Here is a 112,427-nt window from a genome sequence, read left to right as displayed (position 1 = left end):
GCCTGCGTGGTCCCGGCGAGGATGCCCTGGTCGGTGTTCGGCGTGCGGACGACGCCGTCGGTGAGGGTCACGACGTTCGAGGTGGGGCCCTCGAGTGCGTAGCCGTCGCTGCTGACGAAGAGCACGTCATCGGCCCCGCGGCGGACCGCCTCGCGCTGCGCGGCGCGGTTGATCGCGTACGACAGCGTCTTCGCGCCGGCGAGCAGCCAGGGCGACGTCTCGGCGACGTCGTGGCGGTACCCGCGATCGAGGGTGACCACCCGGATGCCGAGGCGGGCCCGCGAGAAGTCCTCGCCCAGATCCACGAACAGCCAGCCGCTCGGGACGCCCGAGCCCTCGATCCCGCGGCTGTAGATGAGCTTGGCGTAGAGCTCCGCATCCCGGTCGCCGTTGCGGGTCAGGTAGTCGGCGACGCCTGCGCGAACGGCTTCCCGCCAGACGTCGAGCGCCGGAGCCGGGAGGTCGAGCAGCGCGGCGGAGTGCGCCAGTCGCGCGAGGTGCGGTTCGAGCGCCTGCGGGTGGCCGTCGATGACGGCGATCGTCTCGAAGACGCCGTCGCCGCGGGTGACGGACAGATCGGTGACGCGCACCTGCGGCGCGTCGAAGTCGGACACCACGAACCCGGGGTCGCCGGCCTCCGGAGTCCCGGTCGGCGTGGTGATGGTCAGCAGTGTCGCGCGCGTCATGCCCCCATTCTGCCCCGCGCCTCTCCGTCCGTCCCTCCCGCGCCTCCGCCCACCGTCGAGTCCGCGAACTTTGCACACCGCCGAGGCGTGTCACGTGCAAAGTTTGCGGACTCGACGGTGGGGGGTCAGTGGGTTTCGTGGATGCGGAAGGCGTCGTCGTGGGCGAGGGGGAGGTCGGACACGGCGACGTTCGAGACGGATGCGCCGGGCGGCCCGGTGCGCAGCCAGTCGAGCATCCCGTCGACCTGCTCCGGCGTGCCCTCGATCTCGGCCTCGACCGTTCCGTCGAGGCGGTTGCGCGCCCATCCGGTCACGCCGAGGCGCTGCGCGGCCTCCCGCGCACTCCAGCGGAACCCGACGCCCTGTACGCCCCCGGACACGATCGCTCTCTTGCGGATCACAGCCCCATTCTGCCCCTGCTTCAATGGAAGGATGAGCGCACCCGCCGTCCCGGCCGCCGAACGCATCCCCGACCTCCGGTCCGACCTGATCCGCGCCGGCCTCACGGTCGACGCGCTGACCGATCTCTGGGGCGAGGAGGCGGCGGATGCCCTGCACCGCGGGCAGCGCGTCCCGGCGGAGCGGGCGCTGCGACGCCGCGGTCCGTCGGCGCTGGCAACGCTCGCCCGGCTGTTCGTGCTCGGCCGACCGGTCCCGCGCGACGAGGTCGCCGCAGCCCTCCCCGAGCTCGGGGTCGACGGTGCCCTCGCGCTCGAACTCGTCACGGTCGACGGCGACACGGTCGCGTCGGCGGTCGACCTCCGGCCCTACGGCTTCGTGGATGCGGCGGGCCCGGCCGAGTGGTGGATCGTCTCCGACCTCGGCGAGCTCGCCCTCGGCCACGCGTTGCCCGAGGACCATGTACTCGGCGTCGGCGGCGCATCCCTCACCCTCAGCGGGCTGATGCTGCAGACCCCCGTCGACAGCGCGCTCGACCTCGGGACGGGATGCGGCATCCAGGCGATGCACGCCGCACGCCACGCCCGCCGGGTCGTCGCGACCGACATCTCGCCGCGCGCCCTCCGCCTGGCGGCCCTGAACCTCGCGCTCAACGAGATCGACGGCGTCGAGCTGCGGCTCGGGAGCATGTTCGAGCCGGTCGCCGGCGAGCGTTTCGACCACATCGTGTCCAATCCGCCGTTCGTCATCACGCCGCGGGTGGAGGGTGTCCCCGCGTACGAGTACCGCGACGGCGGCATGGTCGGCGACGGCCTGGTGGCCTCCTTCGTGAGCGGATGCGGCGAGCACCTCCAGCCCGGCGGGGTCGCGCAGCTGCTCGGCAACTGGGAGTATCGCGGCCCCGGCGACGGTCTCCAGCGTGTGCGCGACTGGGTGGATGCGTCCCCCGTCCCGCTCGACGCCTGGGTCATCGAGCGTGACGTCGAGGACGCGGTGCGTTACTCGGAGACGTGGATTCGCGACGGCGGCACCCGCCCGGGCACTCCGGAGTTCGAGCGGCTGCTCGGCGCGTGGCTCGACGACTTCGAGGCCCGCGAGGTGCGCTCGGTCGGGTTCGGGTACCTGCTGCTCCGTCGGTCGGCGGGCGTGCCGACGCTGCGCCGGTTCGAGAGGCTGCACGGTTCGCTCGGCGCCAACGAGGCAGGGCTCGGCGTGCACCTGGGCGAGGCGCTGGCAGCGCATGATCTGCAGGCCGCACTGACGGACGACGAGCTCGGCCGATTGCGGCCGGTGGTCGCCGGCGACGTGACGGAGGAGCGGCACCTGTGGCCGGGCGCCGACGCGCCGACGGCGATCCTGCTCCGGCAGGGTGGAGGGTTCGGGCGGACGGTGTCGGCCGACACCGGACTCGCGGCGCTGGTCGGCGCGTGCGACGGCGAGCTGTCCGTCGCGGCGATCGCTGCGGCGCTGGCGCAGCTGCTGGAGGTCGATGACGACGCGCTGCTCGCTGACCTCCTGCCCGCCGTGCGGGGCATGCTCGTCGACGGCTTCCTGCGCGCGTGACGCGCTGGCGCCTCCCCGGGGCGGCATCCCGGGGTCGCAACACGCCGTTATGGGGCGCGCATAACGGCGAGTTGCGCCCCAGGGAGCGTCAGCCGCGTTCGACCGGCACCAGCGTGACGTCGGCGATCCGCCCGTCCGCGACGTCCAGCGTCAGGTAGGTGCAGACCGGCTGCCGTCGCCGATCCGTCGGCGAGCCGGGGTTGAGGAGGCGGAGCCCGCGTGGCGACACCGTGTCCCACGGGATGTGCGAGTGCCCGAACACCAACACGTCCGCATCGGGGTGGTCGCGTTCCGCCCGCATTTCGCGGCCGGTCGCCGGGCCGGTCTCGTGCACGACCGCGAACCGCAGCCCGCCCAGCTCCACGTGCGCGACCTCCGGCAGTCGGCGCCGCAGCTCGGGTCCGTCGTTGTTGCCCCAGACGCCGACGAGCCGCCGTGCGTGCTGCTCCAGCAGGTCGAGCGTCGCCGCATCCACCCAGTCCCCGGCATGGATGACGACATCGGCCGCATCCACCGCCGCCAGCACCTGAGCGGGCAGGGCGCGAGCGCGTTTCGGGACGTGCGTGTCGGAGATCAAGAGCAGCTTCACGATGGCACACAGTACGCAAACCGCCGGGACGGGGCTAGTTTCGCGCTATGGATCCGCGCAACACGGAACGGCTGCGGCGGGCCGCTCACCCCGGGACCAGGGTCACCTTCCCGTCCCCCGTGTCATCGAAGGTTGCAGCGGTTGCCACCCCCAGTGCCACCGCGGCGACGATTGACAGGCTGAGCAGGGCGATCGCGGTGGTGAGCATCGCCACCGAGCGCGGCCGCTGGCGGGCCAATCGCACCACGGCCCACACCAGGAGGACGACTGCGGCGACGAGAGCGGGCCACACGATCGGGGCCAGAAGACCCACCACTACAGAAGCGATCAGCAGCCGCCGGTCGGTCACGAGAGAGTGGGTTCGGGTGACAGTGGGTGTGGTCATGACTAGATGTTCTTCAGGCTCGCGCTGGTGAGCCTTGTGCCCTTGTAGACAAGCTGCTGCTGCTTGTTGGCGGTGAAGAAGGATCCCTTGAAGGCAAGCGACATGGTGTACTTGACCGTGCATGCGCCCTGACCGCCGGAGACGTAGTTGCTTTGGCTGGTCCCGATGTTCCAGACTCCGGCCGCCCCGGTGAACCAGCCCGTGCACTCCAGGTTCCGGGTGACGTTGGTCGACGTCGCCTCGAAGACATAGCGCATGGTGAACGTGCCAGTCGTGATCCCGAACAGGCTCGCGTTCACCGGGTAGGTTGCCGTATACCGAGGCGCGGCCGCGGACGTCAGGATGTGGAGCCCGCGGGCGGAATTGCGTGCCAGCGCCGGCTGTGCAGAGGTTCCGGTTCCCGAGGTCAGCGTCGGCGCACCGGCGTCGAATACCATCACAGACAGCGGATTCTCCTCGATCGCGTCCGCGACCCCCTCCTGCTCGGCTGGCGGCAGGTCATCGAACCGCTCGGTCAGCGCAGCATCGGTCTTGGCGTCGACTTTCAGGGTGTCGACAAACTCCTCGAACACCGCCTCAGCCGAGTCGGGTGCCTCCTCCGCATGAGCCGCGGTGATTCCGGTCCCCAGGATCAGGCCCAGCGCAACGCCGCTTGCCGTCGCCATCTTCGTCAGTCGGTTCATCTGAATCTGCAATTTCCGTTCGTCTGTGAACGCGCGATCCTCGTGTCCCTCACCCGACGTTCGGAAGGGCGGTGCGGTTCGCGACCGTACAGGGAGTGACCCCGTTACCCAGGAAGACGACGCATCGCTCGGATCGTGACGCCACGTGCGCCGAGGGGAGGGTGATGACGCCCGGAGGCCGCGTGAGGCCGCACCAGGACACGGAGGCGCGAAACCTCACGATGGCACACAGTACGCAAACCGCCGGGACGGGACTAGTTTCGCGCTATGGATCTACGCAACCTCGGAAACAGCGGAACGATCGTGTCGGAGTTCGCCCTCGGCACGATGACCTTCGGAGCGGAGGCGGACGAGCAGACCTCGCACGCCATCCTGGAGCGCTACCTCGACGCGGGCGGCAACTTCATCGACACGGCGGACGTGTACACGACAGGCGCCTCGGAGTCGATCATCGGCCGGTGGCTGGCCCGCAACCCGGGTCGCCGCGACGGGGTGGTGATCGCGACGAAGGGCCGGTTCCCGATGGGCGGCGGCCCCAACGACCTCGGCCTCTCGCGCACCCACCTCCGCACCGCGCTCGACGCCTCCCTGCGGCGGCTCGGCGTCGACCACATCGACCTGTACCAGATGCACGCGTGGGATGCGCTGACGCCGATCGAGGAGACCCTGCGGTTCCTCGACGACGCCGTCACCGCGGGCAAGATCTCGTACTACGGCTTCTCGAACTACCTCGGCTGGCAGCTGACGAAGGCGGCGCAGGTCGCCCGTGCGAACGGGTGGGCCGCGCCGGTCACCCTGCAGCCGCAGTACAGCCTGATCGTGCGGGGCATCGAGCACGAGGTGGTGCCGGCTGCTCTGGATGCGAACATCGGCCTCCTGCCGTGGTCGCCGCTCGCGGGCGGCTGGCTGAGCGGCAAGTACCGTCGTGACGAGCCGCCGACGGGCGCGACGCGCCTCGGCGAGAACCCGACCCGCGGCATGGAGGCGTGGGAGGCCCGCAACGCCGACCCGCGGACGTGGGAGATCATCGACGCGGTGGATGCGGTCGCGAGCGAGACCGGAGCATCCGCCTCGCAGGTGTCGCTGGCCTGGCTGAGCGATCGCCCGGCGGTCACATCCGTCATCCTCGGCGCCCGGACGGTCGAGCAGCTGGAGGACAACCTCGGCGCGGCCGACCTGAAGCTGACCGACGAGCAGCGGGCACGCCTCGACGAGGCGAGCACGCCGCGCACCGACATCTACCCGTACGGCGAGCAGGCGATCCAGCAGCGTCACCGGAAGCGCGAGGGCGGCCGCTGACCCGGGCCGGGGGTCCCGCCGGCCCTAGCGGCGGAGGCCGTCGAGCTCCAGGAGGAGGTCGTGGGCGGCGGCGCTGACCGCCGCCTGCGGCGCACGCAGACCGACCACGACATCCGCGGTGCCGCCGCCGGCCGCCGCCATGCGCAGCACCGCCATCCGCAGTTCGACCGTCCCGCCCGGGATGCGGTGGCCGCTGAGCGAGATCACGGTGGAGGCGAACGTGAGCGATGTCCACTCGTCGGCGGCGGCCGTGGTGTCGTCGGCGATGCCGGCGAGCCATGCCGCCAAGTCTCTCGCCTCGTCGTCGGTCAGGCAGGCGTCGGTCAGCGTCCAGCGCCGGGCGCCGTCCTCCACGACCGCGTCGACGACCACGCGGTCGCTCGCCGAGTCGTAGGCGGCCGGCCGCAGCTCGACGCTGCGGTCGCCGCCCTCGTCCTGCAGTCTCACGATGCGCTCGGCACCACCGTCAGCACGCGCTCGATGTACTCGAAGAACGCGTTCATGAAGCCGCGGAGGAACTCCTCCGTCCCTGGATCGGTGACGGTGCCGTCCTCCTCGATGAGGCCGGGGCGCATCCAGATGTAGGCCTCCGGTGCGTTCATCTGCGGCGCCTGGAGGAAGCTGAGGACGCTGCGCAGCTGCTGCTGCGCGACGGCCGTCCCGATCTGCCCGGGCGACGCCCCGATGACGGCGGTCGCCTTGCGCGCGATGACGTTCTCGCCGTAGGGGCGGCTGGCCCAGTCGATCGCGTTCTTCAGCGCGCCCGGGATGGACCTGTTGTACTCCGGCGTGATGAAGAGGAGCGCATCCTGCTCGGCGATGAGCGCCTTGAACTCGCGGGCGACCGGCGGGAAGTCGCCGTCGAAGTCGCGGTTGTAGAGGGGCAGCTCGCCGATGGGGATCTCGGTGAACACGAGGTCGGACGGAGCCAGCCGGAGCAGGGCGCGGGAGAGCGTGCGGTTGACGGAGCTCGTGGACAGGCTGCCTACGAAGTAGCCGACTTTGTACGGAGGTTGGAGTTCGTTGATCGTCGCCATGTCCGCCATGCTGCTCCCCGCGGTCGGCGGAGTGAAGCCCCCTTATGCGTCGGTCTCGTGCCGCCGGGGTGAGGAATAGGGCATCTTCCCGATGTCTGCGGGGGGCCTTAGCGAGAAGTCTGAGACTCACGAAGAAGAGGGGATCGGATCATGATGATCGAGGAGTTCGTGGACTTCCGGGTACGGGCCGGCGAGACGGCGCGCGAGGAGCGGCAGCGCGAGCAGGCGCGCCGCGCCGACGAGCGGGGCCGGTGGCTGCGGTCGGAGCGCCGGGGGCGCACGAGTGCGCGGTCGGCGGCCGTCGGCGCGGCTGCGGTCGTGCCGGTGCCGGCGCCCGCGGCGGAGGGCCTGAGCGAGGAGCGCAGGGAGCTGGCCGACGTCGCCCGCTGAGGGCGGCGCCGGGCGGCTGTCTGCCGTCCGCAGACCCACGTTCGCGGTGGCCACGGATGTCGGTGGTCGGTGGCACGATGATGTCATGCGAGCACCGGCGTCGAGCCCCACATTGATCGGACGGGAGTCCGATCTGGTGGCGCTGCGCGACGCGCTCCGCGACGCTCAGGAGGGGGAGCCGCAGGCCGTCGTGATCGGCGGCGAGGCGGGCATCGGCAAGACCCGGCTGCTGGAGGAGTTCCTGTCGGCCCAGGAGTCGACGGCCACCGTGCTGCTCGGCCGTTGCGTCGATCTGGGCGACGACGCCGCGCCATACGCGCCATTCGCCGCCGTGCTGCGCCGCCTCATCCAGACGGTCGGGCTCGAGCGTGTGCTCGATGCGACGGGCTCAGGGGCTGGGGTGCTGTCGGCTCTGCTGCCCGAACTCGCCGACGAGTCGGCGGTGCCTCCGCGCACCGGCGCCGAGCGGCTCTACGAGCTCGTGACGGTGTTGCTGGAGAAGATCTCCGGCGATCGGCCCGTCATCCTGGCGATCGAAGACGTGCAGTGGGCCGACCGCTCGACGCTCGAGCTGCTCCGGTTCATCGTGCGGATGGCCGAGGGAGGGCGCCTCCTGGTCGTCCTCACCTACCGCAGCGACGAGGTGCCGCGCGGCCACGTCCTGCGGTCATGGCTGCCGGAGCTGGAGCGCACCCGGCGCGTGACGCGCTGGGAGCTCTCCCGCCTGGGCCCGGAGCAGGTCGCCGAGCTGGTGGCGGAGCTTCTCGGGCGCATGCCCGACGATCCCTCCCTCGCCCGGGTCACCGAGCTGAGCGAGGGCGTGCCGTTCTTCGTCGAGGAGCTGGTGTGCATCGACGGCCTGCAGTCCGGCGACGACCTCCCCGAGACCCTCCGCGAGCTGGTGCTCGCCCGGTTCGAGAGGCTGAGCGACCCGGCGCAGCGCCTGCTGCGCGTGCTGGCGGCGGGCGGTGTCTGCGTCACGCACGAACTGCTCGCGGCCGTCTTCGAGGGCACACCCGACGAGCTGGATGCGGGAGCCCGCGAGGCCGTGGTTGCCAATCTGCTCTCCGCCGACTCCACCGAGTACGCGTTCCGTCACGCGCTGGTCCGCGAGGCCATCCACGCCGACCTCCTGCCGGGGGAGCGCACGCGCTTCCACGCCCGGTACGCCGAGGCGCTCGAGCAGAGTCCGCAGCGGTCGGCGGTGCAGCTCTCGTCGCACTGGCTCGCGGCGCACGATGTGCGGCGCGCCTTCCTCGCCTCCCTGGAGGCGATGGAGGAGGCCAAGCGCTCCTACGCGTACGCCACCGCCGCGGCCATGGGCGACCGTGTGCTCGAGCTCTGGGATCGCATCCCGGACGCCGAGACCCTGAGTGGGCGCGACCGCGCGTCGGTGATCGCCCGCACGGCATCGGCCCTCCGCAACGCCGGCAACAACGAGCGGGCGCTCGCGCTGGTGGAGTCCGCGTTGGCCGAAGCCGACGACCTGGCGCCGTCCCGCCGGGCACGGCTGCTGCGCGACAAGGGCCAGTACCTTGCGAACCTCAACCGCCCGGGCAGCGCGGAGCTCCTGGAGGAGGCGCTCGCCCTCGTGCCGCCGGAGGCGGTCTCGCCGGGCGACCCCCTGCGGCCGCATCTGCTGACGGAGCTCGCGGCGCAGCGGATGCTCGCCGGGCTCTTCGACATCGCGATCGAGACGGCACGTGCCGCGATCGCGGAGGCCGAGGCGGCGGCCCCCTCGATGCGTTCCGTCGCCCACAACATCCTCGCGGCGTCGCTCGTCGAGTGCGGTCGCATCGACGAGGGGTTCGCCGAGTTCGAGATCGCCGGACGCCTCGCGGTCGGTGACGCGGGGGCCACGCTGCGCTATGCCGTCAACGCGTCGGACGCCCTGAACTCGGTCGGCCAGTACGCCGAGGCGGTCCGGTTGGCGGAGTCCGGGGTCGCGCAGGCGCGCGAGCGCGGGGTCGAGCGCACCTCCGGAGTCTGGCTCGCGGCCAACACGGCCGAGCCGCTGATCGCGCTCGGACAGTACGAGCGGGCGGAGGAGATGCTGCGCATCGCCCTCGGGTTCGACGACCGCACGGGCGTGACCGCCCAGCTGCAGCGAGCGCGTCTCTGGGTGTGGCACGGCGAGCCGCAGCGGGCGGAGGCGCTGCTCCGACGGTTGCGGACACCCCTCCGCGCACTCGCCGAGCTGGAGCAGCAGACCCGGCTGTCGCTGGCGCGCGTGTCCGCCGAGGTGGCGATCGCGCTCGGCGACTACGACCGCGCGTGGGCCGAGACGCGGGGGATCGGGTCACTGCCGTTCCGCTCGCTCCCGGGGTACGACCTGCCGGTGCTGGCGTCCGCATCGCGGGCGCTCGCCGAGCTCGCGGTCCGGGGCGACGGCATCCCTGGCTCGACTGCCGGTGCGGCCGGCGACGACGACGGTGCGCTGGATGTCCTGGCAGAGGCCGCGCGCCTGGAGGCCACCCTCGACCGCCTGCGTTCCTGGCCGACGGCGACGGCGTGGGCACCGCTGGTCGAGGCCGAACTCGCGACCGCGCGGGCCGCGGTCTCGGACACCGCGGACCGCGCCGGGCGGTACGCCGACGCCCTCGCCGCCTGGGAACGCGCGATCGTCGCCGCGGAAGACGCGGTGGCGCCCGCTCACCTGCGGCCGTACGCTCTACTGCGCGGCGCACGGGTCGCCCTCGCCGCCGGGGAGCGTTCGCGGGCCGACGCGCTCGTCGCCGAGGGTCGTCAGGCGGCAGCCGGTCACGGCATCCCGCTGCTCGTCCACGTCGCCGACGCTCTCGCCGAGCACCCCGTCGGTCGCCCCGCCGCCGTCGCGACCGCGCACGGCCAGCCGCTGACCGAGCGTGAGGAACAGGTACTCGCCCTCATCGAGCAGGGCCTCAGCAACAAACAGATCGGCGAACGCCTCTACATCAGCGCCAAGACCGCGAGCGTGCACGTGTCGAGCATCCTGCGCAAGACCGGAGCGTCCAGCCGCACCGAGGCCGTCTATCTGGCCTCGAAGCCGTTGCCCTGAGCGGGTGCGCCGACCGATCAGCTCTCGACGGCGACCGCGCACCGGATGCACAGCTCGGCGGTCGGACGCGCCCGCAGGCGGTCCACGCCGATCGGCTGCCCGCAGCGTGCGCACACGCCGTAGGTGCCCATCCGCAGCCGCTCCAGCGCCGCATCCACCGCGACGATGTCGTGTGCGGCATCCGACCGCAACGCCTGCAACCGGCTCCACTCCGACGACAGCGTCGGGCCCTCCGGATCGTGCTCGTCGTCGGCGGTCGACTCCGACCGCGACGCGAGCAGCACACCCAGCGACTCCGCCATGCGCTGCGACTCGGCGAGGTCGCCGCGCCGCCGCTCGCGCAGCAGTGCGCCCAGCTCGTTCCGCTCCTCGGCGGTGAGGACGTCCTCGTCCGACACCAGCCGCAATTCGGCGGTCACCGGCTCGTCGGCCCGTGCCCGCTCATCCATCTGCGCATCCTGCACCAGCGCACCCCTTCCGATCCCCCGATCGTGCTTCTGACCGAGTCAGGGTACGCCTGCTCGATCGATTCCGCCTCCGCGACGCGCGTAGGCTCAGCGGGTGCCCTCCTTCCGCGTGATCGTCGCCGTCGGCCGTCTTCGCCCGGGAGTGGACCCGCGCTCCGTGGAACCGGCCGCCGCAGACGCCGCCCGCGAGCTCGCCGTCGTCGAGGCGTCGAGCGTGGATGTCGTGGCCGGCGAGGCGCGCATCACCGTCCGGTTCACCGAGGACTCCCCGCAGTCCGCCCTCCGGGTCGCCGAGCACACCGTCGCCGGCCTCCGCTCGGTCGCGGAGACCGGTCCGTGGCGGCTCACCGAACGCGTCGGAGGCCGCTGGTTCCGTCGGGCCTGAGCCTGACCGCCGGTGCGCCGGTCAGGCTGCGGCCGGCAGTGACTCCTCGATCAGCCCGAGGATGGCCGGGTCGTCCGGCTCGGTCTGCGGGCGGAAGCGGTGCACGGCGCCGTCGGGAGTGATCACGAACTTCTCGAAGTTCCACTTCACCCGCCCGGCCTTGCCCTCCGCATCGGGCGACTTGGTGAGCTCCTGGTACAGCGGGTGGGCGTTGCGCCCGTTCAGCCGCACCTTCTCCATCATCGGGAACGTGACGCCCCAGGTGGTGGAGCAGTACTCCTTGATGGCGTCGGTGGAGCTCAGCTCCTGGAGGAACTGATTGCTGGGGAACCCGACGACGGTGAACCCGCGGTCGCCGTAGGTCTCCTGCAGCTTCTCGAGCTTCTCGTACTGCGGAGCGAGCCCGCAGCGAGAGGCGACGTTGACGACGAGGACGACTTTCCCGGCGAATGCCGCGAGGGAGGTCTGCTCGCCGTCGATGGTGTGGAAGGGGATGTCCATCACGGTCATGATCGCAGCGTATGGCCCGTGCCTTCGAACCTGCTCTGAGTCTGCGATTCGGCGCGCCGCATCCAGCGCCACCGCATCCTCAGCACTCGATGACGTTGACCGCCAGGCCGCCCTCGCTGGTCTCCTTGTACTTGGTCGACATGTCGAGACCGGTCTGCCGCATGGTCTCGATCACGGTGTCGAGCGACACGAGGTGCGAGCCGTCGCCGTGCAGGGCGAGGCGGGCGGCCGACACGGCCGTCGAGGAGGCGATCGCATTGCGCTCGATGCACGGGATCTGGACGAGGCCGCCGACCGGGTCGCACGTGAGGCCGAGGTGGTGCTCCATCGCGATCTCGGCGGCGTTCTCCACCTGGCGCGGGGTTCCGCCGAGCACCGCGCAGAGGGCCCCGGCCGCCATGGCGCACGCCGATCCGACTTCCGCCTGGCAGCCTCCCTCGGCTCCCGAGATGGAGGCGTTGGCCTTGAACAGCGAGCCGATCGCCGTCGCGGTGAGCAGGTACTGCCGGATGCCCTCGGCGGAGGCGCCGGGCACGAACCGCAGGTAGTAGTGGGCGACGGCCGGGACGATGCCGGCCGCGCCGTTCGTCGGCGCGGTGACCACCCGGCCGCCCGACGCGTTCTCCTCGTTGACCGCGAGCGCGAACGCGTGCAGCCACTCGAGAGCGGTGGCGCGGCCCGGGTCGTCCTGGACGGACTCCAGGTGCTGGCGCATCTTCGCGGCGCGGCGCCAGACGCCCAGGCCGCCGGGCAGCGTCCCGTCGCCGGAGAGTCCGCGGGCGACGCACTCGGCCATGGCCTCCCAGATGAGGTCGAGGCGTTCGCGCGTGGCGTCCTCCCCGTGCAGTGCGACCTCGTTGCGGCGGGCGACCTCGCAGATCGGGATCGACTCCCGGTCGCAGATCGCGATCAGCTCCTCGGCGGTGTCGTAGGGGAGCGGATGCGCCTTGCGTGCCGCGAGATCGGCCTCCTCGCCGTCGCGGCGGATGAATCCGCCGCCGATGGAGTAGTAGGTCTCCTCCAGCAGGGGGAGCGGCGACCGCTCTCCGTTCTCGTCGCGGCCCCAGGCGCGGAGCGTCAGAGCGTTGGGGTGGCCGGGAAGGCGCGTACGCGGTTCGAAGGCGATGTCGTCCTTCGACAGCGGGATGCTGCGGCGGCCGGCGAGCTGGAGCGTCGCGCCGGGCGTGAGATCCGCCCAGGCGCCGCGGACGTCTTCCGGGCGGCAGGTCTCGGGCTGCAGCCCGCGGAGTCCGGCGATGACCGCGTCCGGTGTCCCGTGGCCGATGCCGGTGGAGCCGAGCGAGCCGTACAGGGCGCAGGTGACCTGGTCGACGCGGTCGAGCATCCCTGCATCGTCGAGCCGGGAGGCGAACGCGGCGGCCGCTCGGAGGGGTCCGACGGTGTGCGAACTCGACGGGCCGATGCCGATCGAGAACAGGTCGAAGGCCGAGACGTACGCTGTCACTTCTCCAGTCTATGTCGCCCTACGCGTCACTTTCCGGCGTCCCCGCGCGCATCCGCGCACGATCCGTGCGCGAGCCGGGGCGACCGCGCGCCGTGGTCGATCGCGCCGCGGCTCACGATTTGCCCCAAATCGCGGTTTTCGGGCGGCGTTAACCGAGATTTGGCGCAAATCGCGGTTTTCGAGCGGTCAGAAGCGAGATTTGGCGCAAATCGTGGCTGACGGGAGGCCAGAACGGCCAGGGCGGCGGGGGCGCGGAAGCGGCCGCCGCATCCCTCCGCAGGATGCGACGGCCGCCGTTCACGGGACCGGCTGGGCGATCAGGCCTTCCGCATGTAGGCGCGGACCGTCAGCGGGGCGAACACCGCGACGATCACGGCGGCGCCCGCGAGGGCGATCCAGCCGTCGGCGCCGAAGGTGCCGCTGTTGGCGAGGTCGCGGACCGCGGTGACCAGGTGCGACACCGGGTTGATGTTCACGAACCACTCCAGCCACGCCGGCAGGGTGCTCGGCGACACGAAGGCGTTCGAGAAGAACGTCAGCGGGAACAGGATGAGGAAGGAGATGCCCTGCACCGATCCCGCCGTCCGGGCGATCACGCCGAAGAAGGCGAAGATCCAGCTGATCGCCCAGGCGCAGACGACCACGAGCAGTCCGCCGAGCGCGGCGAAGCCGAAGCCGGCGCCGGGCCGGTAGCCCATGGCGAATCCGACGAGGAAGGTGATCGTCGTCGCGATCGCATAGCGCAGGGTGTCGGCGAGCAGCGCGCCGGAGAGCGGCGCGATCCGGGCGATCGGCAGCGACTTGACGCGGTCGAACACGCCCTTGTCCATGTCCTCGCGCAGCTGGACGCCGGTCACGACGGAAGCCGTGATGACGGTCTGGACGAGGATGCCGGGGATCAGCTGAGGGAGGTACGCATCCACGCTGCCGGCGATGGCGCCGCCGAACAGCCACGCGAACATGACGGTGAAGATGACCGGCTGCAGCGTCACGTCGAACAGCTGCTCCGGCGTGCGCCGCACCTTCAGCAGGCCGCGGCGAGCCATCGTCAGCGTGTGCGCGAGAGTCTGGCGGACGCTGACGTGGTTCTTGAGGTTCCGCTCGGACGGCGGGGTGATCGTGGTGATGGCGGTCATGCGTGCACCTCTTCTTCTTCGGACTCCTCGTCCGTCTTCTCGTCGGCGTTCTCATCGGTGACGCCGTGACCGGTGAGGGTGAGGAACACCTCGTCGAGCGTGGGCTTCTGCACGGACATCTCCTGCAGGTGGATGCCAGCCTCGCGGAAGGTAACGAAGAGGTCGGTGACGGCGTCCGCGTCTCTCATGGGCGCGGTGATGCGCGAGCCTTCGGGCGAGACGACCGCGTCCACACCGAGCACCGTCTGGATGGCGCGGCGCGCGTCCTCGATGTCGGCCGGGTCGGCCAGGCGCAGCTGCAGCGAGGACTCGCCGACCGACGCCTTGAGCTCGTCGGCGGTGCCCTCGGCGACGACGCGCCCGCGGTCGATGACCGCGATCCGGTCCGCCAGCTGGTCCGCCTCGTCGAGGTACTGCGTGGTGAGCAGCACCGTCGACCCGGTGGAGACCAGGCGCCGGATGGTGTCCCACATCTGCGCCCGGGTCCGGGGGTCGAGGCCGGTGGTGGGCTCGTCGAGGAAGATCAGCGGCGGCTGGGCGATCAGGCTGGCGGCGAGGTCGAGCCTTCGGCGCATGCCGCCGGAGAACTTCTTCAGCGGGCGCTTGGCGGCGTCCGTCAGCCCGAACTCCTCGAGCAGCTCCGCGGTCTTGGCCCGGGCCTCTCGGCCGGACAGTCCGAGGAGGCGGGAGAAGATCATCAGGTTCTCGTTGGCCGACAGGGTCTCGTCGACCGAGGCGAACTGCGCGGTGACGCCGATCAGCTGGCGGACGACCTGCTGCTCCTTGCGGATGTCGTGGCCGAAGATGAAGGCCTCGCCGGCATCCGGCTTCAGCAGGGTGGCGAGCATGGAGATGGTGGTGGTCTTGCCGGCCCCGTTCGGGCCGAGGACGCCGTAGACGGCGCCGGCGCGAACGGTGAGGTCGACGCCGTCGACCGCGCGGTTGTCGCCGAAGACCTTGACGAGCCCGTGGGCCTCGACGGCCCACTCGGAGCTTCGAGTCATGGTGTTCCTTTCCTGGTTGGAATGGTGATGCTCCGATAGTGCGCGGGCGCGCTTACATCGCCCTCACGTGCCGCTTACAGCGCGGGCGAGGGGATGTAAGAGCGCGTGAGCGCGTGTCAGGATGCGGTGCGCGCGGGGCTGAGGTCAGGCCGCATGGCGTGCGGACGCGAGGAGTCCCTGACTGTCGATGCCCGCCAGAGCGAGGGCGCGCGGCACGGTGCCGAGCTCGAGGCTGAAGAGGGCGGCGAGCAGGTCGAGCTCGCCCGACCGCTGCCGTCGGTTGGCGGCGGCGACCCGGTGGGCGCGGACGAGTGCCTCTCGGGCGGAGGCGCCCCAGCGGGGGCGGACGACGCGCGGCGACGCCGACAGGCGTTCGGCGGGCGGCGGGGTGACACCGGCGACGCGCAGGCTGGCGGCCCGCTCGTCGGCCAGCGCTGCGTCGAGGCCCTTCGGGTCGAGGCCGGCGGCGGCGAGGACGGTGCGCACCGGCTCACTTCCCTCGCGGGACAGCGCGAGCAGCAGGTGCTCGGCTTCGACGGTGGACGAGCTGCGCTGCTGCGCCTCGGCGACCGAGCGGATGATCACCGGACGCAACGCGCGCGACAGCGGCTGGCCGGGCACGTTCTGGGTGGAGCCGGGAGCGATCTCAGACATTGCGTCTCCTCAATTCGACGCCGGCCGCGGCGACACGGCGCAGGTGCTTCTTGTGGACCGCCTGCCGCGTGATGCCGAGAGCGTCGGCGATCTGGGTCCAGCTCCAGCCTTCGCGGAGCGCGCGCTCGACCTCGGCGTCTTCGAGACGATCGGCGAGTTCACGGAGGGCGACCACCGCGGCGAGGCCGTCGGCGACGCCTCCGACCGGGTCGGGAAACGGTGCTTTCGGAGTCATGGAAGCAACTATAGTTGCTTATCCGATTTTGTCAACCAAAGTTGCTCATCCACGACGGGATGGGTCGCAACACGCCGTTATGGCGCGCGCATAACGGCGTGTTGCGACCCACGGAGGGCGTGGGAGGGGGCGGACGGGACGAGAGGGAAGGATGCGGGGCCGGGTCAGGGGCGCACGTCGGAGAGCAGCGCCAGCCCGCGCACGACGGCCTCGGCGGGCGGGACGGCCGCCACGGACGCGGCGGCGGCCTGCAGGCGCGCGCGCCCCCACGTCTCCGCGATCCGGTCCGCGAGAGCGTCCTGGTGCAGGCTCGCGACGTCCTGCCGGGCGTTCGCCCGGCCGGAGAGTGCGAACAGCGTCAGCCCCGCATCCACCCAGCCGTCGGGATGCCGCTCGGCCGTTCGCGGGTCGAGCATCCACACGGCGAATCCGGACAGACCGGACCCGGTGACCGGCCGGTCGAGCGACGGCGGGTTGAGGCGGGAGGTGACCAGGATGCGCGTGCGAAGTGCCGCGGCGGCCGCATCCGTCTCCGCGGCGTCGACAACGGTCGGGTCCGCGGCGAGCACGCGCAGCCGCACGACCAGCGCCGCCGCCCCCAGCACGATCGTCCACGGGTTCAGGATGCGCTCGCCGGTGGTGGGCGCGCCGCCGAACGCGCCGAGCGCCTCGTCGTAGAGCCGCAATGCCTCGGGCAGGTCGCCTTCCGCCACCGCGATCTCGGCCATCCCGGCGTAGCCGATCGCGTAGTAGTCGGCGTAGTCGAAGCCTGTGCGGTCGATCTCGACGGCGAGGTACCGCTCCAGCAAGGTGCGGCCGCGGGCGGTCTCGCCGTTCGCGATGGCGTTCATCGCGATCAGCCAGTCGAGCTGGCGGAGGTCGCCGTCGGCCTGCAGCTGCGACATCTGGTCGTGGGCGCGCTGTGCCCACTCCAGGGCCTCGGCGGGATGCGCGAGCTGGCTGTGGCACTGCGCAATGGCCTGGGCGGCGGACGCCAGCGACCAGGCGTCCCCGGCGGCCTGGGCAGCCTCCCACCCGCGCGTTGCGCGCTCGAGCGCCTGATCCAGCTCGCCGGAGTTCTCGTGCAGCTGCGCGAGCAGCAGGTTGCCGATGGCCGCGCGCTCGGGATCGTCCGAGTCGGCGTAGGTGCGCAGCAGATCCAGGCCGGTGTCGGCCCGGCCGGCGTGCAGGACGAGGGCGGCGAGCGCATCCAGCCGGGAGTCGGCGAACGGCCGGCGGCGACGGAGCCTGCGCAGCCGAGAGATCGCCCGGGCGGAGGTGCGCAGGTCGACGAACAGGAAGGTGCCGCCCACGATGGTGTAGGTCGCGGCGACCGCCTCCCGGAGCTCGCCCTCCGGCTCCCACCCGTGCAGCAGGTCCATGATCGCCGAGCCGAAGCCGAGCACCTCCGAGTGCGCACTGCGGAGCGACCAGTAGTAGGCGAGCGTGGCGAAGACCACCGCGGCGGTGTCGCGCCGTCGGCCGTCGATCGCCGAACGCAGCACGGTGACGAGGTTGTCCTGCTCCGCGGTCACGCGCTGGAAGGTCGGCACCTGCTGCGGGCCGTGCATCCGTGACAGCGTCTCGCGGCAGAACGCCACGGCCCACGCGTCCATCCCGACGAGCACGGCGTCCTCCTCGCGGGCGCCGACCAGCTCGTGGTCGCCGAATTCGCGGACGGTCTCCAGCATCCGGTAGCGGAGGAGTCCGGTGCTGCGGTCCTCGGTCACGGTCACCAGCGACTGCGCGACGAGGGCGTCCAGATCGTCCAGCACGGTCACGGCGCCGGAGCCGGCGACGGCCTCCGCGGCCTCGGCACTGAAGCCGTCGGGGAAGCGCGACAGCCGCCGCAGCAGCGCCTGCTCTGACGTGCTGAGGAGGTTCCAGCTCCACTCGATGACGGCGAACAGGGTGCGGTGCCGCTCCGGGGCGGTGCGCTCGCCGCCGGTGAGCAGGGCGAAACGGTTGCCGAGACGCCGCTCGATCTCATCCACCGACAGCGATCGGGTGCGCGCGGCGGCGAGCTCGATGGCGAGCGGGAGGCCGTCGAGCCGGTCGCAGAGCCGGGCGACGACGTCGAGGGGCAGCACGGCTCCGGGTCGTGCGGCGCGGGCGCGCTCGACGAACAGGGCGACGGCCGGGCCGTAGGCGTCGGCGGCGGACGAGCCGGATGCGCCCCGGGCACCCGACGTGTGCGCCGCGTCCCCGTCGGTGCTCTTGAGCGAGTCGAGCGGATACACGCGCTCGGCGCCGATCGCGAGCGGAGCGCGGCTGGTGGCGAGCACGCGAACGTTGGTGGTGGAGTCGAGGATGTCCTGCACGTACGCTGCCGCCGCATCCACGATGTGCTCGCAGTTGTCGACGATGAGCAGGGTCTCGCGTTCGGAGAGCAGGCCGAGGATGCGCGAGCGTAGGTCGAGCTGCGAGCCGGGGTCGGCCGCCCGCGTCGCACGGGCCTCGCGGATGCCGAGGGTCGACGCGAACGCGAGCTCCACATCCTCGCCCGACCGGACGCTCGCCAGCTCGACCACGATGACGGCGGGGGTGTGCACGGCGCGATTGCCCACCTCCTGCGCCAGACGGGTCTTGCCGAGGCCGCCGGCGCCGAGGACGGTCGTCAGCCGGGAAGTGGCGATGAGGTCTTCGACCGCTTGAAGGTCGTACTCGCGGCCGACCAGTGCGTTCGGCGCCGTGCGAAGGCCGATCCGGACGCGGCGCGGAGTGCTGGGTCGCTCGTCCTCGTCGGCGGCGAGCAGCTCGGCGTTGAGGGCGACGAGTTCGGGGCCGGGGCGGGTGCCGAGCCGGTCGAGCAGCGCCTCCTTCAGCTCGGCGAACGCCAGCAGCGCCTCGCTGCGCCGGCCCGCGTCGGCGAGGGCGCGCAGCTGCTCCAGCCGCAGGGCCTCGTCGAGCGGGCGGCTCTCGAGAAGTGGGCGCAGGTCGTCGAGGGCGGAGGTCGGATCGCCGGCCGCACGCCGGGCGCGGGCGCGCAGGAGCAGCAGCTCGTCGCGGAGGGAGGCGGCGGTGCGCTGCAGTTCGTCGGCGAGCGGCGAGCTGCCCAGCTCGGCGCCCGGTTCGCCACGCCACAGCCGGAGCGCGCGCGTCGTCTCGGCGATCGCGGAGGCGGTATCGCCCGAGCGCAGGGCGGCGGTGGCACGGTCGAGGCAGTGACGGGCGAGCCCGAGGTCGGTCTGCTCGGGGGCGACGGCGAGCGTGTAGCCGTTCGGAGTCGACTCCAGCAGACCGTCGGCGCTGGTCGTCCGCACGCGCGAGACGAGGGTCTGCAGGGCGGCGCGCTCCTGCCGGGGCGGGGCGTCATCCCAGAGGTCCTCGACGAGGGACGGGACCGTCGCGACGCCGCGAGCGAGCACCAGGGCCACGATCAGGCTCTTGCCGAGCACACCGGCGGGCTCCGCCAGCGCGCCGGCGCGGTCCTCCACCAGCACCGGGCCGAGCACGGCGACGCGAGGGGGCGGGGGCGCGGACTGCACCCGCCGATCTTAGCCAGTGCGGACGACGCTCGGTGGGATGCGCTCAGCCGGTCACGATGGGGAGGTGGGCGATCGCGCGCACGGGCAGGGCCAGGGTGGACTCCGGCGAGCCGACACGGCCGCCGTCCGGACCGATTCCGGTCGCGACCGCTGTGTCGCTGATCGACGTCGCGAGCATCATGTCCGCGGCGGTGACGGTGTAGGTGGCGGTGCACGTCATCCGCTCTCCCGGTGCGAGGACGGCGGCCGGACAGGAGACGGGCGAGAGGTTCGCCTGGTCGGAGGGGGCGGCGACGGTGTCGGTGACGACGATCCCGTCGAGGGTGACGTTTCCGGTGTTCTGGACGGCGAACTGGAAGACGACCTGCTGTCCGGCCATGGTCACGGCTCCGGTCTCGGTGGTCTTGTCGACGGTCAGGCCGGGTGCCGGGGTCGCGGCCAGGGTGACGGTGGACGGCGGCGACGTGACGGGCGACGGTGTGGGGTCGGTCGGCGTGGCCGGAGGGGTGCCGGTCGCGGTCGCGGTGTCGGTGACCGAGCCGTTGTCCACGTCCGCCTGCGTGACCGTGTAGGTGGCGGTGCACGTCATCGTCTGGGCGGGCGCGAGCGAGCCCTGCGGGCAGTCGACGGGCGACAGGTTGGCGGGATCGGAGGGAGCTGCGACCTGGTCGGCCACCGTCACGCCGGTCAACGAGCTGGTGCCGGTGTTCGTGACGAGGAACTCGTACGGCACCCGCTGGCCGACCCGACTCACAACCGCGGTCGTGGACGACTTGGTCACGGTGAGCGACGACGTCGCCGGCGACGGGATGCTGAGGGTGCTCTCGGGCGAGACGGTGCGCGGTGGCGTCGGATCGGCCGGGGTCGCGGGCGGCAGCCCGGACGCGGTGGCACGGTCGGTGATGCTGCCATGGTCGACGTCCGCCTGGGTGACGGTATACGTGGCAGTGCACGTGACCTGGGCGCCGGGCGCGAGGAGACCGGGCGGGCAGGTCACGGCCGAGAGGCTGCTCTGGCTGGCCGGGGCCTCCTGGATGTCGTCCACTTGGATGCCGCTCAGCGTCACGTTTCCGGTGTTCGTGACGAGGAAGTCGTAGGGCACGACCTGGCCCACCTGCGTCACCGCGGTCGTGGTGGACGACTTCGCCACTGTCAGCGCCGGAGCCTGCGTGACCGCGATCGTGAGCGTGTCGACGGGCGAGCCGACCGTCGGCGGGTTCGGGTCGGCCGGAGTCGCGGGAGGGGTGCCGGAGGCCGTTACGCTGTCCGCGACCGCTCCGCTGTCGACATCCGCCTGCGTCACCGTGTATGTCCCGGTGCAGGTGGTCGTCGCGGTCGGCGCGAGCGTGGTCACCGGACACGAGATCGCGGACAGGTTCGCCGGGTCGGAGGGCGCCGCGACCTGGTCGTCGACGGTGATGCCGGTGAGGGTGACGTTTCCGGTGTTGGTTACGAGGAAGGCGAACGGCACCACCTGCCCGACCTGCGTGATCGCCGGCGTGCTGGACGATTTGGCCACGGTGAGCGCGGGCTGGTCGGCCACAGCGAGGGTCACCGTGGAGATGGGCGAGCCGACCGGGGGAGGCGTGGGGTCAGTCGGTGTGGCCGGCGGCGTGCCAAAGGCGGTCGCGCTGTCGCTGACCGAGCCGCTGTCCACATCCGCCTGGGCCACGGTGTAGGTGGCGGTGCAGGTCATCGTCGCGGCCGGCGCCAGCGCCGTCTGCGGGCAGGTGACCGCCGACAGGTTGGCTGGATCGGAGGGCGCGGCGACCTGGTCGTCCACGACGATCCCCGACAGGGTGACCGTTCCGGTGTTCGTGACGAGGAACTCGTACGGCACCTGCTGCCCGGCCTGCGCGATCGCGGTGGTTGTCGAGGTCTTCACGACGGTGATCCCGGTGACCCGGTCCGCGTCGATGGTGACGGTGGAGACGGGCGACACGACGGCGGGCGGGTTCGGGTCGCCGGGGGTCGCGGGCGGCAGACCGGACGCGGTGGCGCTGTCGACGACGGATCCGTTGTCCACGTCCGCCTGCGTCACCGTGTAGGTCGCCGTGCAGATCGTCGTGGCCTGCGGTGCGAGCGTGGTCTGCGGGCAGCTGATCGCGGAGAGGTTCGCCGGAGAGGATGGGGCGGCGACCTGGTCGTCGATGGCGATCCCCGAGAGGGTGACGTTTCCGCTGTTCGTCACCAGGAACGCGTACGGCACCACCTGGCCGGGCCGCGTGACCGTCGCCGTCGGAGAGGACTTGGTCACGGTGATCGCGGGCACCGGAGCGGCGGAGACGGTGAGCGTCGTCTGCGGCGACGTGATCCGGGGCGGGTTCGGGTTCTGCGGCGTCGTCGGCGGCTGGCCGGAAGCGGTCGCCTGGTCGGTGATGGCGCCGTTGTCGACGTCCGCCTGGGTGACGGTGTACGTCGCGGTGCAGGTGATCCGGGCGCCCGGCGCGATCGGTCCGGGCGGGCAGGTCACCGGCGAGAGGTTGGCCTGGGTCGCCGGCGCCACCTGCACATCCTCGACCGTCACATCCGCCAGGGTCTCGTTTCCGGTGTTCTCGACCAGGAACTCGTACTGGATCTGCTGGCCCGCCGCCGTCGGCGGGTTCGCCGTCTGCGGGGAGGACTTCACCACGGTCAGCGCCGGGTCGGAGGCGACGAGCAGGGTCACCTGCGATCCGGTCGAGACGACCGGCCCGGGGGTCGGGTCGCCGGGGCTCGGCGCGGGCCGGCCCGATGCGACGGCGGTGTCGTGCACCTGGCCGCTGTCCACATCCGCTTGGGTGGTGGTGTAGCTCGCCGTGCATGTCGTGGAGGCTCCCGGCGCCAGCACCGTCACGGGACAGACCACCGGGGTCAGGTTCGCGGGGTCCGACGGCGCGGTGACCGTGTCGGTGACCTGGATGTCGGAGATCGACAGGTTGCCGGTGTTGGTGACCAGGAACGTGTACGGGATGGTCTCGCCTGCGCGCGTCACCTCGGGTGCGGCCGAGGACTTCAGGATGGTCAGCTCGGCCTGGTAGTCCACCGGGAGGGAGACGGTCGACGGGCCGGAGGTCGTGGGTGCCGGGTTCGGGTTTCCCGGGGTGGCCGGCTGGGTGCCGCTCGCGGTGGCGGTGTCGTTCACGGTGCCGTGGTCGATGTCCGCCTGGGTGACCGTGTACGTCGCGGTGCAGGTCACCGTCCCCGCGGGCGGAACGGTCGTCGTCGGGCAGGTCACGGCGGTCAGGCCGCCCGGGAGGGACGGCGGCGCGACCGTGTCGGTCACGGCGATGTTCGCGAGGGTGACGTTGCCCGTGTTGGTGACCAGGAATTCGTACGGGATCTGCTGCCCGACGCGCACGACGGCGGTCGTCGTCGACGACTTCACCACGGTGATGGCCGGCGCGGCGACCGTGGGAAGGCTCAGCGCATCCTCAGCCGAGTGGATGGGCAGCCCGGCCGGCGTCGTCCCGTGCGCGGTCGCGGAGTCGTTCACCGACCCGTTGTTGAGGTCCGCCTCGGTGGTCGTGTACGTGGCCGTACAGGTCGTCGTGGCGTTGGGTGCCAACGGAGTGGTCGGGCAGGTCACCGCGCTGAGGTTGGACTGCGCCGACGGCGAGGCGACCACATCCGTCACCGACAGCGCGGTGATGGTCTGGGTGCCGGTGTTGGTGACGACGAACTGGTACGGAACCTGCTGGCCGACCTGCGTGATCGTGGTGGTGGTGGAGCGCTTGTCGATCGTCAGGCTGTTGTCGACCGGGTCGACCAGCACCACGAACGTCGACGGCGACGACTGCACGACCGTGCCACCCGGGTCGCGCCCGGTCGCCACGGCCGAGTCGTCGATCCGTCCGTGGTCGAAATCGGGCTGGGTGGTCGTATAGGTTGCCGTGCACGTCATCGACGCACCGGACGCGAGAGTCGTGGACGGACAGGTGACGGACGACAGGTTCGACTGCGACGCCGGCGGCGCCTGCGTGTCGGTCACCCGTACCTCGGTGAGGGTGACCGCGGAGTTGTTGGTCACCTCGAAGCTGTACGGGATCTGCTCGTTCAGGGTGCTCACGCCCTGCGACGACGAGGACTTCACGATGGAGATCGCCGGCGGTGTGGAGGGCGCCGGGATGCTCAGGGCGGAGGGCGTCGAACGCACGGCGGCGCCGCCCGGCGTGGTCCCGGTGGCGATCGCGAAGTCGGCGACCGAGCCGTTGGCGACGTCGGCCTGGCTCACGGTGTAGGTGGCGGTACAGGTCTGCGACTGGCCGGGTTCGAGCGACGGGTACGGGCAGGCGATCGGCGAGAGGTCGCCCTGCTGCGCGGGAGGCAGCTGCACATCTTCCACGTCGACGCCGTCGATGCGGACGTTGCCGGTGTTCGTGATGAGGAAGCGGTAAGTGAGGGTCTGGCCGACCGCGGTGATCACCGAGGTGCTGGACGACTTCGCGACCGTCAGCTCGGGGGACTGCTGCGCGGGGATGGCGAGCTCGGACGGCTCGGACGGCGGCAGCGGCAGGCCGTTGGAGTCGGTGCCCTCCGCCACGGCCGAGTCGTCGACCGCGCCGTTGGCGATGTCGGCGGCGGTCGCGGTGTAGGTGCCGTGACAGAGCGTGGAAGCGCCGGGCGCGAGCGTGACGTCGTCGCAGACGATCGCGGACATCCCCGCCTGGCTCGACGGGAAGATCTGCGTGTCGTCCACCCGCACGTTCGAGACCGGTGTCGTGCGGATGTTCGTCACCAGGAACTCGTACGGCACCTGCTGGCCGATGGCGGTGATGAGCGTGGTGGTCGACGACTTCTCGATGGTGAGCGCCGGGTTGGCGGTGATGCGGAGCCGGGTCTCGAGCGCATCCACCGGATTCCCGGTCGGGTCGGTCGCGCGCGCTGTCGCGGTGTCGGCGACGAGGCCGTGGTCGAGGTCCGCCTGCGTGACCGTGTACGTGCCGGTGCAGTCGACGGTGTCGCCCGGTGCGAGCGCACCCGGAGGACACGTCACGGCGCTCATGTTCGCCGGGGTGGCCGGCGGCGTCTGGGAGTCGGCGACGGTGACGTCGGTCACGTCCACGTTTCCCGTGTTGCGGACGGTGAAGACGTACGGCACCTCCTGGCCGAGCGCCGTGATCCGGGTCACGGTCGACGTCTTGGTCACAGTGATGGCGGGCGATTGGATGGCCGGGATGATCGTGCTCGACCGCGCGGTCGTGTAGGTGTTGCTGGCCACATCCACTCCGGTCGCCGTCGCGAAGTCGCTGAGCCATCCGTTCGTGATGTCGGCCGCGGTCACCGAGTAGGTGGCCGAGCAGACCGCCACCTGACTGGGCGCGAGGGTGGTGCGGTCGCAGGTGATGAGCGACAGCCGGCTCTGCGTGGCCGGCGCGACCTGGGTGTCCTGGATGGTGATGTTCCGGTATGCGGTCGACGAGTTGTTGGTGACGGTGAAGGTGTACCGCACCGGCTGGCCGACGGCGTTGAAGGAGTTGGTCGATGAGGCCTTGACCATGGTCAGGGCCGCGGGCGTCGCGTTGACCGATGCGGCCGACTGCGGGGAGGTGACGGTGGCCCCCGCCGGGTTGCGGCCGGATGCGGTCGCGAAATCGTTCACCGACCCGTTGCCGAGGTCGGCCGCCGTCACCTGGTACGTCCCCGTGCACGACATCGACGCGCCGGGGTTGAGGGTGGTCTGCGGGCACGAGACCGCCGACATGTTCGCCTGCGAGGCGGGAGGCACCTGGGTGTCGGTGACGGCCACGTTGGTGAGCACCTGGTTTCCGGTGTTCGTGACGAGGAACGCGTACGGGACCAGCTGGCCCACGGCCGACACCGAGGTCGCGGTGGTGGATTTCACGATCGTCAGTGCGGAGACGGGGGAGAACAGCTCGACGCGCGACGGCGAGGAGAGTACCGGGTTGCCGACGGGATCGGTCCCGGACGCGCGGGCGTGATCGGCGACGACCCCGGCGTTCACATCGGCGGACGTGACCCGGTACGACGCCGTGCACGTGGTCGACGCACCCGGCGCCAGCGTCGTCTGCGGGCAGCTCGGGGTGGTGAGGTTGGCCGGCAACGACGGCGCCTCGACGGTGTCGGTGACGACCACGTTGTTGACGACGACGGTGGAGTTGTTGGTCACCAGGAAGGTGTAGGGGATGACCTGGCCGATCGCCGTCACCGCGGCCGTCGTCGTCGCCTTCCGGATGGTCAGCGAACCGGGCAGCTGGGTCGGGATGGACAGGTCGGACGGCGCGGAGGTCACCGCGGTCCCACCCTCCGGGGTGCCGGAGGCCGTCGCCGAGTCCGCGAGCGTGCCGTTCTGCAGGTCCGCGAGGGTCGCGGTGTACATGCCGGTGCACGACTGCGACTCGCCCGGCGCGAGAGCCGGGTTCGGACAGGTGATGGCCGACAGGTTCGCGGACGACGCCGGAGGGGCGGGGGTGTCGGTCACGGAGACGCCGAACAGGGTCACGTTCCCGGTGTTCGTCACGAGGAACCGGTAGGGGATCTGCTGGCCGACCGAGCTCGCCAGCGTGGTCGTCGTCGACTTGACCACCGAGATCGCCGGGCGGGCGCTCGTGATGGTGAGGGTGGCCGGCGGCGCGGTGACGGTCGCCCCGCCCGGGTCGAGACCGCTCGCGGTCGCGGTGTCGTGCACGGAGCCGTTGTCGAGGTCCGCCTGCGTCACGGTGTAGCGCGCGGTGCAGGTGGTGGATGCCTGCGGTGCCAGAGTCTGCGTCTCGCAGAGGATCGCAGAGAGGTTCGCTTGCGAGGCGGGCGGGGTCTGCGCATCCACCACCGAGATGCCGTGCAGGGTCACCTGCGACCGGTTCGTGACGACGAACTTGTACGTCACCACCTGCCCGACCCGCGTGATCGCGGTCGTGGACGACGCCTTGGTGACGAGCAGCGAGGCGGGCGGTGTCACCGTCAGCGGGGTGTCGGCCGGCGGGTTCAGCCCGTCGAGTCCGGCCGTCCCCTCGGGGAAGTTGCCCGGACCGTTCGTGTAGGTGCCCGGCACCGTCGCGGTCACCTGCACGGTCACGGTGCAGGCGTTCTGGCCCTGGGTGAGGGTGCCGTTCGCGACGACGACCGAGGTCGATCCGGCCGCAGCCGTGACGGTGCCGCTGGAGCAGGTCGTCGCGTTCACCCCGGTGGCCGTCACGCCGGCGGGGAGGTCGTCGTGGAACGACCAGCCGTTCTTCGCCGCGAGCTCGGAGGTGTTGGTGATCGTGAAGGTCAGCGTCGAGGTCTGGCCGGAGGCGATGGTCGCCGGGCTGAACGCCTTGTCCAGCTGCGGGGTCACATCCAGGATCTGGGGGAGGTCGAACGCGCCGTCGTTGCCGGCGACCACCGCGCTCTGGTTCTCGAGCTGCATGCCGACGGTCGGCGTCCCCGTGCTCGGCACCTTGATCGCCGCCGAGGTGAGGCCGGCGACCATGGTGGGTCCGAAGGGTCCCGAGCCGTACTGGACGGCGCCGGGGTAGTTGCAGGGATCGAGCTGCGACGCCAGCACGTTCTTGACGCCGTTGATGAACAGCGACAGCGTCTCGGCCGGGTTCCCGGAGCTGTTCGCGACGCAGTTGGTCGCGGCGACGATCGACGTCACCTGGTAGAAGTGGCCGGGAACCGCGGGGATGGCCGTGTTCGTCCTCAGCTGGATGCCCGGGACGGTGCCGCTCGCGGTGTACGCCGTGACCGCCTGGTTCTGGGCCGCCGCCGCCGTCGAGTAGCCCTGGTATTGACCCATCGCGTTGGCGAGGATCTGCACGCCCGAGATCGGACATCCCGAGTTCCAGCCGGGCGGCGCCGGGGTCGTCGAGCCGTTCACGATGTAGCCGTTGCAGTACAGGCCGTCCGCCCAGCGCGGGTCGGCGTAGTACGTCTCGGAGTTCGCGCCCGACACGCCGGGGACGTACGTGCTGCCGGGCGTGCCCTGGTACGACGTGATCTTGATCGCGGTGGATGCGGCGTTCTGGCCGGAGAAGTCCTCGGTGAACAGGGCGGTCGGCGGTTGCGGAGTGCCCGGAGTGCCCGCGGTCGTCGCTGCGGCGCGAGGCGCCTGGATGCCGACGCTGATGCCTCCCACCGTCAGGCCCAGGATGGCGACGGCGGCCACGATCGCTCGTCGGACGCTCGGTTTCCGCTGACGCATGTGAACTTCCTTCCGGCGCTCCGCCCCCGACCGAAGCTGCGAGAGAGCGCCGGTGGCCGCCTGCCTGACAAGCTAGGGCGGCGCCGGGTGACTCGAAAGACAGCTGCGTGTGGCTGGCCCGGCCGTGGCGCGCTCCGCGTAGGCTCGGCGACATGGCGTTCGACTGGTCGCAGTTCTACGAGAAGCAGGGCGGACGCGGCGTGCGGCCGACCTTCCAGAGCGCCCTCGCCGCGTGGGACGGGGAGCCGGGCGACGCGGTCGATCTCGGCTGCGGCGACGGCGTCGAGACGCGTCATCTGGCCGAGCACGGGTGGCGGGTGCTGGCGGTGGATGCGGACCCGGGCGTCGAGGAGCGCGTGCGCTCGGGACTGTCAGGGGAGGCATCCGAGCGGGTGGAGGTGCGGCGCGCGTCGTTCGAGACGCTGGGGGAGCTGCCGCCCGCGGACCTCGTCTATGCCGGCTTCGCGCTGCCGTTCTGCGACGAGTCGCACTTCCCGTACTTGTGGGCCGACATCCGCGAGGCCCTGCGGCCCGGCGGGGTGTTCGCGGGGGAGCTGTTCGGCCGCCACGACGAGTGGGCCGGCCGGTCAGGGATGAGCTTCCACGACCGATCCCAGGTGGAGGGGATGCTCGCCGGGATGGACGTGGTGCAGCTGGTGGAGGACGACCGCCGTGGCATGTCCTTCGAGGGCCCGAAGCACTGGCACGTCTTCCACATCGTGGCGCGCGCCTGAGATGTCGCGCCCCTCAGCTCACGGTTCCTGAGTTTTTCGCGCTCTGACCATCCATTCGTGCGAAAAACTCAGGAGCTGTTAGTGAGGGGACGGGTCAGCGGAGCGTCTTGCGCGCGGTGATCTGGCCGGTGTCGAAGCCGAGCAGGTGCAGTCCGCCGTGGAAGCGGGCGTGCTCGATCTTCATGCAGCGGTCCATGACGACCGTCAGCCCCTTCGACTCGCCGTACTCGGCGGCCTCCTGGTTCCAGATCCCCAGCTGCACCCACACGGTCGGAGCGCCGATCGCGAGCGCCTCATCGATGACCGCGGGGATGTCGGCGGGCTTGCGGAACACATCCACGATGTCCGGGACCTCGGGCAGCGACGCGAGGTCGGGGTAGGCCTTCTGGCCCAGGATGGTGTCGGCGTTCGGGTTGACGAAGTACAGCCGGTAGTCGCTCGACTGCTGCAGGTACGTGCCGACGAAGTAGGAGGAGCGGGCCGGGTTGGGCGACGCGCCGACGATCGCGACGGACTTCGCGCCACGCAGGATCTTCAGGCGCTCCTTCGCGTCCGGCCCCACCCAGGTGCGCTGCGACTTCAGCAGCTTGGCGAGCGGGGAGTCGGACGGCAGCGCGCAGCTCAGCCCGTTCGCGAGCTGGACCTCGGTCGTGGACTCAGTGGTGGACTCGGTGGTGGGTTCGGTGGCAGTTGTCATGCTGCGTTCGCCTCCTCGACGGCGATCGTGAGCGCCTGATCGAGATCGTAGATGATGTCGTCGACATCTTCGATCCCGACGCTGATGCGCACGACGCCGGGCAGCACACCCGCGTCGAGCAGCTGCTGCTCGGTCAGCTGCGCGTGGGTGGTCGACGCGGGATGGATGACCAGCGTCTTCGCATCGCCGATGTTGGCGAGGTGGCTGGCGAGGTTCACCGACTCGATGAACTTCTGGCCGACCTCCCGGCCGCCCTTCACGACGAAGCTGAACACGCTGCCCGGCCCCTTCGGCAGGTACTTGAGCGCGCGTTCGTGGTGCGGGTGCTCGGGCAGTCCGGCCCAGAACACCTTCTCGATGCGCGGGTCGGCCTCCAGCCATTCGGCCACTGCGCGAGCGTTGTCGACGTGCGCCTGGATGCGGTACGGCAGCGTCTCGACGCCCTGCGCCAGCAGGAAGGCCGAGTGCGGTGCGAGCACCGGGCCGATGTCGCGCAGCTGCTCCGCGCGCAGCCGCGTGAGGAACGCGTACTCGCCGAAGTTGCCCGACCACTGCAGTCCGCCGTACGAGGGCACCGGCTCGCCGAAGAGCGGGAACTTCGAGGAGTGCCAGTCGAAGCGTCCGCTCTCGACCACCACGCCGCCGAGGGTCGTGCCGTGGCCGCCGAGGAACTTGGTGGCCGAGTGGATGACGATGTCGGCTCCCCACTCGAACGGCCGGTTGAGGTACGGGGTCGCGATCGTGGAGTCGATGGCGAGCGGGATGCCGGCCGCGTGGGCGACCTCCGCCAGCCCTTCGATGTCGGCGATCTCGCCGGACGGGTTGGCGATGGTCTCGGCGAAGACGAGCTTCGTGCGGTCCGTGATCGCGGCGGCGTAGTCCGCGGGATCGGCGCTCTGTACGAAGGTGGTCTCGACGCCGAAGCGCCGGAGGGTCACATCCAGCTGGGTGATCGATCCGCCGTAGAGGTTCGCGGACGCCACGATGTGGTCGCCCGCACCGACCAGCGACGCGAAGGTGATGTACTGCGCGCTGAGGCCGGAGGCCGTCGCCACGGCGCCCAGGCCGCCTTCGAGGCTGGCGACCCGCTCTTCGAACGAGGCCACGGTCGGGTTGGCGAGACGCGAGTAGATGTTGCCGTACTTCTGCAGGGCGAAGCGCGCCGCGGCATCCGCCGTGTCGTCGAACACGAACGCGCTGGTCTGGTAGATCGGCAGCGCGCGCGCTCCCGTTACCGGGTCGGGGATGTTGCCCGCGTGGATCGCCCGCGTGCGGAAACCGTATTCGCGATCTGCCATGGGCTCACGCTACCCGACGCCGCCGACGCTCTTCGGCGGGCGTCGTAACACGCCGCAACCCGGTTTGTTACCCTGGTGCGAGGCCCGCGCAGGGCCCCGGACGACGGTTCAGTACCCGGTGAGCGACAAGACTGGCCAAGGAGTCGGATCGTGTCCTGGATCGTTCTCATTCTCTCCGGCGTGCTCGAAGCCGTCTGGGCGACAGCGCTCGGCCGTTCGGAGGGGCTCTCGCGGCTGTGGCCGTCCGTGGTCTTCGTCGGAGCGCTTCTCGCATCCATGGCCGGACTGGCCTTCGCGATGCGGGAGATCCCCACCGGGACCGCCTACGCGGTCTGGGTCGGAATCGGCGCGGCGCTGACCGTGCTCTACGCGATGACGTTCGGCGGTGACGGGTTCTCCCTCGTCAAGGCGCTGCTGATCGTCGGCCTGGTGGGCTGTGTCATCGGACTGAAACTGGTCGACTGAGCGCGGCTCAGGCGGCCGTCGACACCCAGACGGCGGCCAGCGCGAGCACGGCGATCAGCAGCCACGAGACGAGTCCGGTGACGAGGGCGCGCCAGCCGGTGCCGACCAGGGTGCGGAGGCGGACGGCCGTGCCGAGGCCGAACAGCGCCATCGCGAGCAGCACGGTCTGCAGGGTGTCGGCGCCGTCCGTCACGACGGACGGGAGCGGCACGAACGTCCGCACCAGGACGGCGAGAAGGAACCCGGCGACGAAGAGCGGGACGATGGGCGGGCGCTTCACGCCCGGGTCGCCGGCGACGTGGCGGCGACGCTCCACGACCGCGGCGACCGCCACGATCGGGGCGAGCATCAGCACACGGGTGAGCTTGACGACGACCGCGACGGCGAGAGCGGCGGCGCCCGCGAGCTGCGCGGTCGCGACGACCTGCCCGACGTCGTGGACGCCGGCGCCGACCCAGTGGCCGAACTGCTGCGCATCCAATCCCAGTGGATGCCAGAACAGCGGCAGGACGAAGATCGCGAGCGTGCCGCACAGCGTCACCAGGGCGACCGGAGTCGCGGCCTCCTCGTCCTTGGGCTTGACGACACCGCTCATCGCACCGATCGCGGATGCGCCGCAGATCGAGAAGCCGGTGGCGATCAGGAGCGGCTGGTGACCCGGGAGGCGCATCAGCCGACCGATCCAGAAGGTGCCCGCGAAGCTGAGCAGCACGACGCCGACGGTGGTCAGGATGGCGACCCAGCCGAGGCCGGCGATGTCGCCCAAGCTGAGTTTCAGGCCGAGCAGCACGACGCCGATGCGCATCAGGCGTTTGGCGCTGACGGACAGTCCCGGTGCGAGTCGTCCGGTCACGGCCGGCCGGGCGACGGGGAGCTGGCCCACCACGATCCCGAGCACGACGGCCGCGGTCAGCAGCGGCACGGCGGGCACCAGCCAGTGGATTCCCCACGCGACGGCAGCCGCCACGGCGCACACCACGAGGCCCGGAAGCCAGGGCAGCGGACGGGCGGTCACCGACGGAGTGCTCACCGATCCATTCTGTCGGCCCGGCGCGCCCGTCCGTGCCGCGCACACGTCGCGCGCGTCCGCAGCGTGGGTGGGCACACCCCCGTTTTGGCGCCCCCAAAACGGGGGGTTGGGCCCCCCCGCCCCCCGCCCCGGGCGGGGCGGACGCCGCCCCCAGGGGCGGCCCCGCCGGCCCCCCCCCTGCGTTTGGGGGAGTAGCTGGGGCCCCGGCCCCCCAACCCCCCCCCCCCCCACGAATCTGTGGTGGTCAGTCGGCGAGGACGGGGATGGGCTCGGCGTCAGCGAGGGCGGAGGCGGCCGACTCCGGCGCGGCGGCGGCGCGGGCCGCTGCCCGGCGGCCCGGCAGCGCCAGCGAGATCAGGGCCGCGGCACCGAGCACTCCGGCGCCGACCCAGACGGCCGGGATCGCCGCATTCACATATCCGGTCGGAGTGAGCGTCCCGCCCGCTCCCGTGAACACGGCGGTCAGGACGGCGACGCCGAGGGCGACCCCGACCTCCCGGAGCGTCGAGTTCGTGCCGGACGCCTTGGCGTGGTCGGCCGGCCGCATGTTCGCGAGGACCGCCGTCGAGCTGGGCGCGAAGACGAGGCCCATGCCGATGCCGGCCAGGAGGAACGGGGGCCACATCTCCGAGTAGGGCAGCGTCGCCGACAGCGTCAGAGCGATCCAGCCCATCGACACCGCGAGCAGGGTCAGGCCGACGACCACCGGGAGGCGCGTCCCGGTCCGCGATGACAGCAGGCCGGTGAGCGGAGCGACGACCATCGGGGCGAGCGTCCATGGCATGGTCATCACACCGGCCTCGAGCGGGGTGTGACCCTGCACGACCTGGAGGAACTGGATGAGGATGAAGATCGCCCCGAAGATGCCGAAGCTGAACGTCACACCGACGAGGTTCGCCACCGTGAAGCTGCGGTCGCGGAACAGCCGGAGCGGCAGCAGTGGCGCCGACGTGCGCGACTCCCAGAAGACGAACGCCACGAGCAGGGCCGCGCCGGCGATCAGGGGGATCAGGACTTCGGCGCTGCCCCATCCCGCGTCGTTGCCGCGGACGATCGCCCAGACGACCCCGAGCACACCGGGGGCGGCGAGCAGCAGGCCGACGACATCGGCGCGGACGCGTGCTCCGAAGCTGTTCGGCAGGGCGAGGAGCACCAGCGGGACGGCGATCACGCCGAGCGGGACGTTCAGCCAGAAGATGGCCTGCCAGTTCCATCCCTCGACCACGGCACCACCGATGAGCGGGCCGAGCGCGACGCCGAGGCCGGAGATGCCGCCCCAGATGCCGATGGCGGCGGGACGCAGACGCTCGCTGACGCTGCCGGCGAGCAGGGTCAGCGACAAGGGGAGAAGGGCTGCAGCGCCGGCACCCTGGAGCGCACGGGCGCCGATGAGCTGCCACGGCTCTGTCGAGAGGGCTGCCGCGGCGCTGGCGAGCGTGAAGATCGCGATGCCGCCGAGGAAGACCGAGCGGCGGCCGAGCCGGTCTCCGAGGCCCACGGCCATCAGCATGAGCGTCGCGAAGGTGAGGGTGTACGCGTTGACCACCCACTGGAGCTCTTCGATGGAGGCGCTGAGGTCCTTGGCGATCACGGGCAGCGCGCTGGTGACGACGAGGTTGTCGAGGGTGGCCATGAACATCGGCAGCGAGGCGGCGACGATCGCCAGCCAGATCGGGATGCGCCGCGAGCGGGCGGTCGTGCCGCCGGCGTCGCTGGTGAGGGGAGCGGACATGCACGCCTCCAAAAAGAGTGGTTACGAGGAATGTGGTTATCGGATGATTACAAGAGCTGACACTAGTAATCGGCTGATAACCTGTCAAGCGTGACAGACAAGATCAGCGAGAGGATCCCGTCGGCCGAGCGCCGCGAGCAGATCCTCGAAGCCGCCAGCCGGGTGTTCGGAGAGCGCGGCTACTTCGGCGCGACGACGGATCAGATCGCCAAGGCCGCGGGGATCAGCCAGCCCTACGTCGTGCGGATGTTCGGCGGCAAGGAGAACCTGTTCGTCGGCGTGCTCTCGCGGTCGCTCGACCGCCTGCTGGTCGCCTTCACCCGCACGCTGGAGGAGTGGAAGGCGGAGGGCTCGCCCGCTGCACCGGCCGCCGCCGTCGTCACGGACGGCACGCCCGTCGCCGGTGGACACGGCGAGATCGGCCGTCGCCTGGGCCTCGCGTACGTGAACCTCATCGAGGACCGCGGCCTGCTGCTGTCGCTCATGCAGGCGTTCAGCATGGGGCAGGACCCGACCATCGGCGCGAAGGCGCGCGACGGGTTCCTCGCGATCTACCGGCTGCTGCGCGACGAGGCCGGCTTCACGCCCGAACAGGTGCGCTCCTTCCTCGCCGAGGGGATGCTGCTGAACACGCTCCTGGGGCTCCGGCTGCCCGACGAGTACGGCCGGGACGAGGCCGCGACGGAGCTGCTGGAGTGCACGTTCCGGACCAAGCTGGCGCTGGTGCTGGATGTCGCGGCCGAGAGTGGCGGAGGCGTTGCGTCCGCGGCCGCCTCCGCGCCCGTGGCGACGGCGAAGGCGCAGGGCGCATGACGGGCAGCGGTCTCATCCTCGTCGACAAGCCGGCGGGCATGACGAGCCACGACGTCGTCTCGCGCGTCCGGCGCGCGGCGGGAACCCGGAAGGTCGGGCATGCTGGAACGCTGGATCCGATGGCGACCGGGCTCCTCATCCTCGGCATCAACTCGTCCACACGGCTGCTGACCTACATCGTCGGCGCCGACAAGGAGTACTTCGCGACCATCCGGCTGGGGTCGTCATCGACGACCGACGACGCCGAGGGCGAGCTGGGGGAGCAGGCGGCGCAGGCCGCGCTCGACGCGGTGACCGCCGAGGCGATCGCCGCCGGGATGGCCGAGCTGACCGGCGAGATCGAGCAGATCCCCTCGTCCGTCAGCGCGATCAAGGTCGACGGCAAACGCGCGTACGCCCGGGTGCGTGCGGGCGAAGCGGTGGAGCTGAAGCCGCGCGCGGTCACCGTCGCGGAGTTCGAACTGATCGGGACCCGGCGCGACGCGGGCCTGATCGACCTGGACGTGCGGGTCGTGTGCTCCTCCGGAACGTACATCCGCTCGCTCGCCCGCGACCTCGGCTCCGGTCTCGGCGTCGGCGGTCACCTGACGGCGCTGCGGCGCACCCGGGTCGGCGCGTACGACGTGCGCGACGCTCACGACCTCGCTACGCTCGACGCGGAGGCCGCGCTGATCCCGGCGGTGGATGCGGCCGTCCGGCTGTTCGAGCGGCTCGACCTCACCGAACAGCAGGCGATCGACCTCACCCACGGCCGTCGCATCCACGTCGCCGACCGGGAGGATGGCGGCGGTGTGCCGGTCGCGGCCGTCGCCCCGAACGGAGCGCTTGTCGGACTCATCGAGTTCCGCGGAAAGGAAGCACGGACCCTGGTGAACTTCCCGACGGACGAAGCGGTCGGTCCCGCATGATCGAGTGGTTCGTCACACTCCAGGTGATCGTCGCGTGCGCTGCGGGCATCCTGTGCATCGTCCTCGGACTGATCGGGCGTCTGCCTGGCGACGTGTCGATGGGCGCCGTCGCGCTGGTGGAGGTGCTGCTGCTCGTGCAGCTGGTCATCGCGATCATCGCGCCCGCCGCGGGCAATCCGCCGTCCGGCAGCCTCGCCGAGTTCTACATCTACCTGATCTCGGCGATCATCCTGCCCCTGGCGGGCGGATTCTGGGCCCTCGTGGAGCGCAACCGGTGGAGCACCGTCATCCTCGGCGGCGTCTGTCTCGCGATCGCGGTCATGGTGTACCGGATGGGCCAGATCTGGTTCGTGCAGGGCGCGTGACGGCCTCCGCGGGCAAATAGAATCGAAGCGATGTCCCACCACACCATGTCCGCGCGCACCGACTCCGATCCGTCCTCCCCGAGGCGGCGGATGACGGGGGTGGGCCGGGTGCTCGTCTTCGTCTACGGCGTCCTGGCGCTGGCGGCGACCGGCCGCAGCGTCTTCCAGATCATCGACCGCTTCCACGAGGCGCCGGTCGCGTTCACGCTCTCCGGGGTCGCCGCCGTCGTGTACATCGTCGCGACCGTCGCCCTGATCGCGCCGGGCCGCGTCTGGTACCGCGTCGCCTGGGTCACCATCAGCTTCGAGCTCGCCGGCGTGCTCATCATCGGAACGCTGAGCCTGTTTGCCCCCGCCGTGCTCGGCCTGCACGACATCGACCCGTTCGGCCGCGACGCCACGGTGTGGTCGGTGTACGGGATGGGGTACCTGTTCATCCCGCTGGTGCTGCCGGTGCTCGGGATGCTGTGGCTGCGGAAGCATCGTCCGATCGAACCGGTGCAGGACGCCACGTCGGGGGCCGCCTCGTGAAGGTCTTCCACGCCGTCTCGGAGGTTCCCGACGGGTGGGGGCCCAGCGCCATCACCATCGGCAAGTTCGATGGGGTGCACACCGGCCACCGCGCGGTGATCGACCGGCTGCGCGCCGTCGCCGCGGAGCGCGGGCTCGTCTCGACGATCATCACCTTCGACCGCAACCCGCTCGAAGTGCTCGCCCCCGCGAAGTGCCCGCCGTCGCTGGTGAGCAACGCGCAGAAGCTCGACCTGCTCGCGTCGACCGGCGTCGACGCGACCCTCATGGTGGCTTTCGACCGTGCGCTCGCCGCGCTCGAGCCCGAGGAGTTCGTGCACCACATCCTCGTCGACCGGCTGCATGCCGCGGCGGTGCTCGTGGGCAGCGACTTCCGATTCGGTGCGCGCGGCGCAGGTGACGTCGAGCTGCTGCGCCGGCTCGGCGAGACGTACGGCTTCACCGTCGAGCTCATCGACGACGTGCGGCCGGAGCACGGCCGGCGCGTCTCATCCACCTGGATCCGGGAGCTGCTCGCCGACGGCGACGTCGCGCACGCGACCCAGCTGCTCGGCGCCCCTCCGACCGTGCGCGGGCTCGTGGTGCACGGTGCTGCGCGCGGGCGTGAGCTGGGCTTCCCGACCGCGAACCTCTCGCCGGAGTCGGAGGGACTCATCCCCGCCGACGGCGTCTACGCCGGCTGGCTGACCGACGCGGGCGAGCGGTACCCGGCCGCGATCTCGGTCGGCAACAACCCGACCTTCGAGGGCGTACCCCAGAAGCAGGTGGAGGCGTACGTGCTCGACCGCGAGCTCGACCTCTACGACCACACGGTCGAGGTCGCCTTCGTCGAGCGCATCCGCGGGATGGTCGCGTACACGGGCATCGAGCCGCTCATCGCGCAGATCGCGGACGACGTGGAGCAGGCGCGGCGCATCCTCGGCGTCGTCCCGGCGGCCGACGCCGACGAGCGCTCCTGATGGACGAGCGTTCCTGATGACGGGCGCGAACCCGGCCGCCGACCGGCGGCCGCTCTGGCACGGGCGCGCGATCGCGCTGCTCGGCATCCTGCTGGTCGCGGCGAACCTCCGCACCGCCGTCGCCGCGCTGTCGCCGATCTTCGCCGAGATCCGCACCGAGTTCGACGTGTCGAGCATCGGCGTCGGACTGCTCGGGATGCTGCCGCCGGTGTGCTTCGCAGTGTTCGGCCTGGTCGCGCCGACCTTCACGCGGAGGCTGAGCCTCGAAGCCGTCGTCGTGCTCGCGCTCGGCGTCATGCTGGCCGGCCACCTCATCCGTGCGGCCGCCCCGTCGTTCGCGGTGCTGGCGATCGGGTCGGCGGTGACCTTCGCGGGCATGGGCGTCGGGAACGTGCTGCTGCCCCCGCTGGTCAAGCGGTACTTCCCCGACCGGATCGGGCTGGTCACCTCGCTGTACGCGACCATCATGTCGGTGTCGACGCTGCTCCCGCCGCTCGTCGCGGTTCCGGTGGCGGATGCGGCCGGATGGCACGTCTCCGTCGGCATGTGGGCGGTGGTCTGCGCGCTCGCGATCCTGCCGTGGCTGCGCATCCTGATCACCCACCGGCCGGCGCACCCGGACCGCGACGTGGAGGTCGAGAAGGCGCAGCCCGCGATGGCCGGCCGGGTCTGGCACTCGCCGCTGGCCTGGGCGATGGCCGTGCTGTTCGCCGTGTCGAGCCTCAACGCGTACGCGATGTTCGCCTGGCTTCCGGAGATCCTGCACGATGTGGCCGGGCTGACTCCGATCGAGGCGGGGGCACTGTTATCGGTGTATGCCGGGATGGGCATACCGGCGGGGCTGCTGGTTCCGATGCTGGCCGCGCGGATGCGGAACGTCGCCTGGCTGATCTACGCCGGCGTCGCGTTCTTCGTCGTCGGGTACCTCGGTCTCATCCTCGCGCCCGGCGCCGCTACGTGGCTGTGGGTGGCGCTGGCCGGGCTCGGGCCGCTGCTCTTCCCGCTGTGCCTCGTGCTGATCAACATGCGGACGCGGACGCACGCGGGGTCTGTCGCGCTCAGCGGGTTCACGCAGGGCCTCGGCTACACGCTCGGTGCGCTCGGCCCGCTGGCGGTCGGCGTGCTCCACCAGCTCACCGGTTCCTGGACGCTCGCCCTCGTGGTGCTGACCGCGACAGCTCTCGCGGCCGCTGCGGCCGGCGCCGTCGCCGCCCGCCCCAAGTACCTCGAGGACTGACCGCCTCACGTCGGTTCGCCCCCCGTCGAGTACGCAAAAACTGCACGCCCAAGCGGCGCGTCGTGTGCAATTTGTGCGGACTCGACGGTGGGGGTTAGGGGAGGAGGGCGGCGCGGTGGATGAGGGCGGCGGCCCCGATGAGCGGACCCTCGGAGGAGAGGGCGGACGGGACGATCCGCACCTTGCGCACGAACGGGAAGTAGTGGTGCTCGATGACCTCGCGCATGTGGTCGAAGAGGTCCGGCGTCGAGTGCGAGAAGCCGCCGCCGATCGCGACGAGCTCCAGGTCGAGCAGTGCGGTCGCCGACGCGATCGCGCGGCCGACGGCCTCGCCGGTGCGGGCGATCGCCTCGCGCGCCACGAGATCGCCCGCGACGTACGCCGCCGCCAGCTCCTCACCGGTCGCGCCCTCGAAACCCTGCTGCCGCGCCCACGCGACGGTGTGCGGCCCGGAGGCCATGGCCTCCAGCGCGTACGGGTTGCCGAACGTGTCCTCGCCCTTGATGTCGCCGACCTCGACGTGCCCGATGTGGCCGGCGTTGCCGGTCGGACCGGTGATCACGCGGCCGCCCACGATGAGCCCGCCGCCGATCCCGGTCGAGATGACCATCCCCATGACGTTGTCGACGCCCTGCGCCGCACCCACCCAGTGCTCGGCCATGGTGATCGCCACGCCGTCCATCTCGAGGGTCACGGGCACATCGAGGGAGAGTTCGGCGGCGACGCCGGCGACGAAGTCGCGCATCGGGTAGTCGCGCCAGTGCGGCACGTTGAGCGGGGAGACGAGTCCGCGCTGCCGGTCGATCGGGCCCGCGCTGCCGATTCCGACGCCGATGATCGCGACATCGGACGGGAGGGATGCGGCAGCCGCGCGCACGACGCCGCCGACCGACTCCTCGAGCTCCGGGACGGTGGCGTTCCGCCCGGTCGGACGGCGGTGCCGGGAGCCCTCGACGAGGCGGCCCTCGGCATCCACCAGGGCGGCTTCGACCTTCGTCCCGCCGAAGTCGACGGCCAGGACGTAGGGGGTGGGTGCGGTGGCGGCTGTCAGCGAGGGGTCTGTGGGCACGACCCAACGATAAACGAAACGGCCTCTGCTCATTTGAGCATCCACCACACACATGTTGCTCAGGCGCGCACGCCCTTCCTAAGCTGGAGGGGTGGCCCTGAACGATTCGGACGAGATCCTCGCCGTCAAAGCCGCGGAACTGTACTACGAGGCCGGCAAGACGCAGGACGAGATCGGCGTCGCCCTCAACGTCTCGCGCTGGAAGGTCGGCCGCCTGCTCGTCGCCGCCCGTGAACACGGCTTCGTGCGCATCGAGATCGTGCACCCCAGCGCCCGCCGGTTCTCGCTCGAACGCGAGCTCTGCGGCTTCTACGGCCTGATGGATGCGGTGGTCGTGCCCGCGGCGGAGTCCGACTCCGAGGTGCAGGGCCGGGTGGCGCAGGCCGCCGCCGACTACCTGACCACGCTCCGTCCCGTCCCGCGCACGCTCGGCGTGAGCTGGGGCCGCACGCTCCACGCCGTCGCCGCACGCCTGCGGCCGGGCTGGGCCGTCGGGGTCAACCCCGTCCAGATCAACGGCAGCGTCTCGTCCACCCGCCAGGCCACCGCCGCCGCCGACACGGCCGTCGTCATCGCGCGCAAGGCGCAGGGCACCGCGACCCTGCTCCCGAGCCCCGCGATCTTCGAGCACGCCGCCACCCGCCGGGCGATCGAGGCCGACCGCTCGGTGCAGAGCGTCCTCGAACTCGCCCGCGACGCCAGCGCCTATCTGTTCAGCGCGGGCGTCGTCGACACCAGCTCCGTCCATGTCGACTCCGGCTATCTCTCGGTGGAGGATGTCGCCGCACTCGCCGAGAAGGGCGCGGTCGGCGACGTCGTCGGCCGCTTCATCACCGACGACGGGCAGGTCGCCGACCCGGAGCTCAACTCGCGGACGCTGGGGCTCAGCCTCGACGAGCTCCGCTCGGCCCGCACCTCCATCGCCGTCATCGCCGGGGAGGCCAAGCACCGCGTCGCCCACGCCGTCGTCGCGAGCGGACTCTGCACCACGCTCATCACCGACGAATCCACCGCCAACGACCTGCTCGGGCGCGCGGCGCCCGGCACCACCGCTCCGTAGCATCCGACCTGCACCACCTGGAGGAACACGTGACCATCGAGACAACGCCGCCCGTGCGCACCCTCGCACCCGCGGCCCGCGCCGTCGAGGTGCTCGGCGGCGACCTGACGGAGGGATCGCTCCGGCGGTACCTCAACGGCATCCCCGGAGTGGATGCGGTGGGCCTGGAGCAGCGCGCGGCCGGCCTCGGCACGCGCTCCATCAAGACCACCAGCAAGAAGTGGGCGCTCGACACCGTCATCGAGCTGATCGACCTCACCACCCTGGAGGGCGCGGACACCCCCGGCAAGGTGCGGTCGCTCGCGGCCAAGGCACTCACCCCCGACCCGTCCGACCCGTCCACTCCGCGCCCCGCCGCGGTCTGCGTCTACGGCGACATGGTGCCGTATGCCGTCGAGGCGCTGGGCGCCGCGCACGCCGGCGCCGTCCGCCGGGCCGGAGGCACCGGGGGTGTCAACGTCGCCGCCGTCGCGACCGCCTTCCCGAGCGGACGCGCCTCCTTGAAGGTCAAGCTCGCCGACACGGCGGACGCCGTTGCGGCCGGCGCGGACGAGATCGACATGGTCATCGACCGCGGCGCCTTCCTCTCCGGCCGTTACGGGCTCGTCTTCGACGAGATCGTCGCCGTCAAGGAGGCGTGCCGCCGCGAGGACGGCACGTACGCCCACCTCAAGGTGATCCTGGAGACGGGCGAGCTGAACACGTACGACAACGTGCGCCGCGCCTCCTGGCTGAGCATCCTCGCCGGCGGCGACTTCATCAAGACGTCCACCGGCAAAGTGTCGCCCGCCGCGACGCTCCCGGTGACCCTGCTGATGCTGGAGGTCGTGCGCGACTGGCACCTGCTCACCGGCGAGGAGATCGGCGTCAAGCCGGCCGGCGGCATCCGCTCGTCGAAGGACGCCATCAAGTACCTCGTGACCGTGGCGGAGACGGTCGGCGAGCGGTGGCTGCAGCCGCACCTGTTCCGGTTCGGCGCCTCCAGCCTCCTGAACGACGTGCTCCTGCAGCGCCAGAAGCTGGCCACCGGGCACTACTCCGGCGCCGACTACGTGACGATCGACTGAAAGCTGACCAGACCATGAGTTTCCTCGAATACGCACCGGCTCCCGAGTCGCGGTCGATCCTGAACCTGCGCGACCAGTACGGCCTGTTCATCGACGGCGAGTTCGTCGACGGGCACGGCACGCCGTTCCAGACCATCTCTCCCGCGACGGAGGAGCGCCTGGCGACCATCGCCACCGCCGACTCCTCTGATGTGGATGCGGCCGTGGCCGCCGCCCGCCGCGCATACGACCGCGTCTGGTCGCGGATGAGCGGCAGCGACCGCGGCAAGTACCTCTTCCGCATCGCCCGGCTCGTCCAGGAGCGCGCCCGCGAGCTCGCCGTGGCCGAGAGCCTCGACAACGGAAAGCCCATCAAGGAGAGCCGGGATGTGGACGTCCCGCTCGTCGCCGCCTGGTTCTTCTACTACGCGGGATGGGCGGACAAGCTCGAGCACGCCGGCCTCGGCCCCGCGCCCCGCGCGCTCGGGGTCGCCGCGCAGGTGATCCCGTGGAACTTCCCGCTGCTGATGCTCGCGTGGAAGATCGCGCCGGCCCTGGCCGCGGGCAACACGGTCGTGCTGAAGCCGGCCGAGACGACTCCGCTGACCGCGCTGCTGTTCGCCGAGATCGTGCAGCAGGCCGACCTCCCGGCGGGTGTCGTGAACATCGTCACCGGCGCGGGGGAGACCGGGCGCGACCTGGTCGCCCACCCGGACGTGAACAAGGTCGCCTTCACCGGCTCCACCGCGGTCGGGCGCGAGATCGCCCGCACGGTCGCCGGAACGTCCAAGAAGCTGACGCTGGAGCTCGGCGGCAAGGCCGCGAACATCGTCTTCGACGACGCCCCCATCGACCAGGCGGTCGAGGGCATCGTCAACGGCATCTTCTTCAACCAGGGCCACGTCTGCTGCGCTGGGAGCCGCCTGCTGGTGCAGGAGAGCATCCACGACGAGGTCGTCGAACGACTGAAGAGCCGCCTGTCGACGCTGCGCCTCGGCGACCCGCTCGACAAGAACACCGACATCGGCGCGATCAACTCGGCCGAGCAGCTGCAGCGCATCCGCGAGCTGTCCGACATCGGAGAGGCGGAGGGCGCGGAGCGCTGGACGGCGGACTGCGAGATCCCCGAGAACGGCTTCTGGTTCGCGCCGACCATCTTCGACAACGTGTCGACCAGCCACCGGATCGCCCGCGAGGAGATCTTCGGCCCTGTGCTGTCGGTGCTGACCTTCCGCACACCGGCCGAGGCGATCGCGAAGGCGAACAACACGCCGTACGGGCTGTCGGCCGGCATCTGGTCCGAGAAGGGCAGCCGCATCCTGGCCGTTGCCGACAAGCTGCGGGCCGGCGTCGTCTGGGCCAACACCTTCAACCGCTTCGACCCCGCGAGCCCGTTCGGCGGCTACAAGGAGTCCGGCTACGGCCGCGAGGGCGGTCGCCACGGTCTGGGCGCGTACCTCGTGCCCGGCCGCTCGCTGGCGCCCGCGTCGCCGCTCCGCATCCCCGCCGTCCGCCCGACCCGCAAGGGAGCCTCCAAATGAGCCGCCTGGCTGTTCCGAAGACCTACAAGCTGTACATCGGCGGGAAGTTCCCGCGCAGCGAGTCCGGCCGCACCTACGAGGTCGTCTCCGCGAAGGGCGCGTTCCTGGCGAACGCGGCCAAGGCGTCCCGCAAGGACGCCCGCGACGCGGTGGTCGCCGCGCGTGCGGCCGTGTCCGGCTGGTCCGGCGCCACGGCCTACAACCGCGGCCAGGTGCTCTACCGGATCGCGGAGCTGATGGAGGGGCGTCGCGCGCAGTTCATCGACGAGATCCAGAAGTCCGAAGGCGTGTCGGCGTCTGCGGCGACCGCGCAGGTCGACGAGGCCATCGACCGCTGGGTCTGGTACGCGGGATGGGCCGACAAGTTCGCGCAGGTCGCGGGCAACGCCAACCCCGTCGCCGGCCCGTACTTCAACATCTCGGTCCCGGAGCCGACCGGCGTCGTCGCGATCGTCGCACCCCAGGACTCCAGCCTTCTCGGGTTCACCAGTGCGGTCGCCCCCGCGCTCGTCGCCGGTAACACGGTCGTCGTGATCGCGAGCGAGCGCTTCCCGCTCTCGGCGATCAGCCTCAGCGAGGTGCTAGCGACGAGCGACGTGCCGGGTGGAGTCGTCAACATCCTGACCGGGTCGCCGGCCGAGATCGCGCCGTGGCTGGCATCGCACGCCGACGTCAACGCCCTCGACCTCGTGGGCGCGGGCGACCTCGACTGGGTGGACCTGCAGATCGCCGCGGCCGACACCCTCAAGCGCGTGCTGACGCCCGAGAACGGCCCGGACGCGGCAGCGCCCTCGCTCGACCGGATCGCCTTCTTCACCGAGACGAAGACGGTCTGGCACACGAAGTCGCTGCTCTAGCCCGCCCGAGCCCGCTTTCCTTCCCCTTGTCGCGGATGTGGGGGAGGATGGGGGCGAGGAACGGGGACACGGTATGACGGATGAGTGGAGACCGGAACGCGGTGAGCTGGCCCTCGTCGGCGACAGCCTGACGCAGGGAGGCGACTGGGATGCGCTGCTTCCGGGCGAGGCGGTCCGCAACTTCGGGATGGCCGGCGACACCACCGACGACGTGCTCGCGCGGCTCGGAGACGTGATCGACACGCGCCCCGCTCTGGTGGCGCTCCTCATCGGGACCAACGACCTGGCCTGGCGCCGCTCGGTGGAGCACGTCGTGCGCAACGTCGAGACCATGCTCGTCACGCTGCGCAAGGAGTTGCCGGAGACGCGCATCCTTGCGCAGTCGGTGATGCCGCGGGGGCACGAGTTCGCCGACCAGATCCGCGACATCAACCGGCACCTCTGGCAGTTCGCGCCGACCGTGCACGCGGGCTGGCTCGACCTGTGGCCGGCGATGGCGCTGGAGGACGGCGAGCTGAATCCGGCGTACACCGAGGACCGCCTGCACCTGAACGCCGAGGGCTACCGCGTGTGGGCCGGCGAGCTCATCCCGGCGCTGGAGCGCCTCCGCGAACTGCCTCCGTCGAGCCGCGCCATCACCCTGCCCGACCTCGGCGGCGCCGCCTAACCCCTCCCGCCCCACCACCCCTCCGCCCATCGTCGAGTCCGCAAACCTTGCACACGACGCGCCGCGTGAGCGTGCAAAATGTGCGGACTCGACGGTGGGCGGATCAGCGGCGCAGCGCACGGCACGCGAGGTGCACGGCGAGGCGGGTCTCGGGGTCGGCCAGGTCGAGACCGAGCAGCTCCTGCGCGCGGGCCACGCGGGTGGAGACCGTGTTGCGGTGGAGGCCCAGGGCTTCGGCGGTCGCCGCAATGCCCGATTCGTGATCCAGATACGCGGCGAGCGTCTCGACGAGCTCCGGCCCGCGCGCGATCAGCGGGGCCAGCAGGGATTCGGCGGCCGGCACGAACGTGTCGCTCTCGGTCCACGACAGCAGCAGCTGCTCCAGTCCGAGCGCGTCGATCCGCACGAAATAGCCGGTCGCCGAGCGGCCCGCCGCGATGCGGGCGGCGTCCGACGCTCCGTCGATGGTCGCGACGAGGCCGGTCGCGCCGCTCTCGAGCGTCCCGACACCGGTCGCGACGTTGAACACGCGGCGGGCGGCGGTGTGCACCGCCAGCAGTGCCCGCACGCTCTCCTCGACGCGGCTCGGCGGGGGAGGCGTGGCGAAGCTGAGCCAGCCCGTCACCCCTCGGCCGCTGGTGGCGGCGTGCGAGTCCACGGGAAGTGCCGTCAGCTCCCGCGCCACCAGCCGCAGCAGCTGGAGTGTGTCCAGGCGGGAGCGTCCGACCAGCCGGAAGCCCAGGTGGTATCCGGTCGTGCGCCAGCCGCGCTCCAGCATCCGCTGCTCCAGATCGGAGTCACGGCTGTCGCGCAGCTCGAGGAAGTCGCGGAGCAGTCCGGAGGCGACGGCGGCATCGTTCACGTCGGCCACTTCGTCGATGAGGATGCGCGCGGCCACCGCCGGCATGGCGACCTCCGCCGCGACCGCAAGGGCGCTCAGCTGGACGGCCCCGAGCCCCTGCCCGAAGACGGCCAGCCGCAGGCCCGCCCGGCTGGGGCTGTCGACCCGCACCGAGGCCGCGGACCCCTCCGGCAGCTCGACCGTGCTGATCCAGGGGCCGAAGTCGATCGCGGCGTGCACGACCGCCGGAAGCGATTGCCCGGCCTCCAGCAGCACGCCTTCGCTGTCGATCAGCGCGACGCCGTGGCCGACGCTGGCGGAGAGGTGTCGCAGCAGGTCCGCGAGGTTGTCGGCGTGGTACTCGATCGACTGCGCGACGCGGCGCACGTACCCGAGGGTCAGCGCATCCCGGCCCTCGCGGAGCTCCCACCCCGCACGCGCGAGCGCCATCGGGTCGGTCGCGCCGAGGAGCGCGAGACCGAGACGCTCCGCGAGCGAGCGGGTGCCGGCGCCGAATCCCTCCGCCTCCGGGAGCACCAGCCCCCGGTAGCCGCGGTCGCGGACGCGGCGCACCAGCGCATCCTGCTGCCAGGGCGTCGCCGGTGGCGCGACCGTGAGCACAGCGAGCCGTCCGTCGCCGTCGGCCGGCAGCCCCGATTCGTCGGCCGCGACGACGAGCTCCCGCCAGACGACCGATGGATGCGCTCCGGCGATCCCGCGCAGCCCGCCGTTCGCGGGATGCGCGAACAGCGCGGCGAGGTCGAGTCCGTCGCTCACGCGGGCACCTCCAGCCCGCGCAGCCCGAACCCGGCGGGGGTGATGTGCCGTTCGCGGTCGGGGGAGGACGTCCACCACGCCGGGGCCTCCAGCGCCAGCACGATCACGTTGCGGGCGAGGGTGATCTCGTCGACCTGGAGGACGTCGCCCGAGACCGAGTCGAGCGCCACGATGATCTCGGGGCTCGCGGCGGTGGTCACGCCGTCGCGCACGACGGCCAGCAGCTCCGACCGCGCCACCAGCCGAAGGAGCGCGCCGCCGTCGTCGTCGAGCTGGATGGCGCTCACGTACGGGTCGTCGATCGAGGCCTCGACTCCGGCCACACGGCCCGTGCCGAGGAGCCGGGCGCCGAGCGCATCCGCGAGTGCGGCCGGCGCCAGGCTCCGGTCGGCGCCGCCCCGGCCGAGACGGAGGGCCCGCGTCGGGGTGCCGAGCACGCCGTGCTCGGTGAGGTCGCCCACGGTGAACCCGGCGATCAGCACCGCTCCGGCGCCCCCGGCCTGCACGATGGCGGCGCGCACCTGGCTCTCGACGTCGGCCGGGCGGGCGGTGTCGATCACGACGACGCCACCGCCCGTGTCGCAGACCGCCACCACGCCGGGGACGGCGTCCACCAGCAGCGAGATCTGATCGAGCCGGGGGAGCGCGCGTCCCATCAGGTCGGCGTCGACGAGGTCCAGGCGGTCGGCCAGGAGGAGCGGGCTGAGCCCGTTCATCCCGGCTCCTTCCAGCCCGCACACGGCCCGGGCGCGCACGCCCGTCCAGCGCTCGGCGGCGGCCAGAAGCGGCCCGAACGCGTCCGCGGCGGGGAGGCGCTCGGTCAGCAGGTAGGTCGACCCGGCGAACGCCACCGCGACGCACGGGGTGGACGGGTCGAACTCCTCCGGCTCCCGCAGGGCGATCGGCCAGATCGGGGCATCCTGCACCATGAGCTCCAGCATCGTGGTGGCCCCGCCGCCTCCGGAGCCGAGCAGGGAGAATCCTCGGGCGAGAGCAGGCAGGCTCTCCTGTCCGAGAGTTCTCATGCCCTCCAGAGTAGGCGGAGACCGCCGCGGCGACGGCGTCAGACCAGCGCCTGCGCCGTCTCGACGGGGACGAACTCCTCGGTCAGCCCGAACGCGCGCGGGCCGAAGGCGGCGAGCGCCGCGGGAGTCCGCATCATCTCCGGGGTGGAGATGCCGAGCACGCGCACGCGCTGTCCGTAGCGCAGACCCTCGGTGGTGATCGGCTCTCCCGACTCGATGTCGGTGACGCAGATCAGGTCGGGCACGATCGCGACCAGCTCGCCGTCGCGGTGCGCCGTGAGGTTCTCGTTCTGGAAGCGGATCTCGAGCGTGCTGCCGGAACCACCGGGACCGCCCGGGCCGCTCGTCCCGTCGAGCGACGAGATCGTGGCCCGGCCCTTGGCGAAGCCCTCGGTGGTGCGGCGCTCCACGTCCGTCACCTTGCCGGCGAACAGCTCCCGCACCTCCGAGTAGAGCGTGGTGGACAGGGTCTGCGCGATCGCCTCGAAGGGCGAGCGGTGCTGCTCGCGTGCCTCCCGGATGGCCCGGCCGAGGGCGAGCGCCATCGAGAGCGTGCGCGGGACGGCGGTGCGCTTCACGTCGGCGCCGCTCATCGCGTACTCGGCGATGTGCCCGACTCCGCCCAGCCGGATGGTGACGCCGCGCGCCAGCCACTCCATCTGCCGGTCGTCGTCGCCGGTGTCGATGATGACGGTCTCACCGCGCTCTCCGGCGAGCGCCAGGGGAGAGCCGTGCACGCCGTACACGGCGAACGTCTCCATCGAGAGCTCGGGGAACGCGCGGCCCATGCCGTCCGCATCCACGACCGGCAGTCCGGTCTCGGCGGCGACGATCAGCGGGATCATCGAGTTGATGCCACCGCACTCGATCGGCATGGTGGCGTCGGCTGAGCGGCCGAGGTGCGCCTCCAGCGTCCGCAGCGCGAGGGTCGGCTCCGTACCCGCCGGGATCTTCTCGATCATCACGGTCGGAGCACCCATCTGCGCCGTCGGGATGACGAACGTGTCGTCCGCGAGATCGTCCGGGTCGAGGATGGTGATGCCGCGCTCGCCGAGACCGCTCTCGCTCAGCACACGGGCGACGAGCATCTGGCCGATGTACGGATCGCCGCCGCCGCCCGTTCCGAGCAGCGTCGCGCCGCGGGCGAGGTCCGAGAGGTCGGCCGCCGTCAGCGTCCAGCTCACGCGGTCACCCCCTCGAGGGTGCGCTCGACGGTTCCGTCGAAGCGGTGCGACGGCAGGTCGTAGCCGAAGTATCCGGGGCCGACCATGGCGAGCGCCTCGGCGCTGTGCCAGCGCGGGTCGCTGGGCGCGGCGATCACCCGCACCCGCTGGCCGTACCGCAGGCCCTCGGTGGTGATCGGCTCCCCGCTCTCGGCGTCGAGCACGATGATCAGGTCGGGAGTGGTCACGAAGACCTCGTCGCCGGACCGCGCGATCAGATGCTCGTTCTGGAAGGCGAGATCGAGCGACGACTCCGCGCCCTCGATGCGGGCGCGCCCGCGGGCGAACCCGGCGGTGGTGCCGCGTTCCACATCCACCACCTTGCCGGAGAAGAACTCGCGGCCGCCGAGCAGCTCGACGGTCGCCGCGACCGCGTCGGTCTTCGCCGCGCGGGCGGCGGTGATCCCGGAGCCGATGGCGAGGCAGTGCTTCAACGAACCCGGGACCAGCGCCTCGCGGGCGACGGCGCCGCTCATCGGGAAGCCGGAGATCATGATCGAGCAGCCCATCTCGACGCATGCGACGCGGGCGATCCGCTCGGTCCAGTGGTTGTCGGCGGTGTTCAGCACGCCGACGTTGCCCTTCTCGTCGCCGAAGGCGAGCGGGGACGCCGTGACGCCGTACAGCGTCGGCAGCACCATCTGCAGTTCGGGGAACGCGCGGCCCATGCCGTCGGCATCCACCAGCGGCAGTCTGAGCGCTGCGGCCGCGGCCACCGGGATCGTGGAGTTGACCCCGCCGATCTCGGCGCACGCCACGTGGGTGACCGGCCGGCCGAGGTAGGTGCCGAGGGCGTGGACGGGCGCGATCACCTCCTCGAGGCTGGGCAGCTTCTCGACCATGACGGTCGGGGCGCCCATCATCGCGACGGTGAGCACCAGGGCGTCGTCGGGCACCTCGTCGAGGGAGACGACGGTCACCGGGCCGTGCTCGGCGAGCGCCTGGGCGGCCAGCAGAGACCCGATGTACGGGTCTCCGCCTCCTCCCGTCCCGAGCACGGCGGCGCCGCGCGCGAGCTCGGCGATGCGGTCGGCGGTCAGCGTCCAGCTCATACCCGCACCTCCATCGCCAGGTCGCCGACGGCCTTGACCCGGATCCGGGTCGCATTGCCCGGCAGGTACGGGATGGGCACCTCGTCGAAGTCGACGATCGCGACCGACGTGGGGGAGGCGCCGGCCGCGATCGCCTTGTCCACCGCCTCCGCCCGAACGGCGGCGATGGCCTCCTCGCGGCGGCCGGGCCCGACGGCGTATACCTTGTCGATCTCGCCCCCGACCTGTGCGATGGATGCGCCGATCGCGTTGGCGACGGCGTAGTTGTCGGGCCGATGCACGGCTCCGAAGATCGGCAGCTCGTCCGGCAGCAGGATCGAGCCGCCGCCCACGGCGACGACGGGGATGGGGTCGGGGGAGGTGCGCATCCGGTCGACGGCCTCGGCGACGCGTTCGGCGATGCGGTCGAGCACCCGCTGCACGAAGGCGGGGTCGAGGTGGGCGACCTTCGCGGGGTCGCCGATGTCGGCGCGGCCGGCCGCGACGGCGATGTCCGTCGCGGTAAGGGTCGAACCGCCGAAGACGAGGGCCTCGGAGGTCAGCCGGTAGCCGACCGACTCGGGCCCGACCTCCGCCGTCTCGGTGTCGACGATGGACCCGCCGCCGATGCCGATCGACAGCACGTCCGGCATCCGGAAGTTGGTGCGGACGCCGGCCACCTTGACCTCGTTGGCGGTCTCGCGCGGGAAGCCGTTGACGAGCAGGCCGATGTCGGCCGTCGTTCCGCCGATGTCGACCACCGCGCAGGTCTCGAGGCCGCTGGTGAGGGCGGCACCGCGCATGGAGTTGGTCGGGCCGGAGGCGAAGGTCGCCACCGGGTAGAGGCGCACGTAGTCCTCGTCCATCAGCGTCCCGTCGTTCTGGCTGAGGAAGATGGGCGCGTCGATGCCCTGGGCGCGCACCGCAGAGGTGAGGCCGTCGACGATCTCGGAGGCGAGCTCGCGCAGCGCCGCGTTGATGATCGTGGCGTTCTCGCGCTCGAGCAGCCCGATGCGCCCGATCTCGTGCGACAGCGAGATGGCGACGCCGTCGCCCAGCTCGTCCGCGAGGATGGCCGCCGCCTGCGTCTCGACGTCGTGGTTCACGGGCGAGAAGACGGATGAGATGGCCACCGACCGCACGCCGTTGGCCGCCATGTCAGCCGCGATGCCCTTGAGCTCGGCGACGTCGATCGGCGAGATGGGACGGCCGTCGAACTCGTAGCCGCCGTGCGCCAGATAGCTCCGGCCGCCGATCGCGGCGATGAGCGACTCCGGCCAGTCCACCAGCGGGGGAAGGGCCCGGGTGGCGGGCAGGCCGAGACGGAGGGCCGCGGTGGGCGCGAGCCGCTTCGCCTCGACGAGCGCGTTGATGAAGTGCGTGGTGCCGATCATCACCGCCTGGATGTCGTCGCCCCGGAAGTCCCGCGCCGCCCGCAGCGCTTCGATCGCGCTCACGATGCCGCTGGTGACATCCGGGCTCGTCGAGTTCTTGACGCCGGCCAGGGTGGTCCGGCCGTCCATGAGCACTGCGTCGGTGTTGGTGCCGCCGACGTCGATGCCGATATGCATGTTGTGTCGCTTTCTGTGGGATGGGGCGGTTCGGGAGCAGGGCTCAGTTGGAGGCGACGGCCTCGGGGCCGGAGGGGGCGTCCGCCGCGGGTTCCGTCGTCGCGCCGTCCGCACCGGCCGGAGCCTGGATGGTGGTGGCACGGCCGACGCCGCGCACCCAGCCGAGCTTGCCGGCGACCGTGTAGAGCACGATCGAGAGCAGCAGCGACCAGATGGCGGGGATGCCCCAGGTCACGAAGTAGCCGACCAGCGAAGAGACCAGCCACACGAGGAGGGTGACGGGGACGATCCGCGGGGCGTGCTCCGGGAGGCGGCCGGAGGCCCGGGTGGCGTCGAGGTCGCCACGCCAGCGGCGGACGAAGAAGTACTCGGCGACCATGATGCCGGCGATCGGCGGGAAGGCGACGCCGAGGATCGTGAGGAAGCCGGTGAACTGGGCGAGGATGCCCGCGGCGGCGAGCACCGAGCCGACGATGCCGAGCACGATCGTCGTGGTGACGCGGTGCAGGTTCTTCGAGAACGCGGTGGAGATGAAGTTGACCAGTCCGAGCGTGGACGAGTACAGGTTCCAGTCGTTGATCTTCAGCGTTCCTGTGATGACGATGATCAGGCCGACGAAGCCGATCGACGAGGTCACGATCGCGACGATGTCGCCACTGGCCGCTGCGTGGGCGAGCAGCACGCCTGCGAGGCCGATGACGAACTCGCCGAGGGTCACGCCCAGAACGGTCTGCTTGACGACGTCGGCCCGGCTGCGGTTGAACCGCGTCATGTCGGCGGTGATGATCGCGCCGACGATGAGACCGCCCGCGACGATTCCGGTGCCCTGCCAGACCGACATCGTCGGACCGGGCGCGGGCGACGTCATCAGCTCGCCGAGCGAGTGCTTGCTGAGCTCGCTGATGATCGACCAGCCGACGAGGATGAGGAACAGCGGGACAGTGATGTTCGCCAGCCACTGCATCCCGACGAAGCCGTACGCGACGATGGCGGTGACAGCCAGGCCGAACAGCAGGCTCCACACCCACACCGGCATGACGCCCGGCATGAGCACGTTCAGGGACTGGGCGGAGATGGCGGACTGGATGCCGAACCAGCCGATGAGGCTGATGCCGATCGCGAGGCCGACGAGGGAGGCGCCGATCTCGCCGAAGCCGGTCCAGCGGGCCAGGAGGGCCGTGTTCAGCCCCTCCTTCTGCCCGATGATGCCGACGATGCACATGATCACCTCGAGGATGATCGAGCCGAGGAGCAGCGCGAGCGCCGCCTCGCCGAAGGTCATGCTGTAGCCCAGGGTCGCCCCGAGCAGGAACTGCGAGAGAGCCGAGACCTGACCGAAGCGCTGCACCGCGATCCCGAACCACGGCTTGCGCGCGTCGGGGGTCACACGGGAGAGGGCGAAGTCGTCGGCATGAGCTGTGCGTGCCATTGGGTGTCCTTCGTACGGGTGGAGGGGGACGGTTGCCCGAAACCGTAGCCAGCGCCCCCTTCCTCACGGAATGTGCACCCCGCACGACTTCGCCCCGACTCTGTGCACTTCGCACACCCCCCGCTCATCTCTCCCGCCGCTCCGCCCCAGCCGTCGAGTCCGCAAACTTTGCACGCGCCGCGCGGTCGCGGCGTACAAAGTTTGCGGACTCGACGGAGGGCGGAGTGACGGAGGGCGGAGTGACGGAGGGCGGAGTGACGGAGGGCGGAGTGACGGAGGGTGGCGGGTCAGGAGGCGCGGAGGAGGTGGGCGTAGACGGCGATGCCGCGGCGCCAGGTGGCGACATGGATGCGCTCGTCGCGCGCGTGCAGCGCGCCCCGCTCCTCGGCGCTCAGCTCGAACGGGGTGAACCGGTAGACCGCGTCGCAGATGCCGGTGAAGTGCCGGCTGTCGCTCGCGCCGAGCATGATGTACGGCGTCACCACGGCATGCGGGTGCACGGCTCCGATCGCGGTCGCGAGGCGGTCCCACTGGGGGCCGTCGGCGGGGGAGACCGGGGACGGCTCGCTGGCGTCGACCGCCTCCACACGGACGGCGTCGTCGCGGATCGCCCGGCGGATGTGATCGAGCGTCTCGGCGACCGACGACCCGACCGCGATCCGGGTGTTGACCACGGCCTCCGCCGTCTCCGGCAGTGCGTTCGCGGCGAGGCTCCCGCGCAGCTGCGTCACGGCCGTCGTGGTCCGCACGATCGCGCGCGTCTCGTCGCTGAGCCGGCCGAACACCAGGCGCAGCGCGGGCTGCAGCCGGCGGGCGCGCGTGAAGACGGCGCGCAGGGGACCGGTCGCGTGCGCGCCCAGCGTCTCCACCATCCGCAGGTTCGTCTCGGTCAGGCGGGCGGGGAACGGCCGGTCGTTGAGGCGGGTGATGGCCCGGGCGAGCCGGACCGTCGCGGTCGTCTTCGGGGGAGTGGACGCGTGACCGCCGTTCTGTTCGACGGTGAGCCGCACGCTGGTGATGCCCTTCTCGCTCACGCCGATCACCGCGATGGGCTTGCTGACGCCCGGGAAGATGCGTTCGACGACGGCGCCGCCCTCGTCGAGGACCAGTGCCGGGCGGATGCCGCGCCCGGCGAGCACCGAGGCGATCGCCCGCGCTCCCGAGCCGACCGTCTCCTCGTCGTGTCCGAAGCTCAGATACACGTCGTTGGCCGGCTGGAAGCCGTCCTGCACGAGCGCCTCCACCGCCTCCAGGATCGCGACGAGCGCCCCCTTGTCGTCGATCGCCCCGCGCCCCCACAGCAGCTGCTGCTCGCCCGAGCCGGTCAGTTCGGCGGCGAAGGGCGGATGCGTCCAGCCCTCCGCGGTCGCGGGAACCACGTCGTAGTGCGCCATCAGGACGGTGGGCGCCTCGTCGCTCCGGCCGCGCCAGCGGTACAGCAGGGAGTGTCCGTGCCGCTCCTGCTCCAGGGCGCTGTGCAGGGCCGGGTAGAGCTGCGGCAGTGCGGCGACGAACTCGTCGAACACCGCCCAGTCGGTCTCCTCGACCGCGTTGCGGGACATGGTGGGGATGCGCAGCAGAGCCCGGAAGCGGTCGAGCGCCTCCGCCGTCACTCGCCGGCCGCTTCCCGGAACGCGTCGAACGCCTCGTCGGAGAACAGGACGAAGCGCACGTGCTCGACCGAGCCGACACCGGAGGACAGCACGGCGCGGACGGTACTGATGGCGATGCGCGCCGCGTCATCCATCGGCCAGCCGTAGACGCCGGCCGAGATCGCAGGGAAGGCGACGGTGCGGGCACCGAGCTCGCGGGCGACGCGGAGGGACGAGCGGTAGGCGTTCTGCAGGAGAGGGGTGCGGTCCTCGCTGCTCGACCAGACCGGCCCGACCGCGTGGATGACCCACTTCGCCGCGAGGTCGCCCGCGGTCGTCGCGACGGCCTGGCCGGTGGGCAGGCCGTCCGGGAGGGTCGTCGCGCGGAGCTCGCGCGTGGCCTCCAGGATCGTGGGCCCGCCGCGGCGGTGGATGGCGCCGTCGACCCCGCCGCCGCCGAGGAGCGAGCTGTTGGCGGCGTTGACGATCGCATCGACGGTCTCGTCGGTGATGTCGCCGCGGACGATGTGGATGAGCTCTTCGCGGTCACTCATGCGCTGCGCCTAGCCGCGGTTGTTGGAGAGCTCGTACACCTTGAGCAGCTCGACGATCGCGTCGTCCCGTGCGCTGCCGCCCTCCTCGAACATCTCGGAGACGTGCGTGCGGAGGTGGTTCTCGACCAGCAGCTTGTTGAGCGAGCCGAGCGACTTCTGGATGGCGAGGGACTGCGTGATGATGTCGATGCAGTAGTCCTCGTTCTCGATCATCTTCTCGAGGCCCCGGAGCTGGCCTTCGAGGATGCGCGTGCGGTGCAGCGCCCGCTTCTTGATGTCTGCGATCACCCCCTCAGGATAGTCCCGGAAGGCTCATACCCGGCGGGGGTACGCCATCGCGTTCGCGCAGAGCATCTCGACTGCGTGTGCGCACGGTGGACAGACAAGTATCCCCCTAATAGGGGGCGTGTGTGGACATACCGGTGGGTCTATCCTCCACGTAGGGGTTGAGAAATATTCGTTTAACAGGAAAGGCCCGACTTTGCTGAAGAACCTCAGCCCGCTGCTGTCCGGTGCGCTCTTGAGCGCGCTCGACGCGATGCATGATGGCGCGACGCTTACCCTCGTCGGCAGCGGCTACCCGGAGGACAAGATAACAACGCCCGTCGTTCACCTCGGTGACGACGTCACGACTGAGGCCGCCGCCGAGGCGATCCTCTCCGTGTTCCCGCTCGACCAGGACGATGCATCGCCGATCGTGTTCCTCGATCTCGCTGACGAACCCTACGACGTACCCGACGTCGCGTTCGCAGTGAACGGGATCGCATCCGACGCCGAACTCCGTCGAGTCCCGATGACCCGCCTCGAGCTCGAACCGTTCCTCGAGCTCGCCCGAAACTCCAGCGTCACGGTCCGTGTCGGATCCGACGCCCCGCCCTGCGCATTCCTGTTCCGCCGCGGAGTGCTGTAACCGACAGCGACCCGCACCACACAGCGTCGCCCGCCCGACCGGAGAGAACGTCTCCGCCATCGGGCGGGCGCACCATTTCCGGCATCCGGACTGCGTAGAGTGGACTCCCGATGCCCGCACCTCACACTCCGCAGCAGCCCGCCTTAAACCGCGCCGCGCTGGTCCCCGGCCTGCTCGGAGCGATCGTGCTCCTCGCCGGTCTCGCCCTCATCGGCGGCGACTGGTACCTGTACGTGCGCTACGCGGTCAGCATCCTCGCGCTCATCCTCTGCGTCTTCGCCGGACAGGCGCGGATGTGGTGGTGGTTCGCGGGCCTCATCCCGCTCGCGGTGGTCTGGAATCCGGTCTGGCCGCTGCCGCTCGGCGGCGTCGCACTGCAGGGTCTGTCGATCGCGGGAGCCGTCGTGTTCGTCGCCGCGGCGGTCACGATCAAGATCCCCGCAGACACGCGTCGCTGAACGGCCGCACATCCGGTAAAATGGGTGCTGCGCGGCCATCCTGCGTCGCGCTCCCGGCGTCACTCGCGGCGAACACGGTCCACTCGGTACCCGACCTCCCCGCCGCGCCGGCCTCACGCCCAAACGGCGTCGCACCCTCCGGCAGTGCGCGACGCCTCTCCTGGAGGACCATGTCTCGTTCCGGTCAGCGCACCAGCCCGACCAGGCCGCAGCAGCGGAAGAACCGGCACGCCAACAACGACGGACTCATCCCCGTCCTCGCCCGCAAGGTGCGCGAGGTCGAGGCGAAGGCCGCCGACGGCAAGAAGCTCGGGCCGACGAACCGCACCAAGTTCCAGGTGATCGCGTTCCTGATGCGCGAGGAGCGCGCCAGGGCGAAGTCGGATCCGGACCTCAGCGACGCCGCACGTGCGGAGCAGCTGAAGCGCCTCGACGGCATCGCGACCATCCTGGCGAAGACGGCGGCGCGCGACACGTCCCTGATCTCGCTGCTCGAGAGCGAGTCGCCCTCGACGGCTACCGCGCAGAAGATGCGCCGTGACTGGCTCCTGGAGTCGGGAACCGAGCTCTCGCCCGACGACCTGATCATCACGATCGAGCGCCCGGTCACCAAGCAGGACAGCGTCATCCCGCCCGAGCTGGCGGAGAAGCAGGTCGTTCCGCCGTCGGTGAAGGCGCGCCAGCTGTCCAACCCGTTCCTCGCGCCGGACTTCTCCCGCCTCAGCGCATCCGCGCCGACGCCGCGCCGCCGGCTCGACTCGTGGGAGCTGCTCGGTCCGCTGTTCAAGTCGTTCGAGTACGGCGCCGGAGGCCAGGCGGCCAGCATGGACCTGCCGCCCGCCCCGCTGCTCGACCGCTACTCCCCGCAGGGACTCGAGCTGATGCACCACCAGTCGCGCTTCATCGAGAGCGTGCGCCTCGGCCACCGCAGTTTCCTGCTCGCGGATGAGCCGGGTCTCGGCAAGACGGCGCAGTCCGTCCTCGCCGCCTCGGTCGCCGGGGCGTATCCGCTGCTCGCCGTCGTTCCCAACGTCGTCAAGATGAACTGGGCGCGCGAGGTCGAGCGTTGGACTCCGCAGCGTCGCGCAACGGTCATCCACGGCGACGGTGAGGGCCTCGACGCCTTCGCGGACATCGTCATCGTCAACTACGAGGTGCTGGATCGGCACCTCTCCTGGCTGAGCACGCTCGGCTTCAAGGGGATGGTCGTCGACGAGGCGCACTTCATCAAGAACCTGCACTCGCAGCGTTCGCGCCTGGTGCTGGGGCTGGCCGACGCCATCCGCTCGACCACGCCCGACCCGCTGATGATCGCCCTGACCGGTACCCCGCTGATCAACGACATCGACGACTTCAAGGCGATCTGGCAGTTCCTCGGCTGGATCGACGGCAACAAGCCGACCGCCACCCTCATGGAGCACCTGGAGGAGACCGGGCTGACCCCCGCCGACTTCGGCTTCTACGCCGCCGCCCGCGAGGCCGTCATCGACATGGGCATCGTGCGCCGGCGCAAGCTCGACGTCGCGGCCGACCTGCCGAGCCGTCGCGTCGTGGACCTGCCGGTCGAGCTCGACGACGAACTCGGGCGTTCGATCCGCCAGGCGGAGAAGGACCTCGCCGCCCGGCTCGTCACGCGCTACCAGCGCGCGGCGGCCGCCGGTCGGCCGGACGGCTTCGAAGGCGACGACGAGGCGCACAAGAAGCACCTCATCCGGCTGGTCGCGCAGTCCGAGCTGGAGGACTCGAAGTCGGCCAAGTCCGGCGAGAACGTCTTCACGATGGTCCGCCGGATCGGCCAGGCGAAGGCCGGCCTCGCGTCGGACTACACGGCCCAGCTCGCCCGCTCGGTCGGCAAGGTGGTGTTCTTCGCCAAGCACATCGACGTGATGGATGCGGCGGAGGAGGCCTTCGCGGCCCGCGACCTGAAGACGATCTCGATCCGCGGCGACCAGTCCGCGCTGTCACGGCAGAAGGAGATCGACGCGTTCAACAACGACCCGGAGGTCGCGGTCGCGGTCTGCTCGCTCACAGCGGCGGGCGTCGGCCTGAACCTCCAGGCCGCGTCGAACGTCGTGCTCGCCGAGCTGTCATGGACGGCGGCGGAGCAGACTCAGGCGATCGACCGCGTTCACCGCATCGGTCAGGAGGAGCCGGTCACGGCGTGGCGGATCATCGCGGCGCAGACGATCGACTCGAAGATCGCCGAGCTCATCGACGCCAAGCAGGGACTCGCCGCGCGCGCCCTCGACGGCAGCGATGTCGAGGTCGGCTCGGCCGACTCCGTGCAGCTCGACGCCCTCATCCACCTGCTGACGGACGCCCTCGCCTGACCTCACACCGCCGGCTCCTGAGTTTTTCGCGTCCCAGACGCCGATTCGGCCGAAAAAGTCAGGAGCTGTCGGCTAGGCGATCTCGGCGTCGTCGGGGTCGATCGGCACCGGGCGGTCGTCGTCGGGGAGCAGTTCGTCGTCCTCGTCGTCGACCACCGGCACGTCCTCCGGGTCGTGGATGACGGGCTCCGGCTCGTAGTCGGTCTCCTGCGCCTCGCGGAAGTCGTCGAGGTCCTCGTCGTCTCGGTACTCACGTCCTCTGGGGTCGCTCATGCCCCCACGGTACAGCGGCCTGCTGCGGGCGTGAAGGGTGGTCTCACTCCAGCTCGAAGACGAAGAACGCGCCGCGGTCGTCGTGCTCGATCCTGGCCGCTCCCCGGAAGTCGGCGAAGTCGTCCGTCCCGGTGCCCGGCACGATGTTCCCGAAGGCAGAGCTGTCTCCGGGATGCTGCAGCGCGCCGTGGTGGACGGTGAACGAGCCTGCCCTCCCGTCCTCCAGCCGGCCGGTGATCCGCTCGGCGGCGAGGTAGCCGCGCCCGCCCTCCTCGGTGCCGGAGGAGACGAAGTGCGCGACGGACTCGCCCACCAGTCCCTCGGTGTAGGTCTTCCGCATGACGACGGCGCCCACCCAGTCGCCGTCGATGCCCGGCAGGTCGGCCGGCTCCCAGCCGGTGACATCGAAGCGGGCGGTGATCGTCTCTGAGGTCATGCGTTCACCGTAGGGGCTGCGGCGGGCGGCCCGCTTGAAATTTCGCGACAGACGAATTGTGGGCTAGACAGGGGATATGCCCCACCACTCCCAGACCGAGATCGAGCGCAAGTACGACGTCGACGCCGAGGCGCAGCATCCTCAGCTCGTCGGCGTCGGCACGATCGCGGTGCAGGGGGAGCCCGAGCGGCACGAGCTCGTCGCCACCTATTTCGACACGGACGACTTCGCACTCGCCCAGCACCGGACCGCGGTCCGCGTGCGCCGTGGCGGCCACGACGCCGGCTGGCACGTCAAGCTGCCCGCCGAGGAGGGCCGCACCGAGCTGCACTGGGACCTCACGGAGGGCGACGAGCCGCCCGCCGAGCTGCGGCAGCACCTGCGCGAGCTGATCGGCGACGAACCGCTCGTCCCGATCGCCCGGGTCACGAACGAGCGCGACAGCGTCCTGCTGCAGGATGCTGCCGGCTTCGAGGTCGCCGAGCTCACCGACGACCACGTCCGGAGCGAGAACCTCCGGACCGGCGCGACGCAGGAGTGGCGCGAGTGGGAGGTGGAGCTCCTGAGCGGGGCCCCCGACACCCGTCAGCGCCGCAACGCCCTCCTCGACGAGATCGAGGAGCACCTGCTCGCGGCGGGAGCCCGGCCGTCGGCCAGCTCGTCCAAGCTGCAGCGCGCCCTCGGCCTCTGACACCCGAACGGTCTACCCGGCCCGTTTACCACCCGTCGCGCTCAGCGTCCAGTGCGATTTTGTGCAGGCCGGGGCATCCGGGCATGATTCAGGGAACGCCTTGAGAAACGGAGCAGCATGAAGATCGGCATCCTCACCAGCGGCGGCGACTGTCCGGGCCTGAACGCGGTGATCCGCGGCGCGGTCCTGAAGGGCGACCGCGTGTACCGCTCCGAGTTCGCCGGCTTCCGTTACGGCTGGCGCGGTGTGGTCGACGGCGACATCATGCCGCTCGACCGTCACAGCGTCCGCGGCCTGTCCCGCCAGGGCGGCACCATCCTCGGCTCCAGCCGCACCAACCCGTTCGAGGGCGACAAGGGCGGCCCCGAGAACATCCAGCGGATGATGGATGAGAACGGCATCGACGCGATCATCGCCATCGGCGGCGAGGGCACCCTGACGGCCGCACGCCGTCTCACCGACGCCGGGCTCAAGATCGTCGGCGTCCCGAAGACCATCGACAACGACCTGGCCGCCACCGACTACTCGTTCGGCTTCGACACGGCCGTCGAGATCGCCACCGAGGCGATCGACCGCCTCCGCACCACCGCCGAGTCGCACCAGCGCTGTATGGTCGTCGAGGTCATGGGCCGTCACGTCGGCTGGATCGCCCTGCACTCGGGCATGGCGGGCGGCGCCCACGCCATCCTCATCCCGGAGCAGCCGCAGTCGATCGAGCAGATCTGCGAATGGGTCGAGTCGGTCCGCGACCGCGGCCGTGCGCCCGTCATCGTCGTGTCGGAGGGCTTCCACCTCGACACGATGGAGGAGGCGCACTCGCACAAGGGACTGGACGCGTTCAACCGGCCGCGCCTCGGCGGCATCGGCGAGATGCTCGCCCCGATGATCGAGGAGCGCACCGGAATCGAGTCGCGGGCGACCGTGCTCGGCCACATGCAGCGCGGCGGCGTCCCGAGCGCTTACGACCGCGTCCTCGCCACCCGCCTCGGCATGGCGGCGGTGGATGCGGTGTACGAGGGTCGCTGGGGCTCCATGGTGTCGCTGCGCGGCACCGACGTCGTCAACGTCTCGATCGCCGACGCGACCGGCGGTCTGAAGACCGTGCCGCCCGCGCGCTACGAGGAGGCCGCGCTCCTCTTCGGCTGAGCGCTCGCTGCACCTGTGGCTCTCTCCCTGCTGTTCCGGGGGTGTCGGGGCTAGGCTCCGTGCTACCAGAGGGAAGGAGCCCGTCCGTGCCGCGTTTCGTCCAGTTCGATGAGTTCGGCTCCCGCGACTACCTGCACGTGGTGGAGCGGGAGAGACCGTGGCCGGGTCCCGGCCAGGTGCTGGTCCGCGTGATGGCGGCCGGGCTCAATCCGATGGATGTGAAGGCGTACCGCGACGAGCGGGCCGCCGCGCACATGGGCGTGACGCTGCCGAGCGGGATCGGACAGGACTTCGCCGGGTTCGTCGAGGAGATCGGTGACGGCGTAACGCGGTTCGAGCTCGGTCAGGCCGTGCTCGGCACGGCGCCGTTCTCCTCCATCGCCGACTTCGTGGTGGTGCCGGAGGACGGGCAGGTGATCGCGAAACCCGATCCGCTGACGTTTGAGGTGGCCGGTTCGCTCGGCGTCGTCGGCCGGACGGCGTTCGCCACGGTGCGCGCTCTGGGCATCCGCGAGCGCGACACGGTGCTGGTGAGCGCTGCAGCGGGCGGGGTCGGCGTGCTCGCCGCCCAGCTGGTCGTCCGCGCGGGGGCGACGGTGATCGGCACGGCGAGCGAGGAGAACCACGAGTTCCTCGAGTCGCTCGGCGTCATCCCGGTGACCTACGGCGACGGCCTCGCCGAGCGCGTGCGCGACGTCCTCGACGACGACCGTGTGACCGCGGTGCTCGACAACCACGGCCCGGAGACGATCGAGGCGGCGCTGGAACTCGGTGTGCCGATCGAACGCGTCAACTCCATCGCGGTCTTCGGGCCGGAGGCGCGCGGAGCGCAGAACGTCGGCGGGCACGCCGCCACCAACGACGACCTCGCCGAGCTCGCCGACCTGCTCGCCGAGAACGAGCTGGTCCTGCCGATCGACTCGATCTACCCGATCGAACGGACGGTGGAGGCGTACGCGCGGCTCGAGGGCGGCCACGTGCGCGGCAAGATCGTCATCGTCACCGACTGACCGTGAAGGAGCATCCATGATCGCAGAGGACATCGCCCGGCAGCTTCGCACTGCGGGGCTGCGCTGGCAGCCGGCGTCGGGCGACACGTTCGCCATCGACCGACCGGGCATGGAGGGGGAGCGCTTCACCGTCAGCGAGATGACGATCGAGCCGCACCACTTCGACACCGGTACCATCCTCGGCTTCAACGGCACGACGGAGTGGGCGCTCGACTCGCTCGCCGTCGAGGACGCCCTGTGGATCCCGCGCGAGGACCAGCTGCGCGAACTGCTCGGCGGCACCTTCCGCCACCTCGCGCGCATGCCCGACGGCTACCGGGTGACCGTGCTGATCGAGGGGGAGGAGCGGTACTTCGAGCACGACGACGCCGCCACTGCGTACGCGCAGGCGCTGCTGTCGCTGATCGGGGCGTCGGTCTCCTAGCGGTGCCGGTTCGCCGATGCGAGCTCGAGGTGGAGCAGCGGATACGGACGACCGGCCTCGTCGGTCGCGCTCCGACCGACGAGGCCGAAGCCTCGGGAGCGGTAGAAACCGGCGGCTGACGCGTTCTGCTCGTTGACGTCGACGCGGACGACGCCGTGGTCGCGGATCGCGTGATCGAGAAGCGCCGTGCCGATCCCGCCGCCGCGCTCGGCCGCATCCACGAAGAGCATCTCCAGCGTGCCGTCGAGCACACCCGAGAAGCCGACGGGACGGCCGTCCCGGTCGGCGACCGACAGCGTGACGGCGGGGAAGTAGTCGGATGCCAGCCGTGCCTCGATCTCGTCGCGGTCGGTCGCCGAGAGGAAGTCGTGCGTCGCATCCACGGCTCGTCGCCAGATCGCCACGAGAGCCGGGTACTCGGCTACCCCGACGGAGGCCCGGATGCTCACAGGCGCCGCGGTGGATTCGGACATCAGCAGGCTCCCTTCGGCTGGTACCGATCTTCCAGCCTAGTGAGCGACCGGCGCGGGCGTCGGCGAGAGGATGCCCGCATCCAGCTCGGCGATACTGCGGGCGCCCGCGAGACCGAGGGTGATGTCGAGCTCGGCGATCGTGTTGCGCAGCAGCTCCCGCACGCCCGCCTCGCCGGCGACCGCGAGAGCGTAGGCGTAAGGCCGGCCGATCGCGACGGCACGGGCGCCGAGCGCGAGGGCGATCACCGCATCCGCACCGCCGCGGATGCCGCTGTCGAAGATCACCGGCACCCGTCCGTCGACCGCCGCCACGACACCGGGCAGTGCATCGAGCGCCGCCACCTCGCCGTCGATCTGGCGGCCGCCGTGGTTCGAGACCTGGACGGCATCCGCCCCGGCGTCGAGGGCACGCCGGGCGTCGTCGGGATGCAGCACGCCCTTCAGCACGATCGGCAGCCGGGTGCGCTCGCGGAGGAACGCCAGGTCGTCCCAGGTCAGCGACGGGTCGGCGAACACGTCGAGGAACGTCTCGACCGCGGCGAGCGGCTCTCCCGACCGCAGCTTCTCGCGCAGCGGCCCGGGATGGTGGCGCAGCATGCTGGCGAAGGCCGCGACCGCAGCCGGGGTCGGCGTCGGGCGCGGCCCGGACGCGACGGCCGCCCGCTCGCGCACCAGCTGCTGGAACACCGGATCGGAGGTGTACTGCGCGATCCCCAGACCCCGGCTAAACGGAAGGTAGCCGAGGGCGAGGTCGCGCGGTCGCCAGCCGAGCACATGCGTGTCCAGCGTGACCACGATCGCCTCGCATCCCGAGCGCTCCGCCCGCTCGACGAGGCTCGCCACCAGGTCGCGCGACGAACTCCAGTACAGCTGGAACCAGCGGGATGCGGCGGGCGCCACGTCCGCCATGGCGCCGACGACCTCCTCCATCGGCTGCGACGCCTGGTTCGAGAGCACGGCCGGCACGCCGAGGGCGGCGGCGGCGCGGGCCGCTGCCGCATCCCCTCCGCGCCGGGCGAGCTCCAGCACGCCGATCGGGGCGAGCAGCAGCGGCGTCGGCCGCCGGACGCCGAACAGCTCGACGGAGAGGTCGCGCGCCGACACGTCGCGCAGGACGCGCGGGACGATGCGCCGCCGCCGGAACGCCTCCGTGTTGGCGTCCGCCGTGCGCTCAAGGCCGGCGGAGCCGGCGATGTACGCGAACGCCGCGCGACTCAGCCGCCGTTGCGCCGCCCGCTCGAGCTGGGCGTATCCCACGGGGATGCGCGGGCGACGGCCGGCGACACCGTCGCGGTAGATCTCGGACTGGGCGTCGCGCCCGGCGCTGCTCATGCCTCCTATCCTCCGCCCGGACCCGATGAATCCGGTTGACGCAACACGCCGTCGGCAAGCGCCGCTGGGCGGCGTGTTGCGTCAACTCGATCGGCGGAGAGGGGTCAGCGGCGGCGGGGGCGCTTGCGGGAGGGCGGCGTGCGCTTGGCGGAGGGGGTGCGGCCGCCAGAGGGGGCGCGCGTACCGGCGGCCTTGCGGCCGTCCGCCGCCTCGCGCGCGGCGACCTCCGGGTTGCGCGAGCTGTGCGCCGTGCGCCCCCGCACGACGCCGATGAAGTCGTCGACCAGTCGATGCTGCCCCTCGCGCGGCCAGGTCAGGCCGATGCGGCTCTGCGGGCCGTCTTCGAGGGGGAGGGCCACCACGTCCTTCCGACGGAGGGCCTTCGCGACCGATGCGGGCAGCAGCGCGATGCCGTCGGCGGCGGCGACGCTCCGCATGAACGCCTCCGACGGCTCGCCGGCAACCCGGGGCTCGCCCTCGAGGTCGGCGAGGTGAAGGTGCTCCTCGAGGGTGAGCAGGTGCTCGTGGTGCACGACCACGACGACATCCTCCGCGTACAGGGGGATGAGGTGGCGGTCGTCGTCCGCCTCGGCGTCGCGGGCGAACACCATGTCCGCTTCTCCGGCCGCGAGCACGCCGAGCGGATCGTCGCTGGGCCGCACCACCAGCTCCACGTCGGGGTGGCGCTGCTCGAACGCGCGCGTCCACTTGCCGACGGTGACACCGAGCGGGAAGGCGATCGCGAAGCGGGAGGACACCTGACGAGGGTAGCGAACGGTAGCCTGGAGCACATGAAGGCGCAGACCATGAAACCGGCCACAGCGGCCAAGAAGCTCGGCATCTACCTGCCGGCGGCGCCCGACGACTTCCGCGACCGCGAGATCAGCCGGACCGAGCTGGATGCGCTGAACGCCGAGCCGCCGGAGTGGCTGCAGACCCTGCGCGCCGAGGGTCCGCATCCCCGCGACGTGGTGGCACGCAAACTCGGCGTCTCGAACTCGGGCCTCGCCCGCGGCGGGGTGACCGAGGCCCTGACCACCGCCCAGATCAAGGACCTCCTGGCCGATCCGCCGCAGTGGCTGGTCGACGAGCGGGCGACGCAGGCGGCGGTTCGCGCCGAGAACGCGCGGGTCAAGCAGCGCGATGCCGAGCGGGCGGCCCGGCGCGCGGCCGAAGAGGAGTAGGCGGGGTGGAGTAGGCGGGAGCGTTATGCTCCGCGCGGCTCCGGGGTGCCGTCCGGCGTGCGGTTCGCCGAGCGGGCGGCACGCGCGATCGTCTCCGGCCCGGTGACCAGCGCGCGCCGCCACGGCGCGACACCGTCGATCTCGACCTGCAGCGAGAAGCTGAGGATGGTGCGGATCAGCACGATGATCCCGAGCACCACCGCATCCGTCAGCGACGGCGTCGACGTAACGGTCTTGACCAGGTCGGCCGCGACGAGGATCTCGAGACCCAGCAGGATGACGCCGCCGAAGCTCTCCCGCAGTGTCCGGAACGCCGCAGCGCCGCTGCGCTGACGCCGCCAGGCGACCAGCGACAGGCCGATCGCGACCACCAGGCCGATCGCCATCGCGGCGACACCGGCGAACTCGAACGCCGTGCCGGTCGCTTCGAACAACGCGTGCGCATCCATGTGCTCATGGTGCCACGTAGAATTCTCCGGTGCCTCCCGAAACCCCGGCGTCCTCCGGCCTCGACCCCGACGAACTCGCCGTCACCCTCCGCGTCCTCGGACAGCTGCACGAGCTGGACCAGGAGCATCCCGACTACGTGACCGTACGCCGGGCGACCGCGCACATGTTCAAGGCGTCGAAGCAGGCCAGGAAGCGGCAGCTTCGCGAGCAGGTGCAGGCGGCCGACCGCGCCGTCATCGCCGCGACTGCCACCGGTGCTCCCGACCGCATCGACGACGAGACGCGCGGGCGCGAGTTGACCTCGGGCACGACCGCATCCCACACCGCCGGAACCCTCATCACGCCGCGCGCCTGCTACATCTGCAAGCAGGACTACACGCAGGTCGACTGGTTCTACCACCAGCTGTGCCCGTCGTGCGCGGCCTTCAGCCACGCCAAGCGCAACGCGACCACCGACCTGACCGGCAAGCGCGCGCTGCTCACCGGCGGCCGGGCCAAGATCGGCATGCACATCGCCCTCCGGCTGCTCCGCGACGGCGCCCACCTCACCATCACCACCCGGTTCCCGCGGGATGCGGTGCGCCGGTTCTCGCGGCTGCCCGACGCCGGGCGCTGGATCGACCGGCTCCGGGTCGTCGGCATCGACCTCCGCGACCCGGCGCAGGTCATCGCGCTGGCCGACTCGGTCGCCGAGCGCGGACCCCTCGACATCCTGATCAACAACGCCGCGCAGACCGTCCGTCGCTCGCCCGGGGCGTACTCCCTGCTGGCCGAGGCGGAGACGCAGCCGCTTCCCGACGGTCCGCTGCCGGAGCTCGAGACGTTCGGGCACACCGCCGACCCGCATCCCCTCGCCCTGGAGCGCTCGGTCGCGGCGCACCCGCTGCTGTCGGCGGCTGACGTCCGCGGCACGATCGCCGAGGTCGCCGGCGCGGCCGCGCTCACAGCGGACGACCTGGCGGCGGTCGCGATGGCCGCCGGTTCGTCGTCCCTTGAGAAGCATGCGGACGGCACCGCCATCGACGCGGGCGGGCTCGTCCCCGACGTCGCGCACGTGAACAGCTGGACGCAGAACATCGGAGCGATCGACGCGCTTGAGCTGCTCGAGGTGCAGCTGTGCAACCAGACCGCTCCCTTCATCCTGATCGACCGGCTGCGTCCCTCCCTCGCCGCCGCCAGGCGGTCGTACATCGTCAACGTGTCGGCGATGGAGGGTGTCTTCGGCCGCCGCTACAAGGGGCCGGGTCACCCGCACACGAACATGTCGAAGGCCGCACTCAACATGCTCACGCGCACGAGCGCCGGCGAGATGTTCGAGACCGACGGCATCCTCATGACGAGCGTCGACACGGGATGGATCACCGACGAGCGCCCGCACCACACGAAGGTGCGGCTCGCGGAGGAGGGCTTCCACGCCCCGCTCGACCTGGTCGACGGCGCCGCCCGCGTCTACGACCCGATCGTCCGCGGAGAGGCCGGAGAGGACCTGCACGGCGTCTTCCTCAAGGACTACCGTGCCTCGGCCTGGTGAGCGCTACGCTGACGACGAAGGCATGAGCGGAAGGATGCCGATGTCGAGCACTCCCGACCAGCAGCTTTCCCCCGTGCCCGGTCAGGCGCGGCCCACCCCGAAACGGGCGAAGGGCGGCGCGCTCCGGCACTGGCTGCTCACGGGACTGGTGGATGAGCGCGGCACCCAGCAGGGACCGCACGGCCGCAACCCCGAACGCACCCACCCGTGGTGGCAGGTCATGTGCCTCACCGGTGTCGACTACTTCTCCACCCTCGGCTACCAGCCCGCCATCGCGGCGCTCGCCGCCGGCCTCATCTCGCCGTTCGCGACGCTGGTGCTCGTCGCCCTCACCCTGCTCGGCGCGCTGCCGGTCTACCGCCGGGTCGCTCGCGAGAGCTTCAAGGGCTCCGGTTCCATCGCCATGCTGGAGCGGCTGCTGCCGTGGTGGGCGGGCAAGCTGCTGGTGCTCGTGCTGTTGGGCTTCGCGGCGACCGACTTCATGATCACGATCACGCTGTCGGCGGCGGACGCCTCGGCGCACGCGATCGAGAACCCGTACGCGCCGGACTGGTTCCACGGCAACAACGTGCTGATCACGCTGTTCCTGCTCGCGCTGCTGGGCGCCGTGTTCCTCAGGGGATTCAAGGAGGCGATCGGCATCGCGGTGGTGCTGGTCGCCGTATACCTCGCGCTCAACGTCGTCGTGGTCGGCGTTTCCATCGTCCAGGTGTTCGTGCATCCGACCGCCGTCACCGACTGGTCGGAGGCGCTGTTCCAACAGAACGGCAACCCGCTCGTCATCGTCGGGGTCGCGCTGCTCGTGTTCCCGAAGCTCGCGCTCGGCCTCTCCGGCTTTGAGACCGGCGTCGCCGTGATGCCGCAGATCAAGGGACGGCCGGACGACGATCCCGCCTACCCGAAGGGCCGCATCCGTGGCGCGGGGCGGCTGCTCACCACGGCGGCCATCATCATGAGCGTCTTCCTGATCACGTCGAGCTTCACCACGACGCTGCTCATCCCGCAGCGCGAGTTCCAGCCCGGCGGACAGGCCAACGGCCGTGCGCTGGCGTACCTCGCGCACGAGTACCTGGGCAACCGCTTCGGCACGGTCTACGACATCTCGACCATCCTCATCCTCTGGTTCGCGGGTGCCTCCGCTATGGCCGGCCTGCTCAACCTGGTGCCGCGCTACCTTCCGCGGTACGGGATGGCGCCGCAGTGGGCGCGCGCGGTGCGTCCGCTGGTGCTCGTCTTCACCGCCATAGCGTTCCTCATCACGCTGGTCTTCGAGGCGAGCGTGGATGCGCAGGGTGGCGCCTACGCGACCGGCGTGCTGGTGCTCATCACGTCCGCCTCCCTCGCGGTTACGCTGTCGGCGCGGCGCAAGCGGCAGCGGAAGCGCATGGTCGCGTTCGGCATCATCACGGCGATCTTCGTCTACACGACGGTGGACAACATCATCGAGCGGCCGGACGGCCTCCGGATCGCGACCCTGTTCATCCTCGCCATCCTGATCGTGTCGATCGTGTCGCGCATCGGCCGGTCGTTCCAGCTGCGCGCCACCTCCGTCACGTTCGATGTGACGGCCCTCGACTTCATCCTCGAGGACGCGGAGGAGGGCGAGATCCGGATCATCTCGCACGAGCCCGACGTCGACACGGACAAGGAGTACGCGCAGAAGAACAAGGACGAGCGGAAGTTCAGCCACATCCCGCAGCGGTCGCGCACCATCTTCCTCGAGGTGCTGCCATCCGACTCCTCCGACTTCGAGGAGGACCTGGAGGTGCAGGGCGTCGTCAAGCACGGCTACCGGGTGCTGCAGGTGCGGAGCGGCAACGTGCCGAACACCATCGCGGCCGTGCTGCTGGAGATGCGCGACATCACCGGTGTGGTGCCGGCGATCTACTTCGAGTGGACGGAGGGCAACCCGATCTCGAACATGTTCCGCTACCTGATCACCGGCGTCGGAGAGGTCGCTCCCGTCACGCGCGAGGTGCTGCGGGAGGCCGAGAAGGACGTCAAGCGGCGCCCGGCCGTGCACGTGTCCTGAGCGCCACGTGTCCTGAGCGCCACGTGTCCTGAGCGCGGCTACTCGACCGCGAACTCCAGCCAGGCGAGGCCGCGCAGGTCGAGACAGAGGCGGCCGGCCCGCTCCGACGCGACCGCCAGCACGTCGCCGCAGACCGAGCAGCGCACGACGAGGCCGTGCTCGTCCAGGTAGACGCGACCGCGCGCGACGACCGATTCGTCGCCGCAGTTGCCGCAACAGCCGACCGCGGTGGTGACATCGGCCGCGAAGACCTCCGACAGCATCCCGGCCGCGGCGTTCCCGTCGAGGAAGTCCTGATCCGTCATGGCGTGCCTCCGATGCCGCCGTAGCGTTCGGTGCGGATGCGCGCCGCCTCGTGACCCGCGTCGACGAGCCAGCCGGAGACCGCCTCGACGAACGGCGTGGAGCCGCAGATGAAGAAGGTGGGGGAGTCGGAGGCCGGGATGGTGCGACGCATGAGGCCTTCGGCGGTGAGGCGGGCGGGCGCCGGTGCGCCCTCCGGAGCCTGCCGCGTGTAGACGTAGTCGAGCTGGAGCGGCGATGCCGTGTCGGCGGCCAGCGCCGAGAGTTCATCCGAGTAGTACCCGGAGGCGGGGGAGCGCAGCGAGTAGAGCATCCGGAACGGCGCAGGACTCGCGGCGGCGGCGTGCGCCCGCGCCATCGACATGAGCGGGACGACGCCCGAACCGCCGGCGATCAGCTGCACCGGCGTCGTGTCGCCGTCGCGCCAGACGAACCAGCCGCCGACCGGTCCGCGCACCTCCAGCTGGTCGCCGTCGGCGAGGTCGCGGACGAGGTAGGGGGAGACTTCGCCGTCGGCGAGCTCCTCCACCGTCAGTTCCAGCTCGTCGTCGGGGAGGTCATGCGGTTCGATGGCTCCGCGTCCGCCGCCGGAGGCGATCGAGTACGACCGGACCGCCTGGTAGCCGTCGGGCGCCGTCAACCGGATGTCGACGTGCTGCCCCGCGAGGTGGCCGTGCAATCCGGGGATGCGCAGCCGGATGGTGCGGGCCGTCGGGGTCTCCATCCGCGTGGCGACGACGTCGGCCACCCGCCATACGCTGCTCACCAGTAGCGCTGTTCCTTCCAGGGGTCGCCGTACATGTTGTAGCCGTTCTGCTCCCAGAAGCCGGGCTGGTCCTGAGGGAGCATCTGCAGCCCGTTGACCCACTTGGCGCTCTTCCAGAAGTACAGGTGCGGCACGAGGAGCCGGGCGGGACCGCCGTGCTCGGGCTCGAGGTCCTTGCCGTCGAAGCTGTGCGCGACCCACGCCTTGCCGCCGAGCAGGTCGGCGAGCGGGACGTTGGTCGTGTAGCCGCCGTAGCTGTGGGCCATCGTGTACTCGAAGCTGGTGTCGACATCCTTGAACAGAGTGTCCAGCGCCACACCGCGCCACGACGTCCCGAGCTTTGACCAGCTGGTGACGCAGTGGATGTCGGTGCTGACGTCCTCCTGCGGGAGCGCGAGGAACTCATCCCAGCTCCAGCGGTGGACGTCGCCCTTCTCGGTGGTGATGGTGAACGCCCAGTCGTCTTTGGCGATGCGGGGCGTCGGCCCGGCCGACAGCACCGGGAAGCCCTCGGTCAGATACTGACCCGGTGGCAGGCGGGGGTCGTCGGCCCTGCGACGGCCCGAAAAGCCGGAGGAGATGATTCCCATGGGGGAAGCTTATTGCCGCGCATGCCACCGGGTCTACGACGGACTCGGTGTTGTCGGGAGAGCGGTCTAGGGTGATGACATGACCGCCGTCAACCTGGGGCTCCCGCTGAGTGCGCAGCGCCAGGCCGCGCCGCCGTCGGCGCCCAGCACCGAGGGGCGGCCCGAGCATCCCGGTCTCGTCGATCGGTTCGGGCGCGTTGCACGTGACCTGCGCGTGTCGGTGACCGAGAAGTGCTCGTTGCGCTGCACGTACTGCATGCCCGCGGAGGGTCTGCCGGCGATCCCGCGCGACGACCTCCTGAGTGCGACGGAGATCGCGCGGCTCGTCGGCATCGGCGTCCGCGATCTGGGCGTGCGCGAGGTGCGGTTCACCGGCGGCGAGCCCTTGATGCGCGCCGATCTCGCCGACATCATCGGCCGTTCGGCGGCGGTGGCTCCCGGGGTGGACCTGTCGATCACGACCAACGGCATCGGACTCGACCACCGCATCCGCTCGCTCGTCGACGCCGGCCTCACCCGCGTCAACGTCTCGCTCGACACGGTCGACCGGGAGCACTTCGCCCGGCTCACCCGGCGCGACCGCCTGCCCGCCGTGCTCGCCGGAATCCACGCGGCGCACGCTGCCGGGCTCACCCCGCTGAAGCTCAACGCGGTGATGATGCGCGACACCCTCGACGACGCCCCCGACCTCCTCGCGTGGGCGCTGGAGAACGGCTGCCGGCTGCGGTTCATCGAGCAGATGCCGCTCGACGCCGACCGGTCGTGGCTGCGCGAGAACATGGTGTCGGCCGAGGAGTTGCTCTCGGTGCTGGGCGAGCGCTTCACCCTCATCGAGGCGGGTCGCGACGACCCGCACGCCCCCGCGGAGGAGTGGCTGGTCGACGGCTGGACGGTGGATGGGCTCCCCGCCACGGTCGGGATCATCGCGTCGGTCACCCGCTCGTTCTGCTCGGCCTGCGACCGCACCCGCATCACCGCCGAGGGCACTGTGCGGTCGTGCCTCTTCGGAGACGATGAGACCGACCTCCGCGGGCTGCTCCGCGGCGGGGCGGACGACGCCGAGATCGCCCGCTGGTGGCGCGCGGCCATGTGGGGAAAGCAGGCCGGTCACGGGATGGATGCGGCCGGGTTCGCCCCGCCGGTGCGGAGCATGGGGGCGATCGGTGGCTGAGGTGCTGGTGCGCTACTTCGCCGCGGCGGAGGAGGCTGCGGGGCGGCCGGAGGAGCGCGTGGAGGTCGCGGACGCGACCGTCGGAGGTCTGCAGGCCGAACTCGTGTCGCGCTACGGCGAGCCGATGGAGCGCGTGGTGCGCTCCGGTTCGTTCCTCGTCGGCGGCGTCGTCTCGCGCGACCCCTCCCGCGAGCTGACCGCCACCGTCGACGTGCTGCCGCCCTTCGCCGGCGGCTGACCCCGTCCCGTCCCTTCCCCTCCCGTCCCCGTCGCGTGCGCCCGTCCGCCCACCGTCGAGTACGCAAACTCTGCACAGAATCCGCCCCCTCAGCGTGCAAAGTTTGCGGACTCGACGGTGGGCGGAGGCCCGAGGGGGTCAGGCGGGGTAGACGGTTGCGGCGGAGGGCGGAACGTCGAGGGTGATGCGGTCGCCGACACGGAGGCGGAGGTCGGCGACGTCGGCGGGCGGCACCAGTGCGTCGAGGCGGTCGGTGCGAACGCGGACGAGGTCGGCCTGCGGCTCCAGACCGGTCACCGTCGCGTGGATGCGCTCGGGCCGGTCGCTCCCATCACCGTCGGGCAGCACGCGCACCGCGGACGGACGTACCGCCGCCAGCGCCCGAGCGCCCACCTCGACGGGCGCGACCGCGCTGCCGCGCAGTCGCATCCCGTCGCCGGTGACGAGCCCGTCGGCCGTCCGTGCCCCGGCTACCAGCGTCAGCCCCGACAGCTCAGCGGTGAAGGGGTTCCGTGGCCGTTCGAGCACCTGCCGCATCGGTCCCTGCTCGATCACGCGACCCTCGTGCATGACCGCGACCCGGTCGGCGAGGAGGTAGGCGTCCAGCGCGTCGTGCGTGACGAGGACCGTCGTGCGCCCCGCCAGCACACCGGCGAGCGTGCCTCGCAGCTCTGCGGCGACAGCGACATCCAGCGCCGACAGCGGCTCGTCGAGGAGCAGCAGTCGCGGCTCGGCGGCCAGTGCCCGCGCGACCGCGACCCGCTGCGCCTGCCCACCGGACAGCTCGGCGGGGCGCCGGTCGGCGAACTCCGCCGTCGCGGTCCGGCGCATCCACTCGTCGGCCCGCTCGCGGGCGTCGGCACGGCCGGCACCCGACGACCGGGGCCCGAAGGCCACGTTGTCGCGGACGCTGAGATGCGGGAACAGCAGGGCGTCCTGCGCGAGCAGCGCGACGCCCCGCTGATGCGGCGGCCGCCACGTGCCGGCGAGGTCGAACAGGGTATGGTCGCCGAGCGTCGCACGGCCCTCGTCGGGTCGGACGAGCCCGGCCAGCATCCCGAGCACCGTCGACTTGCCCGCGCCGTTCGGCCCGAGCAGAGCGAGCGTCTCGCCGTCGGCGACGGTGAGCTCGACCGCGACGTCCCGCGCGGCGAGCGACGCCGCCAGGTGGAGGCTCACGCCGCCCTCGCGCGAACGTCGGCATCGGCGCTCGCCCGGCGCGGACGGAGACCCTCGCCCGCGCCGTGGGCCACCGCGACCACGGCGATGGCGACGGCCACCAGCACCAGCGACAGCGCGACAGCGGCATCGGGATCGGTCTCCCGCTGCAGGTAGATCTCCAGCGGCAGCGTCCGGGTGACGCCCTGCAGACTGCCCGCGAACGTCAGGGTCGCGCCGAACTCGCCGAGCGCCCGGGCGAACGACAGGATCGACCCGGAGACGATCGCCGGAAGCACCAGCGGCAGCGTCACCCGGAACAGGACTGTGGATGGCCGGGCACCGAGCGTCGCCGCCACCGCCTCGTAGCGCTCACCGGCAGAGCGCAGTGCGCCCTCCAGGCTGAGCACCAGGAAGGGGAGGGCGACGAACGTCTGCGCGATCACCACGGCGGGCGTCGAGAAGGCCACTTCGAGCGCACCGCCGAGCAGCCCACGGCGGCCGTAGAGGGCGAGCAGCGCGAGGCCGCCCACGACCGGCGGCAGCACGAGCGGCAGCAGCACGACCGCCCGCACGACCCGGCTTCCTGTGAAGGGCACGCGGGCGAGCACGATCGCCATCGGGACGCCGAGCACCAAGCAGGCGGCGGTCGCCAGCAGCGACGTGCGCAGGCTGAGGAGGAGCGCATCCACCGACGATGGCGAGGTGATGAGGGGGATGAAGTCCGCCCAGTCGACGCGGGCCGCCATCGCGATCAACGGGAGCACGATGAACAGGCCGCCGACGGCGGCGACCACCACGATCCAGCGCGGAACGCCCAGCCGGATGCTCATCGCGGACCCGTGCCGGTCACGGTGCCCCGAACCCGGCGGCGGCGAGCACCGCGCGCCCCGCGGGCCCGGTCACGTACGCGACGAATGCCTTCCCGCCCGCGGCGTTCGGCGCCTGGGCCACGACGGAGATCGGGTAGACGTTGACGGTCTCCGCCGCCTCCGGGAACGGAACGGATTCGACCGCCGAGCCGGCACCCTTCACGTCGGTGGCGTAGACGATCCCCGCGTCTGCCTCGCCCGACGTCACTTTGCCGAGGACGTCGGTCACCGACGACTCCTGGCTCACCGGCGTCATGGTGACGCCGGCCGACTTCTCCACCTTCGCGGTGGCGGCACCGCACGGCACCTGCGGCGCACACACGACCGTCTTGACGGAGGGGGAGGCCAGATCGGCGAAGCCCGTCACGTGCGCCGGGTTGCCGGGCGGCACCGCGATGGCGAGCACGTTCGTCGCGAAGTCCACGGGCGAGCCGCTGGTGACCTTCGCATCCACCGCCTTCGTCATGTTCGCCTCATCGGCCGACGCGAACACGTCAGCCGGGGCGCCGGCGGTCAGCTGCGAGACCAGATCGGAGGAGCCGGCGAACGAGAACGTGACCTTCGTGCCGGGATGCGCGGCCTCGAATCGCGTGCCGAGTTCGGTGAACGTCTTCGTGAGCGAGGCGGCGGCGAACACCGTGATCGTGCCGGTCACGCCGTCCGAGGAGCGCGGAGCCGACGGCGTGGATGCGGCCGGGCTGCTGCATCCGGCGAGGGCCAGGGAGCAGAGAGCGACAGCCGCGACTGCTGCGCTCGCCAGTCGGGCGATGCGACGAAGCCCCTTCATCGGGCCACCGCCGGAGCCTCGACGATGACGTTGGTCGCCTTGATGACGGCGACCGCGACCGATCCGAGTTCGAGGCCGAGCTCGCGCACGGCCTCGCTGCTGATGAGCGACACCACGCGATGCGGGCCGCACTGCAGTTCGACCTGGGCCATCACCCGATCCATGACGATGTCGGTCACGAGCCCGACGAATCGGTTGCGCGCCGAGCCCGCGACGCCGGACGGGTCGCCGGGCAGCACCGCGTTCTGCTTGGCCAGCTGAGCGAGCTCCAGTCCGTCGACGACGGTGCGGCCGGCCTCGTCGCGAGCGCTCCCGAGCACACCGCCGTCGATCCAGCGGCGCACGGTGTCGTCGCTCACACCGAGGTAGAGGGCGGCGTCCTTGATCCGAATCTGCGGCATGGATGCCATCCTACGGCCGCAGATGCGGAAATCGAGCTACAACCCGACCCACTCCGAGTCGCCGTCGGTGAAGTGCTGTCGCTTCCAGATCGGCACCCGCGCCTTGATGATCTCGACCAGCTCGGCGCAGGCGGCGAAGGCCTCGGCACGGTGCGGCGCGGCGACCGCGGCGATCAGGGCGAGATCGCCGATGGTGAGCGAGCCGACGCGGTGCTGCGCGGCCACCCGCAGCCCGGTCGTCCGTGCGACCTCCTCGCAGCACTCCCGGAGGAACGTCTCCGCCTCGGGATGCGCGCGGTAGTCGAGCGACACGACGCCCTTGCCGCCGTCGTGGTCGCGCACGATCCCCTGGAAGGACACGACGGCTCCGGCATCGGTGCGCCACACGAACTCGTCGACGGTAGACGGCTCTAGCGGGTCGTCCGTGACGGTGGCCAGGATGTCGCTCATGCGTGGTCTCCTCCCCGCAGCTGGTCGAGCAGGTGCGGGAGCAGGTCGTCCAGCACCGCGAGTCCGTCGGCGACGCCGCCGCGCGAGCCGGGCAGGTTGACCACGAGCGTCGACCCCGCCACACCGACCACCCCGCGGCTGAGGGCGGCGAGCGGGGTCGCCGCTGCGCCGCGCGTACGCAGGGCCTCGGCGACGCCCGGAAGCTGCCGGTCGAGCAGAGCCGCAGTGGCTTCCGGTGTCCGGTCGGTGGGCGAGACGCCAGTTCCGCCCGTCGTGATGAGCACGCGGGGACGCTCGGCGACCGCCTGGCGCAGGGCCGCATCCACCTCGGCGTCGGCGACGACACGCACGTCGGCCGGGAGCCGTCGCTCTGCCAGCCAGTCGGCGATCACCGGGCCGGTGGTGTCCTCGTAGACGCCGTCCGCCGCCCGCGTGGAGGCCACGAGGACGATCGCGGGCGCGGCGACGGCCGGCTCCGTGGATGCGGACTCAGCCGGCGCCTCCACCTCCTCGCCATCGCGCCGCCACTCGCCGCGCTTTCCGCCGCTCTTGGCGACCAGCCGGATGTCGGTGAGGCTGGCGGCCGGATCCACCGCCTTGACCATGTCGTGCAGCGTGAGGCCGGCGACCGCGACGGCCGTGAGCGCCTCCATCTCGACGCCCGTGCGACCGTGTGTCCGCGCGACCACCTCGATGTCGATCGCGCCCGCCTCGGCGTCGAGCTCGAAGTCGACGCGCACGCTGTTCAGCGGAAGCGGATGGCAGAGCGGGATGAGCTCGCTCGTGCGCTTCGCCCCGCCGATGCCCGCGATACGCGCGGTGGCCAGAACATCCGCTTTGGGCAGGTCGTCGGCGGCGACCAGGCGGATCACCTCGGGGGTGGTGACGAACCGGCCGCGCGCGACAGCCTCGCGGTCCGTCTCGGGCTTGCCGCCGACGTCGACCATGCGGGCGCGGCCGTCGGAATCGAGGTGGGTGAGCTGCGTCATAGTGTCCAGACTGTCACGGCGGCGCCGGCGTCGAGCGCCTCCGCCTCGGCGGGCACGTCGATGAGGACTTCGGCGCGGGCCATCCCGGCGACGAGGTGCGACGACGGACCGGAGACGGGGGACACGGCACCCGAGTCGTCGAGACTGCCGCGGAGGAACTGGCGCTTCCCGGGGACCGACCGCAGGCCTTCGCTCAGCGCGGCCTCGACCGGGGGCACGGCCGGAAGACCGGCCGCCGCGCGCAACGGGTCGCGGAGGAACACGACGAACGACACCTGCGTGCTGACCGGGTTGCCCGGGAACGCGAACACCGGGACGCCGCCCACCACGGCGGTCGCCTGTGGGCCGCCGGGCTGCATCGCCACGGTCGTCACGTCGGCGCCGTGGGGGAGCAGCACCTCACGGACGACCTCGTAGGCCCCGCGGGAGATGCCGCCGGAGGTGATGACGAGGTCGCTGCGGTGCAACGCGTCGTCCAGGATGCGTTCGAACGCCGCCGGGTCGTCGTCGCTGCTCGCGCGCACCGACACGGTCGCGCCCGCCTCCTCGACGAGCGCCGCGAGGGCGATGCCGTTGGCGTCGTACACCTGTCCGAAGACCGGGGTGCCGGAGCCGACGAGCTCCGTCCCGGTCGTGAGTACGGCCACGCGCAGGCGGGCCCGCACGCGGACGCTCGCGATGCCCGCGGCCGCGAGGGCGGCGAGGTGCCGGGGGCCTAGCCGGGTGCCGGCCGGGAGGAGCACATCCCCTCGGTGCACGTCGCTCCCGCGCTCGCGCACGTACTCGCCGGCGCGGCGCGACCGGCGGATCTCGACGATCGCCCCGGCCAGGTCGTCGTCGCGGCCGAGCACGAGCTCGGTGTCCTCCACGGGCACGATCGTGTCCGCGCCGGACGGTACGGGCGCGCCGGTCATGATGCGCAGCGCGGTGCCGGCGATCAACGTCATGGGGCTGGTGTGCCCGGCCGGGATGTCGCCCGACACCTCGAGCGCGACGGGCACCGACCGGATGTCGGCCGCGCGCACCGCGTATCCGTCCATCTGCGAGTTGCGGAACAGCGGGAGGTCGACCTCCGACCGCACCTCGTCGGCGGTCACCCGGCCGAGCGCCGCCTCGAGCGGGACCGTCTCGGCATCGGGCTCTTCGGAGAGAGGTGCGAGCATCCGCGCGATGATGCCGGCGTGGTCTTCGACGCTGCGCGGGTGCGCGGAGGGATCGCCTGTCATGCGTTCAGTATCCCGCGTCCGTCCGTCCCGCGGCGTGCTGCTTCGCGCCGCACATTCGTGCCGAATGTGCGTTTACGAGCGCTCATTCCGCACATTCGGCACGAATCTCGGCGTCAGTAGCGGGGCATTCCGGGGTCGATGTCTCGTGCCCAGGCATCGAGGCCGCCGGCGAGCACCAGGCCGGGTCTGCCCGCGTCGGCGAGCAGGCGCCGCGCGGTCTCTGCCCGGATGCCGTGGTGGCAGACGATCACGAGCGGCGCGTCGGGCAGCCGCTCGGCCACTCCCGCCGCGTCCCGCTCCACGACGCCGAGCGGCACCAGCAGCGAGTCGGGCAGCTCGACGATGTCGGCCTCCCACGGCTCCCGCACATCCAGCAGCGTGTGCGGCTCACCCGCCACGAGCCGCGCGTGCAGCTCGGCGGGCGACATCGTGTCGGTCACACCGCAGAACAGGTCGTAGTCGATCAACTCCGTGACAGGCGCCGCCTCCGGATCGCGCTCGTAGGCCAGCTCGCGGAACGTCCCGCGCAGGCCGTCGTGGATGACGACCCGGCCGAGCAGCGGATCGCCCGTCCCGGTCACCAGCTTGATCGCCTCGCTGACCATCAGCCCGCCGATCACGCCGCACACCGACGGCAGCGCGCCCGCCTCGGCGCAGCTCGCCACCGTGCCCGGCGCGGGCGGCACCGGGAACAGGTCGCGATACGTCGGCCCATTCGCGGCCCAGCTGAGCCCCGCCTGGCCTCCGGTCTGGTGCACGGCGCCCCACACGACGGGGATGCCCGCGACCGTCGCCGCGTCATCCACCAGATACCGGGTCGGGAAGTTGTCGCTGCCGTCGAGCACCAGGTCGAACCCGGCGAGGATGTCCGGCGCGTTCTGCGACGTCAGCCGCTCGGCGTACAGGCGCAGCTCCACCTCGTCGTCCAGCGCCCGCACGGCGTCCGCAGCGGACTCCACCTTGACGCGCCCGACAGCGGCGGGCGTGTGGATGGCCTGCCGCGGCAGGTTGCTCGGCTCCACCCGGTCGTCGTCGACGATCCCGATCGTTCCGACCCCGGCCGAGGCGAGCAGCGGGAGCACCGCCGAGCCCAGGCCGCCGGCGCCGACGACGAGCACGCGGGCCGCCCGCAGCCGGCGCTGCGAGACGGCCCCAAAGCCGGGCAGCTGCGTGGTGCGGGCGTAGCGGGCCGTCCGCTCGACGGACAGTTCGGGACCGGGTTCGACCAGAGGCGGGAGGGCCATATGCTCAGCCAATCACACCACCGTGACCCGCACCGAGTGCAGGCCGGTCGCGCCGTCGGGCACGACGTCCTGTACGGCGGCCGTCTGCACCTTCCCCTTCGCGTCCGTCGCGCGGACCCGGAGGGTGTGGGCGCCCGGCGTCGCCTCCCAGGCGAACCGCCACTGCCGCCAGGTGTCGGCCGAGATGGCGTCCGCGAGGGTCGCCTGCTGCCAGGGCCCGTCATCCACCTTCACCTGCACCGCGCTGACGCCGACGTGCTGCGACCAGGCCACCCCGGCCACCGCGACGGACCCGGCTTTCACCTGCCGGCCGGCGGCGGGGACGTCGATCCGGGACGACAGCTTCACCGGCCCGCGCTCCGACCAGCCGCGGTCGGTCCAATACGAGGTGTGCTGGTCGAAGCGCGTGACCTCCATCGACACCACCCACTTGGTGGCAGACACGTAGCCGTAGAGGCCCGGCACGACCATCCGGACGGGATAGCCGTGCTCGAGCGGCAGCGGCTGGCCGTTCATCCCGACGGCGAGGATGGCGTTGCGCTCATCGGTCAGCGTCTCGATCGGGGTGCTCGCCGTCCATCCGTCCTGGCTGGTCGACAGCACCATGTCGGCGTCGGCGGACGGCTTGGCGTGCGCGAGCAGGTGACGGATCGGGTAGCCGAGCCACGTCGCGTTGCCGATCAGGTCGCCGCCGACCTCGTTGGAGACGCAGGTGAGCGTCGTCGTGGACTCCTCCAGCGGCAGCGCCAGCAGCTGGGCGAAGGTCAGCTCGACCTCGTTCTCGACCATGCCGGTGATGCGGAGTCTCCAGTCGTTCGGGTCGATCCCCGGGATCTGCAGCGCCGTGTCGATGCGGTAGAAGTCGGCGTTCGGCGTGACGATCGGCGACAGCCCCGGGATGTCGAACGACGCTCCGGCCGGGATGGGCGGGGCCGTCTCCGCCGGTTTGGGCAGCCGGATCGCCGCGCGGGTGGCGGAGGCCGCCCGGAAGCCGCCGGCCACCACCTGGCCGACGATCAGGGCGAGCGCCCCTCCGGCTGCGGTCGCGGCGGTCGAGCCGACGAACCGGCGGCGGGAGACCCGGCCGTTCGGCGCGACCCGCGTCGGCTCGGTGTCGCGCAGCATCCGCATGAGCCAGCCGAGAAGCAGGATGGCGACGCCGGCCGCGAGCACCGACGGCAGCGCGTCCACGATGCTGTTCCCCGAGCGGGTGACCGCGGCCAGCACCCCGACCGCTCCGCCGAGGCCGATGAGGATGCGTCCGAGCGGCGGCCGGACCCCCTCCAGCCAGCCCGCGATCCCTGCGCCGACCACGACGACGACGGCCAGTGACACGATGAGGAACGCCTTGTCGCCGGTGCCGAACAGGCCGATGACGGCCTCCTTCAGCCACGGCGGCGCGAGGTCGATGAGCAGCGCGCCGACGGTGAGGATCGGGCTGCCGTTCTGCACGACGAACGCACTCACCAGCTCGGCCACGCCGACGCCCGCGACAACGCTCGCGACGCCGGCCCCGGCCGGCCGCCATAAGTCGGACATGGGGCAAACCTATGACCACCGCCTGAGCGCGCGCCACGAGCACGTCGAGCGCGCGCCACGAGCGGCCGCCGCGACGTGGGAGGCTGGGGGCATCATGTCCGATGCCTCGCCGTCCTCCGCCGAACCCCAGAGCCCCCGGCGACTCCGCCTCGAGGACATCCCCGGCTGGGCCGGCCCCGGCTCCGTCACCGAGGACGCCGTGTACGACACGTTCGTCGCCTGGGTGGAGGAGGGCGGCATCCGGCTGTACCCGGCCCAGGACGAGTCGGTGATCGAGATCGTCGGCGGCGCCAATCTCATCCTGAGCACACCCACAGGCACGGGCAAGTCGCTGGTGGCGGTCGGCGCCCATTTCGCGGCGCTCGCCCGCGGGGAGCGCACGTATTACACCGCGCCGATCAAGGCGCTGGTCTCGGAGAAGTTCTTCGCGCTCGCCGACATCTTCGGTGCAGAGAACGTCGGTATGACGACGGGCGACTCGGCGGTGAACCCGGATGCGCCGATCATGTGCGCGACGGCGGAGATCCTGGCGAACCTGGCCCTCCGCCACGGCGACGAGACGCCCGTCGGGCAGGTCGTCATGGACGAGTTCCACTTCTACTCCGACCCCGACCGCGGCTGGGCGTGGCAGGTTCCGCTGCTGACCCTCCCGCACACCCAGTTCGTGCTGATGTCGGCGACCCTCGGTGATGTGACCGCGCTCGCGGAGGACCTGGAGCGCCGCACCGGGCGGACCACCGCGACCGTGACGGGTGTCGAGCGGCCCGTTCCTCTGCACTACTACTACGAGGTCACGCCCGTCCACGAGACGATCGAAGACCTGCTGAGCACCGGTCAGGCTCCGGTCTACGTCGTGCACTTCTCGCAGCTGGCCGCGCTCGAGCGGGCGCAGTCGCTCTCCAGCGCGAAGATCGCCACCCGGGAGCAGCGGGATGCGATCGCCGAGCTGATCGGGGGATTCCGCTTCACGACGAGTTTCGGCAAGACGCTGTCCCGTCTGCTGCGGCAGGGCATCGGCGTGCACCACGCGGGGATGCTGCCCAAGTACCGCCGGCTCGTCGAGCAGCTCGCCCAGCGCGGGATGCTGCGCGTCATCTGCGGCACGGACACCCTCGGCGTCGGCATCAACGTGCCCATCCGCACGGTGCTCCTCACGGCGCTCACCAAGTTCGACGGCACGCGGATGCGGCAGCTGAACGCCCGAGAGTTCCACCAGATCGCCGGGCGCGCGGGCCGCGCGGGATACGACACCGCCGGCACCGTCGTCGCCCAGGCGCCCGAGCACGAGTCCGAGAACCTGAAGGCGCTGGAGAAGGCCGGGGACGACCCGAAGAAGCGCCGCAAGATCGTCCGCAAGAAGGCGCCGGAGGGCTTCGTCTCGTGGGGCGAGCCGTCGTTCCGCCGTCTGATCGAGGCGGAGCCGGAGACGCTCACCTCCTCCATGCAGATCACCAGCGCCATGCTCATCAACGTGATCGGCCGCGGCGGCGACGTGTACGGGCACGTGCACGCGCTCGTCTTCGACAACCACGAGCCGTGGAAGCGCCAGCTCGCCCTCGCTCGGCGTGCGATCGAGCTGTACCGCTCGCTGCTGACCGCCGGCGTCGTCGAGGCGGTCAGGACCGGCGACGGCGTCGAGATCCGGCTGACCGTGGACCTGCAGCCCAACTTCGCCCTCAACCAGCCGCTGTCGCCGTTCGCGCTCGCCGCCTTCGAACTGTTCGACCGGGAGTCGCCGTCGTACGCGCTCGACATCGTCTCGGTCGTGGAGGCGACGCTCGACGACCCGCGTCCGGTGCTCTCCGCCCAGCAGTTCCAGGCACGCGGCGAGGCCGTCGCCGCGATGAAGGCCGACGGCGTGGAGTACGAGGAGCGCATGGAGGCGCTCGAGGAGGTGACGCATCCCAAGCCCCACGACGTGCTGCTTCACGAGGCGTTCGCCACCTACGCGTCCAGCCAGCCGTGGGTCGCCGACTTCGCGCTCAGCCCGAAGTCGGTCGTCCGCGACCTCTACGAGCGGGCGATGACGTTCGGCGAGTTCATCGCGTTCTACAAGCTGGCGAGGTCGGAGGGCGTGGTGCTCCGTTACCTCTCCGACGCCTACCGGGCGCTCAACCAGACGGTCCCGCTGGAGGCCCGCACGGAGGACCTTCGCGACATCATCGAGTGGCTGGGCGAGCTGGTGCGCCAGGTCGACTCCAGCCTCCTCGACGAGTGGGAAGAACTGGTGCACCCGGATGCGGCCAAGCACGCCGCCGGGTCCACCGAGCTCGCCCCTCCCGCGCCGCGGAACGTCACAACCAACCGGCGCGCCTTCTTCGTGCTGGTGCGCAACGAGCTGTTCCGCCGCATCCAGCTCGCCGCCCTCGACCGCGTCCACGACCTCGGGGCGCTGGAGGCCGAAGCGGCCGCGCTCGCCGGGGGAGCCGCGCCCTTCACGGAAGCGCAATGGGATGCGGCCCTGGAGGGCTACTACGCCGAGCACGACGAGATCCTCACCGACGCCTCCGCGCGCTCGGCGCAGATGATCCTGGTGGACGAGAAGCCCGACGGAGCCGAGGGGATCTGGCGGGTGCGTCAGATCATCGCCGACCCCGAGGGGGACCACGACTGGGGCATCACCGCGGACGTCCTCCTCGAGGACTCCGCACGCGAGGGCGTCGCGGTGATCCGGCTCACGGGGGTCGGCCGGTTCTAGCCCCGCGAACGGGGTCGCAGCGGGTTTGACCTGACTGAGGCGTCGTGTGAGTATCGTCACGGTGTCGTAACGCGCCAGGTCCCTTGCATGAACCTCCGATGAACGTTTGCGTCGGGGGAGGCATCCCACACGAGAAAGAGAACGGTGGACCTCACCCTCATCGTCGTGCTGGTCATCGCGCTGGCGCTCTTCTTCGACTTCACGAACGGCTTCCACGACACGGCCAACGCGATGGCGACCCCCATCGCGACGGGCGCCATGCGGCCGAAGGTCGCCGTGGCCCTCGCCGCCGTGCTCAACCTCATCGGAGCGTTCCTCTCCACGGAGGTCGCCAAGACCATCTCCGGTGGCATCATCAAGGAGGGTGAAGGCGGCGTGCAGATCACGCCGGTGCTCATCTTCGCCGGACTCGTCGGGGCGATCGTGTGGAACATGATCACCTGGCTGTACGGTCTGCCGTCGTCGTCCAGCCACGCGCTGTTCGGCGGCCTCATCGGGGCCGCGATCGTCGGCGCCGGGCTCCAATCGGTCGACTTCGTCGTCGTTCTGGACAAGGTCATCCTGCCGGCCATCATCGCCCCGTTCACGGCGGGTGTCGTCGCGTGGAGCGCGACCAAGCTTGCCTACTGGATCACGCGACGCTACGACGGGCGCCCCGACGGCCGCGGCGGCTTCCGGTACGGGCAGATCTTCTCGTCCTCGCTCGTCGCGCTGTCGCACGGCACTAACGACGCCCAGAAGACCATGGGCGTCATCACCCTGACGCTCATCTCCGCCGGCCTGCAGCCGACCGGTTCCGGCCCGGAAATCTGGGTCGTCATCGCGTGTGCGCTCGCCATCGCGATCGGCACGTACTCGGGCGGCTGGCGCATCATCCGCACCCTCGGCCGCGGCCTCACCGAGGTGAAACCGGCGCAGGGATTCGCGGCGGAGACGAGCACGGCGGCCACCATCCTCGCGTCCAGCCACCTCGGCTTCGCCCTCTCGACCACGCAGGTCGCCTCGGGTTCCGTGATCGGCTCCGGTCTCGGCCGGCGCGGGTCCTCCGTGCGGTGGGGCACGGCGGGCCGGATCGCCATCGGCTGGCTGCTGACGCTGCCGTCCGCCGCCATCGTCGGTGCCGTCGCCGGGCTGCTCGCCAACGTCGGGCCGATCGGTGTCGTCATTGACACCGTGGTCGGCACCGCGGTCGTCGTCTACATCTTCTGGCGTGCGCGTCGCAACCGCGTCAGCAGTGAGAACGCCGTCAAGCCGCTGCCGGTGCAGGGCAAGAGCGAGGTCGCGGCGTCCGGCAAGGTCGTCAAGATCGAGAAGGTCAAGCCGCTCAAGAAGGAGCGGCGCAGGAGGGAGTCCGCATGATCGACTGGGCGTCCTTCCTCGTCGTCTTCGGCGCAGCGCTGGTCGGCTCGTGCGTCGTCGTAGCTCTCTACGCGCTCGGGACGCGTCTCCTGGCCGCGGCCGGCCGCGCGCTGTTCGTCGAGCCGGTCGAGTTCACCGACGCCATCACCGTGCTGACCCCGGAGCGCGCGGCCAAGCTGCAGCGCAAGGCCGAGAAGGCGCAGCGCAAGAACCCGTTGAGCACCGGGCAGAAGCGGCTGGCGCTGACCGGCGCCTATGCGTGCTTCACCGGTTGCGCGCTGGCCGTCGTGTACGGGCTGTACCTGATCATCCCGTTCTTCCACCAGTAACGGCGGCCCACTCTTCTGGCCGAGGATCAGCCCGTCCAGGTGAGGGTCACGTGCCCGTGCGGCTCAGAGGTCATGGCCTCCTTCACTCCGGTCAGCTCTGGCGTGACGTCGAGCAGGTCGTACGTCTGCTCCACGTGGCCGACGGGCGCGACGTTGCCGTATCCGACGTCCTGGAGGGTGAACGTGGTGCTCGGGGTTCCGAGCCGGACGGAGATCTCGACGAGCGTGTCGGACTTCCGCACAGCGGTATAGGTGTTGCCGCCGTTCGTGACCGTGGCGATGCCGGCGGCATCCCAGTTCAGTGCGACGCCGCGAAGGCTGTCGCAGCGTCGTGCTCCGCTGATCGAGACGATGCGGTCCGTGTACGTGAAGGCGATGACCGGGACCGCCGCGCGATAGGTATAGCCGTTCCAGTAGATCTTGCCGGGGGCGACGGTCGTGTTCTGGAACAGGTCGACGGTCTGGCCTCCGGAGAAGGCGACCGTCGTCCTGTGGTCGCCCCAGGTCACGGTGTTGTTGCCCTTCGGCGCCCGGGGCTGCGCATCCTTCCGGCCCGTGAGCTCGGACGTCACGTCGACGAACTCGACGCTGCGCTTGGCCCGACCCGTCGCCGCGCTGTTGGTGTAGCCCATCCCGGGCACGACGAGGGTGGTGGATGGTGCTTTGAGCGTCATCTGGACCTCGACCAGCGTGTCGCTCCTCCTCGTCAGCGTGACGGCGTTCCCCAGCCAGTTCACGGTCGCTGTGCCGCTCGCGGTCCAGGTGACCGGCTGGCCGTCGAACAGGTCGACGCGACGGACGCCGTCCACCTCGGCGAGCCGGTCCAGGTAGGTGAAGGCGGTGACCGGGAAGGCGGTGCGGTATCCGTAGCGGGCGAAGAACTGCTCGCCGGGCGCTCGCCGGTCGACGCGGTTGATGTCGGTCGTCTCGCCCCCGGAGAAGGTCGCCGCGAGGGTGTAGTCGCCCCAGGTGAGCTGCACGTGCCCGTGCGGCTCGGTCGTCACCTCCTCCTTGACCCCGGTGAGTTGGGGGGTGATGTCGAGCAGATCGAATCTCTGGTGCACACGACCCGCTGAGGCGGAGCTGGCATAGCCGAGGTTCCGGACCACGAATGTCGTGCTGGGCGTCCCCAGCTGGACGGCCACCTCGACCAGCGTGCTGGACTTCTTCGTCGCCGTGTAGGTGTTTCCGCCATCGGTGACCACCGCGGTTCCCGAGGTGTCCCAGCGCAGTGGCGCACCGGGGAGGCTGTCGACGCGGCGCGCGCCGTCGATGCCGACGATCTGGTCGGTGTAGGTGAAGCCCGTGACGGGGGTGGCAGCGCGGTAGGTGAACGGGCTCCAGATGGTGGTCCCGGGATTCAGGGTCCTGCTCTGGGTCAGGTCGAAGGTCTCGCCGCCCACGAAGGCGACCTTCGTAGGGCCGGGGGAGTAGACCAGCGTGATGTCTGTGGTCGTCCCGGTGGTGAAGGTCGCCTCCGGCGCGGCCTTCGTCGCCTTCGGGGCCACGCTGCGATAGCCGTCGATCACCGGGGCCGTGACCGTCAGCGGGTCGCCTCCCGCGCCGAAGGTGTCGACGTCGGGAGCGATGGGGCGGCCTCCCTCGTCCTGGAAATGGACGGTGGCCATCGCGGGCCGGTGCAGGAACCGCGGGCTCACCGACCACATCTTCGGAAAGGCTCCCATCGGGATGGCGTCCGCGTTCACGTTGCCGCTGAGGTAGTCGAGGTAGAAAGCGGCCCACTCGTTCCTCGGGTCGACGGCGTATCCGTACGCCGACGCGTTGTGCAGGTCGGGATAGGGGAAACCCTTCCGGCTGTAGCTCATCTGGTGCCCGAGTTCGTGCAGGGCGTAGTTCGTGCTCAGCTCGATGTCGTTCGTCGGAGCGACGTCTGAGGGAGCCCCGGTTCGGGGGCGGATCGTGAAGTACTCGAATCCGGCTCCCCTTGTCGTGGTGTCGTTGTAGTACGCGGGCATGGTCACCCCGCCGTTTCCGCCTTTCGACATCAGCATGATCGAGTCGTACTCGGCCGGAGCGGACCATTCCGCGAAGCGGTCCGCGAACTCCCACTCATGCAGCCTCCGGTCCGTTTCGGTCGCCGTATGGGGTTTGTCGATCCACTTCACGGTCGCGGTCGCCCGCACCCCGGCCCGGCTCGTGAGGAGGTACACGAACTGATCGACCACATACTGCGTGTACTTCTTCTCGTCGGCCGTGACGATGTGACGAGCGGGGTCGCCCGGGAAGGTGACGTCCGAGACCCCGACGAACAGGAACTTCCAGGTCGGCTTGGAGAGGGGAGCCGTGTAGTCCCGGGCGGCCCCCTGCCTCTTCGCCTGATCGACCGCGCGGCTGACGATCTCCGACGCCGCCATCGGGGTGGAGGCGGCACTCGCGGGAGCGACGGTGCCCAACGGGACGGCAGTGGCCCCGAGGAGGATGCCGGCCGTGACGGCGGTCGCGACCGCGGCCTGCCTGAGGGATCGAGGAGATCGGGCCATGGTGCTCTCTGTTCGAAGGTGTGGCCGCGTCAGCGGCTTCCGGGCCGCCGGGTGTGGAGGCCTTCACCCTGCAAGACGTGCGTTATCCGCATTCGTGACGCGGGCACGCCGAAGGGCTGGAGGATCCGTCCGGATCCTCCAGCCCGTGTGGCCGATGGTCAGCCGACCTGGCCGGCGCCCCAGGTGAGGTTCAGGTGACCCTTCGCCTCGGTCGTCTGAGCCTCCTTCGCACCCGTCTGCTGCGGCGTGACGTCGAGCAGGTCCGTGGTCTGCTTGAGAGTGCCGAACGCTGCCGTGTTGACGTATCCGGCGTCCCAGGCGATGAACGTCGTGCTCGGGGTTCCGAGCTTCACCGACACCTCGACGCGCGTGTCGGACTTCCGGACGACGGTGTAGGTGTTGCCGTCCTTCGTCACGGTCCCGACGCCCGCGGCGTTCCAGGTCAGCGGGATGCCGGCGAAGGAGTCCGCCCGGCGAGCGTTCTGAGCGCTGTCGATCTGGTCGGAGTACGTGAACCCGGTGACCGGCGCCGTCGCGCGGTACGTCCAGTTGCCGGAGTGCGCGGTGTTCACCGGCAGCACCTTGGTCTGCGTCAGATCGGTCGTCTCACCGCCGAGGAACGTCACCTTGGTCGCCCACGTCACGGTGGAGATCGCCTTGGGCGCGGTTTGAGCATCCTTCGTGTTGTCGAAGCCGGAGACGACGCTCAGGAGCTCGAGCGTGCGGGTGCCGCGGCCCGTCGGCGCGCTGTTGACGGAGTCCATTCCGGTGACGACGAAGGTGCTGGACGGGGTTGCGAGCGTGACCGAGATCTCAGCGAGAGTGTCGGATTTCTTCACCACCGTGACGGCACGGCCGGACCAGACGAAGGATGCGGTGCCCGCGGCGGTGAACGTGATGGGCTGGCCGCCGAAGGAGTCGAGGCGCTTGACCCCGTCGGACGCGGTGAGCCGGTCGGTGTACGTGTAGCCGCTGACCGGGATCCCCGTGCGGTAGACGAAGGACTCGTTGAACGTCTCTCCCTGGCCACGCGTGCTGGCACGCGTGATGTCGTTGGTCTCGCCGCCGACGAAGATGGCCTTGACCCTGTAGGCGCCCCACGTGATGTTCGTGTGTCCGTGCGGCTCGGTGGTCAGCGGCTCCTTCACGCCGGTCAGCTTCGGAGTGATGTCGAGCAGGTCGAACATCTGCTGAACCCGAGCCGTCGGTGCGACGTTTCCGTAACCCGTGTTGTAGATGGTGAACGTCGTGCTGGGTGTCTTCAGCTCGACGGAGATCTCGACGAGGGTGTCGGACTTCTTCCGCAGGACGTATTGATTGCCGTCCTTCGTGACGCCGGCGACCCCGTTGGCTCCGAAGGTGACGGAGACGCCGGGAAGGCTGTCGACGCGTCGGGCGCCGTCGTTGCCGACGATCTGGTCAGTGTAGGTGTAGCCGGTCACGGGGGCTGCCGAGCGATAGGTGTAACTGTGGAAGTACACCCCGCCCGGCGTGGCCGCCTGGTTGTAGTTGAGGTCGACCTCCTGGCCGCCCACGAAGGCGACCTTCGTCGGGGTGGTCGAGTAGACCAGGGTGATCTCGGTGTTGGTGCCGGTGGTGAACTGTCCGTCGGCCGGGGCACTGCCGGACTTGACCGAGACGGTCCGGTAACCGTTGACCATCGGTGCCTTGATCGAGTAGGCGTCCCCGCCGACACCGAAGGTGTTGATGTCCGGCGCGAGGGTGCGGCCCGCCTCGTCCTGCAGGTGCACGGTCGCCATTGCGGGGTTATGCATGAAGCGCGGGCTGACCTGCCACATCTTCGGATAGGTGCCCTGAGGGACGCCGTTCACGTTCACCTTGCCGGTGAGGTAGTCGACGTAGAACTTGTACCACTCGTTCCACGGGTCCGAGGCGTACCCGTAACCGGAAGCGTTGTGAAGTTCGGGATACGGGAAGCCCACCGTGTTCATGGAGACAGCGTGAGCGAACTCGTGAATCATGATGTTGGTGTCACGAGAGATGCTCTCGGCCGGGAGGGAGGGGTACCCGGGGGTGCTGGTCTGCGGCGTGATGGAGACCCAGGAGTATGCGGCTTCGCGCGCGTTGGCCCAGTTCCATGCCCAGGTCAAACCGGCGTATGCGCTGCCCGGATTGAACCTCGACGCCACCATGATGCAGTCGTACTCTGCGACCCCGGAGACGCCCTTGAGGATGTCCGCCGTCTCCGACGGCGAGAGACCGCCGTCGGTGCCGGCGGTCGTGAAGGGAGCGTCGACCCACGTGACGGTCGGCGTGATGGTCACGCCGGTGTCCCGGCTCGTCGTGTCCACGAACTGGTTGATCACGTTCTGGGTGTACGTGCGGGCTGCCGTGTCCAAGGTCTGGCGCGATCCGCTCGGATACTTCACGTCGGCGACACCGACGAACAGCACCTTCCAATTCGGTTTGCTGATCGGCGCTGTGTAGTCGCGGGCGGCGCCCTGCTTCTTCGCCTGGTCGATTGCCCGGCTGATGATGTCGGCGGCCGCGACCGGGCTGGAGGTTGCGGCGCTCGCCGGCGCGGCGGCGCCGAGCGGGACCGCCGCCGCACCGGCGAGGACGCCGGTGGTGATGACGGTCGCGAGCGCGGCGCGTCGGAGGGAACGATGGATTCGGGTCATGGTGCTCTCTGTTGGGGGAGGCGTCGCCAATCGGCGACGCAGGCGCACCCGAAGAGCGCGCCCACCCCTAGAGACGCGCGAATACCCGCATTGTGACGGAGCCGGACTCAGTCCGCCCGGAGCATCAGTCCGTCCCGCGCAGCCGTGCGATCGACGCCATCACGTGATAGACGACGATCGCCGCGATGGCGCCCAGTGCGATCCCGTTGAAGGTCAGCTGGCCGAGGTTCAGCGTGAAGTCACCGACACCGATGATGAGCGCCGTCGCCGCCGTGAACTGGTTGACCGGCTTGGAGAAGTCGACCTTGTTGTCGAGCCAGATCTTCACGCCGATGATGCCGATCAGGCCGTACAGCGCGGTGGTCACACCGCCGAGCACGCCCGCGGGGATGGTGTTGATGACGGCGCCGACCTTGGGGGAGAGCCCCAGCAGCACGGCGACGATTCCGGCGACCCAGTAGGCCGCGGTGGAGTAGACGCGCGTCGCCGCCATCACGCCGATGTTCTCGCCGTAGGTGGTCGTCCCCGAGCCGCCGAAGAAGCCGGCGATGGTGGTGGCGACGCCGTCCGCGAAGAGCGCCCGGCCGGTCAGCCGGTTGACCGAGGGGTCGGTGAGCTGCGCGACACCGCGGATGTGCCCCACGTTCTCGGCGATCAGGACGAGCACGACCGGGAGGAACGCGGGCAGGATGCCCCAGGTCGCCGCGGGGGAGACGAACGGGTTGGCGGGCAGAGTGAACTGCGGGAAGCCGATCCACGGAGCCTTGGCCACGGCGTCGAAGTTCACCTGACCGACGATCACCGCGAACACGTACCCGACGGCGACGCCGAGGAAGATCGAGAGCCGGCCGAGCATCCCGCGGAAGAGGACGGTGCAGAGGATGACCGCGGCCAGCGTCACCAGGGCCGTGACGGGCGCCTGGACGAAGTTGTTCTTCGCGGCGGGAGCCAGGTTGAAGCCGATCAGGGCGACGATCGCGCCGGCCACCACCGGCGGCATGAGCCCGTCGATCCACCCGGTCCCGGTCGCGATGACGATCAGGCCGACGACGGCCAGGAGGACACCGGTGACGACGATCCCGAACAGGGCGGACGGCATTCCGTCGGCCTTCGTCGCCGCGACGATCGGGACGATGAACGCGAACGACGAGCCGAGGTAGCTGGGCAGCCGGTTGCCGGTGATGACGAGGAAGAGCAGCGTGCCGACGCCCGAGAACAGCAGGGTCGTCGCGGGCGGGAAGCCGGTGAGCAGCGGCACCAGGAACGTCGCACCGAACATGGCGACGACGTGCTGGGCGCCGAGCCCGATCGTGCGGGGCCAGGTCAGCCGTTCGCCGGGCAGCACGATCTCGTGCGCGCCCACCTTCTTGCCATCACCATGCAGCGTCCAGGGGAGTGCCATGCGTGTCCTTCGGAGGTCGTGAGTCGGAATAGGCTTGGTGCTGCGCATTCGCGCATTACTCGACGAACCTGAGTCTTCGCCGTCCACCGCCCACCGATCCTACGGGAGTCCACCATTTCCGCATCGACCAGCGCGCCCACCTCCACGGGGCGCTTCGACCGCTTCTTCGAGATCAGCGCCCGCGGCACGACGTGGGGAACGGAGGTGCGCGGCGGCGTCCTCACCTTCGTCACCATGGCGTACATCGTCATCCTGAACCCGCTCATCCTGGGCGGGACGAAGGATGTGGTGGGCCACACCCTCGGGACGACGCAGGTCGCCGCCGTCACGGCTCTGAGCGCCGGTGTGATGACCGTGCTGTTCGGCCTGATCGCTCGGCTGCCGTTCGCGTTCGCGGCCGGGCTCGGCATCAACTCGTTCCTCGCCGTCAACGTGGTCAAGATCCTCACCTGGCAGGAGGCGATGGGCCTCGTCGTCATCAACGGCGTGATCATCGTGCTGCTCTCGGCGACCGGGTTGCGGAAGCTCATCTTCAACGCCGTCCCGGCGCCGCTGAAGACGGCGATCACGGTCGGCATCGGTCTCTTCATCGCGTTCATCGGCTTCGTCGACAGCGGGTTCGTCCGCACCACGACGCTCTCGTCGCCGCCCGTCCAGCTCGGTGAGGCCGGATCCATCGCGACACTCCCGACCATCACCTTCCTCATCGCCCTCGTCATCATGGGCGTGCTGATGGCGCGAAAGGTGAAGGGCGCGCTGCTGATCGGCATCGTCGCCGCCACGGTCGTCGCGATCATCGCTGAGGCCATCTGGCACGTCGGACCGTCGATGGGCAAGAACCCGGCCGGCTGGAACCTGACTGTGCCGCAGCTGCCCACCTCGCTCGTCTCCCTGCCGGACCTCAGCCTCGTCGGCCAGGTGGACCTGTTCGGGGCCTTCGGACGCATCGGCGCGCTCGCCGCGATCATGCTCATCTTCACGCTCGTCTTCACGAACTTCTTCGACGCCATGGGCTCGATGACCGGCCTGGCACGGAGCGCCGGCCTGGCGAACGAGGACGGCACCTTCCCGCGCCTGCAGCCCGCGCTCATCGTGGAGGGTGTCGGCGCGATCGTCGGCGGTGGCACCTCGTCGTCGTCGAACACGGTGTTCGTCGAGTCGGCCTCCGGCATCGGCGAGGGAGCGAAGACCGGCTTCGCCAGCGTCATCACCGGTGCGCTGTTCCTGCTCGCGATGTTCTTCACCCCGCTGACCCAGGTGGTCCCGCTGGAGGTGGCCGCCGCCGCGCTCGTCGTGGTCGGCGCCCTCATGGTGGTGCAGATCAAGCACATCGACTTCACCGAGTTCTCGGTGGTGCTCCCGGTGTTCCTGACGATCATCGTCATGCCGCTCACGTACTCGATCGCCAACGGGATCGGGGTCGGCTTCATCAGCTGGGTTCTCATCCGCTCGCTCGCCGGCAAGGCCCGTGAGATCAGTCCGCTGCTCTGGATCGTCGCCGCCGGCTTCCTCATCTACTTCGCGCGCGGTCCGATCGAGGGGCTGCTCGGGCAGGTGTAGGGCCGGGGTTTCCTCAGGGTTCACTCGGGGGTTATCCGGATACCGGGCGCGACCGCGAATCGGTTGGATGGAGACATGACCACGACCAGCACCCCGTACCAGACCGCCACTCCCGACCGCACCCTCAGCATCACGAGCTTCGCGCTCGGACTCGCCTCCATCGTCTTCGGCTGGACGCTCATCGCTCCGGTCGCCGGCCTCGTCGTCGGCATCATGGCGTTGAAGCGCGAGCCGCTGGGAAAGACCTTCGCGGTGTGGGGCATCGTCCTCAACGCCGTGATGCTCGCCGGCGCAGCGTTCTTCGCCCTCCTCGCCCTCGTGGGCATCGGGTTCGGCGTCCTGGCGCTGCCGTTCGCCTGGCTGTAAGTCGACAGGGGACAATGGGGGGATGGAACCATCCCCCCTCGTCCGGCCGCGCAGCTTCGTGGTGCGCGGCCGCAAGACCGAAGCCCAGTCGCGCGCGATCGACGAACTCTGGCCGAGCTTCGGCGTCGACTTCGACGGCTCGCCGCTCGACCTGGACGCGATCTTCGGACGCACGGCGCCCCGCGTGGTCGAGATCGGCTTCGGCAACGGCGAGAACCTGCTGACCCTGGCGGAGCGCCACCCCGACCGCGACTTCCTCGGCATCGAGGTGCACGGTGCGGGCATCGGCCGGGTGCTCGGCGCGATGCGGGATCGCGGACTCACGAACATCCGCCTCGTGCGGCACGACGCGGTCGAGGTGTTCGAGCGCGGGCTCCCCGCAGGCTCGGTGGATGAGATCCTCATCTTCTTCCCCGACCCCTGGCCCAAGGCGCGTCACCACCGGCGCAGGCTCATCCAGCCGGAGGTCGCCCGACTGCTCGTCGCCGCGCTGTCCCCGGAGGGCGTGCTCCGGCTCGCGACCGACTGGGAGCCGTACGCCGAGCACATGATCGAGGTGCTCGACGCCGAGCCCGGTCTTGTGAACCTCGCGGGCGATGCGCACTTCATCCCGCGCCCGGACGACCGCCCGGTCACCAAGTTCGAGCGCCGGGGCGAGCGCCTCGGCCACGCCATCTTCGACCTCGCGTACCGTCCCACTCGCTGACCCGCCCGCCCGCAGACCCCATCCGTCCGTCCACGACGGAAAGGGAGGTCATCCGGTCCCACACCCTGCCGGATCGCCTCCGTCCCCCGCGTCGAACCTGCGTGTCGACGAGAGTCGCCTCCTTTTCCGTCCGGCCACCGCCGAGGACGGAAAGGGAGGCGATCCGCATCCCGCACCCGGCGCGCCGCAGGAAACGGAGGGCCGCGGACGGCCGCCGGCACCGGATCACCTCCCTTTCGGGGGCGCACGCTTCCGACCTCAGGAACCGCCCGGGTTCGTAGGATGGGCGCATGACGCATGCGCGCACGGTCGACGAGCTCCGGTCCGCTTTCGAACGAGGGGTCACCAAGCCGCTCGCGTGGCGCCTCGACCAGCTGCGGGCGCTGCGGCGCATGCTCACCGAGCGGTCCGCGGAGTTCGAGGATGCGCTGCTCGCCGATCTCGCCAAGAGCCCGACCGAGTCGCAGATCGCCGAGCTCGGTTTCGTCGTCGGCGAGATCGACCACACGCTCAAGCACCTGCGCCGCTGGCTGCGGCCGCGCCGCGTGTCCGTTCCCGGGGCACTGCTCCCGGCACGCGCATCCACGATGCTCGAGCCGGTCGGCGTCGTGCTCGTCATCGCGCCGTGGAACTACCCCGTGCAGCTGCTGCTCGCCCCGCTGGTGGGCGCGCTCGCGGCCGGCAACGCCGTTGTGCTCAAGCCCAGCGAGCTGGCCCCCGCCACGTCTGCGGCGATGGCGCGCCTCATCCCGCTGTACCTCGATCCCAGCGCCGTCGCGGTCGTCGAGGGCGGCGTGGAGGACACCACCGACCTGCTCGCCCAGCGGTGGGACCACATCTTCTACACCGGCAACGGCCGCGTCGGCCGCATCGTCGCCGCCGCAGCGGTCGAGAACCTCACCCCGGTCACGCTGGAGCTCGGCGGCAAGTCGCCCGTCTACGTCGATGCCACGGTGGACATCGCCGCCGTCGCCCGACGCATCGCCTGGGGCAAGTTCATGAACGCCGGGCAGACGTGCGTCGCGCCCGACTACGTGCTCGCCGAACGTTCCATCGTCCCGCGCCTCGCCGACGCGCTGCGCGACGCGGTCCGCGACCTCTATGGCGACGACCCGGCGCAGAGCCCGGACTATGGCCGCATCGTCAACGACCGCCAGTTCGAACGGCTGACCGGGATGCTCGGCTCGGGCACTGCGGCGGTCGGCGGCGACCACGACGCCGCGACCCGGTACCTCGCTCCGACCGTGCTCACCGATGTCGCGCCCGAGTCGCCCGCGATGGCGGAGGAGATCTTCGGCCCCATCCTCCCGATCCTTCCCGTCGACGGCCTCGACGACGCCATCCGCTTCATCCGCGTGGGGGACAAGCCGCTCGCCCTGTACGTGTTCACCTCGAGCGCGACGGCCCGCCGCCGCATCCTCACCGAGACCAGCTCCGGCGCGGTCGGCTTCGGTGTCCCGGCCGCGCACCTCGCGGTCGCCGGGCTCCCGTTCGGTGGCGTCGGTGAGAGCGGCGCCGGCGCGTATCACGGCGAGCGATCGCTGCGGACCTTCAGCCACGAGAAGGCCGTGCTCAGCAAGCCGCTCAGCCCCGACACCATGCAGCTGATCTACCCGCCGTACACCGAGGCGAAGGACCGCTTCGCGCGCGGTCTGCTGCGCAAGCTGGGCTGATCCCGCAACCGTCCGCTGCGATGGACATCGTGTCGAAGGAGTGTGGAGATGGGCGACAGGTCGTCCAGTGGGCCTCACAGACCCGGGGGTAGGCTCGGCACTGCCGGAGGCCACGAACGTCCGGCGCCCGAAAGACATGCCAACGCACAACGAGAGGCAACGGTGCCAACCGTGAACCCGACAGCAACCATGGACGAGTCGAAGACAGCCCCCATCCCCGTCGTCACCCCGTCCGGACTCGTCGTCACCGACGCGTCCGAGAACGTCTCCGACGTCCCGACCCCCAGCGCGGAGGGGCGCCCGACCCGCATCGAGACCGATTCGCTCGGCAGCCGCGAGATCCCGGCCGACGCGTACTGGGGCATCCACACCTCGCGCGCGCTGGAGAACTTCCCGATCGCCAAGCGCCCGATCTCCGTCTACCCGGACCTCATCGTCGCCCTGGCCAGCGTCAAGCAGGCCGCAGCACGCGCCAATGCCGAGATCGGGGTGCTGGAGGCGCACAAGGCCGAGCTGATCGACCGCGCCTGCCAGCTCATCATCGACGGCCGGTACCACGACCAGTTCGTGGTCGGCGTGATGCAGGGCGGCGCTGGAACCTCGACGAACATGAACGCGAACGAGGTCATCGCCAACATCGCCCTCGAGCTCGACGGGCACGAGAAGGGCGACTACTCCCACCTGCACCCGATCGACGACGTCAACCGCAGTCAGAGCACGAACGACACGTACCCGACCGCCATCAAGATCGGCCTCACGTTCGCGCTCGGGCACCTGCTCGACGAGCTCGCGCTGCTGCGGGACTCGTTCGCGGCCAAGGCGGCCGAGTTCCGCAACATCCTGAAGGTCGGCCGGACGCAGCTGCAGGATGCCGTGCCCATGACCCTGGGCCAGGAGTTCCACGGCTTCGCCACCACGCTGACGGAGGACCACGCGCGCCTGACCGAGACGAAGTGGCTGCTCGCCGAGATCAACCTCGGTGCGACCGCGATCGGCACGGGCATCACCGCGGATCCGGGCTACGCCGCCGCCGCCGTCCGTCACCTGAACGTCATCACCGGCCTGAACCTCGAGACCGCTCCCGACCTCATCGAGTCCACAAGCGACGCCGGCGCGTTCATGTCGTTCTCCGGCTCGCTGAAGCGCAGCGCGATCAAGCTCTCGAAGATCTGCAACGACCTCCGCCTGCTCTCCTCCGGACCCCAGGCGGGTCTCGGCGAGATCAACCTCCCGGCCCGCCAGGCCGGCTCCAGCATCATGCCCGGCAAGGTCAACCCCGTCATCCCCGAGGTCGTCAACCAGGTGGCCTTCTCGGTCGCCGGCGCGGACGTGACGGTCACCATGGCGGCCGAGGGCGGCCAGCTGCAGCTCAACGCCTTCGAGCCGGTCATCGCGCACTCCCTGCTGCAGAGCATCACGTGGATGGCGCAGGCGTTCCGCACCCTCCGCATCAACTGCGTGGACGGCATCACGGCGAACGAGGAGCGCCTCGGTGCGATGGTCGGTTCGTCCGTCGGTGTGATCACCGCGCTCACCCCGCACATCGGCTACGCCGCCTCCGCCGCCCTCGCCAAGTCGGCGCTGCTGACCGGCCGCAACGTCGCCGACCTCGTCGTCGAGGCGAAGCTGATGAGCCGCGAGGAGGTCACCCGGCTGTTGTCGCCCGCCCGTCTGAGCGGCCTGGAAGTCGTCACGACGGCCATCCCGGTGATCCAGGCGGACGCCATCCGCGAGGCACGCTCCGATACCGAGTGAGAGCCGGGGCTCGTCAGCTCCGTCATCGAACGCAGACTTGTTCGTCTACTCCAGTGGACGGATGCTCGCCTTCCCGCTGGCCCAGCGGGTCGACGCGGCTCCGCCGGAAGGAGCGACGGATGCCGCGAGGCGAGAGACGGATCGTGGACCGCTTCCTGCGGTCGCTGGAACGGGTGCCGGGCGTCCACGTCGTGGATGCCGGCGCATTGCTGCTGCAGGTGCTGACCCCGGACCTCCGGATCGTGGAGGTGCGGGTGGAGGAGGATGCGCTGCTCGCCAACGCCCGCCTGGTGGCCGACGACGCGGCTCTGCACGGGCTCTCCGGCACCGACAGCGTCGACCGGTCCTTCACCCTGTTCTTCCTGCACATGCAGGCGGCCGTAGGGTCCGGTCCGCTGCAGGGGGTGCGGAGGCTCCGCTACACCGCTCGGGGCGTGGTCCCGGACGGGCGCGCTGGAACGGAGACACAGACGCGCAATCAATAGCGGACATTGGTGTCTAGGCTTTTCGCCCCCGACCCGGGCATGGTGAGCACAAGCCTGTATAGAGGTCGTTATGCCCGACATGACGACAAGGGTGCCGGCACCGGGGAATCTCGCTGCGCCGAGTGCCGGCACCCGACCTTCTCCGACTCCCGTCAGTCGGACGGCGCGGGACCGGCGGCCGGAGGATCGTCCGCCGGGAGCTCGTCCGTGCTCAGCGGCACGGTGCATTCGAAGCCGTACACCGCGCAGGGTGGAGTGCCGCGGAGCGCGGAGAACGCGTAGACATCGACGACGGCGGCGCCTCCGAGCTGGGAGGGTCGGCGGATGCGGCTGGGCGGCGTTCGGGAGAGGGAGGGCACCGAGAGGGTGGTCTCGCTGCCGTCGCGGGCGACCAGGACGCAGGTGAGCATCCATCCGTCCGCTTCGTCGGGGATCATGCTGCGACCCTAGGCTGTGCGGCCGCTCAGGTCGATTCCCCCGTCGGAGGGGAGAAGAAATCGGTGCCGTCCGCGGGGCCGATGTGCGGCCGGGCGGACGGCACCGGAAGAGAGTCAGTTGAAGGGCGCCCACTCGTCGAGGTCGTACTCGAGCTCGATGCCGTCGTAGAGGCGGACCCGCCAGACCTTGCTGTTGCCGCCGACATACTGGCCGCGAGCGGTCTCCATCGACCACTCACCGTCGCCGACGCGCTGCCAACGGATCATGCCGACGTGTTCGCGGAGCCGCGGCGCGTGCGGCGGGTGAAGGAAGTCGTCTTCAGACATTTATCCATACCGTCCCCCTCGCTGCCCTCTCATCGTCGCCCAGCGCAGAGAGAAGTCACTACCCCCAAATGTGGGGTCTAGGCTTTTCGGGCACCCGGCGAGGCGGGATCGCTCAGCGCTCGCGCGCCTCGGCCTCGCGGAAGAGGGCGATCATGTCGCGGCCCAGCTGGTGCGGGGCGGTCTCGCAGGGGCTGTGCCCGGTGCGGTAGACGGCGAGGTGGGCGCCGAGGGCCTTCGCGTTCGCGGCGTGCAGGTGGGTCGGCCAGAGGTCGTGATCACCTGTGACGACGAGGAGCGGGATGCCGCTGGCGGCGACGCGCGCGCGCACATCCGGTACCCGCTTCATCAGCCCGACGATGTCGTCGACGCTGGAGCGGCGGGTGAGCGCGAACCGCGACCGCACGAACGCCAGCCGGCTGTCGGACACCTTGTTCTTGTTCGTCGTGATGCCCCAGATCATGAGGCTCGCGCCGATGTGGGGCGTCGCGAACCAGCTGAGCACCCCGATGATCCGAACGCCGCGGAACGACTGCCCGGGCTCGGGCGGCGCCGTCAGGAGGGTGAGCGACCGGAACAGCTCGGGATGCTCCACCAGCGCCAGCTGCGACAGGATCCCCGCGAACGAGTAGCCGAGGACGTGCGCCGGACCGCCGTCGCGCAGGAACGCGACGACGTCGGCCACGAGCAGTCCGTAGGTGTAGTGGCCGCCGGGCACGGGGCCCGCGTCCGCCGATTCGTATTGCCCGGCCAGGTCGAAGCTCTGCACGTAGTAGCCGGCCGCGACGAGGATGGGCGCCAGCAGGTAGAAGTCCTCCTTGGAGCCGGTCACCCCGGGGATGAGGACGACGCGGGGATCGGCGGGATCGCCCAGCGCTGCGACCGCCAGCTCGCCACTGGGGGCGCGGAAGCGCGAGAACACCGTGCCGACGGGCGCGACCGACCAGTCGATATCGGGCAGCGCGGCATCGAGGCGCGCAGCCTCGTCGTCCCCGCCCGTGACCGGACGCCTCTCTCCGATGGACACAGCCATTACGCTAACGCACCACGGCGCGCCCGGTGGGTCAGGTGACGCGGCAGTACGTGGTGAGGTAGCCGATCCCGCCGATGGAGACCGTGACGGTGGACCGGTCGCGGAGGAAGACGGGAGGGGTGCGCGAGTACCCCGCGCCGCCCGGGCTCCCGGTGGAGATCAGGGTTCCCGGCGGGATGGTGGCGGAGCGGGAGAGGAACTCGATCAGCTCCGGGACGCTGCGGACCATGTCGGCGGTCGAAGCATCCTGCAGGATCGCACCGTCGACGTTGGTGGTCAGCCAGAGGTCCTGCGGGTCGGGGATCTCGTCCGCCGTGACGACCACGGGCCCGGTGGGGGTGAAGCCGTCGAACGACTTGCAGCGCGACCACTGCGCCTCCGAGAACTGCAGGTCGCGGGCGGTGATGTCGTTGACCACGGTGTAGCCCCAGACGTAGTCGAGGGCGTCCTGCACGGAGACGTTCCGCGCGGGGCGGCCGATCACGACCCCCAGTTCGGCCTCGTAGTCCACCTGGGTGGAGAGGTCGGCCGGCCAGGTGGTGGTGCCGCCGTGCCCGGCCAGGGAGTTCGGCCAGAGGTTGAAGACGGTCGCAGCCTTCTCGCTCCGCAGCTTCAGCTCGGAGGCGTGCGCGGCGTAGTTCGCGCCGATCGCGATCACGTGCGGCGGGCGGAGCACGGCGGAGGCGTGGCGCAGCTCGTGCACCGGTGGCAGCTCGCGACCGGCGTCTTCCGCCTCGGCGACCGCCGCGCGCACCTCGGCGAGGCCGTCGTCGCCCCGTTCGATGAGCTCCTGCAGGTCCCGCGGCGGCCGGGCCATCACTTCGTCGAGGAAGAGGGCTCCGTCTCCGATGACGGCGGCCAGGCGGGGCCCGGGATCTGCGGCGTTGCTGAGGTGCGAGAATCTCACCGATCCAGGCTATCGGTTCAGGCGACCGCGCCCGGCGCGTCCCGCTCCCTGTCGTGCGCCAGCCGGCGGCGGGCGATGCGACGCCGCCAGGGCGACTGGTCCGGAAGGTGCATGCTGAGCGTCGTATACGCCCAGCGCAGCCGCCGCCCGAAGCCGCGCCAGGTGGAGAACGGGCGCGCCGAGATCCCGACGGTGAGCCGCTCGTCGTACCGGACGACGGTGTCGAGGCTCAAGTGGAAGGCGAGGTCCAGGTCGTCGTGGATGTCGCCACGGTCGCGGTGGACGCGGTCGCGCACATCCAGCCACACCTCGCGGCGCATGGCGAAGTTGGAGCCGAAGATGGGCGGGTTCCCGAGCCAGAGCCCCATCGACCAGAAGTAGCCGCCGATGTAGAGCACCTGCCCGAGACCGGCGACGACCGTGTTGCCGTCGTAGAACACGCCGCGGCCGGTGAGCACGCCGACCTCCGGGGCGTCGACCAGTTCGGCCTCGATGTGGAGCAGCCAATCGGCCGGCGGGCGCGAGTCGGCATCCAGCCGCGCGATGATGTCGCCGGTCGCGGCGTCGTAGCCGGTGGATGCGGCGGGCCAGATCCCGCGCTGCGACTGCTCGACGACGCGGGCGCCTGCCGCGCGTGCGACGTCGGCGGTGCCGTCGCTGCTGCCGTTGTCCACCACGATGATCTCGTCCGCGGGTCGGAGCTGCGCGGCGAGGTCGTCCAGGCAGCGGGCGAGCATCTCGGCGTCATCGAGGGCCGGGATGACGACGGACAGGGAGGGCACGTTCCGATCCTAGGCCTGCCTGGCGGAGCGAGGCCTGCACGGCGGGGCTTCGTTCGCTATGCCCGCCACAGGTGCAGCCCGGCGTAGCTGCGCCACGGCGCCCAGCGTGCGCCGTACTCCGCGAGCCCGCGCGCATCCCCCGGGAGGCCGAGTCGCGCGGCACCCTGCCGGAGCGCCAGATCGCCGGTGAGCAGGATGTCCGGGCTGCCCAGCACCCGCAGGGCGACGTATCCGGCTGTCCACGGCCCGATGCCCGGCAGTTCCATCAGTCGGCGTTCGAGGTCGTCGCGCGACTCGCCGACGTCGATGCTGAGGCGACCGTCGGCCAGCGCCGCGGCGGCACCGACGATCGCGTCGATCCGGCGGGACGGCCCGCGGAGCACCTCCCGCCCGCGCTCGGCGATCGCGGCGGCAGTGGGGAAGAGTCGGGTGAGGGTGCCGCCGCCGGGCACCGGGAGGTCGATGGGCTCGCCGAGCGCGTCGGTGAGCCGGGTCAGCGCGGTGCGGGCTGCGGCGACCGACACCTGCTGACCGATGAGCGCGCGGAAGACGATCTCCTCCGCGTCCACCGCCCCGGGCACGCGGAGCCCGGGCGATGCCGCGACGCTGGGCGCGAGTGCGGGATCGGTGGCCAGCGCCGCGTCGATCGCCTCGGCATCCGCGTCGAGGTCGAGCAGACGGCGCACGCGCGCGACGAGGGGCGCCAGGTCGGCGACGTCGGCGAGGGAGGCGTCGCACTGGACGGCGGGGGATTCGGGCGTGCCGGTGAGGGTCAGTCGCACCACCGCCGGGCCGTGGGGGAGCCGGAGAGCCCGGGCGTACCCGACGCCGCCCTGGCTCGCGTCCGCACCGGCGATCTCCATCCCGTCGATCGCGCGGGCCGCGAGGAAGCCGAGCACCGACGCGCCGTCGAACGGTGCGCGGGCGGGAAGCCGCAGGCTCAGCGTCACCGTGCCGGGCTCGCGGTGCGCGGCGGCGGGGGAGCGGCGGGCGGCGGTCCGGATGGCGCCGGGCGTCAACCGGTAGACCTCGGCCATGGTCTCGTTGAACTGACGGAGGCTGCTGAAGCCGGCGGCGAAGGCCACGTCGGTGATCGGCAGGTCGCTGCCGGTGAGGAGTAGGCGCGCGGTCTGCGCACGGTGGGCGCGGGCGAGCGCGAGCGGGCCGGCACCGAGCTCGGCGGTGAGCACGCGGTTCAGGTGCCGCGGGGTGTAGCCGAGCCGGCGCGCGAGGCCGGGGACGCCCTCCCGCTCCACCGTGCCGTCGGCGATGAGCCGCATGGCGCGGGCGGCGAGGTCGTCGCGGACGTTCCATTCCGGTGAACCGGGCACGGCGTCCGGGAGGCAGCGCTTGCAGGCGCGGAGCCCCGCCTCGTGTGCGGCCGCCGCCGTCAGATAGAAGGTGACGTTGCCGGGCTTCGGCGTCACCGCCGGGCAGCTCGGGCGGCAGTAGATGCCGGTGGTGTGCACGCCGGTGATGAACTGTCCGTCGAAACGCGCATCCTTGGCGCTCATCGCCCGGTAGCGCTCGGCGAACACCGGGTCGGCGAGCGGGCCGTCGGAGCCGGTGCCGGCAGCGCCCGTCGCCGGGCCGGTTGTCGCGACGGACGGGGGATGCTGCAGCGTGCTCATGTCCACCAGCGTGACACCCGCCGCCGACATCCGATAGCGGAAATCGGACATGACCGCGCGGCCGACTCGCCGTCCCGATCGCTAGCCTGGGAGGCATGGACGTACTCGACTGGCTCGCGGCCGCTCTCGGCGAGGAGGCCGCCGACGCCGGCGTGCTGACGACCGACCCCGCACTCCTTGACGCCGCCCGTACCGACCGCTCGGGATGGGTTGCCGAGGGCCGCCCGCTCGCGATCGTGACCGCGCGATCGGTGGCGCACGTGCAGGCGACGCTGCGGGCGGCGAGCGAGTTCCGCGTCCCGGTCGTGCCGCGGGGTGCGGGCACCGGCCTGGCGGGCGGCGCGAACGGCTCCGATGGATCCATCGTCCTCGACGTCTCCGCGATGAACCGCATCGTCGAGATCTCGGCCGACGACCAGCTCGCCGTCATCGAGCCCGGCGTCGTGAACAGCGACCTCAACGCGGCGCTGGAGCCGTACGGCCTCTTCTTCGCGCCCGACCCGGCGAGCAAGGCGATCTCCACCGTCGGCGGGAACATCGCGACCAACGCCGGCGGGCTGCTGTGCGCGAAGTACGGCGTCACGCGCGAGGCCGTCCTCGGGCTGGAGGTGGTGCTCGCGGATGGACGCCTCCTGCGCACCGGGCACCGCACCGTGAAGGGCGTCACCGGCTACGACCTGACCGCCCTGTTCGTGGGCTCGGAAGGGACGCTGGGCGTCATCGTGGGCGCCACCGTCCGTGTTCAGCCGATCCCGCCCGGGGAGCCGGTCACCCTCGGTGCGCTCTTCCCGGATGTGACCGCGGCGGCTCAGGCCTCCGCCCGGATCACGGCGGCTCGACTGCGTCCGGCCGTGATGGAGCTGCTCGACGCGCCGGCGCTCGAACGCATCTCCGCCTACCTCGGCCCGGAGACCATCGAGGACGCATTCGGTGCGACCGGCGGATCGGCCTACCTCCTCGTCCAGTTCGACGGCGCGACGGCGGCGGAGGACGCGGCCGCCGCCGGTGGGCTGCTGACCGACACCGGCGGAACCGTCCGGGTCGCCGCGGATGTGGACGAGGGGGAGCGCCTGCTCGCGCTGCGCCGCGCGTTCCACCCGGCGCTGGCCTCCTCCGGCGAGGTGCTCATCGAGGACGTCGCAGTGCCGCGCTCACGGATGCCGGAGATGTTCGCCGCGATCGAGCGGATCTCCGAGCGGTACGGCATCCCCATCCCGACCGTCGCCCACGCCGGCGACGGCAACCTGCACCCCAACTTCGTCTACACCGGCGACACGGTGCCCGACGCCGTGTGGGATGCGGCGAACGACCTGTTCCGGACCGCCATCGCCCTCGGCGGCACCCTCACCGGCGAGCACGGCGTCGGCGTGCTCAAGCGGCGCTGGCTCGCGGACGAGGTCGGATCGGACTCCTACGAGCTGCAGGTGAAGCTGAAGTCCGTGTTCGACCCTCTCGGCATCCTGAACCCGGGCAAGGTCTTCGGCGGCGCCTGACACGTTGAGGACCCGCACGAGGCCTTAACAGACTCGACCCCCGGTGGTGCGGCGATGCCTGCAGCGCTCCCGGGGGATCGAGTTATGCGTCAAGGATGCCCCCGGCGCGCGGCGAGCGCAACCCCCGATCGCGGCTGCGCGGTGAGCGAACGCGCTTTGACGCCGCACCCCGGCACCGGTTGGATGGGAGGCATGGCAGAGAACACCAACCAGAAGCCGGAAGTCGACGCCCCCGAGGGACCGGCTCCCGAGACCCTCGAGATCGTCGACATCGTCGAGGGCACCGGCCCCGAGGCCACCCCCGGCGCGAAGGTCGACGTGCACTACCTCGGCGTCGAGTACGAGACCGGCGAGGAGTTCGACTCCTCCTGGAGCCGTGGTCAGTCGATCAACTTCCCGCTGAACAACCTCATCAAGGGCTGGCAGGAGGGCATCCCCGGCATGAAGGTCGGCGGTCGCCGCAAGCTCACCGTCCCGCCGGCGCTCGCCTACGGCCCGGCCGGCGGCGGTCACCCGCTGTCGGGCAAGACCCTGATCTTCGTGATCGACCTGCTCGGCGTCAGCTGAACGGATCACCCGACGAACGAAGCGCTCCCTCGGCACGGCCGGGGGAGCGCTTCGTCGTTTGCGGTGTCCCGTGCCGTGCGCGTCGGAAACGGAGGAGATCCGCCGCCGGCACGCCGCAGGATGCCGCGAACGGAGGCGATTCGCCGGGCGGAGGGGCGGAATGTCCTCCCTTTCCGGTCAGCGGGCGCGGGTGGGACGGCACCGGGTGGGACCGCACCCCGAGGGACAGCGGCCTACAGTGCGGGCGGCTGCATCCGGGTCGGGATGGCGATGCGGTTCCAGATGTTGATGGTCGCGATGGCCAGCAGCACGTTCGCCAGGCCTTCCTCGCCGAACTCGTTCAGCGCCCGCTGGTACAGCTCGTCCGGCACGCCGTCCTCGTGGATGAGCGTCACGGCCTCGGTGAGCTCCAGCGCGACGCGCTCGCGGTCCGTGAACCACGGCGACTCGCGCCAGGCGGAGACCGCGAAGACCTTGCGGAGCGGCACGCCGCGTCCCTGCAGGTCGACCGAGTGCATGTCGACGCAGTAGGTGCAGCCGTTGATCTGCGAGGCGCGGAGCTTGATGAGGTCGCCGAGCGGCTCCTCGACCTTGCCGCCGACATAGCCGTCGAGGTTGATGACCTTCCGGTAGCCCTCGGGCACGATGGTGGGGAGTTGGATGCGTTCTGTCATGTCCTCCACGCTAGGAACGCGATTGGCTGCAGGTAAGATCCATTTCGATCGATTCCGATCAGGCCATTCGTCGAGGCTCGGAGGGCATCCTGGACCTGCATGTCGCCATCGGCGATCGAGGCGACCGCGCCGACCGCATCTACCGCCAGCTGCGCGACGCCGTGGTGGATGGGCGGCTGCGCCGGGGTGAGCGGCTGCCGGCGACGCGCGAGCTCGCCGACCGGCTGCAGGTCTCGCGGTCGACCGTCTCGACGGCGTACGAGCGGCTGACAGCGGAGGGCTACCTCGCCGCGCGGGTCGGCGCGGGCACATTCGTCGCCTACACCGGCGCGCCACCGAGGGGACGGGGAGGCGCGGAACGGCGTCCCGCCGCCGTGGACACCCGACGCGGCGCCGCGCATCCGAACGCGACCTGGGCAGACCTCGACGACCCGCTGTGGACCGAGCCGCGCCCGATCGCCTACGACTTCAGCGTCGGCGCGCCCGATCCTGCTCTCTTCCCTCTGGAGACGTGGCGACACTACGTCACGGCAGAGCTCCGCGGCGGCTTCGCCCGCTCGACCCTGTACGCCGACCCGGCCGGGGTCGACCGGCTGCGCGAGGGGATCGCGCGACACCTCGGCCTCGCGCGCTCGGTGGACGCCGCCCCCGACGACGTGCTGGTGACCAACGGCGCCCAGCAAGCGTTCGACCTGCTGGCCCGCGTGCTGCTGACCCCGGGCGACACCGTCCTCGTCGAGGATCCCGGCTACCCGCCCGTCCGGCAGCTGTTCGAGACGACGGGCGCGCGGGTGCTGCCGGTCCCGGTGGATGAGTTCGGCCTCCGCGTCGACCTGCTGCCCCGGGCGCGGCTGCTGTACGTGACGCCGTCGCATCAATTCCCGCTCGGCGGGGTGCTTCCGCTCGAACGGCGGGTCGCCCTGCTGGAGTGGGCCGCGCGCAACGACGCGGTCGTCATCGAGGACGACTACGACAGCGAGTACCGGTTCGGCGCGCGGCCGCTCGACCCGCTCCATCGACTGGATGCCGATGGGCGGGTCGTGTACGTCGGCACGTTCTCGAAGACGATGGCCCCGTCACTCCGGCTGGGTTTCGTGGTCGCGCCGCCGAGCCTCCTGCCTGCGCTGCGGCACGCCAAGCGGCTGAGCGACTGGCACAACGACGTCGTCACGCAGCGGGCCATGGCGCGCTTCATCGACTCCGGCGGTTTCGCACGGCACCTGCGGTCTGCGACCCGCGTCTACGAGCAGCGGCACGACGCGCTCGTCCGCGCGGCGGGGGAGCTGCTGCCGGACTTCCGGTTGGTGCCGTCGGTCGCCGGGCTGCACCTCGCGCTGCTCGCCGACGGGGCCGACGGCGACATCGATGGGCGCCGGGTCGCCGAGCGGGCCGCGGTGGCCGGCGTGGCCGTGCAGCCGGTCTCCCGGTTCCGCCTCGGAGACGGACCGGACGGCCTCCTGCTCGGCTTCGGCGGCATCCCGGTGGAGCAGATCCCGGACGGCCTACGCACGCTCGCGCAGGCCGTCGAGCGCGTGCGGGCGTCGACGCCGAGCGAAGCAATGCCATGATCGGAGGATGACCTCGCCGGATGCGCCAGCGCCCCGCCGTCGCGGACGGCCGGCCAACGTCGACCCCGAGCGGGTGGCGCTGCTCGCCCTGCGGCACTTCGACGAGCACGGGTACGAGCAGACGACGATGGACGACATCGCCCGGCTGGCCGGGATCGGGCGGCGGACGCTGTTCCGCTACTTCCCGAGCAAGCCGGCGCTGGTGTGGGGCGGCATCGAGCCGGTGGTCGGGCGCATGCACGACGTGCTCGACGCCGCCGGGGACGACGAGCCCCTGCGGGATGTGCTGGCCCGCGCGGTGACTGATTCCCTGACGCTGAGCCCCGAAGCGGAGGAGGCCACCCGCCGGCGGATGGCGCTCATGGGGACGCATCCCGCCCTGGTCGGGTTCGGCCTGACGGCGATGGCGGCGAACCGTGGCATCCTCGTCGATTTCCTGGCCCGCCGGCTCGGGGCTGATCCGGAGGGACTGCGCGTCCAGGTGCTCGCCGACGCCATCGGGTCGGCCGACTTCTCGGCGCTCGTCTGGTGGGCGCGCCACGACGACGGACCGCCCGGCCCGGTGGTGGTGGCGGCCATGGACCAGGTGCTGCGGGGCGTCTGAGCGCATCCGGCTGTTCGCGTCGGTCCGGTCTGACTCTCGCCGTGCTGCTCGGCGGCGAGTAGCGTGAGCGCATGCCGATCGAAGACGCATTCCCGCAGGGCACGCCGGTCTGGGTCGACCTCCAGAGCCCGGACCAGCCCGCCGCCGCCACGTACTACCGGTCGCTGTTCGGATGGGAGGTGTCGGCGCCGTCGGCCGACTCCAACGGTTTCGCGCTGGCCAGCGCTCGCGGCGTCCCCGTCGCCGCGCTCGGACCGCTGCCGTCGGATGACGTCCCGACGAGCTGGACGGTCTACTTCTCCGTCGACGACCTGACCGCTGCGGCGGAGGCCGTGACAGGCGCGGGAGGAACGGTGCTGCTGGAGCCTGGGGAACCGGTCGCCGGCATCCGGCTCGCCATCGTCGCCGATCCGGCCGGCGCCGTCTTCGGACTGTGGCAGCGGAAGGACCAGGGCGATCCGTGGCTGCGCGACGAGCCCGGCGCGGTGGACTGGCTGGAGGTGGTGGCCGCCGACCCCGCATCGACCTTCCCGTTCTACGAGTCGGTCCTCGGCGTCGGCATCAGCGAGATGCGCGTGGGGGAGGAACCCTACGGGCTGTTCGACGTCGGCGAGACGAGCGTGGCGGGCGCGTACCGGTCCGACGGCGCCGAGCCCGCCCACTGGCTGGTGTACTTCAATGTGGCCGACCTGGATGCGGCGATCGTGCGCGCGACGGAGCTCGGCGGGACGCTGCGCACCGAGCCGCTCTCCGCTCGCGGTGTCGGCCGGTGGGCCGAGATCGTCGACCCCCAGGGTGCCGGATTCGCGCTCCTCGAGCCGGAGCCGGAGCCGTCCTGAGCGGTGGCCGCGGGGCGGGAGCGCCCCGGATGCTCTGGTAGACTCTTCCAGTTGCCGTCTAACGGCCGCGGATCAAGAGAGCCCAGGCATCAGGCCCCGGGCACCGCGCAACGAGCAGAAAGGGGATCCCTCTATGGCGCTGGATGCAGACACCAAGAAGGCGATCATCGAAGAGTACGCAACCCACCCCGGTGACACCGGATCCCCCGAGGTCCAGGTCGCGATCCTGACCAAGCGGATCAAGGATCTCACCGAGCACCTCAAGGAGCACAAGCACGACCACCACTCGCGTCGTGGCCTGCTTCTGCTGGTCGGTCAGCGTCGCCGCCTCCTCGGCTACCTCTCGGACATCGACATCAACCGTTACCGCTCGCTGATCGAGCGCCTCGGTCTGCGTCGATAACCGCAGCCGGAAGCCGGCGTCTTCGATAGACACCGCGAACTTCTTACGGACGGGCCGTCACCTTCGGGTGGCGGCCCGTTCTGCGTTGCCCGACTGATCACGATTTGCGCCAAATCTCGGTTATGGCGCGTCCATAACCACGATTTGCGCCAAATCTCCCCATGCCCGCTGTGGTGCTTTCATGCTCTTGGCGGATCGTTTACAGCGCTGTAGCGTTGGGCGCACGTTCCGTCTCAAAGGAGAGTTGTGATCCCGCGCCGACTGTCTCTGCCCATCCTCGCGACGCTTACAGCGCTGGCTTTCGGCGTGGGTGTGCTCGCCGCAGTTCCCGCACATCCCGCCGCCGCTGCGACCGCGACCTATAGCAACCCGCTGCCCCTCGACCTGGGCGGCGGAAAGCTCGCCGAGCAGTGCGCCGACCCGGACGTCATCCGGTCGGAGGATCCGGCCGATCCGGCGTGGTACCTGTACTGCACGCGCGACGTCATCGACTCGTCGCTGCGCAACCCTGACGGCTCGCTCGTCTTCTCGAGCATCCCGACCTACCGCTCCGCCGACCTCGTGCACTGGTCGTTCGTCGGCGAGGCGCTGCCCACCAAGCCCGCCTGGATCGGCGACGGCGACATGTGGGCGCCGGACGTCGCGTACGCCGGCGGCCGGTACCTCCTGTATTACACGGCGACGAACACCGTGGCGCCCGGTGGCGGCTCAGCGATCGGTGTCGCCACCAGCGACAGCCCCACCGGGCCCTGGGTCGACTCGGGCGGGCCGGTGGTGGAGCCGATGCCGGCGCCCGGGAGCGCGGACCCGGCCGACCGGAGGTGGGTGTTCGACCCGGAGTTGATCACCGTCGGAGGAGAGCACTACCTATACTTCGGCAGCTACTACGGCGGACTCTCGGTGCGGAAGCTCTCGGCCGATGGTCTGCACTCGGACCCGGCCAGCCAAGTGCAGGTCGCCATCCCGAACCGGTACGAGGGTACTCACGTCATCGAGCACGACGGCTGGTTCTACCTGCTCGGCTCGGCGACCAACTGCTGCTCGGGGCCGCTGACGGGATACGGCGTGTTCGCGGGACGCTCGACGTCGCCTACCGGTCCGTTCGAGGACCGGACCGGCGCACTGCTGCTCGACCCGCGCGTCGGCGGCACCCCGGTGCTGCACCAGAACGGCAACCGCTGGATCGGCACGGGCCACGTCACCAGCGCGGTCGATGCGGCAGGCCAGCGCTGGATGCTGTACCACGCGGTCGACCGCACGGACCCGTACGTCGCGGGCGGCGGCACGTACACCAAGCGCCCGGTGCTGATGGATGCGCTCGACTGGAAGGACGGCTGGCCGGTGGTGCGGGGCGGGGCGGGGGCATCGGATTCCCCACAGCCCGCTCCTGTGGTGACGGCGGATGATCCGGCGGCGTATGCGCCGACGTTCGTCGCCCCGCTCAGCCGGGGAACGCTCCTCTCCGGGTATTCGGACGAGTTCGACGGTGCGGAGATGGACCCCGCCTGGACGTGGGAGCGCGACCCGGGCGCGGCGACGCGATCCCTCTCTGGTGGCGCGTTGCACTGGGACACCCAGGCGGCCGATCTCGGCCCCGACCCGGGAGCCGCCGGCCTTCCCCTCCGGCCGCTGCCGAGCGGTGACTACGTCGTCGAGACGCGCGTGTCGAGCACCGTGCCGAGCGAGGGATGCTGCCAGAACTACGCGCAGGGCGGCCTGGTCATCCACCAGGACGACGCGAATTTCGTGAAGCTCTCGGTCACGTCGATCTGGGAGACCCGGCAGACCGAGTTCGGCAAGCGGGAGACGGCGGAAGGTCCGGGGTATCCCACGTACGGAAACGCCGTCGGCGGCCCGGTGGCGGAGGCGACCGTTCTGCGGCTGAGCAGGACGCACACCGCGACCGAGAACGTCTACACCGCATCCACCAGCGTGGACGACGGTGCGACGTGGGACGAGGCGGGCGCCTGGACGACACCGCTGCAGGCGACGCCTCCCCGGCTCGGGCTGGTGTCGATGGCGGCGGGAGGGTTCACGACGACGTTCGACTATGTGCGGGTGTACGGGGTGGATCCGGCCGCGGCTGCGCCGGGTGGCGGCGGGGCTGCGACGGTCGGGCCTGGCTCGGCGACGCACCCGACGGCGGAGCTCGCCGCGAGCGGGTCGACGGGGGAGCCCTGGATCCCGGGACTCGCGGCGTTGCTCGTGGCCGCGGGCGTCACTGTGCGATTCAGCGGTGCTCGGGGTCCGCTCCCGGCCGGACCTTCGCGTCGTCGCGCACGTCGATCCGGCGACGGCCCTCCGAGCCTTCGCTGACCTCGATCCGCGGGTCGGCGTCGCTCTCGTCGGCGGCGGGGGCGGTCGTCAGCTGGTCGGCGCGGTCGTCTCGGTGGCTCATGCACCGACTCTCCCGCGCTCGCCGCCGTCCGGCAAGGGGTGCCTTCCCCGCACGATTTGCGCCAAATCATCGCTATGGCTCTCGCATAACCGAGATTTGCGCCAAATCTCCGGCGGCGTCCCACTCTCCTGCGACGGGATTCGTGCCGAATCGCGTCCCGCCCTCCTGCGACGGGATTCGTGGGGGGTGGGGGGTGTTTGGGGGGGGGAGCGCCCCCAGGGCGCCGAGCGGAGGGGGGGGGCTCGGCGGGGGGGGGGGGGGGCCGGGGGGGGGGGGGGGGGGGGGCCC

The 112,427-nt window shown here is 71.0% G+C and carries 104 protein-coding genes and 1 riboswitch (1 of these 105 running past the window's edge); of the genes, 46 read left to right on the top strand and 58 right to left on the bottom strand.

Annotated features, from left to right (window positions below; genetic code table 11):
- Positions 1-686 carry the 5' portion of an aminodeoxychorismate lyase gene (locus ABIC47_RS00520; protein ID WP_354476338.1) on the bottom strand. Its footprint begins 208 nt before the window's first position, so only the first 686 of its 894 coding nucleotides appear in the window; it begins with the start codon at positions 684-686; the stop codon falls past the left edge of the window.
- Positions 687-811: 125 nt separating this feature from the next.
- On the bottom strand, positions 812-1,087 hold the full coding sequence (locus ABIC47_RS00515) for an acylphosphatase (RefSeq protein ID WP_354476336.1): 276 nt from the start codon (positions 1,085-1,087) through the stop codon (positions 812-814).
- A 31-nt stretch (positions 1,088-1,118) separates the two neighbouring features.
- Here ABIC47_RS00515 and ABIC47_RS00510 point away from each other — a divergent pair, with 31 nt between their 5' ends.
- On the top strand, positions 1,119-2,648 hold the full coding sequence (locus ABIC47_RS00510; protein ID WP_354476334.1) for a DUF7059 domain-containing protein: 1,530 nt from the start codon (positions 1,119-1,121) through the stop codon (positions 2,646-2,648).
- A gap of 88 nt (positions 2,649-2,736) precedes the next feature.
- Here ABIC47_RS00510 and ABIC47_RS00505 read toward each other — a convergent pair whose 3' ends face one another.
- The 3 genes from ABIC47_RS00505 to ABIC47_RS00495 form a co-directional block, all read right to left on the bottom strand.
- Complete coding sequence (locus ABIC47_RS00505; protein ID WP_354476332.1) at positions 2,737-3,237, bottom strand: metallophosphoesterase family protein; 501 nt, start codon at positions 3,235-3,237, stop codon at positions 2,737-2,739.
- An 85-nt stretch (positions 3,238-3,322) separates the two neighbouring features.
- Positions 3,323-3,622, bottom strand: a complete 300-nt coding sequence (locus tag ABIC47_RS00500; RefSeq protein WP_354476330.1) for a hypothetical protein — start codon at positions 3,620-3,622, stop codon at positions 3,323-3,325.
- A 2-nt stretch (positions 3,623-3,624) separates the two neighbouring features.
- Positions 3,625-4,305, bottom strand: a complete 681-nt coding sequence (locus ABIC47_RS00495) for a hypothetical protein (RefSeq protein ID WP_354476328.1) — start codon at positions 4,303-4,305, stop codon at positions 3,625-3,627.
- 267 nt (positions 4,306-4,572) lie between these two features.
- Between ABIC47_RS00495 and ABIC47_RS00490 the strand changes: the two genes are divergently transcribed.
- Complete coding sequence (locus ABIC47_RS00490; protein ID WP_354476326.1) at positions 4,573-5,604, top strand: aldo/keto reductase; 1,032 nt, start codon at positions 4,573-4,575, stop codon at positions 5,602-5,604.
- A 24-nt stretch (positions 5,605-5,628) separates the two neighbouring features.
- Here the strand turns inward: ABIC47_RS00490 and ABIC47_RS00485 are convergent, their stop codons facing one another.
- Together ABIC47_RS00485 and ABIC47_RS00480 are read right to left on the bottom strand one after the other, a co-directional pair.
- Positions 5,629-6,051, bottom strand: coding sequence for a WapI family immunity protein (locus tag ABIC47_RS00485; protein ID WP_354476324.1), 423 nt, complete (start codon positions 6,049-6,051; stop codon positions 5,629-5,631).
- Positions 6,048-6,650 carry an NADPH-dependent FMN reductase gene (locus tag ABIC47_RS00480; RefSeq protein WP_018191655.1) on the bottom strand — a complete coding sequence of 201 codons (603 nt, stop codon included), beginning with the start codon at positions 6,648-6,650 and terminating at the stop codon, positions 6,048-6,050. The genes ABIC47_RS00485 and ABIC47_RS00480 overlap by 4 nt, the downstream gene beginning before the upstream one ends.
- Before the next feature lie 141 nt (positions 6,651-6,791).
- On the opposite strand from ABIC47_RS00480, the gene ABIC47_RS00475 reads away from it, so the two are divergent.
- On the top strand, positions 6,792-7,031 hold the full coding sequence (locus ABIC47_RS00475) for a hypothetical protein (protein ID WP_354476321.1): 240 nt from the start codon (positions 6,792-6,794) through the stop codon (positions 7,029-7,031).
- Positions 7,032-7,116: 85 nt separating this feature from the next.
- The gene (locus tag ABIC47_RS00470) at positions 7,117-10,068 is read left to right on the top strand and encodes a helix-turn-helix transcriptional regulator (protein WP_354476319.1); all 2,952 of its coding nucleotides are present in this window, start codon (positions 7,117-7,119) and stop codon (positions 10,066-10,068) included.
- Between the two features lie 17 nt (positions 10,069-10,085).
- Here the strand turns inward: ABIC47_RS00470 and ABIC47_RS00465 are convergent, their stop codons facing one another.
- Entirely contained in the window at positions 10,086-10,517 is a 432-nt protein-coding gene (locus tag ABIC47_RS00465; RefSeq protein WP_018191652.1) for a TraR/DksA family transcriptional regulator, read from the bottom strand.
- Positions 10,518-10,629: 112 nt separating this feature from the next.
- Between ABIC47_RS00465 and ABIC47_RS00460 the strand changes: the two genes are divergently transcribed.
- On the top strand, positions 10,630-10,920 hold the full coding sequence (locus ABIC47_RS00460; protein ID WP_354476317.1) for a hypothetical protein: 291 nt from the start codon (positions 10,630-10,632) through the stop codon (positions 10,918-10,920).
- Between the two features lie 21 nt (positions 10,921-10,941).
- Here ABIC47_RS00460 and ABIC47_RS00455 read toward each other — a convergent pair whose 3' ends face one another.
- The 8 genes from ABIC47_RS00455 to ABIC47_RS00420 form a co-directional block, all read right to left on the bottom strand.
- Positions 10,942-11,430 (bottom strand): glutathione peroxidase, encoded by a 489-nt coding sequence (locus tag ABIC47_RS00455; RefSeq protein ID WP_020077153.1) that lies wholly within the window; start codon positions 11,428-11,430, stop codon positions 10,942-10,944.
- Positions 11,431-11,509: 79 nt separating this feature from the next.
- Positions 11,510-12,895, bottom strand: coding sequence for an L-serine ammonia-lyase (locus ABIC47_RS00450; RefSeq protein WP_354476315.1), 1,386 nt, complete (start codon positions 12,893-12,895; stop codon positions 11,510-11,512).
- Positions 12,896-13,212: 317 nt separating this feature from the next.
- Positions 13,213-14,031, bottom strand: coding sequence for an ABC transporter permease (locus tag ABIC47_RS00445; protein WP_354476313.1), 819 nt, complete (start codon positions 14,029-14,031; stop codon positions 13,213-13,215).
- Entirely contained in the window at positions 14,028-15,035 is a 1,008-nt protein-coding gene (locus ABIC47_RS00440) for an ATP-binding cassette domain-containing protein (protein ID WP_354476311.1), read from the bottom strand. Before ABIC47_RS00440 ends, ABIC47_RS00445 begins: the two co-directional genes overlap by 4 nt.
- Before the next feature lie 144 nt (positions 15,036-15,179).
- Entirely contained in the window at positions 15,180-15,689 is a 510-nt protein-coding gene (locus ABIC47_RS00435) for a Clp protease N-terminal domain-containing protein (RefSeq protein WP_354476309.1), read from the bottom strand.
- On the bottom strand, positions 15,682-15,924 hold the full coding sequence (locus tag ABIC47_RS00430) for a helix-turn-helix domain-containing protein (RefSeq protein ID WP_018191645.1): 243 nt from the start codon (positions 15,922-15,924) through the stop codon (positions 15,682-15,684). The genes ABIC47_RS00435 and ABIC47_RS00430 overlap by 8 nt, the downstream gene beginning before the upstream one ends.
- Before the next feature lie 164 nt (positions 15,925-16,088).
- Complete coding sequence (locus ABIC47_RS00425) at positions 16,089-19,412, bottom strand: ATP-binding protein (RefSeq protein ID WP_354476307.1); 3,324 nt, start codon at positions 19,410-19,412, stop codon at positions 16,089-16,091.
- Positions 19,413-19,455: 43 nt separating this feature from the next.
- On the bottom strand, positions 19,456-27,537 hold the full coding sequence (locus ABIC47_RS00420; RefSeq protein ID WP_354476305.1) for a CLIPPER-2 domain-containing protein: 8,082 nt from the start codon (positions 27,535-27,537) through the stop codon (positions 19,456-19,458).
- A gap of 152 nt (positions 27,538-27,689) precedes the next feature.
- Here ABIC47_RS00420 and ABIC47_RS00415 point away from each other — a divergent pair, with 152 nt between their 5' ends.
- On the top strand, positions 27,690-28,271 hold the full coding sequence (locus ABIC47_RS00415; RefSeq protein ID WP_354476303.1) for a class I SAM-dependent methyltransferase: 582 nt from the start codon (positions 27,690-27,692) through the stop codon (positions 28,269-28,271).
- Between the two features lie 94 nt (positions 28,272-28,365).
- On the opposite strand, the gene ABIC47_RS00410 is transcribed toward ABIC47_RS00415, so the two are convergent.
- Both ABIC47_RS00410 and ABIC47_RS00405 read right to left on the bottom strand, forming a co-directional pair.
- A complete protein-coding gene (locus tag ABIC47_RS00410; protein ID WP_354476301.1) occupies positions 28,366-28,968 on the bottom strand; it encodes a CoA-binding protein in 603 nt (200 codons plus the stop codon).
- Positions 28,965-30,266 (bottom strand): O-acetylhomoserine aminocarboxypropyltransferase/cysteine synthase family protein, encoded by a 1,302-nt coding sequence (locus ABIC47_RS00405; protein WP_354476299.1) that lies wholly within the window; start codon positions 30,264-30,266, stop codon positions 28,965-28,967. Before ABIC47_RS00405 ends, ABIC47_RS00410 begins: the two co-directional genes overlap by 4 nt.
- A gap of 76 nt (positions 30,267-30,342) precedes the next feature.
- Positions 30,343-30,406, top strand: a riboswitch (guanidine-III (ykkC-III) riboswitch).
- A gap of 10 nt (positions 30,407-30,416) precedes the next feature.
- Here ABIC47_RS00405 and ABIC47_RS00400 point away from each other — a divergent pair.
- Positions 30,417-30,731: a DMT family transporter gene (locus ABIC47_RS00400; RefSeq protein ID WP_020077159.1), complete on the top strand. Its 315-nt coding sequence runs from the start codon at positions 30,417-30,419 to the stop codon at positions 30,729-30,731.
- 7 nt (positions 30,732-30,738) lie between these two features.
- On the opposite strand, the gene ABIC47_RS00395 is transcribed toward ABIC47_RS00400, so the two are convergent.
- Positions 30,739-31,761 carry a YeiH family protein gene (locus tag ABIC47_RS00395; RefSeq protein ID WP_354476297.1) on the bottom strand — a complete coding sequence of 341 codons (1,023 nt, stop codon included), beginning with the start codon at positions 31,759-31,761 and terminating at the stop codon, positions 30,739-30,741.
- Between the two features lie 244 nt (positions 31,762-32,005).
- Positions 32,006-33,493, bottom strand: a complete 1,488-nt coding sequence (locus tag ABIC47_RS00390; protein ID WP_354476295.1) for a DHA2 family efflux MFS transporter permease subunit — start codon at positions 33,491-33,493, stop codon at positions 32,006-32,008.
- Positions 33,494-33,583: 90 nt separating this feature from the next.
- Here ABIC47_RS00390 and ABIC47_RS00385 point away from each other — a divergent pair, with 90 nt between their 5' ends.
- From ABIC47_RS00385 to ABIC47_RS00360, 6 genes are read left to right on the top strand one after another with little or no spacing between them, the layout of a single operon-like run.
- Positions 33,584-34,306 (top strand): TetR/AcrR family transcriptional regulator, encoded by a 723-nt coding sequence (locus ABIC47_RS00385; protein WP_018190372.1) that lies wholly within the window; start codon positions 33,584-33,586, stop codon positions 34,304-34,306.
- Positions 34,303-35,214, top strand: a complete 912-nt coding sequence (gene truB, locus ABIC47_RS00380) for a tRNA pseudouridine(55) synthase TruB (RefSeq protein ID WP_354476293.1) — start codon at positions 34,303-34,305, stop codon at positions 35,212-35,214. The genes ABIC47_RS00385 and truB overlap by 4 nt, the downstream gene beginning before the upstream one ends.
- Positions 35,211-35,579, top strand: a complete 369-nt coding sequence (locus tag ABIC47_RS00375; RefSeq protein WP_018190374.1) for a hypothetical protein — start codon at positions 35,211-35,213, stop codon at positions 35,577-35,579. Before truB ends, ABIC47_RS00375 begins: the two co-directional genes overlap by 4 nt.
- Positions 35,580-35,609: 30 nt before the next feature.
- Positions 35,610-36,110, top strand: a complete 501-nt coding sequence (locus ABIC47_RS00370; protein ID WP_354476291.1) for a hypothetical protein — start codon at positions 35,610-35,612, stop codon at positions 36,108-36,110.
- Positions 36,107-37,069, top strand: coding sequence for a bifunctional riboflavin kinase/FAD synthetase (locus tag ABIC47_RS00365; RefSeq protein ID WP_354476289.1), 963 nt, complete (start codon positions 36,107-36,109; stop codon positions 37,067-37,069). The genes ABIC47_RS00370 and ABIC47_RS00365 overlap by 4 nt, the downstream gene beginning before the upstream one ends.
- 16 nt (positions 37,070-37,085) lie before the next feature.
- Positions 37,086-38,306, top strand: a complete 1,221-nt coding sequence (locus tag ABIC47_RS00360; protein ID WP_354476287.1) for an MFS transporter — start codon at positions 37,086-37,088, stop codon at positions 38,304-38,306.
- A 94-nt stretch (positions 38,307-38,400) separates the two neighbouring features.
- Here ABIC47_RS00360 and ABIC47_RS00355 read toward each other — a convergent pair whose 3' ends face one another.
- Positions 38,401-39,375, bottom strand: coding sequence for an ROK family protein (locus tag ABIC47_RS00355; protein WP_354476285.1), 975 nt, complete (start codon positions 39,373-39,375; stop codon positions 38,401-38,403).
- A gap of 91 nt (positions 39,376-39,466) precedes the next feature.
- Here ABIC47_RS00355 and ABIC47_RS00350 point away from each other — a divergent pair, with 91 nt between their 5' ends.
- The 5 genes from ABIC47_RS00350 (at position 39,467) to ABIC47_RS00330 (ending at position 44,546) form a co-directional block, all read left to right on the top strand.
- A complete protein-coding gene (locus tag ABIC47_RS00350; protein ID WP_018190379.1) occupies positions 39,467-40,435 on the top strand; it encodes a sugar-binding transcriptional regulator in 969 nt (322 codons plus the stop codon).
- A gap of 29 nt (positions 40,436-40,464) precedes the next feature.
- Positions 40,465-41,502, top strand: a complete 1,038-nt coding sequence (gene deoC / locus ABIC47_RS00345; RefSeq protein ID WP_089875258.1) for a deoxyribose-phosphate aldolase — start codon at positions 40,465-40,467, stop codon at positions 41,500-41,502.
- Between the two features lie 14 nt (positions 41,503-41,516).
- A complete protein-coding gene (locus ABIC47_RS00340) occupies positions 41,517-43,022 on the top strand; it encodes an aldehyde dehydrogenase family protein (protein ID WP_018190381.1) in 1,506 nt (501 codons plus the stop codon).
- Positions 43,019-43,879, top strand: coding sequence for an aldehyde dehydrogenase family protein (locus ABIC47_RS00335; protein ID WP_020075202.1), 861 nt, complete (start codon positions 43,019-43,021; stop codon positions 43,877-43,879). The genes ABIC47_RS00340 and ABIC47_RS00335 overlap by 4 nt, the downstream gene beginning before the upstream one ends.
- A 73-nt stretch (positions 43,880-43,952) precedes the next feature.
- Positions 43,953-44,546, top strand: a complete 594-nt coding sequence (locus tag ABIC47_RS00330; protein WP_018190383.1) for an SGNH/GDSL hydrolase family protein — start codon at positions 43,953-43,955, stop codon at positions 44,544-44,546.
- 103 nt (positions 44,547-44,649) lie between these two features.
- On the opposite strand, the gene ABIC47_RS00325 is transcribed toward ABIC47_RS00330, so the two are convergent.
- The 9 genes from ABIC47_RS00325 to ABIC47_RS00285 form a co-directional block, all read right to left on the bottom strand.
- Positions 44,650-46,164: a PucR family transcriptional regulator gene (locus tag ABIC47_RS00325; RefSeq protein ID WP_354476282.1), complete on the bottom strand. Its 1,515-nt coding sequence runs from the start codon at positions 46,162-46,164 to the stop codon at positions 44,650-44,652.
- Positions 46,161-47,189: an S-methyl thiohydantoin desulfurase domain-containing protein gene (locus ABIC47_RS00320; RefSeq protein WP_354476280.1), complete on the bottom strand. Its 1,029-nt coding sequence runs from the start codon at positions 47,187-47,189 to the stop codon at positions 46,161-46,163. The genes ABIC47_RS00325 and ABIC47_RS00320 overlap by 4 nt, the downstream gene beginning before the upstream one ends.
- Before the next feature lie 38 nt (positions 47,190-47,227).
- Positions 47,228-48,373 carry an S-methyl thiohydantoin desulfurase family protein gene (locus tag ABIC47_RS00315; protein ID WP_354476278.1) on the bottom strand — a complete coding sequence of 382 codons (1,146 nt, stop codon included), beginning with the start codon at positions 48,371-48,373 and terminating at the stop codon, positions 47,228-47,230.
- The gene (locus tag ABIC47_RS00310; RefSeq protein ID WP_354476276.1) at positions 48,370-49,464 is read right to left on the bottom strand and encodes an S-methyl thiohydantoin desulfurase family protein; all 1,095 of its coding nucleotides are present in this window, start codon (positions 49,462-49,464) and stop codon (positions 48,370-48,372) included. The genes ABIC47_RS00315 and ABIC47_RS00310 overlap by 4 nt, the downstream gene beginning before the upstream one ends.
- Positions 49,461-51,014 (bottom strand): hydantoinase/oxoprolinase N-terminal domain-containing protein, encoded by a 1,554-nt coding sequence (locus tag ABIC47_RS00305; RefSeq protein WP_354476274.1) that lies wholly within the window; start codon positions 51,012-51,014, stop codon positions 49,461-49,463. The genes ABIC47_RS00310 and ABIC47_RS00305 overlap by 4 nt, the downstream gene beginning before the upstream one ends.
- A 43-nt stretch (positions 51,015-51,057) precedes the next feature.
- On the bottom strand, positions 51,058-52,443 hold the full coding sequence (locus ABIC47_RS00300; protein ID WP_354476273.1) for a purine-cytosine permease family protein: 1,386 nt from the start codon (positions 52,441-52,443) through the stop codon (positions 51,058-51,060).
- A 287-nt stretch (positions 52,444-52,730) separates the two neighbouring features.
- Positions 52,731-54,056, bottom strand: coding sequence for a M20/M25/M40 family metallo-hydrolase (locus ABIC47_RS00295; RefSeq protein ID WP_354476271.1), 1,326 nt, complete (start codon positions 54,054-54,056; stop codon positions 52,731-52,733).
- Complete coding sequence (locus tag ABIC47_RS00290; protein WP_018190391.1) at positions 54,053-54,589, bottom strand: O-acetyl-ADP-ribose deacetylase; 537 nt, start codon at positions 54,587-54,589, stop codon at positions 54,053-54,055. The genes ABIC47_RS00295 and ABIC47_RS00290 overlap by 4 nt, the downstream gene beginning before the upstream one ends.
- 9 nt (positions 54,590-54,598) lie before the next feature.
- Positions 54,599-54,877, bottom strand: a complete 279-nt coding sequence (locus ABIC47_RS00285; protein WP_018190392.1) for a metal-sensitive transcriptional regulator — start codon at positions 54,875-54,877, stop codon at positions 54,599-54,601.
- A gap of 193 nt (positions 54,878-55,070) precedes the next feature.
- Between ABIC47_RS00285 and ABIC47_RS00280 the strand changes: the two genes are divergently transcribed.
- From ABIC47_RS00280 to ABIC47_RS00270, 3 genes are all read left to right on the top strand, one after another.
- Positions 55,071-55,499: an RbsD/FucU domain-containing protein gene (locus tag ABIC47_RS00280; protein WP_018190393.1), complete on the top strand. Its 429-nt coding sequence runs from the start codon at positions 55,071-55,073 to the stop codon at positions 55,497-55,499.
- Between the two features lie 110 nt (positions 55,500-55,609).
- Positions 55,610-55,957, top strand: coding sequence for a DUF6804 family protein (locus tag ABIC47_RS00275; protein ID WP_354476268.1), 348 nt, complete (start codon positions 55,610-55,612; stop codon positions 55,955-55,957).
- A gap of 170 nt (positions 55,958-56,127) precedes the next feature.
- The gene (locus ABIC47_RS00270) at positions 56,128-58,287 is read left to right on the top strand and encodes a DEAD/DEAH box helicase (RefSeq protein WP_354476266.1); all 2,160 of its coding nucleotides are present in this window, start codon (positions 56,128-56,130) and stop codon (positions 58,285-58,287) included.
- Positions 58,288-58,359: 72 nt separating this feature from the next.
- Here the strand turns inward: ABIC47_RS00270 and ABIC47_RS00265 are convergent, their stop codons facing one another.
- On the bottom strand, positions 58,360-58,560 hold the full coding sequence (locus tag ABIC47_RS00265; protein WP_018190396.1) for a hypothetical protein: 201 nt from the start codon (positions 58,558-58,560) through the stop codon (positions 58,360-58,362).
- A gap of 43 nt (positions 58,561-58,603) precedes the next feature.
- Entirely contained in the window at positions 58,604-58,996 is a 393-nt protein-coding gene (locus ABIC47_RS00260; protein WP_020075189.1) for a DUF3224 domain-containing protein, read from the bottom strand.
- 76 nt (positions 58,997-59,072) lie between these two features.
- Between ABIC47_RS00260 and ABIC47_RS00255 the strand changes: the two genes are divergently transcribed.
- The 4 genes from ABIC47_RS00255 (at position 59,073) to ABIC47_RS00240 (ending at position 62,267) form a co-directional block, all read left to right on the top strand.
- A complete protein-coding gene (locus ABIC47_RS00255; RefSeq protein WP_354476263.1) occupies positions 59,073-59,687 on the top strand; it encodes a CYTH domain-containing protein in 615 nt (204 codons plus the stop codon).
- 117 nt (positions 59,688-59,804) lie between these two features.
- Positions 59,805-60,833 (top strand): 6-phosphofructokinase, encoded by a 1,029-nt coding sequence (locus ABIC47_RS00250; RefSeq protein ID WP_018190399.1) that lies wholly within the window; start codon positions 59,805-59,807, stop codon positions 60,831-60,833.
- A gap of 86 nt (positions 60,834-60,919) precedes the next feature.
- Positions 60,920-61,843 carry an NADP-dependent oxidoreductase gene (locus ABIC47_RS00245; protein ID WP_354476261.1) on the top strand — a complete coding sequence of 308 codons (924 nt, stop codon included), beginning with the start codon at positions 60,920-60,922 and terminating at the stop codon, positions 61,841-61,843.
- A 16-nt stretch (positions 61,844-61,859) separates the two neighbouring features.
- Positions 61,860-62,267: a cupin domain-containing protein gene (locus tag ABIC47_RS00240; protein ID WP_354476259.1), complete on the top strand. Its 408-nt coding sequence runs from the start codon at positions 61,860-61,862 to the stop codon at positions 62,265-62,267.
- Here ABIC47_RS00240 and ABIC47_RS00235 read toward each other — a convergent pair.
- The 3 genes from ABIC47_RS00235 to ABIC47_RS00225 form a co-directional block, all read right to left on the bottom strand.
- Positions 62,264-62,740: an acetyltransferase gene (locus ABIC47_RS00235; RefSeq protein ID WP_354476257.1), complete on the bottom strand. Its 477-nt coding sequence runs from the start codon at positions 62,738-62,740 to the stop codon at positions 62,264-62,266. The two genes, ABIC47_RS00240 and ABIC47_RS00235, sit on opposite strands and share 4 nt — an antisense overlap.
- Before the next feature lie 36 nt (positions 62,741-62,776).
- Positions 62,777-64,072, bottom strand: a complete 1,296-nt coding sequence (locus tag ABIC47_RS00230; protein ID WP_354476255.1) for an alpha-hydroxy-acid oxidizing protein — start codon at positions 64,070-64,072, stop codon at positions 62,777-62,779.
- Positions 64,073-64,176: 104 nt separating this feature from the next.
- Positions 64,177-64,830 (bottom strand): LysR family transcriptional regulator substrate-binding protein, encoded by a 654-nt coding sequence (locus ABIC47_RS00225; RefSeq protein ID WP_354476253.1) that lies wholly within the window; start codon positions 64,828-64,830, stop codon positions 64,177-64,179.
- Positions 64,831-64,863: 33 nt separating this feature from the next.
- On the opposite strand from ABIC47_RS00225, the gene ABIC47_RS00220 reads away from it, so the two are divergent.
- Positions 64,864-65,256: a DUF5997 family protein gene (locus tag ABIC47_RS00220; protein ID WP_018190405.1), complete on the top strand. Its 393-nt coding sequence runs from the start codon at positions 64,864-64,866 to the stop codon at positions 65,254-65,256.
- Between the two features lie 23 nt (positions 65,257-65,279).
- Here the strand turns inward: ABIC47_RS00220 and ABIC47_RS00215 are convergent, their stop codons facing one another.
- Positions 65,280-65,705, bottom strand: coding sequence for a DUF1622 domain-containing protein (locus ABIC47_RS00215; RefSeq protein ID WP_018190406.1), 426 nt, complete (start codon positions 65,703-65,705; stop codon positions 65,280-65,282).
- 29 nt (positions 65,706-65,734) lie between these two features.
- Here ABIC47_RS00215 and ABIC47_RS00210 point away from each other — a divergent pair, with 29 nt between their 5' ends.
- Together ABIC47_RS00210 and ABIC47_RS00205 are read left to right on the top strand one after the other, a co-directional pair.
- Positions 65,735-67,237 (top strand): SDR family NAD(P)-dependent oxidoreductase, encoded by a 1,503-nt coding sequence (locus ABIC47_RS00210; RefSeq protein WP_354476251.1) that lies wholly within the window; start codon positions 65,735-65,737, stop codon positions 67,235-67,237.
- Between the two features lie 40 nt (positions 67,238-67,277).
- Positions 67,278-69,269 (top strand): APC family permease, encoded by a 1,992-nt coding sequence (locus ABIC47_RS00205; protein WP_354476249.1) that lies wholly within the window; start codon positions 67,278-67,280, stop codon positions 69,267-69,269.
- A 38-nt stretch (positions 69,270-69,307) separates the two neighbouring features.
- On the opposite strand, the gene ABIC47_RS00200 is transcribed toward ABIC47_RS00205, so the two are convergent.
- From ABIC47_RS00200 to ABIC47_RS00190, 3 genes are read right to left on the bottom strand one after another with little or no spacing between them, the layout of a single operon-like run.
- The gene (locus tag ABIC47_RS00200) at positions 69,308-69,574 is read right to left on the bottom strand and encodes a DUF6510 family protein (RefSeq protein ID WP_018190409.1); all 267 of its coding nucleotides are present in this window, start codon (positions 69,572-69,574) and stop codon (positions 69,308-69,310) included.
- Positions 69,571-70,320, bottom strand: coding sequence for an FAD-binding oxidoreductase (locus tag ABIC47_RS00195; protein ID WP_018190410.1), 750 nt, complete (start codon positions 70,318-70,320; stop codon positions 69,571-69,573). The genes ABIC47_RS00200 and ABIC47_RS00195 overlap by 4 nt, the downstream gene beginning before the upstream one ends.
- A gap of 14 nt (positions 70,321-70,334) precedes the next feature.
- The gene (locus tag ABIC47_RS00190; protein WP_354476247.1) at positions 70,335-70,928 is read right to left on the bottom strand and encodes a sulfite oxidase-like oxidoreductase; all 594 of its coding nucleotides are present in this window, start codon (positions 70,926-70,928) and stop codon (positions 70,335-70,337) included.
- 79 nt (positions 70,929-71,007) lie between these two features.
- On the opposite strand from ABIC47_RS00190, the gene moaA reads away from it, so the two are divergent.
- Together moaA and ABIC47_RS00180 are read left to right on the top strand one after the other, a co-directional pair.
- Positions 71,008-72,099, top strand: a complete 1,092-nt coding sequence (moaA, locus tag ABIC47_RS00185; RefSeq protein ID WP_354476245.1) for a GTP 3',8-cyclase MoaA — start codon at positions 71,008-71,010, stop codon at positions 72,097-72,099.
- Positions 72,092-72,337, top strand: a complete 246-nt coding sequence (locus ABIC47_RS00180) for a MoaD/ThiS family protein (protein ID WP_020075179.1) — start codon at positions 72,092-72,094, stop codon at positions 72,335-72,337. Before moaA ends, ABIC47_RS00180 begins: the two co-directional genes overlap by 8 nt.
- A 138-nt stretch (positions 72,338-72,475) precedes the next feature.
- On the opposite strand, the gene ABIC47_RS00175 is transcribed toward ABIC47_RS00180, so the two are convergent.
- From ABIC47_RS00175 to ABIC47_RS00135, 9 genes are all read right to left on the bottom strand, one after another.
- Positions 72,476-73,516: a sulfate/molybdate ABC transporter ATP-binding protein gene (locus ABIC47_RS00175; protein ID WP_354476243.1), complete on the bottom strand. Its 1,041-nt coding sequence runs from the start codon at positions 73,514-73,516 to the stop codon at positions 72,476-72,478.
- Complete coding sequence (locus ABIC47_RS00170; RefSeq protein ID WP_354476241.1) at positions 73,513-74,328, bottom strand: ABC transporter permease; 816 nt, start codon at positions 74,326-74,328, stop codon at positions 73,513-73,515. The genes ABIC47_RS00175 and ABIC47_RS00170 overlap by 4 nt, the downstream gene beginning before the upstream one ends.
- A 16-nt stretch (positions 74,329-74,344) precedes the next feature.
- A complete protein-coding gene (gene modA / locus ABIC47_RS00165; RefSeq protein WP_354476239.1) occupies positions 74,345-75,154 on the bottom strand; it encodes a molybdate ABC transporter substrate-binding protein in 810 nt (269 codons plus the stop codon).
- Positions 75,151-75,555, bottom strand: a complete 405-nt coding sequence (locus tag ABIC47_RS00160) for a TOBE domain-containing protein (protein ID WP_089875280.1) — start codon at positions 75,553-75,555, stop codon at positions 75,151-75,153. Before ABIC47_RS00160 ends, modA begins: the two co-directional genes overlap by 4 nt.
- A gap of 36 nt (positions 75,556-75,591) precedes the next feature.
- Positions 75,592-76,005 carry a molybdenum cofactor biosynthesis protein MoaE gene (locus tag ABIC47_RS00155; protein ID WP_018190418.1) on the bottom strand — a complete coding sequence of 138 codons (414 nt, stop codon included), beginning with the start codon at positions 76,003-76,005 and terminating at the stop codon, positions 75,592-75,594.
- Positions 76,002-76,994, bottom strand: coding sequence for a bifunctional molybdenum cofactor biosynthesis protein MoaC/MoaB (gene moaCB / locus ABIC47_RS00150; RefSeq protein ID WP_354476236.1), 993 nt, complete (start codon positions 76,992-76,994; stop codon positions 76,002-76,004). Before moaCB ends, ABIC47_RS00155 begins: the two co-directional genes overlap by 4 nt.
- Positions 76,991-78,220, bottom strand: a complete 1,230-nt coding sequence (locus tag ABIC47_RS00145; RefSeq protein WP_354476234.1) for a molybdopterin molybdotransferase MoeA — start codon at positions 78,218-78,220, stop codon at positions 76,991-76,993. Before ABIC47_RS00145 ends, moaCB begins: the two co-directional genes overlap by 4 nt.
- Positions 78,221-78,333: 113 nt before the next feature.
- On the bottom strand, positions 78,334-79,464 hold the full coding sequence (locus tag ABIC47_RS00140; protein ID WP_354476232.1) for a ThiF family adenylyltransferase: 1,131 nt from the start codon (positions 79,462-79,464) through the stop codon (positions 78,334-78,336).
- A gap of 12 nt (positions 79,465-79,476) precedes the next feature.
- On the bottom strand, positions 79,477-81,003 hold the full coding sequence (locus ABIC47_RS00135; protein ID WP_354476230.1) for a molybdopterin-dependent oxidoreductase: 1,527 nt from the start codon (positions 81,001-81,003) through the stop codon (positions 79,477-79,479).
- Positions 81,004-81,097: 94 nt separating this feature from the next.
- Here ABIC47_RS00135 and ABIC47_RS00130 point away from each other — a divergent pair, with 94 nt between their 5' ends.
- The 3 genes from ABIC47_RS00130 to ABIC47_RS00120 all read left to right on the top strand — a co-directional run bounded on the left by ABIC47_RS00130 (position 81,098) and on the right by ABIC47_RS00120 (position 85,389).
- On the top strand, positions 81,098-83,701 hold the full coding sequence (locus tag ABIC47_RS00130) for a DEAD/DEAH box helicase (RefSeq protein ID WP_354476228.1): 2,604 nt from the start codon (positions 81,098-81,100) through the stop codon (positions 83,699-83,701).
- A gap of 144 nt (positions 83,702-83,845) precedes the next feature.
- Complete coding sequence (locus ABIC47_RS00125; RefSeq protein ID WP_354476226.1) at positions 83,846-85,060, top strand: inorganic phosphate transporter; 1,215 nt, start codon at positions 83,846-83,848, stop codon at positions 85,058-85,060.
- The gene (locus ABIC47_RS00120; RefSeq protein ID WP_020075169.1) at positions 85,057-85,389 is read left to right on the top strand and encodes a hypothetical protein; all 333 of its coding nucleotides are present in this window, start codon (positions 85,057-85,059) and stop codon (positions 85,387-85,389) included. Before ABIC47_RS00125 ends, ABIC47_RS00120 begins: the two co-directional genes overlap by 4 nt.
- 26 nt (positions 85,390-85,415) lie before the next feature.
- Here the strand turns inward: ABIC47_RS00120 and ABIC47_RS00115 are convergent, their stop codons facing one another.
- The 3 genes from ABIC47_RS00115 to ABIC47_RS00105 all read right to left on the bottom strand — a co-directional run bounded on the left by ABIC47_RS00115 (position 85,416) and on the right by ABIC47_RS00105 (position 91,934).
- Positions 85,416-87,890: a MucBP domain-containing protein gene (locus ABIC47_RS00115; protein WP_354476224.1), complete on the bottom strand. Its 2,475-nt coding sequence runs from the start codon at positions 87,888-87,890 to the stop codon at positions 85,416-85,418.
- Between the two features lie 158 nt (positions 87,891-88,048).
- Positions 88,049-90,532 carry a MucBP domain-containing protein gene (locus tag ABIC47_RS00110; RefSeq protein WP_354476222.1) on the bottom strand — a complete coding sequence of 828 codons (2,484 nt, stop codon included), beginning with the start codon at positions 90,530-90,532 and terminating at the stop codon, positions 88,049-88,051.
- A 124-nt stretch (positions 90,533-90,656) separates the two neighbouring features.
- Positions 90,657-91,934 (bottom strand): uracil-xanthine permease family protein, encoded by a 1,278-nt coding sequence (locus tag ABIC47_RS00105; RefSeq protein WP_018190427.1) that lies wholly within the window; start codon positions 91,932-91,934, stop codon positions 90,657-90,659.
- 204 nt (positions 91,935-92,138) lie between these two features.
- Between ABIC47_RS00105 and ABIC47_RS00100 the strand changes: the two genes are divergently transcribed.
- The 6 genes from ABIC47_RS00100 (at position 92,139) to ABIC47_RS00075 (ending at position 98,479) form a co-directional block, all read left to right on the top strand.
- Entirely contained in the window at positions 92,139-93,494 is a 1,356-nt protein-coding gene (locus tag ABIC47_RS00100) for an NCS2 family permease (RefSeq protein ID WP_018190428.1), read from the top strand.
- 75 nt (positions 93,495-93,569) lie between these two features.
- Positions 93,570-93,860 carry a hypothetical protein gene (locus ABIC47_RS00095; RefSeq protein WP_018190429.1) on the top strand — a complete coding sequence of 97 codons (291 nt, stop codon included), beginning with the start codon at positions 93,570-93,572 and terminating at the stop codon, positions 93,858-93,860.
- 22 nt (positions 93,861-93,882) lie between these two features.
- A complete protein-coding gene (gene trmB / locus ABIC47_RS00090; RefSeq protein WP_354476219.1) occupies positions 93,883-94,566 on the top strand; it encodes a tRNA (guanosine(46)-N7)-methyltransferase TrmB in 684 nt (227 codons plus the stop codon).
- A gap of 290 nt (positions 94,567-94,856) precedes the next feature.
- Entirely contained in the window at positions 94,857-96,239 is a 1,383-nt protein-coding gene (locus tag ABIC47_RS00085; protein WP_354476217.1) for an aldehyde dehydrogenase family protein, read from the top strand.
- A 189-nt stretch (positions 96,240-96,428) separates the two neighbouring features.
- On the top strand, positions 96,429-97,994 hold the full coding sequence (locus ABIC47_RS00080; protein WP_089875291.1) for an aspartate ammonia-lyase: 1,566 nt from the start codon (positions 96,429-96,431) through the stop codon (positions 97,992-97,994).
- Between the two features lie 119 nt (positions 97,995-98,113).
- A complete protein-coding gene (locus ABIC47_RS00075; RefSeq protein WP_354476215.1) occupies positions 98,114-98,479 on the top strand; it encodes an ABC transporter substrate-binding protein in 366 nt (121 codons plus the stop codon).
- A 152-nt stretch (positions 98,480-98,631) separates the two neighbouring features.
- Here ABIC47_RS00075 and ABIC47_RS00070 read toward each other — a convergent pair whose 3' ends face one another.
- From ABIC47_RS00070 to ABIC47_RS00045, 6 genes are all read right to left on the bottom strand, one after another.
- Positions 98,632-98,916 carry a hypothetical protein gene (locus ABIC47_RS00070; RefSeq protein ID WP_354476213.1) on the bottom strand — a complete coding sequence of 95 codons (285 nt, stop codon included), beginning with the start codon at positions 98,914-98,916 and terminating at the stop codon, positions 98,632-98,634.
- A 114-nt stretch (positions 98,917-99,030) separates the two neighbouring features.
- Complete coding sequence (locus ABIC47_RS00065) at positions 99,031-99,243, bottom strand: hypothetical protein (RefSeq protein ID WP_018190435.1); 213 nt, start codon at positions 99,241-99,243, stop codon at positions 99,031-99,033.
- A gap of 112 nt (positions 99,244-99,355) precedes the next feature.
- Positions 99,356-100,273 (bottom strand): alpha/beta fold hydrolase, encoded by a 918-nt coding sequence (locus ABIC47_RS00060; RefSeq protein ID WP_020075160.1) that lies wholly within the window; start codon positions 100,271-100,273, stop codon positions 99,356-99,358.
- A 31-nt stretch (positions 100,274-100,304) separates the two neighbouring features.
- Positions 100,305-101,180, bottom strand: coding sequence for a fumarylacetoacetate hydrolase family protein (locus ABIC47_RS00055; RefSeq protein ID WP_354476211.1), 876 nt, complete (start codon positions 101,178-101,180; stop codon positions 100,305-100,307).
- A 17-nt stretch (positions 101,181-101,197) separates the two neighbouring features.
- The gene (locus tag ABIC47_RS00050) at positions 101,198-101,962 is read right to left on the bottom strand and encodes a glycosyltransferase family 2 protein (protein WP_354476209.1); all 765 of its coding nucleotides are present in this window, start codon (positions 101,960-101,962) and stop codon (positions 101,198-101,200) included.
- Between the two features lie 56 nt (positions 101,963-102,018).
- Positions 102,019-103,623 carry an AlkA N-terminal domain-containing protein gene (locus tag ABIC47_RS00045; RefSeq protein ID WP_354478670.1) on the bottom strand — a complete coding sequence of 535 codons (1,605 nt, stop codon included), beginning with the start codon at positions 103,621-103,623 and terminating at the stop codon, positions 102,019-102,021.
- Positions 103,624-103,688: 65 nt separating this feature from the next.
- Between ABIC47_RS00045 and ABIC47_RS00040 the strand changes: the two genes are divergently transcribed.
- Positions 103,689-105,086 (top strand): FAD-binding oxidoreductase, encoded by a 1,398-nt coding sequence (locus tag ABIC47_RS00040; protein ID WP_354476207.1) that lies wholly within the window; start codon positions 103,689-103,691, stop codon positions 105,084-105,086.
- A gap of 192 nt (positions 105,087-105,278) precedes the next feature.
- Entirely contained in the window at positions 105,279-105,653 is a 375-nt protein-coding gene (locus ABIC47_RS00035) for an FKBP-type peptidyl-prolyl cis-trans isomerase (RefSeq protein WP_018190441.1), read from the top strand.
- A gap of 233 nt (positions 105,654-105,886) precedes the next feature.
- On the opposite strand, the gene ABIC47_RS00030 is transcribed toward ABIC47_RS00035, so the two are convergent.
- On the bottom strand, positions 105,887-106,327 hold the full coding sequence (locus ABIC47_RS00030; protein ID WP_020075156.1) for a carboxymuconolactone decarboxylase family protein: 441 nt from the start codon (positions 106,325-106,327) through the stop codon (positions 105,887-105,889).
- Positions 106,328-106,368: 41 nt separating this feature from the next.
- On the opposite strand from ABIC47_RS00030, the gene pdxR reads away from it, so the two are divergent.
- The 5 genes from pdxR (at position 106,369) to ABIC47_RS00005 (ending at position 112,057) form a co-directional block, all read left to right on the top strand.
- Positions 106,369-107,895, top strand: a complete 1,527-nt coding sequence (gene pdxR, locus ABIC47_RS00025; RefSeq protein WP_502910222.1) for a MocR-like pyridoxine biosynthesis transcription factor PdxR — start codon at positions 106,369-106,371, stop codon at positions 107,893-107,895.
- 7 nt (positions 107,896-107,902) lie between these two features.
- Complete coding sequence (locus tag ABIC47_RS00020) at positions 107,903-108,499, top strand: acyl-CoA-like ligand-binding transcription factor (protein ID WP_354476202.1); 597 nt, start codon at positions 107,903-107,905, stop codon at positions 108,497-108,499.
- 71 nt (positions 108,500-108,570) lie between these two features.
- Positions 108,571-109,338, top strand: coding sequence for a VOC family protein (locus tag ABIC47_RS00015; RefSeq protein WP_354476200.1), 768 nt, complete (start codon positions 108,571-108,573; stop codon positions 109,336-109,338).
- Between the two features lie 133 nt (positions 109,339-109,471).
- Positions 109,472-109,741, top strand: a complete 270-nt coding sequence (gene rpsO / locus ABIC47_RS00010) for a 30S ribosomal protein S15 (protein ID WP_018190446.1) — start codon at positions 109,472-109,474, stop codon at positions 109,739-109,741.
- A gap of 246 nt (positions 109,742-109,987) precedes the next feature.
- Positions 109,988-112,057 carry a family 43 glycosylhydrolase gene (locus ABIC47_RS00005; RefSeq protein WP_354476198.1) on the top strand — a complete coding sequence of 690 codons (2,070 nt, stop codon included), beginning with the start codon at positions 109,988-109,990 and terminating at the stop codon, positions 112,055-112,057.
- The last annotated feature ends 370 nt before the right edge of the window (positions 112,058-112,427 follow it).

Source organism: Leifsonia sp. 563 (assembly GCF_040545055.1).
Lineage (GTDB): Bacteria > Actinomycetota > Actinomycetes > Actinomycetales > Microbacteriaceae > Leifsonia.
This window is presented reverse-complemented; position numbering and strand designations above follow the sequence as displayed.

What these genes read in the sequence shown, in the direction of transcription:
- ABIC47_RS00335 (WP_020075202.1), top strand. Translation starts at nt 43,019, where the DNA reads ATGAGCCGCCTGGCTGTTCCGAAGACCTACAAGCTGTACATCGGCGGG.
- moaA (WP_354476245.1), top strand. Translation starts at nt 71,008, where the DNA reads ATGACCGCCGTCAACCTGGGGCTCCCGCTGAGTGCGCAGCGCCAGGCC.
- ABIC47_RS00205 (WP_354476249.1), top strand. Translation starts at nt 67,278, where the DNA reads ATGTCGAGCACTCCCGACCAGCAGCTTTCCCCCGTGCCCGGTCAGGCG.
- ABIC47_RS00270 (WP_354476266.1), top strand. Translation starts at nt 56,128, where the DNA reads ATGTCTCGTTCCGGTCAGCGCACCAGCCCGACCAGGCCGCAGCAGCGG.
- rpsO (WP_018190446.1), top strand. Translation starts at nt 109,472, where the DNA reads ATGGCGCTGGATGCAGACACCAAGAAGGCGATCATCGAAGAGTACGCA.
- ABIC47_RS00470 (WP_354476319.1), top strand. Translation starts at nt 7,117, where the DNA reads ATGCGAGCACCGGCGTCGAGCCCCACATTGATCGGACGGGAGTCCGAT.
- ABIC47_RS00215 (WP_018190406.1), bottom strand. Translation starts at nt 65,705, where the DNA reads ATGGATGCGCACGCGTTGTTCGAAGCGACCGGCACGGCGTTCGAGTTC.
- ABIC47_RS00120 (WP_020075169.1), top strand. Translation starts at nt 85,057, where the DNA reads ATGATCGACTGGGCGTCCTTCCTCGTCGTCTTCGGCGCAGCGCTGGTC.
- ABIC47_RS00500 (WP_354476330.1), bottom strand. Translation starts at nt 3,622, where the DNA reads ATGACCACACCCACTGTCACCCGAACCCACTCTCTCGTGACCGACCGG.
- ABIC47_RS00360 (WP_354476287.1), top strand. Translation starts at nt 37,086, where the DNA reads ATGACGGGCGCGAACCCGGCCGCCGACCGGCGGCCGCTCTGGCACGGG.
- ABIC47_RS00420 (WP_354476305.1), bottom strand. Translation starts at nt 27,537, where the DNA reads ATGCGTCAGCGGAAACCGAGCGTCCGACGAGCGATCGTGGCCGCCGTC.
- ABIC47_RS00190 (WP_354476247.1), bottom strand. Translation starts at nt 70,928, where the DNA reads ATGGGAATCATCTCCTCCGGCTTTTCGGGCCGTCGCAGGGCCGACGAC.
- ABIC47_RS00480 (WP_018191655.1), bottom strand. Translation starts at nt 6,650, where the DNA reads ATGGCGGACATGGCGACGATCAACGAACTCCAACCTCCGTACAAAGTC.
- ABIC47_RS00020 (WP_354476202.1), top strand. Translation starts at nt 107,903, where the DNA reads ATGACCTCGCCGGATGCGCCAGCGCCCCGCCGTCGCGGACGGCCGGCC.
- ABIC47_RS00110 (WP_354476222.1), bottom strand. Translation starts at nt 90,532, where the DNA reads ATGACCCGAATCCATCGTTCCCTCCGACGCGCCGCGCTCGCGACCGTC.
- ABIC47_RS00415 (WP_354476303.1), top strand. Translation starts at nt 27,690, where the DNA reads ATGGCGTTCGACTGGTCGCAGTTCTACGAGAAGCAGGGCGGACGCGGC.
- ABIC47_RS00135 (WP_354476230.1), bottom strand. Translation starts at nt 81,003, where the DNA reads ATGTCCGACTTATGGCGGCCGGCCGGGGCCGGCGTCGCGAGCGTTGTC.
- ABIC47_RS00370 (WP_354476291.1), top strand. Translation starts at nt 35,610, where the DNA reads ATGTCCCACCACACCATGTCCGCGCGCACCGACTCCGATCCGTCCTCC.
- ABIC47_RS00085 (WP_354476217.1), top strand. Translation starts at nt 94,857, where the DNA reads ATGACGCATGCGCGCACGGTCGACGAGCTCCGGTCCGCTTTCGAACGA.
- truB (WP_354476293.1), top strand. Translation starts at nt 34,303, where the DNA reads ATGACGGGCAGCGGTCTCATCCTCGTCGACAAGCCGGCGGGCATGACG.
- ABIC47_RS00405 (WP_354476299.1), bottom strand. Translation starts at nt 30,266, where the DNA reads ATGGCAGATCGCGAATACGGTTTCCGCACGCGGGCGATCCACGCGGGC.
- ABIC47_RS00300 (WP_354476273.1), bottom strand. Translation starts at nt 52,443, where the DNA reads ATGGCACGCACAGCTCATGCCGACGACTTCGCCCTCTCCCGTGTGACC.
- ABIC47_RS00390 (WP_354476295.1), bottom strand. Translation starts at nt 33,493, where the DNA reads ATGTCCGCTCCCCTCACCAGCGACGCCGGCGGCACGACCGCCCGCTCG.
- ABIC47_RS00305 (WP_354476274.1), bottom strand. Translation starts at nt 51,014, where the DNA reads ATGCATATCGGCATCGACGTCGGCGGCACCAACACCGACGCAGTGCTC.
- ABIC47_RS00035 (WP_018190441.1), top strand. Translation starts at nt 105,279, where the DNA reads ATGGCAGAGAACACCAACCAGAAGCCGGAAGTCGACGCCCCCGAGGGA.
- ABIC47_RS00200 (WP_018190409.1), bottom strand. Translation starts at nt 69,574, where the DNA reads ATGACGGATCAGGACTTCCTCGACGGGAACGCCGCGGCCGGGATGCTG.
- ABIC47_RS00275 (WP_354476268.1), top strand. Translation starts at nt 55,610, where the DNA reads ATGCCCGCACCTCACACTCCGCAGCAGCCCGCCTTAAACCGCGCCGCG.
- ABIC47_RS00015 (WP_354476200.1), top strand. Translation starts at nt 108,571, where the DNA reads ATGCCGATCGAAGACGCATTCCCGCAGGGCACGCCGGTCTGGGTCGAC.
- ABIC47_RS00435 (WP_354476309.1), bottom strand. Translation starts at nt 15,689, where the DNA reads ATGTCTGAGATCGCTCCCGGCTCCACCCAGAACGTGCCCGGCCAGCCG.
- ABIC47_RS00490 (WP_354476326.1), top strand. Translation starts at nt 4,573, where the DNA reads ATGGATCTACGCAACCTCGGAAACAGCGGAACGATCGTGTCGGAGTTC.
- trmB (WP_354476219.1), top strand. Translation starts at nt 93,883, where the DNA reads ATGGAACCATCCCCCCTCGTCCGGCCGCGCAGCTTCGTGGTGCGCGGC.
- ABIC47_RS00320 (WP_354476280.1), bottom strand. Translation starts at nt 47,189, where the DNA reads ATGAGAACTCTCGGACAGGAGAGCCTGCCTGCTCTCGCCCGAGGATTC.
- ABIC47_RS00095 (WP_018190429.1), top strand. Translation starts at nt 93,570, where the DNA reads ATGACCACGACCAGCACCCCGTACCAGACCGCCACTCCCGACCGCACC.
- ABIC47_RS00170 (WP_354476241.1), bottom strand. Translation starts at nt 74,328, where the DNA reads ATGAGCATCCGGCTGGGCGTTCCGCGCTGGATCGTGGTGGTCGCCGCC.
- ABIC47_RS00265 (WP_018190396.1), bottom strand. Translation starts at nt 58,560, where the DNA reads ATGAGCGACCCCAGAGGACGTGAGTACCGAGACGACGAGGACCTCGAC.
- ABIC47_RS00220 (WP_018190405.1), top strand. Translation starts at nt 64,864, where the DNA reads ATGAAGGCGCAGACCATGAAACCGGCCACAGCGGCCAAGAAGCTCGGC.
- ABIC47_RS00375 (WP_018190374.1), top strand. Translation starts at nt 35,211, where the DNA reads ATGATCGAGTGGTTCGTCACACTCCAGGTGATCGTCGCGTGCGCTGCG.
- moaCB (WP_354476236.1), bottom strand. Translation starts at nt 76,994, where the DNA reads ATGACGCAGCTCACCCACCTCGATTCCGACGGCCGCGCCCGCATGGTC.
- ABIC47_RS00340 (WP_018190381.1), top strand. Translation starts at nt 41,517, where the DNA reads ATGAGTTTCCTCGAATACGCACCGGCTCCCGAGTCGCGGTCGATCCTG.
- ABIC47_RS00030 (WP_020075156.1), bottom strand. Translation starts at nt 106,327, where the DNA reads ATGACAGAACGCATCCAACTCCCCACCATCGTGCCCGAGGGCTACCGG.
- ABIC47_RS00115 (WP_354476224.1), bottom strand. Translation starts at nt 87,890, where the DNA reads ATGGCCCGATCTCCTCGATCCCTCAGGCAGGCCGCGGTCGCGACCGCC.
- ABIC47_RS00070 (WP_354476213.1), bottom strand. Translation starts at nt 98,916, where the DNA reads ATGATCCCCGACGAAGCGGACGGATGGATGCTCACCTGCGTCCTGGTC.
- ABIC47_RS00235 (WP_354476257.1), bottom strand. Translation starts at nt 62,740, where the DNA reads ATGTCCGAATCCACCGCGGCGCCTGTGAGCATCCGGGCCTCCGTCGGG.
- ABIC47_RS00040 (WP_354476207.1), top strand. Translation starts at nt 103,689, where the DNA reads ATGGACGTACTCGACTGGCTCGCGGCCGCTCTCGGCGAGGAGGCCGCC.
- ABIC47_RS00510 (WP_354476334.1), top strand. Translation starts at nt 1,119, where the DNA reads ATGAGCGCACCCGCCGTCCCGGCCGCCGAACGCATCCCCGACCTCCGG.
- ABIC47_RS00445 (WP_354476313.1), bottom strand. Translation starts at nt 14,031, where the DNA reads ATGACCGCCATCACCACGATCACCCCGCCGTCCGAGCGGAACCTCAAG.
- ABIC47_RS00440 (WP_354476311.1), bottom strand. Translation starts at nt 15,035, where the DNA reads ATGACTCGAAGCTCCGAGTGGGCCGTCGAGGCCCACGGGCTCGTCAAG.
- ABIC47_RS00310 (WP_354476276.1), bottom strand. Translation starts at nt 49,464, where the DNA reads ATGAGCTGGACGCTGACCGCCGACCGCATCGCCGAGCTCGCGCGCGGC.
- ABIC47_RS00160 (WP_089875280.1), bottom strand. Translation starts at nt 75,555, where the DNA reads ATGCCGCAGATTCGGATCAAGGACGCCGCCCTCTACCTCGGTGTGAGC.
- ABIC47_RS00075 (WP_354476215.1), top strand. Translation starts at nt 98,114, where the DNA reads ATGCCGCGAGGCGAGAGACGGATCGTGGACCGCTTCCTGCGGTCGCTG.
- ABIC47_RS00240 (WP_354476259.1), top strand. Translation starts at nt 61,860, where the DNA reads ATGATCGCAGAGGACATCGCCCGGCAGCTTCGCACTGCGGGGCTGCGC.
- ABIC47_RS00430 (WP_018191645.1), bottom strand. Translation starts at nt 15,924, where the DNA reads ATGACTCCGAAAGCACCGTTTCCCGACCCGGTCGGAGGCGTCGCCGAC.
- ABIC47_RS00045 (WP_354478670.1), bottom strand. Translation starts at nt 103,623, where the DNA reads ATGTCGGCGGCGGGTGTCACGCTGGTGGACATGAGCACGCTGCAGCAT.
- ABIC47_RS00455 (WP_020077153.1), bottom strand. Translation starts at nt 11,430, where the DNA reads ATGACCGTGATGGACATCCCCTTCCACACCATCGACGGCGAGCAGACC.
- ABIC47_RS00145 (WP_354476234.1), bottom strand. Translation starts at nt 78,220, where the DNA reads ATGACAGGCGATCCCTCCGCGCACCCGCGCAGCGTCGAAGACCACGCC.
- ABIC47_RS00060 (WP_020075160.1), bottom strand. Translation starts at nt 100,273, where the DNA reads ATGGCTGTGTCCATCGGAGAGAGGCGTCCGGTCACGGGCGGGGACGAC.
- ABIC47_RS00495 (WP_354476328.1), bottom strand. Translation starts at nt 4,305, where the DNA reads ATGAACCGACTGACGAAGATGGCGACGGCAAGCGGCGTTGCGCTGGGC.
- ABIC47_RS00290 (WP_018190391.1), bottom strand. Translation starts at nt 54,589, where the DNA reads ATGAGTGACCGCGAAGAGCTCATCCACATCGTCCGCGGCGACATCACC.
- ABIC47_RS00475 (WP_354476321.1), top strand. Translation starts at nt 6,792, where the DNA reads ATGATGATCGAGGAGTTCGTGGACTTCCGGGTACGGGCCGGCGAGACG.
- ABIC47_RS00140 (WP_354476232.1), bottom strand. Translation starts at nt 79,464, where the DNA reads ATGGCCCTCCCGCCTCTGGTCGAACCCGGTCCCGAACTGTCCGTCGAG.
- ABIC47_RS00330 (WP_018190383.1), top strand. Translation starts at nt 43,953, where the DNA reads ATGACGGATGAGTGGAGACCGGAACGCGGTGAGCTGGCCCTCGTCGGC.
- ABIC47_RS00250 (WP_018190399.1), top strand. Translation starts at nt 59,805, where the DNA reads ATGAAGATCGGCATCCTCACCAGCGGCGGCGACTGTCCGGGCCTGAAC.
- ABIC47_RS00130 (WP_354476228.1), top strand. Translation starts at nt 81,098, where the DNA reads ATGTCCGATGCCTCGCCGTCCTCCGCCGAACCCCAGAGCCCCCGGCGA.
- ABIC47_RS00155 (WP_018190418.1), bottom strand. Translation starts at nt 76,005, where the DNA reads ATGAGCGACATCCTGGCCACCGTCACGGACGACCCGCTAGAGCCGTCT.
- ABIC47_RS00105 (WP_018190427.1), bottom strand. Translation starts at nt 91,934, where the DNA reads ATGGCACTCCCCTGGACGCTGCATGGTGATGGCAAGAAGGTGGGCGCG.
- ABIC47_RS00465 (WP_018191652.1), bottom strand. Translation starts at nt 10,517, where the DNA reads ATGGATGAGCGGGCACGGGCCGACGAGCCGGTGACCGCCGAATTGCGG.
- ABIC47_RS00065 (WP_018190435.1), bottom strand. Translation starts at nt 99,243, where the DNA reads ATGTCTGAAGACGACTTCCTTCACCCGCCGCACGCGCCGCGGCTCCGC.
- ABIC47_RS00260 (WP_020075189.1), bottom strand. Translation starts at nt 58,996, where the DNA reads ATGACCTCAGAGACGATCACCGCCCGCTTCGATGTCACCGGCTGGGAG.
- ABIC47_RS00080 (WP_089875291.1), top strand. Translation starts at nt 96,429, where the DNA reads ATGGACGAGTCGAAGACAGCCCCCATCCCCGTCGTCACCCCGTCCGGA.
- ABIC47_RS00255 (WP_354476263.1), top strand. Translation starts at nt 59,073, where the DNA reads ATGCCCCACCACTCCCAGACCGAGATCGAGCGCAAGTACGACGTCGAC.
- modA (WP_354476239.1), bottom strand. Translation starts at nt 75,154, where the DNA reads ATGAAGGGGCTTCGTCGCATCGCCCGACTGGCGAGCGCAGCAGTCGCG.
- ABIC47_RS00410 (WP_354476301.1), bottom strand. Translation starts at nt 28,968, where the DNA reads ATGACAACTGCCACCGAACCCACCACCGAGTCCACCACTGAGTCCACG.
- ABIC47_RS00230 (WP_354476255.1), bottom strand. Translation starts at nt 64,072, where the DNA reads ATGAGCAGCGCCGGGCGCGACGCCCAGTCCGAGATCTACCGCGACGGT.